Raw genomic sequence first — 113,882 nt, 5'->3', positions numbered from 1 at the left:
GCTTATTGATGATTTTGTCACTACGCTGCCGAAACCCTTTGGCGTCTGCGGCGCGATTCGCTGGCTACCTGGCTACCCGGTGACAACCAACCATACAGGCCCGGCCCGGCAGGTTCACGACGTTGCCGTCAGTACGCTGGGGGAAGAGCAGGTGCGGTGGCAGGTGAATCCCTCTATGGCCTCTGAAGATTTCGCCTGCATGCTGGAAGCCTGCCCGGGGGCCTATTTCTGGCTCGGTGCAGATGGTGCAACCCCATCCGCCCCCTTACATAATGCTCACTACGATTTCAACGATGCGCTCATCCCCACCGGTATCCGCTTCTGGCAAAACCTGGTTGAGCACGCCCTGCCACAGGCTCACCGTTAAAAACCGGCCGCCGCCAGTTTCTCAAGGCCGGCTTCCCGCGAGGCGCACTGACCGCTTGCGCGCAGGCAGCAGGCAATTTGCAGTCGCAGCGCCTCTGGCAGAGGGCGCTGGTGATTCAGCACCTCTTCCGTCCACCGCGCTGTCTCGGCGGCCGACTTGTCGGCGGGCAGCGGCACCGCTACCTCCGGCTGTCTCTCTACCCAGACCTCCGCCTGCTGTGCTGCACCGCCCACATAGCTGATGGCCGGGCAGCGCTGCGGATTGGCATAAACCTCACCTTCGGTCCCGTTCAGCAGAATCGCGGGGGCATCAATAGCGCTAAAAAAGGTCGCCACCCGTGGAACATACTCCGGGTGGGATACGCTTGACAGGCGCAGGGCCTCGCGCTCACCAAACGGCGTGGCCAGCTTCGCCAGCGTGTGGGCGCTGTTACGCACGCCCATGCGCCAGCGTAACGACAGCTGTTTTGCCATGGGTGGGCAGAGGTGATCGATGGTAATAAAGGCCAGCTCACCCCTGTCGAGCTTTGCCTGTGCCTGTTCGGCCGTAGTGACCGGCACGATCCCCAGCGCGGCAAAGACCGCTTCGCTGGTCACGCGCGTGGCATCGTCACTGACGCCGTGAACCAGCACGGGCAGACCGAGCCTGTTAAGCACCTGCGCCAGTAATGGGGTTAAATTTCCCTGACGGCGCGCACCGTTATAGCTGGGAATGACCACAGGCATGGGACGACCGCTCGGCGCCTGCAGGCGCATCACACGCGACTGCATCGCCTGATAGAAGCCGCGCATTTCTGCTTCGCCTTCACCTTTGATTCGCAGGGCGATTAAAATACTGCCCATTTCAAGATCCGGCACCTCGCCGTCCAGCATTGCGCCGTAGAGTGCCAGGGCACTGTCGAAATCGATATCGCGAGCATGGTTCTTACCGCGCCCGACTTCTTTGATAATTTTATTCAGTTCCATCACGCATTTCCGCTCAGTGGCAACGACTTAACGCCGCTTCGCACGCGGTTTGCGCGTGCCGGGATTGGGTTTGGTGTTTCTGGCCTCGGGTTCAGGCGTGACCGGCTGCTCAATTGAAAACACCGGCAGCGCCGCCAGCAGCCGACTGCCGTAAGCTTTACTCAACAGGCGGCGATCGTAAATAACTATCTCGCCAAAACACTGATGGCTGCGGATCAAACGCCCGACCTGCTGAATCAGCGTAAAAGAGGCGCTGGGTAAGCTCTGTACCTCAAACGGATAACGCCTGAGGCTCTTCAGCCATTCGCCCTCGGTTAAAATTACCGGACTGTCTATGGGCGGAAAAGCAATTTTATGGATATGTACCTGACTGAGCAGCTCACCTTTTAAATCCAGCCCTTCCGCAAACGACTGCAGGCCGATGAGAATACTGGTATCGCCCTGCTCTACCCGTTTGCGGTGCAGGGCGATCAGGCGACTGCGGGGCTGATCGCCCTGCACCAGCATCATCAGTCGTAATTCTGGCAGCGCCTCGACAAACTGTTGCATGGCGCGCCCGCTGGCAAATAACACCAGCACGCCTTTATGCTTTTCTGTCTGCATTTGCTGGCGGAAAAAGGCCGCCATCTCCGCGATGTGCTCAGCCTCATTCGCCATCAACGGTTCGTAGCGCATCTGCGGGATCACCAGCTTGCCCTGATCGACGTGGCTGAACGGCGACGCCAGTGCCACAAAACGGTCGCCCGCCTTTTCATTCAACCCCGACATTTCCTGCAGGCGGCTAAAGCTGTTCAATGAGCGCAAGGTCGCGGAGGTCACGACAACGTGAGGAATCTTGCGCCACAGCATTTTTTCCAGCTGATCGCAGACGCGAATTCCCGCGCAGTGGAAGAACAGGTGTGCCTGACCGTCGCGCAGTTCACGGGTTATCCATTTTGAAACGGGCGCACCAGAGGCTTTTTCCATCGCAGCCAGTCGCCACAGCTTGCTGACTGATTCAAACCAGCCAAAGTGGCGGTTGAGCTGCAATAAATTGCGGTGCAGACGCACGAGATCGACGCTTCCGGTTTGTTCACTCAAGGCGTTAATCAACCCTTCGCTGAGCCCACGTAGCCCGTCGCTCAGCTTGAACAGCCGGGCGCACAGCGCCAGCAGCTCGTCAGGTAAGGTGCCCAACACGAAACGAAACTCGCCGGGCTGATTGTGCGGCGGAAGCAATGGGCTTAATGCCTCACTTATGGTGGCAAGGCGTTCGCGCAGTTCATCACAGTGGGCTTTAAGACGTTCGGGATTAGCCAACGGCGGGGGTGATTTGGGCCGCATCTGGCTCATAATCGCCTCCACCAGCTTCACAAACAGATCGAGCTGCAGGCTGGTCCAGCCGGGCGTGATATCGGCGCTCATCTCCAGTGCATCACGCGCCACTTCAGGCAGGTGATGCCCTTCATCCAGCACCAGCATCAGATTTTTGGCCGGGGGCAGCACCGATTCGTTTTCCATGGCCGCCATCACCAGCGCGTGGTTGGCTACCACCACATCGACCTGCTCGATTTCCCGCCGGGCAACGAAAAACGGACATTCGCGGTACCAGCGGCAATGCACGCCAAGGCAACTGGCTTTGTCAGTAGACAGACGCTGCCACAGGCTGTCGCTGACGTTCTCCTCGCTGTGATCGCGCAGGCCATCCCACTGATAGCGATCCAGTGACTTTTGCAGCCGTCCGCACTGGATCTGCTCTTCTTTGGTGCTGCTGACCGCTTCGTCATCCAGGTAGAACAGCAAATCGGCCTGCTGATTATCGTCTGCGACCAGCGCGGCCAGATTGCGCGGACACACATAGCGCCCGCGTCCAAAGGCAGCAGTAAAGGTGAGATCCGGAATGATTTTTTTAAGCAATGGCAAATCTTTGCTGAAGATCTGATCCTGCAAGGCGACGTTGGCCGTGCTGATCACCAGCCGCTTCTCTTCCGCGCGGCTGACGGCGATGCCAGGAATAAGATACGAAAGGGTTTTGCCCACGCCAGTCGGCGCTTCTACAGCCAGGTGGCGACCGTCATCACCCGACAGACATTTCGCGACCTCCGCGATCATCTGCCGCTGGGCAGGACGGGGAATAAAGTCTGGCACCTGTTGCTGCAGCGCTTTATACCACTGTGCGATCTGGCTTTTTAATGCTGCTGTCAGGGCCATGTTAAGATTACCGCTTTACTCGATGGCCTGTATTTTTACACAGTATCGCAGTGACGTCAGCTTTCGGGTCTGTTTTTTCGTGCTGGCTTCAGAAAAGGCCTGCTCGTGCTGTCGGGTCAACAGCAGGCCACAGCCGCCGTGGCGCGTTGTCGCGTGTTGCGCAGGGATAAGGCGGCGGCCCGAAGGCCTGTACTTCAGCCGCCGTGCGAATCCAGCACCTTAAACATCACTGTGGTCGGGTCCAGTTTTCCCTCAATAGACTGCGCATAGGCAGGAATTTCACCCGCAACCTGCCAGTGCAGCGCGCGATAAAGATCGCTTGCCACGTCCCCGGATCGGGTGTCCAGCACCAGCAGGCGTTTTCCCTTCTGATGCGCCCGCTGTTCTGCCTGCTGCATTAACCTGCGCGCTATCCCCTGCCGCCGCGCCTGCGGATGCACGAGCAGCTTACTGACTTCGGCCCTATGGCTTCCATTGGGCATGGCGCTGTCATTGAGCATCACGGTGCCCACCACCCGGCCATGCTGGCGGGCAACCAGCAGTTCACTCTGGCCTTTTTCCAGCGCGGCAAGCTGATTTTGCCAAAAAAGGGTCATCACGCTGATGTTTTCAGGATCGATAAAACCGATGCTGGCACCCTCGGCCACACAGGCCTGTAAGACCTGGGCCAGTTCGGGTAAAACCTGTTGTGCCTCAGCGGCGCTGAGTTGTTGATACGTCATCATGATTTGCAGACCACCAGTAAGTAGCGGGCACCTTCAGTAAGATGTGCCTGAAAAGCGGACGCGCCGCTAAGATGAAAACGCAGGCTGTCGCCGGGTGCTAAGGTCCAGCTCTGCGCGCCCATGGTTATCGTCAGCTGTCCCTGTTGCATCCAGATATGTTGTTCCATGCCCTGTAGCGGTGGCGCGTCGTATTCGACGCGCGCGCCGGGCCGCAGTGTGCCTTCGATCAGCTCACAGCGGAAATTATGGGCGGGCGGTGAGACATTGCGGCGGCTAAATCCACTGGCTTCGTCGTTCCAGATCGGCTGGCGTTCGCGAGGGATCAGGAGATCGCTTTCCGCTTCCACTTCGCTCAGCAGGCGCGACATGGTCAGACTGTAAGCCACACACAAACGATTAAGCAGGGCAGCCGTTGGGCTGGTTTCAGCACGCTCAATACGCGATAATGTGGGCCGGCTAATGCCGGTGGCGGTTGAGAGTTCATCAAGTGACCAACCCTGCTTCATCCGTAATTCTGCAAGGCGGGCTGCTAAGCGTTGCTCCGTATTATCAAAAGACATGTTTCATCTCACTTATGAAAAATAAATCTCATAACTGAGATAGAACAACAATTAAGCGCAGCCGTCAAGTTGTACATCTAAAAATTGGTTGTACAACTTAACAGGCTTCGTTATGGTGTTTTAACTCAGGTCAGTTTAAAGAGGTAAATATGACCTTATACAGTATCGGCGATGTCGCCGAACGCTGTGGCATAAATCCGGTTACCTTACGCGCCTGGCAACGACGTTATGGATTATTGAAACCACAACGTACCGAAGGCGGTCATCGACAGTTCGATGAAGAAGATGTTCAGCGTATCCAGGAAATCATGCGCTGGATTGAAAGTGGAGTACCAGTAGGCAAGGTCAAAGCACTACTGGAAGGTGGAGATGTTGATTCCAACGATGGCTGGACCGCCATGCAGGACGAACTCATCAGCATACTGCGCCATGTAAGACCGGCTAAGCTACGCAACAAGATCGCTTTAATTGGTCGCGAACATGCGGTTGATGCCTTGATCGATCACGTTTTTATGCCCATAAGGCAGAAACTCAGCCTGGATCAGAATACAGCACGGACAATGTGCAGCCTGCTGGATGGCATCCTGATCGACTACGTGGCTTTTTGTCTGGCAAGCAGTCGCAAAAAAGCCGGTAAAGAAGCGCTGATTATTGGCTGGGGCATTGAAGATCGCACGCGCATCTGGCTGGAAGGATGGCGACTGTCGCAGCACGGCTGGCGCATCGACGTGCTTGCCGAACCGCTTGATGTTCCCCGGCCCGAGTTATTTCCGGGGCTGAATATGTTTGTTTTTACCGGTAAAAGACTGACGCGCCGTCAGCAGGAACAGCTGGCACACTGGCAGGAACAGGGATTCTCTGTACGTTTGCACGACGCACACTGAAATAAAAACGCACGCTCGGCACTATGACTGCTGCCTTGCGCGCGCTATTATCCCCGCCTTGACGTAAACACCCTCAGGTTAGTTATGAACTGGAAAAAAACATTTTTTGCCACGCTGTTTGCCATTATGGCTATCGGCGGCACCAGTGGACTTATGCTGGTTGGCTATTCACTTATCGTTCATTCACGCTAAGACGGCGCTGCAGCCGTTCAAACAGGCGATCGCTGACGATCGCTAACAGCCCGACCAGCAACGCGCCTTGTATGACATAGGCGGTATTAAAGCCGCTCAGGCCGATGATGATGGGCGATCCCAGGCTCTTTGCCCCGACGGTAGAGGCGATGGCCGCCGTGCCGATATTGATGATGACGGAGTTACGTATCCCGGCAATGATCACCGGTGCCGCCAGCGCAAGCTCAACCTGCCACAAACGCTGCCAGCCACTCATGCCGACACCCACGGCGATCTCACGACTGCTGGCCGGGACGCTGTCCAGCCCCGCCAGTGTGCCCTGTAAAATTGGCAGCAGCCCATAAAGCAGCAATGCCACCACGGCAGGCCACGCGCCGAATCCCATGACAGGCACGGCTATCGCCAGCACCGCCACCGGCGGGATCGTCTGACCGGCGGCGGCGATGGTTTCCAACAACGGGCGAAAAGCCCGTCCCGCAGGGCGAGTGACCAGCACGCCGCTGCCGACGCCGATAGCAACCGCCATCAGGCTGGCGGTTACCACCAGAAAAAGATGTGCCAGGGTGAGCTGCCAGAAACTGTCCTGCTGATAAAGCGGGCGGGCCAGATCGGGAAACCAGGCGGCAAACACGGGGCCGCTGTAGGGCATGGCCGCCAGCAGGCTGAGATAAAACAGGACCAGCCACAGCAGAGGATCGGCTAACCGTCGCATTGTTGAGCCTCTGCGTGATGAAGGAGATCGCTGAAGTAGAGCACGCCCAGCGGTTGCTGATGCGCATCTACGACGGGCAGTTTATCCGTGCCGCGGCTGATAAACTGTGACAACGCTTCGCGCAGGCTCAGCGTCGCCGCCAGCGGCTCGGCATCCAGCCATTCCCCACGACGTACTGCGCGTCCCACCTGGCCAAGCGCCAGCAGATGCAGCCCTATCTCGCTGCGCCCCAGAAAATCACGCACAAAGTCGTTGCCTGGCCGGGTCAGCAATTCAAGCGGTTTACCCTGCTGAACGATCTCACCGTCGTCCATGAGTACAATATTGTCGGCCAGCGTCAGGGCTTCATCAATATCGTGCGTGACCAGCACGATGGTGCACCCTGAAGCACGGTGAATGCGTAACATCTCCTGCTGAAGCGCAGTGCGCGTGACCGGGTCCAGTGCGCCAAAGGGTTCATCCATCAGCAGTACGTCAGGATCCGCCGCCAGCGCCCGCGCAACACCAACGCGCTGCTGTTGTCCCCCGGAGAGCTGATGTGGATAGCGGCGAAGTAATGCCGGATCCAAATTCAGCAGTGCGATCAACTCGTCAATACGTTCGCGCCTGCGCGCTTTTGACCAGCCCAGCAAGGCAGGGACGGTAGCCATGTTCTTTTCAATCGTCCAGTGCGGAAACAGACCAATCGACTGAATGGCATAGCCGGTACGGCGGCGCAGCGCCTGGGCATCCATCTGACGAATGGATTCGCCTGCAAAGCGGATTTCCCCTTCATCGTACTCCACCAGACGATTAATCATTTTAAGCGTGGTCGATTTACCTGAGCCCGAGGTGCCCAGCAGCACGGTAAAGGTTCCTTTTGCGATGGTCAGCGACAGGTTTTTAACCGCGGCTTTACCCGCAAAGAACCGGGTGACGCCATCAAACTGAATCATCTTTTCTCTCCAGCAGGGAAATCAACAAGCGGAATAACGCATCCAAAGTCACCGCCATCGCAATCACCGGGATCACGCCTAACAGCACTAAGTCCAGCGCGTTGCTCAGCAGCCCCTGGAAAATAATCGCGCCGAATCCGCCTGCGCCGATCAGCGCCGCCACCACGGCCATGCCCAGTGTCTGCACCACCACAACCCGTATGCCCGACAACCACACCGGCAAGGCCAGCGGCACCTCCACGGCGAAAAACTGCTGCCTGCCGCTCAGCCCCATGCCGCGCGCACTTTCGCGCACGTCTGGCGGCACCTGCTGCAGTCCGGTTACCACGCTGCGCACCAGCGGCAACAGGGCATACAACACCAGCGCGATCAGCGCGGGCGCCATGCCAATGCCGCTGATGCCCCATGCACCTGCCCAGGGAAAGCGTTTTGCCAGCCCCGCCAGTGGGGCAATGAGTAAGCCAAACAGCGCCACGGAGGGCACCGTCTGAACCACATTCAGCACGCCGAAGACGCTGCTTTGCCAGCCGGATCGCCGGTAAAGCACGATGCCCAGCGGGAAAGCAATCAGTAAAGCAGGCAGGACGGTGGCGGCCAGTAGCGTCAGATGACGCAATAAGGCCGCATCAAAGACCGACTGGCGGTTGGCATATTCTTTCAGTAACGACAGGTCGTCCAGCTGGCCGCTGAACAGCAGCCAGAGGGGAAGGATCCATACCAGCAGATTCAGCACCAGTTGCCACAGCCTGCGGCGGGTGAGCGCACGCGCGGTATCGGTGATCAACAGTAGCGTCAGCGCGCTGCCGCACCACATGCCGCTCGCAAAGCTGGTTCGCGCCAGTCGGCTGCCCTGCCCGGCCAGCACCCTGGCCTGGTCGCCGCTGAGCCAGATCATGACCGCCAGCACCAGCCCGGCGCTTATTAACTGCAACGCGCAGCGAAACCCCGTCGGTCTGGCCCACAGCAGTAACCACAGCAACGCCAGCGGGGGCAGAAGCGCCATGCCGTGCGCCATTTGCCAGAGCATCACCGGCTGGCCGGCAACCAGACGATTAGCCGCAAAGCTCACAAACGGCAGGCAGCCTGACGTCAGGCTCAGTAACATAATCAGTACCAGCGCCACCGGCTGCTGTCGAGGCCGGGATATCGCCTCCCGCGATAGCCACATCGGTTACAGCAGCTTTTTCTGTTCTAACCACGCTTTCGCCACGCTGCTGGCGTCCTGCCCTTCAACGGCAATTTTGGCGTTGAGCTGCTGCAATGTCTTTTCATCCAGCGCACTGAAAACGGGTTTAAGCCATGCAGCCATTTGCGGGTAAGCCTGGAGAACCGCTTCACGCACTACTGGCGCAGGCGCATAAATGGGCTGAACGCCTTTTGGGTCACTGAGCGTTTTCAGGCCCAACGCGGCAACCGGGCCATCCGTACCGTAAGCCATGGCGGCATTGACGCCTGACGTTTGCTGCGCGGCTGCGCCGATAGTCACGGCGGTATCGCCCCCGGCCAACGATAACAGCTGATCCTGTTTTAACGTAAAGCCATAGGCTTTTTCGAATGCGGGAAGCGCATCACTGCGTTCGATAAATTCCGCAGAGGCAGCCAGCTTGAACGTGCCCCCTTTTTTCAGATAGGCGCTGAGATCGTCAAGGGAGTTGAGGTGATTTTTCTCCGCGACGTCGTTACGGACCGCGATGGTCCAGGTGTTGTTCGCCGGGGCGGGCGTCAGCCACACGAGGTGATTTTTTTCGGCATCAAGTTTTTTCACTTTTTCATAGCCTTCGCGGGCATGCTTCCAGGCACTGTCTTTTTCATCATTAAAAAAGAAGGCTCCGTTGCCGGTGTATTCCGGGTAGATATCCAGTTCGCCCGCGGTGATGGCGCCCCGCACCACCTGGGTTGCCCCCAGCTGAATTTTGTTAACGGTCTTGACGCCGTGCTTTTCCAGCACCAGCAGGATGACATTGCCCAGCAGTGAGCCTTCAGTATCTATCTTGGAACCCACACGCACCGGGTCGGCCGCGTGTGCCATTCCCAGACTCAGCAGTAAAAGGCTGATGCCGGCCAAACCGCGAATGTTTGCCATGATGCTTTCCTTATTGATGTATTTATCTGGAAGTACGGTTGGCCGTAGGGATAACCTGACAGGCACGCCCACCGTTTTAGAGGTTGCAATAAAAGCGTAGCCTGGCAATCGCATTCCGCGATCTGTTTTGTCCTGAAATCAGACGCGGCTAACCCTGACCGCATCGGCCAGGGCTCGGTGATTAAGCCGGGAAAGTGAAACTGTCGAGACAGGCAGGAATACGGGGAAAGGTATGAAGGAACCAGGGCGTAAACTGCTGGGGCTGCTGCTGCATTTGCTGGGCAATATCCTGCATTGAGCGGTAGTCAAATGCATCCGCCTCCTGCGGATTAAGCACGGGCAGCGCGTCGCTCACGGCAAAAAAGACATGGCCGTACTCGTGCTCTGTCAGGCCATTACTGAGCGGCAGGTTATAGCTCAGTTCGAAGACAGGCGTCAGCGACAGGATCATGCCCATTTCTTCGCGCAGACGGCGTTCGGCCGCCTCTTTAGTCGATTCATGAGGATAAGGATGACCGCAGCAGGTATTGCTCCATAATCCGCCGCAGTGATATTTATCACTGGCGCGACGCTGGAGCAGCAGCTCCTGCCGGGTGTTAAAAACGTACACCGTGACAGCGCGGTGCAGTAATCCTTTTTCATGCACTTCCAACTTTTCCATTTTGCCGGTGGGACGATCAAGATGGTCGACGAGGATAACTTCAATAGCAGACATGAGGATTCCTTGAGTGTATTCCTCATTATTCTGGCACAAGATTGGGGAGGTTGAGGGGATAAAATTGTGCTGTTTATGCACAAATCTGTCAGACGGCAATGGCGATCGTCGAAAACGTCAGGCCAGCGGGCGCTGGCCTGACTGTGAATTACAGTTTGAAGCTTTGTACAACCTGTTCCAGTTGCAGACTCTGGGCTTCCATCGCCTGCGCGGCAGAGGAGACCTCTTCCACTAAGACGGCGTTCTGCTGCGTGGTGCCGTCAAGCTGAGTAATGGCAACGTTAACCTGTTCGATGCCCATGCTCTGCTCACGACTGGCGGCCATGATCTCGCTCATTAGCGTAGTGACGCTGCTCACGCCCTGCACCAGCTCGTCCATGGTTTGTCCTGCCTGTTCGACCAGCTGACTGCCTGCATCGATATTCGCGACCGACTCTTCGATCAGTTTTTTGATTTCACGTGCGGAGTTGGCCGAACGCTGCGCCAGATTACGCACCTCCGAGGCGACCACGGCAAAACCACGGCCCTGCTCGCCAGCACGCGCGGCTTCAACGGCGGCGTTGAGTGCCAGGATATTGGTCTGGAAGGCAATGCTGTCGATCACGCTGATGATATCGACGACTTTACGCGAAGAGTGGTGAATTTCGCCCATCGTGCTCACCACCTGACGAACCACTTCCGTTCCGCGCGACGCCACTTTAGAAGCCTCACCCGCCAGCTGGTTCGCATGCGTTGCGTTGTCGGCGTTCTGGCGTACAGTGCCGGTCAGTTGCTCCATAGAAGCCGCCGTTTCAACAATCGAGCTGGCCTGCTCTTCCGTGCGCGAGGAGAGGTTGGTGTTGCCGCTGGCAATTTCACGCGACGCCGCAGAGATGGCCAGGGCGCTGCTGCCGACCTGCTGCATTAACCCCTGCAGATAGCTGATAAAGTGGTTAAAGCTCTGCGCAACGGCGTTAAATTCCGGGCTGTTACTGGCTGGCAGACGCTGCGTGAGATCCGCGCCCCCTGTCGACAGCGCTTCGATATTTTGGTTGAGCATGCTCAAACGCTTCATCATGGCGCGCATGAAACCCAGCATGACCAGCAACAGAATAATGGCCAGAGGGATCTGCACCAAACCCAGGCGCATCAGCATATTGTGGGACTGGGCTTTCAGCAGGCTGGACGGTACACTACTGGCCAGATACCACGGGCTGCCCGGAATAGCCTGCAGAAACAGCGTTTGCTCGCCATCGTTGCTGCTATAGGTTGACTCTGCGGACTTTGTCCCCGCACTGGCAAGCATCGCTTTCAGCGGCGCAGCCATAGGATTTTGCAGATCGCTCAGGTTTTCGAGTTTCGGCGTGCCGTTAACCAGCGCCGCGTTACCCACGACTTTGCCGTCGGACTCAACGATCAGGACGTCTCCATGAATCGCCTCGCCCATCTTTTTAGCCAGTTGGTTGAAGAAACCCAGCGTAACGTCGATGGTGGAAACGCCCCAGACTGTCCCATCGCGGTAGATTGCCATGGCACAGTTGGTACGCGGCTGTGGGCTGGCGGCATCCTGATAAGCTTTAGCCCAGGCGCACTGCCCTTTCGGCGCGGCCATGCCGTCTTTATACCAGGGCTGCTCCCAGTATTTGTCCGCGGCTTCAGTGTTCCAGTAGGTGTTAACCTGGAGCTTGTTGCTGGCGTCACGTGCAAAAAAGCTGCTGTCTTTCTCTTTACCCGCCTCGCGACGATGGGGTAAAGGCCAGATACCGCCACCGAAAACGTTACTGTCCTGATACTGGTTGACCAGTGCAGGTAATAAGGTGTCGATGGCGGCGCTGTCGATGACCGAGGCGGCCTCGGTAATGGCACGTTGCTGTGCCTGAACACGGTTCATTTGCTCAACGATGCCGGTTGCCAGCGAATCCACCTGATAGCGAATCAGGCGGCTTTCATTGTCCACCAACTGAGGCGCGACAAACTGGTTGATCACCCAAATAGTGACCAACACTAGCGCAACAAAAAAACCGATAAGCGTTGCTGTGAAGCGGGATTGCGTGGTCTTTAACATCATTGTTCCCCTGGACCTTTTGTGGCGCTATTGCCTGATCGGGGTTAACGGCACGGCAAGGGGGAACTTGAGTAGACCAGATCACAAATTTAACAAGTCTTTTAACAATAAAGATATTTAGTTACGCCAGGTCAGTAACTTTTTCCACCAGGCGGAAAAATCGCCCTGTCTCCGGCGTTTATTCTGTGTTCACGACCTGTTCACGCGGTCGAAATATGTGCGTATTTCCCCCGGCGGTGAGCCGTTCACGCAGATGCTGCCCGCCCTGGGCTTCGCTCTGGGCAAATTGCCGTTCCGCTTCGGTTACCGGCGTGGCCCACAGCAGCGTGGGTCTGTCGCCATCCTGTCTCGGCAGCGGGAACTGGGCCTGTTCCGGGGCCAGCTCGTTGGCTAACAGGTAGCTTTCGAATCCCACCGGTGCCACCTCTGAGGCCAGCGTATGGCCTTCGCCCAGCCAGGTCAGCCGAGCCCACGGCAAATGGACAAATTCAGCCAGCGCGCTGGCCATCTGGACCGCATTGCTTTCTGTCATGACTTCGCCATCGACCGCCATCGCCAGCTCTGCCCGGCGGTACTGCGGGGCCAGTTCATCGAACAGAAAATCAACCTGCGGCATGGGGCGAATGCTCATGCCCAGGGTCAGAAAGTACCAGATGCCGTTATGGTAGTGCTGAGAGAGCGCCATGGGCGGCCAGTTGCCCTGATCGATCGCGTAGTATTTGACCGACTCGCCAAACTGCGCCTGATAACAGGCCAGCAAGTCCTGTTGCACCTTGTCCCATTGGCTGCCGTCATGCCATTCACGCCAGAACTGGCGCTGCTGTTCGGCAAGGGCATAGTAATGATTGGTCGAGGCTGAACCGAGCGGCGCGGTCAGGCGGTTTTTTTTGATACAACCGGCGGAGAAACTGACCTGTTTATCCTGGTAAAGGCTCCAGCCAGGAATTACGGCAAGAAGTTGCCCGTAGTACCACAGTGCCGCTCCCGCATCTCCGGGTTCCCAGAGAATTTGCAGACCTGCGGGATCCAGCGGCGGTTCAGCTTCCAGATTACGGCAGTATTCTGCACTCAGCAGGGGGGCAATGCCCTGTTCCATCGCCTGGTGATCTTCCTGAACCGGCGCAGGGAGCAGGTTTCGTAACCAGCAGCCACGCACCGCAAACTGGCTACGAAACAGATCGGTTGGCCAGATATAGAAATAAGCAGTCCGCGCATCCTGTTCGACAATTGCCGTCAGGGTGCGCTGCTGATTGTGGACTTCAGCAATCAGTGATTGATACGTCATAGCGCCTCGACAGTACTTGAGGAATCCATTTTCCCCGAGGATAGAGCAGGATCACGTCTGCTGCCACGACAGGCAAGGGTAAAACTCTCAAAGTGAATCGATGAAGGCAGAAGGCAGGAACGGAGGATAAACCCGCCTCCCCGAACGGGGAAGCGGTGACATCAGCAGGAACCTGGAACCAGGTCCGTCTGAGGTTTACTGATAGGTGAACTGGGTGTTTTGCGTGCGGACTGAGTCCAGACCAATCATGACGTTAAATTTACCCGGTTCGGCAACGTGCTTCATCTGCTGGTTCCAGAACTTCAGCGCATCCACATCAATCTTAAAGGTCACCTGCTGAGATTCACCGGCTTTGAGCATAATGCGCTTGAAGCCATGCAACTCTTTTACCGGACGGCTGATGCTGGCAACGGGATCGTTAAGATAGAGCTGTACCACCGTGGCACCGTCCACTTTGCCGCTGTTCGTTACGGTTACGCTGGCTTCGATACTGCCGTTGTGCGCCATCGTTTCTGATGAAAGCGTGACTGGCGACACGGTGAACGTGGTGTAGCTCAGGCCATAACCAAACGGATAAAGTGGGCCGTTTTCCGCATCGTAGTAGTGCGATGTGTACTTGTTGGGCTTGGCAAAATTGTACGGGCGGCCTGTCGGTAAATGGTTGTAATAGATGGGAATCTGGCCTACGGAACGGGGGAAAGACATCGGCAGTTTACCCGATGGGTTGTAATCGCCAAACAGCACATCCGCGATAGCATTGCCCCCTTCTGTTCCGCTGAACCAGGTTTCCAGCATGGCATCGGCCATTCTGTCTTCATCAACCAGCGTCAATGGGCGACCATTCATCAGCACAATCACCAGCGGCTTGCCTGTCGCTTTCAGCGCGGCTAACAGCTTCTGTTGCGAAGGCGGGATCATCAGATTACTGCGGCTGGACGCCTCGTGCGCCATGCCCTGCGCTTCCCCTACCGCCGCCACGATGACATCGGCCTGCTTCGCTTTCTCGACCGCCTCATCAATCATTGCCTGCGGCGAACGCGGATCGACCGCCACGGCCGGTTCATACATGTTGAGGAAGTCCTGAATGCCTTTGTTATCTGACACGTTCGCGCCTTTGGCGTACAGCAGCGTGGCTTTGCCTTCGGTGGCGTTTTTCATGCCCTGCAGCAGGGAAACCGACTGTTTGGCGACGCCCGCCGCCGACCAGCTGCCCATGACGTCACGCTGGCTGTCGGCAAGCGGTCCAATCAAGGCAATGGTGCCAGATTTCTTCAGCGGTAAGGTATCAAGGCGGTTTTTCAGCAGCACCATACTCTTGCGGGCCACATCGCGGGCTTCCGGGCGGTGTAAGCGGCTTTCTGCGTTGGTATCCTGCGGATCGCTCTCTTTCGGGCCAAGATGACTGTAGGGATCGTTAAACAGCCCCATATCGTATTTCACATTGAGCACGTGCCGGGCCGCATCATCGATTTCGGCTTTGCTGACGATGCCGCGCTTCACCAGGTCGGGTAAATACTGGCTGTAGTATTCATCGCTCATACTCATATCTACGCCAGACTTAATGGCAATACGCACGGCATCCTGGGGATCGCTCGCCACACCGTGCTTGATCAGCTCTTTAATCGCCCCGTGATCGCTGATGGTTATTCCTTTGAATTTCCATTCATGACGCAGCAGATCTTTCAGCAGCCAGCTGTCGGCCGTTGCGGGCACGCCATTAATTGAATTCAGCGCGACCATTACGCCGCCGCTGCCGGCATCCAGCGAGGCTTTATACGGCGGCAGGTAGTCCTGGAACATGCGCTGTGGGCTCATATCCACGGTGTTGTAATCGCGTCCGCCTTCCACCGCGCCATAGAGCGCAAAGTGTTTCACGCTGGTCATAATGTTGTAACGGTCTGCGGGGCTTTTGCCCTGCATCGCCTGCACCATGGTGCGTCCCATGGCAGAGGTTAAATAGGTGTCCTCGCCGAACCCTTCAGACACGCGGCCCCAGCGCGGTTCACGGCTGACGTCGACCATCGGTGCCCAGGTCATATTTAACCCATCGTCCGCCGCTTCATAGGCAGAAATGCGCCCCACTTCATTGACGGCGTCGAGATCCCAGCTGGATGCCAGCGCTAAGGGAATCGGGAAAATCGTTCGCTGCCCGTGTACCACGTCATAGGCAAAAAACAGCGGAATTTTCAGGCGGCTTAGCTGCATCACCTGGTCCTGCATCGCGCGAATATCCTGACGCGTCACGGTATTAAAAATGGCGCCAACCTGACCTTTGTGGATCATCTCACGTACGGCTTCTTTTGGCGTATCCGGGCCCACGCTGATTAAACGTAGCTGGCCGATTTTCTCGTCCAGCGTCATTTTTTTCAGCAGGTTGTTCACGTAGGCATCACGCGCCTGTTCGGTCATGGGATGGTGAACAGTGGGCTCCCCGGCAAATGCAGGTTGCAGAGCAAGGGAAACAGCGAGGCTAACAGAGCAAATCCATTTCATCAGGTTGGGTTCTCTTAAGTAACTGCGCAATATCGACTAAATGCAGAATGCCATCTTCAGAGCATAGCATGTCACCTGCGGCTATCACACTGCGCCCGACGCAACTCACGTGCTACAGTAATGACGCATGCATAAGACAAGGGAATTGCCCATGATGACACCTTCTGCCCTGATCGCCGATCTCCGCCGCCAGGTCGGCTCTGGTAACGTACTGACCGAGGCCGCCCATACCGCCCGCTATCGTAAAGGCTTCCGTTCCGGTGAGGGAGACGCGCTGGCGGTCGTCTTTCCTGCGACGCTGCTGGAACTGTGGCGCGTCCTGCAAACGCTGGTGACTGCCGATGCCATTATTCTGATGCAGGCGGCGAACACCGGCCTCACCGAAGGCTCAACGCCGCAGGGTAACGACTACGATCGCCCGCTGGTCATTGTCAGTACCCTGAGGCTGGATAAGCTACAGCTGATCGACAACGGCAAACAGGTGCTGGCCTTTCCGGGGAGTACGCTGTATCAGCTGGAAAAAATCCTCGCGCCGCTGGGCCGCGAGCCGCATTCCGTTATTGGATCATCCTGCATTGGCGCGTCGGTGCTGGGTGGCATCTGCAACAACTCCGGCGGTTCACTGATTAAACGTGGCCCGGCCTACAGTGAGATGGCGTTGTTTGCCCAGATTGATGCCCAGGGACGGCTGAAGTTGGTTAACCACCTTGGTATTGAGCTTGGCACCACGCCGGAAGAGATTCTGGGGCGGCTGGATGATGATCGCTGGCAGCCCGGGGATGTGCTGCATGACGGCCGTCATGCCTCCGATCACGACTACGCCGAACGGGTGCGTGATGTTGATGCGGATACGCCCGCCCGTTTTAACGCCGATGCCCGCCGCCTGTTTGAAGCGTCGGGCTGCGCAGGCAAGCTGGCGGTATTTGCGGTGCGCCTGGATACGTTTGCGCGCGAACCGCAACAGCAGGTGTTTTATATCGGCACCAATGATGCCTCGGTACTGGGTGACCTGCGCTGCCATATGCTGGCGAATTTTAACAATCTGCCCGTGGCCGCGGAATATATGCATCGGGATATCTACGACATCGCCGAAGTCTATGGCAAAGACACCTTCCTGATGATCGACAAGCTTGGCACCGATAAGATGCCGCTGTTTTTCAGTCTCAAGGGCCGGGTCGATGGCTGGTTGAACAAACTGTCGTTTATCAAACCGCATCTGAGCGACCGACTGCTGCAGCGCGTCAGTCGCCTCTTCCCCGCCCATCTTCCCAAACGCATGAAACAGTATCGTGATAAATACCAACACCATTTAATGCTGAAAATGTCGGGTGATGGCATTGCGGAGGCGCGTGACTATCTGCGTGAGTTTTTTCGTGAGGGCGGCGGCGAGTTTTTTGAATGCGAAGGAAAAGAAGGTGCGCATGCCTTTCTACATCGCTTTGCGGCCGCGGGCGCGGCGGTGCGCTATCACGCCGTTCATGCGGATGAGGTAGAAGATATTCTGGCGCTGGATATTGCGTTGCGTCGCAATGATAAAGCGTGGTTTGAGAGCCTGCCTGATGAGATTACCCAGTCGATAAGCCATCGCCTATATTACGGGCACTTCTTCTGCCATGTCTTCCATCAGGATTACATTGTGAAAAAAGGCGTGGATGTTCATGCGCTGAAAGAAAAGATGCTGGCGATTTTGCACAGCCGCGGGGCGGAATATCCGGCAGAGCATAATGTCGGGCATCTGTATCAGGCCCAGCCACAGCTCACCGCGTTTTACCGCAAGCTCGATCCTACCAACAGCTTTAATCCGGGCATCGGTAAAACCAGTAAGCTAAAAGGCTGGGCGGTAAAACAGCCCTGACTGGGCACGTCGCACCTGAACAGAGTAAAACGGGCGGCCAGCGAAAATGACCGCCCGTTTATTTAGCGAGGAGGTTCTTCGGTTACCGCATCAGAAGAAACCAGCTGACGGCGCTCAATAATCATGGTCTGAGGGGTGGACAGCACAATGCCCTCTTTACGCAAGCGGGTCAGAATATCGAACAGTAGATCGCTCTTTGCGCCCGCGATCTGGCGCTGACTGGCAACGTTGCCGGTGACGCTCAGCACGATGCCCTGGGCGGTAAGATCTTTAAAGGATACCGAGGGTTCCGGGTTCTCCAGAATACGCTCGTTTTCCTCATAGACCTTCAGCAAAATCTCCCGCACCTGTACCGGATCGATATCCAGCGGAAACGTCAGGCTAATGGTCACCACGCCCTGCGCATTGCCCATTGTCGCATTACGTACGTTCTGAGAGATGAACTGTGAGTTAGGCACGATCACGGTGGATTTATCACCCAGCTGGATTTCCGTTGCGCGCACGTTGATGCGGCGAATATCCCCTTCAACGCCACTGATCGTCACCAAATCCCCGACTTTGACCGGACGTTCAGTCAGCAAAATCAGACCGGAAATAAAGTTTTTAACGATTTCCTGCAGGCCGAAACCGATACCGACCGACAGGGCGCTGACGATCCAGGCCAGCTTGTTCCACTGCAGCCCCATAATCGATAGCGTCAGCAAAATAATCAGGACATAGCCGACGTTGCTGAACAGCGTGACCAGCGACATGCGCATGCCGCTGTCCATGGTGGTCTTCGGCAGGAAGTCGGTATCAAGCCAGCGACGTACCGAGCGCAGAATATAGATGCCCACAATCAGGCACAGCAGCGCGTTAACCAGGTGGGCAGGCACAATATTTAGGGATTCAAGGCCCTTACCGCCCCAGAACTCAATCGCCTTTTGCAGCAGCTCAATCGGGGTTGAGGAGGCAAAGGTGCCGTTCAGCAACGCCAGGGCCACGAACAAGATCAGGAAGGTTTTGCCGATCGCCGCAAGAATGATGGCAACCTGCTGCAGGTGGCGCTCATCAATATTCAGTGAGCCCTGAATGCGCTTGCCCGTGGTGTTATTGACTGAGAACAGACTTTCACAGCCGTCGTTAATCAGATGGCTGAGTATGTAAAACGAACCAAACAAAATGCCACACCACACCAGCTCGTAGCTTAAAAAACGCGCCAGGGTGACGTAACCAATCACCAGCGAAGCCAGAATCGTCAGCGACGTCAGCGTCAGGGCCATCTGAATCAGCCCTACCAGCGTTGAGCGCGCTTCCGGCGGCGTGCCTTCCTGCGCCAGACGCCGACGAACGCGCTTGGTGCGCATGCTGATTGCCAGCGCCGTGCTGCCGATCAGCAATGCCGTCAGGCCGTTAGCAAAGATACTGGTATTCAGGCTGGTCCCGGCGGTGTAGTTAAAGGACTCTACCGTCTGGAAAATAAACACCAGCAAGGCGGTGATAGGTGGGAAAGGTTTCAGGGCCAGCGCCACCTCGTTCGAGATGGTGGGTAAACGCCAGCTTGGCCGACGCGTGGACAAAAATGCCCGCCCGAGCCCGGCAATCAAACCACAATAAACGCTTAATTCGACCAGACGATAAATAAAGTCCTGCACGTCGCTGGAAACTTCATCGCGGCGGGTAAAGGCCTGGGAAATAAAGGCAAAGGTCAACACCACCGCCACCAGGCTGGTCAGGGCCACGGCCGTCGCCAGAAAGCTGCGGCGCAGGCGTCCTTCCGGCAGTTTATTAATGCTGACCCAGGCTAAAAATTCTTCGCCATAGCGGCGTCCCAACGTCATCACCAGCACGGCGGCCAGCAACCAGCCTAGCGTACCCAGACGCCAGCCTGACTCCCAGGATAGCGCAGCGGTATCTTTCAGCTCATTTAAGAAATCGCCAATCTTCTCATCATCAAGATCCTGACTGCTGAATACCGGCGACCAGAAACGTGGCCCTAAAATGCTGCCAGAGTTAAGCGCCAGTTTGTTTTTCAACTGATCGCGGCGCAGATTGACGATTTGCGATGACAGCATCAGGGCGCTGTTTTTAATGCCCTCCGCCTGCTTAATCTGATCGTCGAGCTTACTTTTCTGACTTTCCAGCGCGCTACGTTTGCGCGTGACGTCTGCTGTCTCTTTGACGCCGCTTTCCGGTTTGGGGGCTGGGCCAAGCACGGCCAGCTGGGCCTCAAGCTGCTGACGGTCAGGCTGCAACGCCTGGGCCAGCGTATCCGTATTGCCTGACAGCTCCAGCGCCATTTCATTCAGCCGACTCAGCTTATTTTCATCGCTTTCAACGGAAACCTGACTTTTAATTTTGTCGAGGATTTTCTGCATCTTGGGCAGCTCGACCGAGGCGTTCACTTTCGGCTTGTCGTCAGGCTGCTGGGTAGTGGTGGCCTGAGCCGGATCGTCTGCGGCGACGCTCAGGGTGGGAACGGCAGTGAACAATGCTAAAAAAATCAGAACAATAAAGGATCGTAACGTGAGCATATGAATGAGATTCCGGCACAGTAATCAGGCGAATCACCCTCGCCATTTGCGGGTAGTTTAAGTTTTCGCCTGGCGTGAAACTATAGGAATACCGATCAATATTGGTCGGGCCGCCCGCGGCGGCCCGACGGGATATTACTCTACTTCAGAACCGCTGGCAGCGTTGCTGGCAACCTGACCTGCTTTCTGTTTTTTATAGGCCAGCGCGGCCGCCGGAACCGGCGCCGCTTTGCCCGTTTCCAGCCAGTCGCGCAGACGGTTAGCATCGGCAAAATGGGTATATTTACCAAATGCATCCAGCACCACCAGTGCCACCGGGCGGTTTTTAATCATGGTACGCATGACCAGGCAATGTCCCGCTTCATCGGTATAGCCCGTTTTGGTCAACTGAATGTGCCAGCCATTCTTATACACCAGATGATTGGTATTGCGGAACGGCAGCGCGTAGCTGGGATGGGTAAATACTGCGGTTTCTTCTTTGGTCGTGCTCAGCTCGCCCAACAGGGGATATTCGCGCGTGGCTTTTAACAGCTTCACCAAATCTTCTGCGCTGGAGACGTTCTGAATGGAGAGACCGGTAGGTTCAACGTAATGGGTATGGTTCATGCCCAGCGCACGCGCCTTAGCATTCATCGCCTTAATAAAGGCGTTATATCCACCGGGATACGCATGGGCCAGGCTGGCCGCCGCGCGGTTTTCAGATGACATCAGCGCCAGCATCAGCATGCTCCGACGGCTTATCTGGCTGTTAAGCTTCACGCGTGAAAACACGCCGCGCATCTCTGGCGTCTGACTGATATCAACCGTGACCATCTCGTTCATCGGCTGATGCGCATCCAGTACCACCATTGCCGTCATCAACTTGGTGATCGAGGCAATCGGCCGCACCCGGTCAGGGTGACTGGAAAATAACGTTTTCCCGCTCGTCAGATCGACGATCAGGGCGCTGCCTGAGGCAATTTGCGGCTGAGCAATGGGCGCCATTTGCGACAGCGTCGTGGTCGCCTGTGCTGGAAGGGAAACAACCTGCCCGGAAACGAGCAGCGCCAGCGTTAACAGTGAAAAGCGAATTTTTGCAGGCATCGTGAAAAAAAGACCCGGTTAAGATTGTGCGCTGTGTAAACACAGGCCGCCGACGACTGAGCAGGCAGAGCGCGGGCTGGCCGCAGCATCATACTCTGAAGCGGTGAAATTATCCTGGTGAGATTGTTTCTGAGCGTTAAAAAGATGTTGCCGCCCTGCAGGCGGCAACGGCACGTTAAAACAGGTGCGGGCCATAGCCCCACAGAATCACGGTTAAGGCCAGCAACACTTCAAATACCAGCACGCCGATGGCCAGAGTGGAACTGGAAAAACGCAGGCTTTCATCCCGGTCAATGTTCAGAAACAGCGGGATGCCCACGTACAGCAGATAGCCGGTATACAGCAGCGCCAGCGCACCCGCTAATACGCACAGCCATACCAGCGGATAAAGTGCCACGAGTCCGCTTAAAAACAGCGGCGTAGCCACATAGCCCGCAAACACCGTACAGCGTTCAACGCCAGGGCGCTGCGGGTAGTCACGCGCCATCCAGTGAATAACGCGTCCCATCACCGCCACGCCGCCCAGAATCAACAGATAAAACAGAATACCCAGGCCCAGTGCTGTCAGGAAATTCAATTGTACATACTGCCCTTCACCCAGATTCCAGCCTGAGTTCGTGGTGCCGATTATGGCGCAAATAACCGGAATGGCTGCCATCAGCAGAACGTGATGAGTGTAATGGTGCGAAACCGTTTCGTTCTCTTGCTTGATATTGCGCATTTCCTGATTAGGATGCGCTAACAAACCCCAGACATGGTTCATACGCTTACTCCTCTGATGCCGTTGGGCTACCCCGTTTTGATGCAGCATCCACGTAAGGGCAGCATTGCTTACAGTATAAACGGCAAGGCAACTTCTGTGGGGCCTGCGCAAAAAAACAGCGAAAAAGATCGCTGATTAACGCTTAAACGGATGGCTTAACGAATCAGGTATAAACTGAAAGAAATTTCTTCACACAGGAAGTGCACCTTGCATTTGGATATCAACGCATTAATTACGCAGTACGGCTATCTTGCACTGTTTATCGGCTGTATTGCCGAAGGGGAAACATTTCTGTTGCTGGGCGGCGTAGCCGCGCATGAAGGATTACTGCATTACGCGGGTGTGGTACTGGCGGCGATGGCAGGCGGCATTCTGGGCGACCAGCTGCTCTTCTGGATTGGCCGGCGCTTTGGTACAGGCATCCTGCGGCGGTTTAAAAAACATCAGGACAAAATTGTTAAAGCTAACCGCCTGATTAAGCGGCGTCCCAGCCTGTTCGTGATCGGCGCGCGCTTTATGTACGGCTTTCGCCTGATTGGCCCCATTATCATTGGGGCAAGCCGCCTCAATCCGCTGAAGTTTCTGGCGCTTAACATCATTGGGGCGGCATTATGGTCACTGCTGTTTGTGACACTCGGCTATTTTGCTGGCGGAATTATTGCCCCCTGGCTGCACAAGCTTGATCAGCACTTTAAACATCTGCTGTGGCTGGCTGCCGCCGTGCTCTTTGCCTTTGGGGTTCGCTGGGCCATTCGCCACTGGAATAACCGCCGGGCCGACGATCAGTAACCCTTGAACTGGGGATTTGCCAGCATAAAGCCGCCATCGATGATAAATGACTGGCCGGTGGTATAGGTGGCCCATTCAGAGCTCAGCCAGGCCACCATGCTGGCAATTTCGTGCGTATCTCCTGGACGACCCGCAGGGATCTCAGGCATTTTGACCTTGTGCGCATCGTCATCGGTCATTTTGTTCATCGGCGTGGCGATCGCGCCTGGCGCCACGGCGTTCACCAGAATATTGTGGGGCAGCAAACTCAAGGCCATCGATTTAGTCAGCCCGCCTGCCGCATGTTTAGCCGCGGTGTAGGCAACGGAACCCGGCAGCGGAGTATGTTCATGCACGGAGGTGATGTTGATGATACGTCCGCCCTGCCCCTGCTTGATCATGTTGCGTGCCGCAACCTGGCCGCAGATAAACACGCCATCCACATCTACGCTAAATGTCTTACGCCAGTCTTCCCAGGTCACGTCCATAAAGTCCGCTTTGAAATTCGCCCCGGCATTGTTGACCAGAACATCAATGCGGCCCAGCTTGTCTATAAGCTGCTGCAGCACCTTGCCCCCTGCGGGCGGATCGGCCAGGTCGAGCTGGATCGTCTCAGCTCGCTGCCCAATCTCCGCCACCCGTTTTGCCGTGCGCTGTGCGCCTTCCTCATCAGACCGCCAGGTGATGCCAATATCAAACCCCTGCTCTGCTAACATTTCAGCACAACGACTGCCAATGCCTGAATCCGACGCGGTAACGATTGCAACTTTTCGTTGTGGTGTAGTCATGACGGTCTCCTCTGGAAGTGTATGAAAAGTATATACCGCAATGAAAATTGTGCCGTTTGCGGACGGCCCGGCGCCCGGATTAACGATCTGTGTCAGAACACAGCGCGATGAAGGCACCTGGCTATAGTTAAGGCTGACACTGACAGGGAGAAACCGATGAGTAAGGTTAAACGTAAGATTGACGACCATGGCGTAATAGGCGATTTACGCACCTGCGCCCTGGTCGCAAACGATGGCACTATCGATTATCTCTGCTGGCCAGAACTGGACAGCCCATCGGTGTTTTCCGCCCTGCTGGACAGCGACGAGGCCGGCCTGTTTTCCCTGGCACCCGAGTGGCAAAACGCCCGTCGCCAGCAAATCTATCTGCCTGATACCAACATCCTGCAGACCCGCTGGCTGGCCGAAGAAGGCGTCGCCGAGATCACCGACTACATGCCGATTTGCGACCGGCAGGATAAACTGCCGCGTATCATCCGTCGGGTAAAGATGGTTCGGGGCCGGGCACGCTTTAATATGGTGTGCTCCCCGCGCCATGATTACGCCCGGGCGGACACCCGCGCTGAGGTACAGCGGGGCTGTATCGATTTTCACGCCACCGATCAGCCCTCGCTGCGCCTGGCAGCAACGGTGGTGATGACGCTGGAAGGCAATCACGCCACCGCCAGTTTTGAGCTTAAAGCCGGTGAACATGCCGAATTCGAATTTGGCAGCGTACAGGATGCCCACATCGAAAAGCTGGCCACCGCCAACTGCTTTGAAGAAACGCTGAGCTACTGGCGGGAATGGAGCAGCCGCAGCACCTATCACGGTCGCTGGCAGGAGATGGTACAACGCTCTGCGCTGGTTCTTAAGCTGCTGACCTCCTGGCAACACGGCTCCATCGCCGCGGCTGCCACCTTTGGCCTGCCCGAGGAGCTGGGCGGCGAGCGCAACTGGGATTACCGCGCCTCCTGGATACGGGATGCCTCATTCAGCATGTACGCCCTGATGCGGCTGGGTTACGTGGACGAAGCCAAGCACTTTACGGAATGGGTCGGTCGCTGTGTAGAAAACAGCCACCACGATGAAATGCGGCTGCAGGTGATGTACCGCCTGGACAGCAGTACGGATCTTCAGGAGATGTCGCTGCTTAACCTGTCCGGCTATGCCAACTCCAGTCCGGTGCGCATTGGTAACGATGCCTGGCGGCAAAAACAGCTAGATATTTATGGCGAACTGATGGATGCCATCTACCTGTCCAACAAATACGGCGAGGCCATTTCTCAGCGGGGCTGGAATCATGTGTCAGAAATGCTGGACTGGCTGTGCGATAACTGGCATCAGCCCGATGCCGGCATCTGGGAAATGCGCGGCGAGCCGGAGCACTTCCTTCACTCACGTTTAATGTGTTGGGTCGCTCTGGATCGGGGCCTGCGGCTGGCAATGAAGCGTTCACTGCCGATGCCTTACGATCGCTGGGACAAAACCCGTCGCGAGATCCGCGATGATATCTGGAAGAATTTCTGGAACAGTGAACGCGGGCATTTTGTTTCGACCCGCCACGGTGAACACCTTGATGCCTCCATGCTGCTTATGCCGCTGGTGCGTTTTGTGGGCGCCACCGATCCGGACTGGATCGCCACGCTGGATGCCATCCAGGTGAACCTGGTAAGCGACGGCATGGTACGTCGTTATAACATTCACGAAACGCCAGCTGATGGGCTAACGGGCGCAGAGGGCTCTTTTGGTGCCTGCTCGTTCTGGTATGTGGAATGTCTGGCGCGTGCCGGACGCATTCGCGAGGCACATTTTGAGTTCGAGAAATTACTGAGCTACGCTAATCCGTTGGGTTTGTATGCGGAAGAGTTTGACAGTCATGGGCAGGCATTGGGAAATACGCCCCAGGCGTTGACGCATCTTGCGTTGATCAGCGCTGCGTTTTTCCTGAACCGTAAGCTAAACGGGGACGTCACGCTTTGGCAGCCATAATGGGCTGTTTTTCGCCCAAATTGGTAAAGAACAAAGGCAGATAACGCAGGCGAGTCAGGTAAAGTATTTTAAAGCGGTTAAAATCCTGATTCACAACATCAGTTTAATGAACATATAATGCGCAGCAGGTCATAGTGACCAGCATGGGTTCGATACATTGACAAGCCTGAAACATGGCGATAAAGACTTGTAAAATATGAAAAAAAGCATTCGCGCGTTCGCTTCACTTGCATTGGCTTTGGCGGCATTCAGTCAGTCAGCCCTTGCTGTTGTTTACCCGTTACCGCCGGCAAACAGCCGTCTGACCGGGCAAAATATTGAAATTACCATTCCCGAGGACAGCAAATTACCTCTGGAAGCTTTTGCAGCTCAGTTCCAAATGGGCCTCAGCAATATGCTGGAAGCCAACCCGGGCGTTGACGTTTATCTGCCAAAACCTGGCAGCAAACTGATTATCCCACAGCAGTTACTGTTACCTGACGCGCCGCGTGAAGGCATTGTGATCAACAGTGCTGAAATGCGTCTTTACTACTATCCGAAAGGCACCAAAACGGTGGTTGTACTGCCTATCGGTATCGGTGAACTGGGTAAAGACACGCCGCTGAACTGGACCACCACTGTTCAGCGTAAAAAAGATGGTCCGACGTGGACGCCAACGAAAGCGATGCACGCGGAGTACGCTTCACGTGGTGAAAACCTGCCTGCCGTCTTCCCGGCCGGTCCGGATAACCCGATGGGGCTGTATGCGCTCTATATCGGTCGTCTGTATGCCATTCACGGCACCAACGCTAACTTCGGTATTGGCCTGCGGGTCAGTCACGGTTGTGTGCGCTTACGTGCCGACGACATCAAATGGCTGTTCGATCATGTGCCGGTTGGCACGCGCGTGCAGTTTATCAACCAGCCGGTGAAAGCCTCGGTTGAGCCAGACGGTTCACGCTGGATGGAAGTGCACAATCCGCTCTCGACCACGGAAGAGCAGTTTAACTCTCGTGAGCTGGTGCCAATTACGCTGACCCAGGCCGTTGGCAAAGTTCTGGTAGACGGCAGCATCAACCAGTCTCAGGTTGATAAAGCGATTCAGAACCGCTCCGGTATGCCCGTGCAGGTTAACGCGCCAGAAAACAACGTGGTGCCCGCGCCTGTTCAGGTAACCGAAGGCGAAGACGCCGAGCCGAAGGAAGAGCCGATGACGCCGGTGATGTCACAGCCAACGAATCCGGTCGCTGTGCAGCCTGAGCCTCAGCAGTCGCAACCGGCAGAACAGCAGCCGCAGGTTCAGCCTTCGCAGCCTGTGCAGCCGTCACAGCCTGCGCCAGCAAGCAATGGTAATCTGTAAGGTCTGATCCTTAACGGGGTAAAAAGCCAGTGCCGGTTAACCGGGCTGGCTTTTTTTTTGTGCCCTTTACAGGCTTTGTCACCGGGTGCAGCCTCTACACGGTGGGCCTTCGCAAGGCCAGCCAGCCCGCCAGCAGGGTAAACGCGAGCACGATCAGTACCAGCAGTAAAAACCCGTGCGGATTCGCTGCCAGCGGAATACCGCCTACATTCATGCCAAAAAATCCCGCCACAATATTAATTGGCAGTGCCAGAACGGTTATCACGGTTAACAGGTAGAGCGTGCGGTTACTCTGTTCCATCAGACGCGCCGCAATCTCTTCCTGCAGCAGCCGGATGCGCTCCATCAGGCTGGCGAGATCGTTGAGCACCACGCTGAACTCTTCGGTAAACGCCCGCAGCTCGCGGAGCGTGTCGTGGTTGAGCCAGGCCGGAGGTCGGTTGAGCAAGCGAAACAGCGCCGCCGGTTCAGGTGCCAGGAGGCGCTGAATCCGCAACAGCATGCGCCGATAGTGCCCCAGCTCGCTGCGATTAGCTTTAATGGCGGGGCTCAAGAGGCGCTCTTCAATGTTATCGACCACCTGACTGATGCGCCGCACGACCTGTTCCAGTTGGGACTCCTGCTCACCAAGCAGATAAAGCAACAAAGCCTCTGCACTGGAAAAGCTATGCCGGGCTAACCTCTGCTGCATCTTTTCAATCATCACTGACGGGCGATAACGTGCGCTGACCACCAGGTTACGCCGGCACCATATCCACAGCGTCGCATTTTGCGTACTGCGGTTCTCCTGGTTAAGCGTGACGTCGTTGAGTACCGCCAGCAACGCGCTACTTTGCTCCGCCAGCCGGGTTCGCGGCGAGGCCGAGTGAATTTCATCGAAGAAGTCATCATCCACCTGAAAATGACTCTGCACCCAGTGCTGCGCGCGGGCATGGTTCAGATTGATATGCAGCCAGAGAAAGCCGTCATCAGGAAGATGCTCACCGAGTTTAACTGCTTCACGGGCATTCAGGCGAACAGGAAGGGCATCGGGAGAAAAGAGATAACCATGAATGAGTCCTGCCACATCATCATCAAAATCACGTTTTTGTGGGGTAAGAACAAGGTCTGTCGCCATGGCTATCCTGTCAGCATCATTAATAAAGAGGTTCAGCCTGCTGAAGTTTTGTTACAGCAAAATGACCTCTCACGGCGCAGATCATTTTTTTGTCACAAAAAGCGGGTATCACACAGCGTGAAACAGATGTAAATCCGCATCTGCATCCGCTATGAGGTTTTGCATGAGCGAAAACAGTTTACCCTCTTCAGGCCCGACTCATGGACGACCCAATTTCAATGGCAAAGGTAGCCGCTTCACAAAACCGATTTTCTTTCTTCTGCTGATCGCCGGTCTGGCCTTTGCCGGATTTAACCTGTTTCATGACGTAGAAAAAACCAACACGCCGGTCACCAGTTACTTACCCTTCTTTTTATTGGGCCTCGCGCTGCTGATTGCGCTGGGCTTTGAGTTTGTAAACGGTTTTCACGATACCGCAAATGCGGTCGCGACGGTCATCTATACCCACTCTCTGACGCCCGGTGTTGCCGTGGTCTGGTCGGGATTCTGCAATTTCCTTGGCGTGATGCTCTCCAGCGGTGTGGTGGCGTTTGGGATTATTTCGTTGCTGCCCGTCGAACTGATATTGCAGGCCAGCAGCGGCAACGGTTTTGCCATGATTTATGCCCTGCTCTTCTCGGCCATTATCTGGAACCTGGGCACCTGGTATCTTGGCCTGCCCTCCTCCTCCTCGCACACCTTGATTGGCTCGATCATCGGAGTGGGCGTTGCCAATGCCATGCTGCACGGCCGCAGCGGGCTGAGCGGTGTGGACTGGGAGCAGGCGCTCAAAGTCGGTTATGCCCTTCTGCTGTCGCCGGTGGTGGGGTTTGTCTGCGCAGCCCTGCTGCTGTGGACGATGAAGCTGTTTATTCGTAACCGTCAGCTTTATCAGGCCCCGCAGAGCAACGAGCCGCCGCCCGTCTGGATCCGTGGACTGCTGATTCTGACCTGTACCGGCGTCTCTTTTGCCCATGGATCGAATGACGGACAAAAAGGCATGGGGCTCATCATGCTTATCCTGGTCGGCACCATGCCGATCGCCTATGCCCTGAACCGTTCCCTGCCGCCCGATCAGATCCCGCGCGTGGCCGCCCTGACCGACGTCACGGCGCGCCAGCTCCTGCACATTCAGCCTGCCATCACGCCCGCACCGGCCCCACGGGACGTGTTAACCGCATTTGTCAGCAGCGAACAAATGAATGCCAACGTGCTGCCGGCCCTGGCGATGACGCTGCACGACGTGGGCGAACAGATCCGCCGCTACGGCTCGATGGAAAATATCCCGGCGCAATCCGTGAGCAACACGCGCAATCAAATGTACCTCGCGTCGGAGTCCATTAAACATTTGCAAAGCGCCCACGTTGCCCTGCCGGACGACACTGAACGCAATTTAACCGCCGTGAAAACCGAGCTGGACAGCGCTACGCGCTTTATTCCTGTCTGGGTGAAGGTGGTCGTGGCGATTGCACTGGGGCTGGGCACAATGGTGGGCTGGCGTCGCATTGTGGTCACCGTGGGGGAACGTATCGGTAAAACCCATCTGACCTATGCACAGGGTGCCAGCGCCGAACTGGTGGCGATGGTGACCATCGGCGCGGCCGACGCATTCGGTTTGCCCGTGTCCACCACACACGTTCTCTCCTCGGGTGTGGCAGGCACCATGGCGGCGAACCGATCAGGCCTGCAAATGTCCACGCTGCGGAATCTGGCAGTGGCCTGGATATTGACGCTGCCGGTTTCAGTCTTACTTTCTGCCCTGCTCTACGGGCTGTTTATCCACATCTGACCAGGTGATTCGTTATGGCAACACACGATAACAGCTTCAACCGGGATACATTTAATCAGCGTCTGTTACAGGAGTTCTACGACAGCTACGATGAAGAACTGGAGATGGAACTCGACGACCTGCGTTTTGGCGAGACCACGCCTGACGGGAATGATGAGAAGGCCTGGCGTCGTCGCTATTTTCGCGAACTGCTGCACCTGCAGGGCGAACTGGTTAAGCTTCAGGACTGGGTGATGCGCACCGGCCATCGGCTGGTCATTCTGTTCGAAGGCCGCGACGCCGCCGGTAAAGGCGGTGTTATCAAACGCATCACGCAACGCCTTAACCCGCGCACCTGCCGGGTTGCCGCCCTGCCAGCACCTAACGACCGCGAAAAAACCCAGTGGTATTTCCAGCGTTACATTGCTCATCTGCCCGCCGCCGGGGAAATGGTGCTGTTCGACCGGAGCTGGTACAACCGGGCGGGCGTGGAACGGGTGATGGGCTTTTGCAGTGAGGCTGACGTCGAGGAGTTCTATCGTAGCGTGCCGGAATTTGAAAAAATGCTGACCCGCAGCGGTATTCAAATCGTCAAATACTGGTTTTCCATTACGGACGAGGAGCAGGAACTGCGCTTTTTGAGCCGTATTCACGATCCGCTGAAGCAGTGGAAACTCAGCCCGATGGACCTGGAAAGTCGCCGCCGCTGGGAAGATTATACCGAAGCCAAAGAAGAGATGCTGAGCCGGACCCATATCCCGGATGCTCCCTGGTGGGTCGTTCAGGGCGTGGATAAAAAGCGTGCGCGACTGAACTGCATCAGCCACCTCTTGCAACAGGTGCCTTATGAAGACGCTACGCATGATGAAATTATTTTGCCACCGCGTGAACGGTCGCAGGATTACCGCCGTAATGACGTGCCGGACACGATGATCGTGCCTGAAAAGTATTAATGGCAAGCCAAGCGCGGCAGGACGCTGCGCTAACCGGTTTTCACCACACTGAAGGCTTCAGAGCTGGCCTGCTCTTGCAACCGGGCATAACGGTCGATGGCCGTGGCGATATCCTGGGATGATTTTAACGCGCGAATCTCACCGAACAGCTCACCGGCTTCAACGTAGGCTTTACGTAAATACCCGAGCCACTGTTTGATACGGGCAACATGGTACATGCCGGTATCGCCCTGTTTTTCCAGCCGGGTATATTTCTGCAACAGCGCCACCACCTCCGGCCAAGACATGGGCGCGTCATTGTATTTGATGACCCGACTCAAGTTAGGCACGTTAAGCGCGCCTCGGCCAATCATCACAGCATCACAACCGGTGGTCCGCAGGCAGTCCTGGGCCGTTTGCCAGTCCCAGATCTCGCCATTCGCGATAACCGGAATACGCAGGCGCTGACGGATGTCGCCAATGGCCTGCCAGTTGATCGCCTCGGCACGATAACCGTCTTCTTTGGTTCGACCATGCACCACCAGCTCGCTGGCGCCGGCCTGCTGTACCGCATCCGCAATTTCCATACTGCGCGCGCTGGAATCCCATCCCAGCCGCACCTTCACCGTGACGGGCAACGAAGCCGGTACCGCAGCCCGCATGGCTTTTGCCGCGCGATAGATTAAATCGGGATCTTTTAGCAGCGTGGCACCGCCGCCGCTGCCGTTGACCAGCTTTGACGGACAACCACAGTTCAGATCAACGCCCCAGGAGCCCAGAGTAACCGCTCGTGCGGCGTTTTCCGCCAGCCAGTCCGGATGCTGCCCCAGCAGTTGCAGACGGACCAGCGTGCCCGAGGGCGTGCGGCTGGCATGGTGCAGTTCAGGGCAGAGTCGATAAAAGGATTTTACCGGCAAGAGTTGATCTACGACGCGCAAAAATTCTGTAATGCACAGATCGTAGTCGTTGACCTCCGTTAACAGCTGGCGCACCAGAGAATCCAGTACGCCTTCCATCGGTGCCAGTAAAACCCGCATTGTCAGGCGTTTCCGCTACGCTTAGGCGCTGGGCGACGTGGACGCGCGGCTGGCTTGTCAGACGGGCCCGCTGCCGGTCCCTGACGACGGGGCTGTGAACGCTTGTCCCCTTGCGGACGCGCAGCGCCTGCACCCTGTCCGCCCTGGCTGCGACCACGGCCGCGTGGCTGCTGTGACTGACGGCCATTCACGATAGGTTCCGCTTTGATGCTTGGATCCGGCTCATAGCCCGGTACGGCCAGACGCGGAATTTCACGCTTAAGCAGACGTTCAATATCGCGCAGCAGTTTGTGTTCATCCACGCACACCAGTGACAGTGCGACGCCGGTTGCCGCCGCACGGCCGGTACGACCAATACGATGCACATAGTCTTCCGCTACGTTTGGCAGCTCATAGTTTACGACGTGTGGGAGTTCTTCAATATCCAGGCCACGGGCCGCGATATCGGTGGCCACCAGCACGCGAATTGCGCCGGATTTAAAATCAGCCAGTGCGCGCGTACGTGCACCCTGACTCTTATTGCCGTGAATCGCCGCAGCGGTAATACCGTCTTTACCCAACTGTTCTGCAAGGTGGTTAGCCCCATGCTTGGTTCGGGTAAACACCAGCACCTGCTGCCAGTTACCTTCGCCGATCAGCTGCGACAGCAGTTCCCGTTTGCGTTTCTTATCAACAAAATGCACCTGTTGAGAAACCTGCTCCGAAGCGGTGTTGCGGCGTGCCACTTCCACCTGCTCCGGGTTATGCAGCAGTTTTTCTGCCAGGGTTTTAATCTCGTCCGAGAAGGTGGCAGAGAACAGCAGGTTCTGACGTTTGGCAGGCAGTTTTGCCAGCACACGGCGAATATCGTGGATAAAGCCCATATCGAGCATACGATCGGCCTCATCCAGAACCAGCACTTCCACCTGAGAGAGGTCAACCGCGTTCTGATGGACCAGGTCCAGTAAACGGCCCGGTGTTGCCACCAGAATATCGACCCCGCCGCGCAGCTTCATCATCTGCGGGTTAATGCTGACACCACCAAACACCACCAGCGAACGAAGCGGTAAATACTTACTGTATTCAACAACGTTTTCCCCGACCTGAGCGGCCAGTTCACGGGTAGGCGTGAGGATCAGCGCACGCACCGGACGACGTCCACGTACTGCGCCGGTATTCGCCGACAGCTTCTGTAGTAAAGGCAGCGTGAATCCGGCAGTTTTGCCGGTGCCGGTCTGCGCACTTGCCAGCAGATCGCGGCCGGACAGCACCACAGGAATCGCCTGGCGCTGGATAGGAGTCGGTTCGCTGTAGCCTTGCTCAGCAACCGCACGCAAAATATCGGCACTCAGGCCGAGAGAGTCAAAAGACATGACGAGTATTACTCCGGTCCACTCTGACCGTGTTTCACGGTGTAGTTTTCAGAGGGATAGTGACGCCAGCTGACGCTGACGCGTGAAAAGGGTGCAAACTACGATGCATAAGCGGCGGAGTGTAACAGCTTTAACGTTCCTGTGCGAGATAGCTCACAATTGATTACAAACGGCCTAAACAACAAAGCCACCTTACGGTGGCTTTGTTTATCGGACGGCTCAGTTAACTGCGTTTTTTCTCAATGCGTCGTGCAGGCTCTTTGGCCAGCAGAGAAACCAGTGCCGGGCCCAGTAGCATAACCATGCCCAGGCTGGCCAGCAGCAGATTGTTGTGGAAAATGCGAGAGACCAGGAACAGCGTCATCATCGCAGCGCCGAAGTAGTAGGTGGTCGTCGCCTCTTCGAGGTAATCACCGAGGGTACGCAAACGGGCACTACGCTGCGTGATCAGCATGGCGATAAACACCCCTGCATACGTCACCACCAGGGTACTGCACACTTCGACCAGTGCTTTGTGTTTCCAGCCCCATACCAGCGCGGCAATCACCAGCAGGTGCATAGCGATATGGGCCCAGGTTTGACCGGTAATAATTTGAAAGCGATTAGACAATTTCATTTTTTCTCCTGCAGACCTGGCGGGTTGCCTGAATGCAACCGGATCCGGCCAGGGACGGTTTCATCAATGTAAAGCAAAAATCAGATAACGCCTTATTTATTCCTCTTCTTCACCCTCCATTTGTGACAAAGACTACACTTTGTGGTTGATGAAGATGAAAAGGAGCGCGTCGCGAGTATGCCACAAATCCAGCAAGGATTTTCATTTAAAGTCCTGACGATCAATACCCATAAAGGTTTTGCCCCGTTTAACCGACGCTTCATCTTGCCAGAATTGCGCGAAGCCGTACGCGCAACGTCGGCAGATATCGTCTTGTTGCAGGAGGTGATGGGAACACATGACATCCATCCTCTGCAACATGAAAACTGGCCCAATACCTCACATTACGAGTTTCTGGCTGACACCATGTGGAATGATTTTGCCTATGGGCGTAACGCAGTCTATCCGGAAGGACACCACGGCAATGCCGTGCTGTCGCGCTTTCCCATTGCCGAATATCAGAACCGCGATGTCTCGGTGGCCGGTAGTGAAAACCGGGGCATGCTGCACTGCCAGATTACGCTCCCCGCGCCCTACGGTACGCTGCACGTTATCTGCGTTCACCTTGGTCTGAAAGCGGCTCACCGTCGCGCCCAGATGGCGATGCTGAACGAGATGGTGCTGGCCCTGCCGCCGGATGCGCCCGTGGTGGTGGCTGGCGATTTTAACGACTGGCAGGGACGCGCTAATAAAATCCTGCAAAAAGGGGCCGGGCTAAAAGAGGTATTCAGCATCAAACATGGTCGACCGGCACGCACCTTCCCGGCCCGCTTTCCTCTTCTACGACTGGATCGTATTTATGTTCGCAACGCCACGGTGAGTCATCCCTGGGCGCTGCCGCGTAAACCCTGGTCACACCTTTCCGATCACGCGCCGCTGGCGGTGGAGATCCATCTATGAATTTTGACTGGCAAAACGGCAATAAACTGCGCCTGCTGGAAAACGGGGATACGTTTTTCCCCCGGGTTTTTGGCGCAATTCAGCGTGCCGAGCGCAGTGTGCTGTTGGAAACCTTTATCCTGTTTGAAGACGATGTCGGTAACGCTTTACACCGCGAGTTGCTGGCCGCAGCACAGCGCGGCGTCAAGGTTGAAATGATGGTGGATGGTTACGGATCGTCGGAGCTGTCAGACGACTTTGTGAACAGCCTTACCCAGGCGGGCGTCCGTTTTATTTACTACGATCCGCGTCCGCTGGTGATGGGCATGCGTACCAACGTCTTTCGCCGCCTGCATCGCAAAACCGTGGTGGTTGACGGGGTTATCGCCTTTGTCGGCGGGATTAATTTCTCCGCCGAGCACTACACCGACTATGGCCCTGAAGCCAAACAGGATTACACCGTTGAGGTGAAAGGGCCGGTAGTGGCGGATATTACCCGCTACCTGCAAGAGGCAATCGGCAGTCAGGCCACCACCCGCCGCTGGTGGGGACAGCGCTCACATCGTCCGGCTAAGAACGCCCTGCCCGGCGACGCGCAGGTGCTCTTCGTGTATCGCGATAATGATGAACACCGGGACGATATTGAACAGCACTATCTGGATATGCTGCGCAGTGCCAAACAGGACGTGATTATCGCGAATGCCTATTTTTTCCCCGGCTACCGACTGTTGCGGGAAATGCGCAATGCGGCACAGCGCGGGGTTCGGGTGCGTTTGATTGTGCAGGGCGAGCCCGATATGCCGATTGTGAAAGTGGGCGCAGAGCTGCTCTATAACTATCTGGTGGATGCTGGCGTGGAGGTCTACGAATACTGCCGTCGTCCGCTGCACGGTAAAGTGGCGGTGAAAGATCAGCAGTGGGCGACGGTCGGCTCCAGCAACCTCGATCCCTTAAGTTTATCGCTAAACCTCGAAGCGAACCTGATCATTCACGATCGCCACTTTAATGAGACATTACGCGACAATCTTGAGCATTTACTGGCAGAAGATTGCCAGCGCGTTCAGGAGGATAAACTGCCGCCGCGTAACTGGTGGCAGTTGTCGAAAAGCGTCGTGGTGTTCCACTTCCTGCGCCACTTTCCTGCAATCGCCGGCTGGCTTCCGGCACACACGCCAAAACTGGCCCAGGTTGACCCGCCCGTGCAGCCTGAAATGGAGACGCAAGATCGCGTCGAAGCCAACAATGAAGGAGCGAAATCCTGATGGCAAACACGCATCCGCGCTGGAAACTGGCAAAAAAAATACTCACCGGCCTGTTCTTCGTGGCCGTCATTGTGCTGCTGGTCATCTATGCACGCAAGGTGAACTGGGATGACGTCTATAAAGTTATCGTCAACTACAACCGTTTCGTGGTGCTGACCGCCGCAGGCCTGGTGATCGTCAGCTACCTCGTGTATGGCTGCTACGACCTGATCGGTCGCGCCTACTGCGGTCATAAACTGGCCAGGCGCCAGGTGATGCTGGTGTCGTTTATCTGCTATGCCTTTAACCTGACCCTCAGTACCTGGGTTGGCGGCGTGGCTATGCGCTATCGACTTTACTCACGCCTTGGCCTGGACAGCGGTACCATTACGCGCATTTTCTCACTTAGCATTGCCACCAACTGGCTGGGCTATATCCTGCTGGCGGGCGTCGTTTTCAGCGCGGGCATGGTTTCCATTCCCAGCGGCTGGTTTATTGGCGAAACCACGCTACGGCTGATCGGGGTTGTCTTGCTGGTGCTGGTCGCCTTCTACCTCTGGTCCTGTGCCTTTTCAAAACGTCGCCGCTGGACGGTCAAAGGCCAGACGTTACAGCTGCCTTCATTACGTATGGCGCTGTTTCAGTTTGCCGTTTCCTGTGCCAACTGGATGGTGATGGGCACCATTATCTGGTTGCTACTGGGCCGGGATGTGGGCTATCCGATGGTGCTGGGGGTTTTATTGATCAGCAGTATCGCTGGCGTGATTATTCATATTCCGGCGGGGATTGGCGTGCTTGAGGCGGTGTTTTTAGCGCTGTTGAGCGGCGAAGATCTTTCTCACGGTACCATTATTGCCGCCCTGCTGGCCTACCGGGTGCTCTACTTTATTTTGCCCCTGCTGCTGGCGCTGGTGCTGTACCTGGGGCTGGAGAGTCGCGCTAAGCATATGCGGCATAAAAACGAACAGAAACTGCAGAAGTCGTAACCGGGGAGCGGCTGCTCTGGCAAACCAGAGCAGCCCGTTTTTTAGCGGCGATTGCCGAAAATACGCAGCAGCATCAGGAACAGGTTGATGAAGTCAAGGTAGAGCGTCAGCGCGCCCATGATCGAGTAGCGACGCAGGTTTTCCGTGTCGCGCGCATCAATCTGCTCGCCAATGTTTTTCAGTTTCTGCGTGTCATAGGCCGTCAGGCCCACAAACACCACCACGCCAATGTAGGTAATCGCCCACATCAACGCCGGGCTTTTCAGCCAGAAGTTCACCAGCGATGCCAGCAGAATACCGATCAGCGCCATAAACAGCAGGCTGCCCAGGCGGCTCAGATCGCGCTTGGTGGTGTAGCCATAGAAGCTCATGGCACCAAACATCCCCGCCGTGACAAAGAACGTACTGGCAATGGAGGAATAGGTGTACACCAGGAAGATGCTGGCCATGGTTAACCCGGTCAGGGCCGAATAGAGCATAAATAACCCGGTCGCTACGGCACCGCTCAGGCGATGGACCATGCCAGAGAGGAAGAACACCAGCGCCAGCTGCACAATAATCAGGCCGAAGAAGGTAATGCGGTTTGCAAACACCAGCTCCATCACCGCCGGCGTGCGGGCGGCAAACCAGGAGACAAACGCGGTGAGTAATAAACCACAGGTCATCCAGCCATAAACCTGTGCCATGTAAGCCTGCAACCCGCGAGATGCAGGCTGAACTATTGAATCATTCTGTGGATATCGGTCCATGATGCACCTCTTGTTGAACAAATGGGTTATTCCCCTGACAGGGGAGCCTGGTTAAGTGTGGCACAGCTCTGTTCAACTGCGCCACAACGCCGTGCTTATTGACGTTTCATGCACTGCTGATAACGACCGTCCACGCGCTGAGCGAACCACGCGGTGGTTAAATTGCGGGTGATTTTAGGACTTTCAAGCTTAATGCCCGGCAACATTTCACGGGGCAGGCGCCGTCCGGCCATTTTATCTGCCAGCGCAAAGACCTGCTTCCACACGTCGCTGTTACTGAATTCGGCCTTTTCGCCCTGCTCAAGATCGTCGCGAATTTCGCTGTTGCTCATATCCAGGCGTTTCGCCAGGGTGCGCACCGCCAGCTCCGTCGATCCCGCCTTGTCTGAGCCGTACTGAATGAGATCGCCATCCAGCGCCAGTTTCATGCCTGTCGCACGAGAGACTGCCGCCTGGAAAGCGGCATTGCGGCTGGCGTACCAGCCCGCGTTATAGTCCGCAAAGCGGTAAAGTGGCTTGCTGTAATCGGTGGGATAACCGAGCAGGTGCATCGTGCCGAAATAGACGCCGCCATGGCGGGTGAAGACCTCACGGCGGATGGAGCCGTCAACCGGCCATGGGTAGCCTTTGGCATGGGCTTCGGCAAACGCGATGCTCACCTGCATCGGCCCGCCGGTATGCACGGGGTTAAGGTTGCCAAACAATGTCTGCCCCATGGGCACCATCTCGATAAAGTCGTCGAAAATATCGCTCAGATCTTTTTCACTTTTGGCTTTATCCAGCCGCGCGGCATAGCTTTCGCCGTTGCTGGATTTGATGAGCAGCGCTGTGCGCACTAAAAACGCCGGCACGTGAACCTTCGCCGCGCGGCGGTCGATCTCGTCCCAGGCGATTTTTGACATGCCGGGCACGTTACCGCTGGCGTCAAAACCCGACTCCTGTCCTGCTACGGCAATGACCGCGCACAGGTTGCTGTCGCTGGCCTCAAGCCCCTGGGTGCGGAATGAGGTATAGATATCATCTGCCCAGCCTGATTTATTACTGACGTTGGCAGGCAGCAGGCGTTGGATCTGCGCTTTTACATCCTCAGGCTGCTTTGCAGGCGCTTCCGGCGTTTTTTTACTGCTACAGCCCGCCAGGATCAGCACGGCAAGCAGCGTCAGGCGTTTGGGTAAAGAAGTGAATGACATACCTGTCCTCTGAGGGGAAAAAGAGTAGCTTAACACTGCCCCGCTTCGCAGAGCAGGGTGGATTATCTGAACTCAGGTTATCGCTTTTCGCGCAACTGGCGGAAAAGGGATCGGTGATGTCAACGCGCTGGACGGTGACGTGATGCCGTTGCAACGCGACGAGGGCGGCGGCGAGCACGCGTAGGGAAAGATCCGGTTTGCCCCCGCAGCGCAACGCTCGCCCCTAATCCCAGCGCTGAGCGGCCTCATGATCGCTGTTGCGCGCATCCACCCAGCGCTCGCCCTGTTCGGTGGTTTCACGTTTCCAGAACGGAGCACGGGTTTTCAGGTAGTCCATAATAAACTCCGCGGCGGCAAACGCGCTGCTGCGGTGTGCGCTGGTGACGCCAACAAACACAATTTCATCGCCGGGGAAGAGTTCACCAATGCGGTGAATCACGGAAACCCGCTGCAGCGGCCAGCGCTGGCGTGCGTCATCAATGATTTCCTGCAGCGCCTTTTCCGTCATGCCGGGATAATGCTCCAGCGTCAGGGCCGCCACATCATCTCCCAGATTATGATTGCGCACTTTGCCGGTAAAGGTCACCACAGCGCCGTCTTCTGGACATACCGCCAGCCACTGGTACTCCTGAGCCATATCAAAGGCAGCCGGGCCCACCCGAATTTGCGTGTCCATTTATCCTCCCGTCACCGGCGGAAAAAAGGCCACTTCATCGCCGTCCTTTAGGGGATGATGAAGTGCGGTGAGCGTCTGGTTAACTGCGGCGAGTAAACGTTCGCTGTCCAGCGCCAGCGCCCAGCGTTCGCCCCGCTCCGCCAGAGCAGCCCGCAGCGCCGCCACATCGGGGTAATCCGGAGCCAGGGTGAGCGAATCGGTGCCCACCAGTTCCCGCACCTGAGCAAAAAACAGCACCTTAATCATGGGCAACCGCCTGAAAATCGCCGCTTTTGCCGCCGCTTTTATGCAGCAGGCGTAGTTGGTCGATGACAATGTCTTTTTGTACCGCCTTGCACATGTCATAGATGGTCAGCGCGGCTACGGAGGCCGCCGTCAGGGCTTCCATTTCTACCCCGGTTTTCCCGGTGAGCCGACACAGTGACGTAATGCGCACCCGGTTCCACGCTGGCTCAGCCACCAGCGCGACTTCCACTTTGCTCAGCATCAGCGGATGGCAAAGGGGGATCAGCTCCCACGTGCGTTTTGCCGCCTGAATACCGGCGATGCGCGCCGTCGCGAACACGTCACCTTTGTGGTGACTGCCCTCAATAATCATCTGTAAGGTTTCCGGCTTCATCAGCACCAGCACTTCAGCCTGTGCCTCGCGCACGGTGTCGTTTTTAGCGGAAACATCCACCATATGGGCTTCGCCAGCGGCGTTAATGTGGGTAAGTTGTGACATGCTCAAAGCTTCTTTAAATGAGTAACAAAGTTGCAGGGACGCGTACGGGCATCCAGTTGATCGGCGATGATGCGCTCCCAGGCGCTGGTACAGGCCGATGTCGAGCCGGGAACCGCGAAAATTAACGTCTGGTTTGCCAGACCGGCGACCGCGCGGGACTGTAACGTCGAACCGCCAATGTCTTCATAGGAAATCATGCGAAACAGCTCGCCAAAGCCTTCGATTTCCCGATCGAACAGCGGCAGGAGCGCCTCAGGGGTGCTGTTTTTCAGGTTAAAGCCGGTGCCGCCGTTGACGATGACCACCTGAACGTCTTCACTGGCAATCCAGCGTGAGACAATAGCCCGAATGCGGTAAAGATTGTCGGGCACGATGGCGTGGTCGATGACGCTGTGTCCGGCTTCGGCCGCGGCCTCACGCAGATAATCCCCGGACGTATCATTACTGGCATCACGGCTGTCTGAGACCGTCAGCGTGGCAAGCTGTAACGGTTGAAACTCGCTGGCTGGTTTACCCATATTTGCTCCTGCAATTAACCGCCAATGTAAGAAAGATTCTGTGTGATACCGGTATTACCCTGCAACAGGAAATGCGTCTGTTTCTTCTGGCCCAGGCTGCTGGCAATGCGCGCCTGCAATTCATCTTGCTGATCGTCGGACGCCAGTAAATCACGCAGCGGAATGCCGCCATCGCCAAACAGACACAGGTGCAGGTTACCCTGAGCGGAAACCCGCAGGCGGTTACAGCTGGCGCAAAAATCTTTGGAATACGGCATGATCAGCCCGATTTCACCCACGTAATCCGGATGATAAAACACCTGCGCCGGGCCATCGCTGCGGCCGCTGATACGGCGCTGCCAGCCCTGCGCGAGAAGTCGATCGCGGATCACCTCGCCCGACACGTGCTGCTCGCGAAACAGCGCACCGCCCTCACCGGTTTCCATCAGCTCAATAAAACGCAGTTGAATGGGGCGCGTACGGATCCAGTCAAGAAAGGTCGTGAGGTTGTGGCTGTTGACGTCGCGCATCAGCACGCTGTTCACTTTGACCTGGCTGAAGCCGGCCTCAAAGGCCGCATCAATCCCGGCCATCACCTGGTGGAATTTATCCTGACCGGTTATGGCATGAAACTGGCGTGCATCAAGGCTGTCCACGCTGACGTTCAGGGCGGTGAGTCCGGCATCGCGCCACTGCTTAACGTCACGCGCCAGCCGGTAACCATTGGTGGTGACGGCGATATGGCGGATAGCCGCGTTTTCTCTGACCGCCGCAATGATGTCGGTAAAATCGCGACGTAATGAAGGTTCACCGCCGGTCAGGCGCACTTTCTCCGTGCCCGCCGCCGCGAAGGCGCGCGTGACCCGACGAATTTCATCCAGCGAGAGAAAACTTTTATTGCGGATACCGTTTGGCTGATAGCCATCGGGCAGGCAATAGGTACAACGGAAGTTGCATACATCCGTGACCGACAGGCGCAAATAGTAAAATTTGCGCGCAAATGCATCAGTAAATTGTGACACCAGAACACCTTTCCAATTCGGGAGATGCAGTCATTTCTTCCTGCACCCTGGCAGCGCGTAGGCTACGGCCTGAATCCCCTATCCACCGACGTAGGCATTCAGGCTTGAGTGTACGTTAACCGGCTGGTTAACGCGGTATACAGATGGTAGCGCGATTAGTAGTGATGCGCCATCCACGGCTTTTACTCTGTGTGCTTCATAACGTTAACTTTCACCGTATTTCGCTCACAGGATAAGTTAAAATACCCGGTAAGCATTGACGTAAATTACCCCCGTCTGCATCAACCGGGCCGCTGGCCGGCGCAGACGTGAAAAGGAGAAGTATGAATCGAACACTGGCGGACCTGGATCGCGTGGTGGCCTTAGGTGGCGGACACGGATTAGGACGCGTGATGTCGGCCCTGTCCCCTCTGGGTTCACGCCTCACAGGCATTGTGACCACGACAGACAACGGTGGCTCCACAGGCCGCATTCGTCGCGCAGAAGGTGGCATCGCCTGGGGCGACCTGCGTAACTGTATTAACCAGCTGATCACGGAGCCGAGCGTGGCCTCCGCCATGTTCGAATATCGCTTTACCGGCAACGGTGAACTGGCCGGACACAATCTGGGTAACCTGATACTGAAAGCGCTGGATCACCTTAGCGTGCGGCCGCTGGAAGTGGTCAACATCATCAGAAACCTGTTGAAAGTTGACGCCTTTTTAATCCCCATGTCAGAGCATCCGGTTGATTTAGTTGCAACCGATAGCGAGGGCAACGCGGTGTATGGGGAAACCGCTATCGACGCCATGCAGCTTCCACCGCAGGAACTGATGCTGCATCCTGCCGTGCTGCCCACCCGCGAGGCGCTCGATGCTGTTGCAGAAGCCGATCTCATTCTGATTGGACCGGGCAGCTTTTACACCAGCCTGATGCCCATTCTGCTCATGAAAGAGATGGCGCAGGCATTACGCCGGACGCCCGCTAACATGGTGTTTATCGGCAACCTGGGCCGCGAGTTGAGTCCTGCGGCGGCAACGCTTACCGTGGCCGACAAACTGGCGATGATGGAGCACTACATTGGCAAGCGGGTGATCGACGCGATCGTAGTTGGCCCGTCCACGGACGTCAGCCGGGTGGAAAACCGCCTGATTATTCGTGAACCGCTGGAGGCCGCCGATATCAAGTACCGCCACGACCGCCAACTGCTGCGCGCCGCGCTGGAGCACGCCGTTCAGGGATTCAACTGAATCAGGACACCGCAATAAACAATGTGCGCAATTCCTGCAGCTGATCGCGCAGGCCCGCCGCCTGTTCGAACTCCAGGTTTTGCGCATGTTGCTGCATCTGCCCTTCCAGCTCGTGGATCTTTTTCTGCAACGCCTGGGGGGACAACGCCAGGTAATCGGCGTCTGCCTCAGCGGCATTGCGCTTAGCGGGCTTGGCTTTACCACGCGTTTTCACCACGTTATTGCCCAGTTCCAGGATATCGGTGATTTTCTTGTTCAGGCCCTGAGGCACGATGCCGTTTTCTTCGTTATGCCGCTGCTGCTTCTCACGGCGGCGTTCCGTTTCTTCAATCGCTCTGGCCATTGAAGGCGTGATCTTGTCGCCATACAGAATCGCTTTACCGTTAATATTACGTGCCGCACGACCAATGGTCTGAATCAGCGAACGCTCCGAACGCAGGAAGCCCTCTTTGTCCGCATCCAGAATGGCCACCAGCGATACCTCAGGCATGTCCAGCCCTTCTCGCAACAGGTTGATCCCAACCAGTACGTCAAATTTGCCCAGACGCAGGTCACGAATGATTTCCATCCTTTCCACCGTGTCGATATCCGAGTGCAGATAGCGCACCTTTTCACCGTGCTCTTCAAGGTACTCTGTCAGATCTTCCGCCATGCGTTTAGTCAGGACGGTCACCAGGACGCGCTCGTTGATCGTAACGCGCTGGCGGATCTCAGACAGTAAATCATCAACCTGCGTCGCCACAGGGCGGACCTCAAGAATCGGATCCAGCAGGCCGGTTGGACGCACCACCTGATCGATGACCTCGTCGCCGGATTTCTCCAGCTCATATTTGCCCGGCGTTGCCGACACATAGATCGTCTGAGGGGCCAGCGCTTCAAACTCTTCGAACTTCATCGGACGGTTATCAAGCGCCGAAGGCAGTCGGAAACCGTACTCTACCAACGTCTCTTTACGTGCACGGTCGCCACGGTACATGCCGCCAATTTGGGGAATCGTGACGTGGGACTCATCCACCACCAGCAGGCCATCTGCGGGGAGATAGTCAAACAGCGTAGGCGGCGCCTCTCCCGGCCCACGGCCTGACAGGTAACGCGAGTAGTTTTCGATGCCGGAGCAGTAGCCCAGCTCGCCCATCATCTCCAGATCAAACTGGGTGCGCTGAGTGATGCGCTGCTCTTCCAGCAGTTTGTTGTTTTCCAGCAGGGTTTTACGCCGGTCGGCCAGCTCAACCTTGATGTCTTCCATGGCCTGCAGAATGCGCTCACGCGGCGTAACGTAGTGCGTTTTCGGATAGATGGTAAAACGCGGTACAACCGATTCAACCTGCCCGGTGAGCGGATCAAACAGGGACAGGCGCTCGACCTCTTCGTCAAATAACTCCACCCGCAGTGCCATATCATCGGACTCTGCCGGAAAAATATCGATGACCTCGCCACGCACCCGGAAGGTGCCGCGCTGAAACGCCTGGTCGTTGCGCGTGTACTGCAGCTCTGACAAGCGACGCAGAATGCTGCGCTGGTCGATGATCATACCGCGCGTCAGGTGCAGCATCATTTTCAGATAAAGATCGGGATCGCCCAGACCGTAAATGGCCGACACTGAGGCAACGACGATAACATCACGCCGCTCCAGTAATGCTTTAGTGGCGGAAAGACGCATCTGCTCGATGTGTTCGTTAACCGAGGCGTCTTTTTCGATAAAGGTGTCAGAGCTTGGGACATAGGCTTCAGGCTGGTAGTAATCGTAATAGGAGACAAAAAACTCCACCGCGTTGTCCGGGAAAAACTCCTTCATCTCACCATACAGCTGGGCCGCCAGCGTTTTGTTCGGTGCCAGCACCATGGTGGGCCGGTTAAGATCGGCGATCACGTTAGCCACGGTAAAGGTTTTACCCGATCCGGTAACGCCTAATAGCGTCTGGTGCGCCAGGCCATCTTCCAGTCCGGCTTCAAGACGACGGATCGCCTCTGGCTGATCGCCGGAAGGCTTGAAAGCGGAGTTCAGTTTAAAATCTTTACTCATGAATGCGGTTCCTGCAGATGAAAGACGGCGGGCAGCCCATTATTTTACTCTGCTATGGCGATTTTGCCAGAAAAAAATACTGGATATAATAACAGTGTTGATGCACAGTAACGGCAACCACTTTACGCTTGACTCTTTGACATTATCGCGCGCGATAACCGGATTCTGTTGCGCAAGGTTATCCCCAAGCCCGATATTGATTTAACATTTGTCAAGCATGTGTCATAAAATTGCAGTTTGATGAATCGGCCCCAATCCGGCAGGCTTGTTTTTTGCTAAGTCACTGAATTAATGTCGTTACTTTAAAAAGCCCAGATTCTCATCATCGGGTTACCAGGCCCCGTATTTCCTCGCTTCCAACCTGTTTTCATTACCTAATGCACAAGGTTATCCACAGGAATAGTGGATAACTAATGACAGCCCTTTGCACATCGGCTGTGTATAATTTTTTTCACTCTCCTTTGGGCGATAAAAAAATATTTTTTTTCGCTTATTTTCTGACGCTAACGGGTAGTGATTTAGCTATCAGCGCAATCCGTGCCTTGATCGGCGACAAGTGCGTCTCACTTTTCTTTTTTTTATTGCCCCATTAACGAGCAGGTGCACTTCCCGGCTTCATGAACCTGCACCAACGCTGTACCGCGTAAGCGTCCTGACGTGGAATTGTTAACTTTTATTTATCTTTAAACAGGGTGATTTTCACTGGTTAGCCCCGACTCCACTCGCCGTTGAGACTCTGGCCTGGTAATTGCATGCTCTCTCATCTGAGTGTTACAGGCAGTAGCCGCGTGAAATGCGCCGCTATCTCATTAGAGCGATTTACCAGAAATGAACGGCGAAAGCATTCAGGTTAATTATCTGGAAGGAGCGCGTCAGATGCTAAGTTTACGGTCGGTGAATCAGTTTTACGGTAAAAATCATATTCTCTGGAATGTGGATCTTGATCTGCCTCCCGGCACCTGCACCGGCATACTGGGACGCCCCGGTATGGGAAAAACCACGCTGGTGAACTGCATTATGGGCAAGCTACCGATTAACAGCGGGACGATCAGCTGGCAGCAGGATGGCTCGCCGCCGGAAGACCTGCTCTCGCAGCCTGCTGAGCTGCGGGCCCGACAGGGGATCGGGTTTGTTCCGCAGGGGCGCCACATTTTTACTCAGATGAGCGTTGAGGATAATTTACTCATTGCCTTACTGGCAGGCGCACAGGCGAATGACGGTTATCGGGCGATCCCGGAAATGATCTTTGATCTGTTACCCGCGCTCTATTCGCTCCGTCAGCAGCGCAGCGGCGACCTGCCGGTCTATCAGCAGCAGCAGTTGGCTCTGGCCCGTGCGCTGGTGCTGCAGCCCCGCCTGTTGATTCTGGATGAGCCCGCCGACGGCATGGCGCCCTGGCTGGAAGAAGAGATGGGGAATCTGATTCGTCGCCTTAATCGTGACTACGGCCTGACGATTCTGCTGCTTGAACAGCGCGTCTCGCTGATTCGCCGCGTGGCTGACAACTTTCTCCTGCTGCATCGCGGGCGCAATGTGGCACAGGGCAACGTCGCCCAGCTGGATGACGCGACCCTGGAGAAGTGGTTAACGGTGGCCTGATCGATCCGGCAGCGTCAGATAATGTCCACAGTTTTCCTGCTGGTCTTCCTGGGTTAGCCAGGGGATCACGCCCAGGCAAGGTGCAGGAAGCCGCTGCGTTAAGGCCGCCAGGTAGGCCTGATAACGCTGGCTGGGTGGCTGTACCGTATTGGCGATCCAGCCCGCCAGGTGCAGGCCGCGTGCGCGAATCGCATCGGCAGTCAGCATGGCATGATTGATACATCCCAGCTTGACGCCCACCACCAAAATGACCGGTAGCTGCTCCTCCTCAACCCAGTCTGCATAGGTTTGCGTCTCAGAAAGCGGCGTGTACCAGCCGCCCGCACCTTCCACCAAAATCCATTCTGCCAGCGGCTCAAGTTCCCGCAGCCCCGCCGACAGCGTGGCAAACTCAATCGGTCTGCCCTCATCCGCGCTGGCGATATGAGGTGAAGTCGGCTCCATAAACGCCAGTGGATTGACCTGTTCGTAGCGCAGCGGGACGTTGCTGTAACGCTGTAAGGTCAGCGCATCACTGTTGCGCACGCCTGCTGCGGTGAGCTCGCAGCCTGAGGCCACAGGTTTATAGCCCGCACTGCGGTAGCCTGCGGCGGTGGCAGCCTGCAGCAGCGCCGCGCTGGCAACCGTTTTACCGACTTCGGTGTCGGTGCCGGTAACAAACCAGCGATTCAACATTGTGTCACTCCAAACATAAGATGGTAACTGAGGCGGAAACCCTGCTCATCCCGCGGCCAGTGGGCTTCGAGCTGGGCAAGACGCTGGCGCGTTAACACGCAGCCAGACCGTCCGGTATGCAGATGCGTTGCCCCGATGCCCTTCAGGGAGCGCATTGCACTCAGCGCATCGGGAAAATGCAGGGTAAGGGTTTGCGCATGGCAGCGCAGACGCTGTGTTTCACAGGCGGCAGCAATCTCCTGCGCAGGCAAAAAGCGGTTCGCATGGAGACGGCCATCCACCTGTGACCAGGCCTGATGCACTTCTTGCAGGGAGCCCGCGCTCAGGGTGGAAAACAGCAGACAGCCGCCGGGCCTGAGTACCCGGTTAAACTGCATCAGCGCCGCCTGAAGATTCTCGCTCCACTGCACCACCAGATTGCTCCATACGAGGTCAACAGACTGGTCTGCCAGTGGCAGAGCATCAATATCGCCAGCCAGATAGTGATGCGCGGCCCCGTTTTGCCGGGCCTGTTGCAGCATCTGCGGGGAAAGATCCAGCGCCGTGACCTCTTTACCCCGATCGCGCCATATCCGGCTGTACCAGCCGGTTCCGCATCCGGCATCCAGCAGTTGCAAACCGCTGTGCGCTGGCACCTGCGCCAGTAGCGCGTCCCCGCTCAGCCGCTGGAGTTCAGCATAGTGATCATACTGAGATGCGGCGCGGCCAAATGCCCGTGCAACCGCGCCTTTATCAACCTGCAGCGTCATACAGCGCCTCCAGCAGGGCATCAATATCCTCTGGCTCATGGACGGCGGTAAGCGTGATGCGCAGACGGGCCGTGCCCGGCGGCACGGTCGGCGGACGGATCGCACTGACCCAGCAGCCCGCCCTGGCCAGGCGCGCAGACAGCGCCAGCGCCTCGCCGTTATCCCCGACGATTAATGGCTGAATGGCGCTGGACGACGCCATAAGTTGCCAGGGCAACGAGGCCGCGCCATGCCGGAAATGGGCGATATTACGCGCGAGACGTTGGCGGCGATCATCACCCGCCTGCACCTGTTTCAGCGACGCTAACAGCGCACTGGCCTGGGCTGGCGGCATCGCCGTGGAGTAAATCAGGTGACGGGAAAATTGCACAAAGTAATCGGCAGTCGCCTCATCACACAACAGCGCGGCCCCGCTTACGCCAAAGGCTTTGCCAAAGGTCACCACCAGCAGGTCGGGTTTCATGCCCTGTGCCCAACAGCTGCCACGTCCCTGCTCGCCCGTCACCCCTATGCCGTGCGCATCATCGACCAGCAAACAGGCACCGGCATGTTTCGCCCGGTCGGCGATCGCCTGAAGGGGCGCGCTGTCGCCGTCCATACTGAAAACCCCTTCGGTTACCACCAGCGTTTGCCCTTCGCAGGGCGCATCCAGGCGCTTAGCCAGACTGAGAGGATCGTTATGGGTAAAGCGGCGCAGCTGAGCAGGGCTTTGGCTGGCGGCCTCCAGCAGCGAAGCATGCGTCAGTTTGTCGGCCAGAATGCGGTCATTTTTCTCTGCCAGCAGGTGAATCACCGCCTGATTCGCCGCAAAGCCGGAAATAAACAGCAGCGCGCGCGAATAGCCCAGCCAGTCTGCCAGCTGTGCTTCCAGCTCGGCATGTAAACGATGAAAACCGGTTACATGGCCCGATGCACCCGCACCGGCACCGGCCTCGTCCACGCCTTGTTGCCAGCCCGCCATGACGGCGGGATGCTGGCTCAGCCCAAGATAATCGTTACTTGAGAAATGGCGAAAGGTCTGACCGGCATGGCGGATCAGGCGCGTCTGATTCTCTTCAATCACGCGCCGTTCGCGCCAGCCATCTTCAGCACGGCGCTGTATCAGCGCCTGCTGGATGCGTTGCTGCCAGCTCATTACAGCGCCGCGTTATAGAATGTTTCTGTATCGGCATGAAGCAGTTGCTCACTTAACTGCTGCTGCTGGGCATTGTCGCCGTTTGCGGTCTGCGTATGCTCAGGATTCAGCCCCAGCTTACGGAACAGCAGCATATCTTTGTCTTCTTCCGGGTTCGGCGTCGTCAGCAGCTTGCAACCGTAAAAAATGGAGTTTGCCCCGGCCATAAAGCACATCGCCTGGGTTTGCTCGTTCATCTGCTCACGGCCTGCGGACAGGCGAACATGCGAGGTGGGCATCATGATGCGCGCCACGGCGATGGTGCGGATAAAGTCGAACGGTTCAACGTCATCATTGTCTGCCAGCGGCGTGCCTTTCACCTTCACCAGCATGTTGATGGGCACACTTTCAGGCGGCGTCGGCAGGTTAGCCAGCTGTACCAGCAGTCCGGCACGGTCGTTTACGGTTTCACCCAGGCCCACAATCCCGCCCGAACAGACCTTGATGCCGGCGTCACGCACTTTCCCAAGCGTATCCAGTCGTTCCTGATAGCTGCGCGTGGTGATGATATTGCCGTAAAACTCCGGTGAGGTGTCCAGATTGTGGTTGTAGAAATCCAGTCCGGCACTGCCTAAACGCTGCGCCTGACTGTCGCTCAACGTGCCAAGCGTCATGCAGGTTTCCATGCCCATCGCTTTGACGCCTTCGACCATTTTTTCCAGGTAGGGCATATCGCGATCGCTGGGGTTTTTCCATGCCGCCCCCATGCAGAAGCGGCTGGAGCCTGCGGCTTTGGCTTTTTGCGCGGAACGCAGTACCTCATCCACTTCCATCAGTCGCTCAGATTCCAGGCCCGTCTTGTAGCGGGCGCTTTGCGGGCAATATTTGCAGTCTTCCGGGCAGGCACCGGTTTTAATCGACAGCAGTGTGCTGACCTGCACCTGACGTGGATCGAAGTGCTGGCGGTGCACCTGTTGCGCTTCAAACATCAGTTCAAGAAATGGCCGTTCAAACAGCGCCTGGGCCTGAGCCAGAGTCCAACGTTGTGACATTACTTACTCCAAAAAAGGTGTCATCCCGACAGTTAACGTGGTTATACTTGTAAACTAAATCTTTTTATTTTGGTTTACAACTCCGATGTTTACTTCTCAGGACGCTGAATTTGATCGCCAGCATATCTGGCATCCCTACACCTCAATGCAGCAGCCGCTGCCCTGCTATCCGGTTGTTGCGGCACAGGATTATCATCTGCAGCTGGCAGATGGTCGTACCCTGGTGGACGGAATGTCGTCCTGGTGGGCGGCGATACATGGCTATAACCATCCGCGCCTGAATCGCGCCCTGCAACAGCAGATGGGGCAGATGTCCCACGTGATGTTTGGCGGCATTACCCATCCTGCCGCGGTGGCGTTGTGTCGTCAGCTGGTCTCGATGACGCCAGACGCGCTGGAATGTGTATTTCTGGCCGATTCCGGCTCGGTCGCCGTTGAAGTCGCGATGAAAATGGCGCTGCAATACTGGCTTGGGCGAGGCGAGACGCGTCAGCAATTTTTGACGCTCAAACGCGGTTATCACGGCGATACCTTTGCCGCGATGTCGGTATGCGATCCGGATAATTCCATGCACAGCCTGTGGCGCGGCTACCTGCCGGAACACCATTTCGCCGCGGCGCCGCAGTGCGGTTTTGATGACGAGTGGGATGCGCGTGATGCAGAGGATTTTATCCGGCTGATCCAGCAGCATCGGGGGCAGCTGGCCGCGGTGATTCTGGAACCCATCGTTCAGGGTGCCGGGGGAATGCGTTTTTACCATCCGCGCTATTTGCAGTGTGTACGCGAAGCCTGTGATCGCTACGGCATTCTGCTGATCGCCGATGAGATCGCAACCGGCTTTGGCCGCACCGGTACGCTGTTCGCCTGCGAACATGCGGCGATTTCACCGGACATCATGTGCGTAGGCAAAGCCCTGACCGGCGGCACGATGAGCCTCGCCGCTACCCTCACCACCCGTGACGTGGCCGATACCATCAGCCTCAGTCCGGCGGGCTGCTTTATGCACGGCCCCACCTTTATGGGCAATCCGCTGGCGTGCGCGGTGGCGTCAGAAAGCCTGGCAATGGTGCAGGAAGGTGACTGGCGTCAGCAGGTTGCGGCGATCGAGCGTCAGCTGCGTGGCGCGCTGCTGCCCCTGCGTCACGCGCCCGCGGTGGCTGACGTGCGCGTGCTGGGAGCCATTGGCGTGGTGGAAACGCATCAACCGGTCAATATGGCGGCGCTGCAACAGTTCTTTGTCAGTCAGGGCGTCTGGATTCGCCCTTTTGGCCGCCTGATTTATCTGATGCCGCCTTATATCATCTCCCCTGAGGCGCTGGATAAGCTGGTCAATGCGATTGGGGCGGCGCTGGAGCAGCCCGCTCACTTTCTTTCTTAATGTTGCAACGGCTGGACGTAAACCGGCTTTTGGTTAAGATGAAAAGGCAGTGACCATTAACGCAAGGAGATGTAATGCGAGTTTACAGCCAGGATTTACACGACGGCGACAAGATGCCGGAGAAACACGTTTTTAACGGAATGGGTTATCAGGGCGATAATCTTTCCCCTCACCTTGCCTGGGAAGATGCGCCAGAAGGCACCAAAAGTTTTGTCATCACCTGCTTCGATCCGGATGCGCCTACCGGCTCAGGCTGGTGGCACTGGGTGGTGGCGAATATTCCGGCCGAGACCACATCGCTGCCGCAGGGTGCCGGTTCGGGTAAAGCCGCACTGCCCGCCGGGGCGCTACAAACACGCACGGATTTCGGTCAGGCCGGATACGGCGGCGCAGCACCGCCTGCCGGTGAAACCCATCGTTATATTTTCAGCGTTCATGCGCTGGATGTGGACAAAATCGACGTCGATGAGGGTGCCAGCGGCGCCATGGTCGGGTTTAACGTGCATTTTCACGTGCTAGCCAGCGCATCGCTGACCGTTCATTACGTCTGATCGCCGCATAAAAATGCCGCTTCCGGCCTGTCGAACGATTACGGAAGCGGCAATTTGCAGGTTATCCTGCCAGCTGATGTACCACTACCCACATCGGACCCTGTCCAACGGCGTAACGGCCCACCGGCTTCAGTAAGCCCTGTGGCTGAGTGATATTGTAGACTTCGATGTGGTGTGACTTCTGCCCCGCCGCCACCAGGAACTGGCCCGCGTGATCGATATTGAATCCGCGCGGCTGCGTTTCGGTCGGCTGAAACCCTTCAACTGTCAGCACGGCACCGTCTTCGCTGACGCTAAAGACCGTTAAGGTGCTGCTGGTGCGATCGCAGGCGTACAGGAAACGTCCGTCTGGCGTCAGATGAATATCGGCAGCCCAGCGGGTACCGGTAAAATCAGGCGGCATCATATCCAGCGTCTGTACCGACTCAACCTTGCCCTGCGCATTGTTCAGCGCCCAGACCTCGACCGTGCTGTTCAGCTCATTGACGCTGTAGGCGTACTGTCCGTTGGCATGAAACGCCATGTGGCGAGGCCCGGCGCCTTCCGACGTGGTAACCTGCTCCTGCGAATGCGGGGTTAACTGACCGTCTGCGCCAAGGGTAAACAGGCAAATGCGATCCTGCTTCAGGGCAGGCACGTACAGCGTCCGATCGGCATTGTCGATATTGGCGGAGTGGCATCCCGCCAGGCCGTTAATGACCTGGCTCGGTGCCTGTGGCACGCCGTCATCCCCTATTGGGCTGATACTGACGCACGCATCGTTGTAAGAGCCGCAAAACAGGAAACGGCCGGCATGATCGGTGGAAATATGGGTCGGGCTGCCCGGCAGAGGCGCCTGTCCGGCTTCGGTCAAGGTGCCGTCTGAGGCGATGCGAAACGCCAGTACACGGAAGTCGGGGCGCACGCCTACATACAAGAAATCTTTTTTTGGACTCACCACCATAGGCTGAACCTGACCGGCGACGTCCGTAACCTGCAGGAGCGTCAAGGTGCCATCTTCATTCAACTGCCAGACATGGATTTGTTGACTCTCGGGACTGGCGGTGTAGACAACCTGCTTCATGTATTCTCCTTTTTCGCTGACTCATGTTGTTCTGAGGGTCACTGTAGCGCGTTTTTTTCTGTCTCGCTGGAATGATTTGTGCCCTGATTTTTGTTTCTGTACCACGGTCAGGTGTAGACTTACTGTTCTGCTAACCCATCCCGATGAGAGGATTAATGAGCTATCGTGTAATCGCCCTCGACCTTGACGGCACGCTGTTAACCCCGACGAAAACCATTCTGCCCCAATCCGTGGAAGCGATTACTCAAGCGCGTCAGGCTGGCGTCAAGGTGATTATCGTGACCGGCCGTCATCACTGCGCTATCCATCCTTTCTACCAGACGTTAGCCCTGGATACGCCTGCAATCTGCTGTAATGGTACCTATTTGTATGACTATCCGGCCAAAAAAGTGCTGGCCGCTGACCCGCTGGACGTCGGCAGCGCGGTGCGCGTCATTGAGATGCTGGACGAACATCAGATTCACGGCCTGCTGTATGTAGACGATGCAATGCTGTATCAAACGCCAACCGGCCATGTGATTCGCACACTGAAGTGGAGTGAGTCGCTTCCGCCGCACCAGCGTCCTGTGTTTAAGCAGGTGGACAGCCTGGCGCAGGCGGCCAGAGAGGCCGGGTCGATCTGGAAGTTTGCCCTGTCTCATGAGAACACCACCGAACTGCAGCAGTTTGCGCAGCGCGCGGAAACCGAACTCGGGCTGGCCTGTGAATGGTCATGGCACGATCAGGTCGATGTAGCCCGCGGCGGCAACAGCAAAGGCAAGCGCCTGGCGCAGTGGGTAGAATCCGTGGGGCTGAGCCTGCAGGACGTCATTGCCTTTGGTGACAACTATAACGACCTGAGCATGCTGGAAACGGTGGGGCTGGGCGTGGCAATGGGGAATGCGGATGACGTGATTAAATCCCGGGCAAAAATGGTCACTGGCACCAACCTGGAAACCAGTATCGCCGACACGCTTTACCAGTACGTCCTGTAATCCTGCCCAACCCGGCAAGGCACACGCCTGCCGGGTTCAGGCCGTCACCGACACGCTTTTAATCTGGACATACAGCCACTGTGACGGCCGGATATTGAGCTCGTCGCGCGCCCAGGGCGAGATGCGCGCCCACAGTTCGCTTACGCCAATGCGCAACCTGACCTCAACCTGATCGCCCACCTCAATGAGTTCGACGACCTGCGCAGGCAGGATATTGCGGATAGAGCTGTGCTGAGCCGGTTGCAGCGTCAGGGAGACGTCCGCCGAGGCAATACGGATCCGCAATGCCGATTTAACGGGCAAATTCACCCGACTGACCCAAATATGTTGATCGCCCAGAGACAGCGCCGACATAGGATAATCAGGATGGTGCTCCAGCACCTGCACACGCAGCACGCTGGTCAGATCGCTGGCGGGCAGCCATGGCCGCATTGCGCTGCTGCTCCAGACGCGCTCCAGCGGGCCAAAGGCTTTAACCTTACCCTGATCCAGCACCAGCACGTTATCCGCCAGCTGCAGAATCTCCTCCAGGCTATGGGAGACGTACAACACGGGAATATCAACCTGCTTCGCCAGCTTCTGCAGATAAGGCATCAGCTCACGCTTGCGCGGTAAATCCAGCGACGCCAGCGGCTCATCCATTAACAGAATATCGGGCGCACTGAGCAGGGCGCGGCCAATAGCAACACGCTGCTTTTCTCCGCCCGACAGCGACAGCGGAAAACGATCCAGCAGCGGCTCAAGGCCCAGTAACGCCACCAGCGAATCAAACTGGCCCTTCATGCTGGCCGAGAGGCCGTAACGTAAATTCCCCCGAACCCGGTAGTGCGGAAACAGCCGTGCGTCCTGGAAAACGTAGCCGATGCGGCGCTTTTCAGGCGGCAAGGCGATCTGCTGATCGGCATCAAACAGTATTCGCTCATTCAGCTGAATCCGTCCGCGCTGAGGTTGGGTTAAGCCGCCAATGGCGTTAATCAGTGAGGTTTTGCCCGCGCCCGACACGCCGAATATCGCGGTGATACCGCTGGCGGGGATCGTCACATCAACCTCAAGCTGATGCTCGCCCAGGCGTTGAGCCATGTTCAGCGTCAGCATGAAGCACCCATCCGTTTACGCCCCCACTGCGCCAGCCATTCAGACGCCAGTAAGGAAGCCAGTGCCAGAACGATCGCGATAACGCACAGACGTGCGGCGGCCCCTTCCGCCCCGGGCGTTTCAATCAACGTATACATCGCCAGAGGAATGGTGCGGGTTTCGCCGGGAATGTTGGAAACGAAGGTAATAGTGGCACCGAACTCGCCAAGGGAACGGGCAAAGGCCAGTACGGTGCCGACAATAATACCGGGCAGCGTTAACGGCAGCGTAATGGTAAAAAAGACCCGCCAGCGTCCGGCACCTAAGGTGCGCGCAGCCTGCTCCAGCCGGCTATCCACCGCCTCCAGCGCCAGACGAATGGCCCGCACCATCAGGGGAAAGGCGATAACCGCAGAGGCCAGCGCCGCGCCGCGCCAGCTAAAGGCGAAGCTGAAGCCAAACCATTCATACAGTTTTTCACCGATGATGCCGCGCCGGCCCAGGCCAATCAGCAACAGGTAACCCACCACCACCGGCGGCAGTACCAGAGGCAAGTGGATCACACTGTCGAGGATGGCTTTACCGGGGAAGCGGCAACGTACCAGCACCCATGCCATCAGGATACCGAATGGCAGACTGCACAGTACGGCAATGCCTGACACCTGCAGGCTGAGCAGGACCGCCTGCCATTCAACATCACTGAGTATCATTTTTTAGGCGAGAATCCGTATTGTTTGAACACTGCGGCCGCTTCAGGCCCTTTCAGGTAGTTATAGAAAGCCTTAACGGCAGCGTTGTCGCGATCGTTAACGATTGCGACAGGATATTCGACCGGCTTGTGGCTGTCTTCCGGAAAGGTGCCCACCACCTGAACTTTTTTACTGGCTACAGCATCTGAGCCGTACACAATGCCATAAGGCGTTTCATTACGTTCCACCAGCGCCAGGGCGGCGCGCACATTACTGGCACGCGCGAGCGCCGGGGAAACAGAAGACCAGGCACCCAGCTTTTGCAGCGCTTCTTTAGCATAGATGCCCGCCGGCACATGATCGGGATCGCCCACGGCCAGACGTTCGCCCTTCAACAGGCTTTTCCAGTTGGTTTTATCGTTGATCGTCACCGGTTTGGCGCTGTCGCTGCGCGGTGCAATCAGCACCAGGTCATTGCCCAACAACGTATAGCGGGTGCTGTCGATCATACTTTTTTTAGCAACGGCATCGTCCATCCACTGTTGATCGGCTGAGATAAACAGATCGGCAGGTGCGCCCTGCTCAATCTGACGCGCCAGTACCGAGGACGACGCAAAGGATGAGACAACGTCAGTGCCGTGCGTTTTTTTGTACTGTGCTGCAATCTCTTCCAGCGCGTTAGTGAGTGACGCCGCCGCAAACACGGTGACCTTATCGGCCGCCAGCGCCTGGCCTGCCAGTGAAACGCTCATTACCAGCGCAATGCTCAGACGACGAAAGGGTAAACGCATGATTTTTCTCCAGTGATCGTTATATATTGAATAATACAACGCATTATCTGACAGCGGCGTCAAATTAGCAAAAAAGTAAAAAGAGGCGTTCAGGGCGAGGACAACGTCCGCACTGAGGCGGACGTTGTGTGGGGATTAGTTCTGTGAGCGGGCGTTGTTGTTGTCGCGGCGACCCGTTTTAGAGATGAGGTTAAACACTTCACCCAGGCCGTAGATCAGGCCTAACATAATCGCCATTACCACAGGTACCATGATCACTGCCACGGCGAGGCTTTTGATGAGTTCCAGCATGAAGAGTCCCACTTTGCGTTTAAAAAAAGAGATTGTAACGGCTTAGTAAAACTTTGCGCAGACCTTTTCGTGCTTTTACTTTGAGGCTGAAAGCTCGTTATCATCTGCCTGATTACGCGATTCATTCTTTGCAGGAGCCACCATGCAAGCCGAACTCACCCTTCACATCCGCCTGCAGCAAAAGCTGTTTGCCGATCCACGCCGCATTGAACTGTTAAAGCGCGTGCAGCAAACCGGTTCGATTAGCCAGGGCGCGAAGCTGGCGGGCATCAGTTACAAAAGCGCCTGGGATGCCATCAACGAGATGAACCAGCTGGCTGAACAGGAAATGGTGACGCGGGCAACCGGTGGCAAAGGCGGCGGTGGCGCGCAGTTAACCCGCTATGGCGAACGTCTGGTACAGCTGTTCGGCCTGATGGAAAAGATTCAACAGCACGCCTTTGATGCTCTGCAACAGGACTCGCTGCCGCTGGACAGCCTGCTGGCCGCTATCGCCCGCTCTTCATTGCAAACCAGCGCACGTAATCAACTGTTCGGCACCGTGGTGGATAACGACGCGCAGCATATCCAGCAGCACCTGACCATTCTGCTCTCGGATGGCGTAACCCGGCTCAACGTCGCCCTGACCACGCGCAGCGCAGAACGCCTGCATCTCAAGGCCGGCAAAGAGGTGCTGGTTCTGATTAAAGCCCCGTGGATCAGCCTTCATACGCATGCAACCGGGGCGGATAATCAGCTGGCCGCCACCATAAGCGCTATCGAAACCGGTGAGCAGGTCAGTGAAGTCCTGATGCGCCTGCCGGGCGGTGAAACGCTGTGTGCCACGCTGGAAAACGCGGAAATTGCGCGTCGGCAGTGGCAACCGGGTCACGCCGTGATCGCCAGCTTTAGCGCCAGCCACGCCATCGTCGCCGCTTTGCGTTGATTTATCATTCGGGTTTGACTTCGTTCGAAGCAGTGGCTACAACAACGGTTAACGCTGCAAAAAATGGAACGAATCATGGCTTCATTGCATATTTCGCAAGGCATATTTCATCTTAATGATGCGCGAGTGTTGTCGCTGACCGATGTACACCTACAGCCCGGCGAGCGCTGGGCGTTTGTCGGAGCCAACGGCAGTGGTAAATCCTCACTGGCGCGCGCCCTCTCGGGGGAACTGGCACCGCTGTCAGGTCAGGTAACCTGTGATTTTCAACGTCCCAGCCGCCTGTCGCTGGAGCAGTTGCAGAAGCTGGTCGCCGATGAGTGGCAACGGAATAACACCGACCTGCTGAGCGAAGGTGAGGATGATACCGGCCGCACAACGGCTGAAATCATTCAGGATGAGGTTAAAGACAGGGTGCGCTGCGAGCAGCTGGCCACGCAGTTTGGTATCACCGGCCTGCTTAACCGCCGTTTTAAATACCTCTCTACCGGTGAAACGCGCAAAACATTACTGTGCCAGGCGCTGATGAAGCAGCCCGACCTGCTGATTCTGGATGAGCCTTTCGACGGCCTGGATGTCGAATCGCGCGCGAATCTGACCGCCACGCTGCACCAGTTGCCGCAGGCGGATTTTACCCTGGTGCTGGTGCTGAACCGCTTTGATGATATTCCGGACTACGTTGACCGGGTCGGCGTACTGGCAGAATGCAGCCTGACGCATGTCGGACCCCGTGAGGAGATTCTGGCGCAGGCGCTGGTGGCCCAGCTGGCGCGCAGTGAGCAACTGGCAGGTATGGCGCTGCCGGAAGCCGACGTCCCGGATGCGCTACCGCCGCTGGCAGATGACGCGCCACGAGTGCTTCTGCGTAACGGCATCGTATCCTATAACGACCAGCGTATTATCGACGGCCTCGACTGGCAGGTTAATACCGGGGAGCACTGGCATATTCTCGGGCCAAACGGCGCGGGCAAATCCACATTACTCAGCCTGGTCACGGGCGACCATCCCCAGGGCTACAGCAACGATTTAACCCTGTTTGGCCGGCGCCGTGGCAGCGGCGAAACCATCTGGGATATCAAACAGCATATTGGCTATGTCAGCAGCAGCCTGCATCTTGATTACCGCGTAAGCGTCAACGTCCGGACCGTGATCCTGTCCGGCTTTTTTGACTCGATTGGTCTTTATCAGGCCGTCTCCGATCGCCAAATGACGCTGGCGCGTCAGTGGCTGGCGCTGCTGGGCATGGATAGCAGAATGGGAGATATGCCCTTTCACGGTTTATCCTGGGGCCAGCAACGGCTGGTGTTGATCGCCCGGGCGCTGGTTAAGCATCCTACGCTGTTGATACTGGATGAACCCTTGCAGGGGCTTGATCCACTCAACCGCCAGCTGGTAAGACGTTTCATCGATATTTTGATTGGTGAAGACCGTACTCAACTGCTGTTCGTTTCACATCATGCTGAGGACGCGCCCCAGTGTATTACCCATCGTCTGCATTTTGTGGCCCAGCCTGACGGCGGCTATCGCTACCAACAGGACAGGATTTGAGTGCCCTGACGCCGTGCCAGCGGCGTTGTTGACCACCAGATGTAAACGCTACCATTTAAACCTGTTTTTTAGCGATGCGATGTGCGGATCTGCCTTTAAATAAGAATATTCAGCTTGTGTAAACGATACCACTTATCCAGACTGGATCACGTTTTTGACTCACCCGATGTGCTATTTTTTCTTGATGACTTTTTAATTTTGACGCTTACCAGGATGCAACATGGAAAAATTTAACCCGGCCGATCATCCTCATCGCCGTTACAATCCCCTGACCGATCAGTGGATTTTGGTTTCTCCTCATCGTGCCAAACGTCCCTGGCAGGGGGCTCAGGAAACGCCCGCAGTGAATACGCTGCCGTCACACGATCCTGACTGTTTCCTGTGCGCAGGCAACACGCGCATCACGGGCGATGTGAATCCTGATTATCAAGGCACCTACGTTTTTACGAATGATTTTGCCGCGTTAATGACGGATACGCCCGACGCGCCAGAAAGCGATGACATGTTGATGCGTTGCGAAAGCGCGCGTGGTACCAGCCGCGTCATCTGCTTTTCGCCCGACCACAGTAAAACCCTGCCCGAAATGTCACTGAGCGCCTTACAGGACGTCGTCCGCACCTGGCAAGAACAGACGGCTGAACTGGGTCAGCACTATCCCTGGGTGCAGGTCTTTGAGAACAAGGGCGCCGCGATGGGCTGCTCTAATCCTCATCCCCATGGACAAGTGTGGGCCAACAGCTTTCTGCCTAATGAAGCCCAGCGCGAAGACGATCTGCAGCGCCGCTACTTTGCCCAAAAGGGTTCGCCGATGCTGGTGGATTACCTTGCGCGTGAACAGCAGGATGGCAGCCGCACCGTTGTTGAAACCGAACACTGGCTGGCCGTGGTGCCCTGGTGGGCGGCGTGGCCGTTTGAAACCCTGCTGCTGCCCAAAACCCATGTTAAGCGCCTGACCGATTTGACCGATGCGCAGCGTGACGATCTCGCTTGTGCCATCAAGCGCCTGACCAGCCGTTACGACAACCTGTTTCAGTGCTCTTTCCCCTACTCCATGGGCTGGCACGGCGCGCCGTTCAACGGTGAAGACAATGAACACTGGCAGCTGCACGCCCACTTTTATCCGCCGCTGCTGCGTTCCGCAACGGTGCGCAAATTTATGGTCGGCTACGAGATGCTGGCTGAAACCCAACGCGATTTAACCGCAGAACAGGCAGCCGAACGCCTGCGTTCCGTGAGCGATATTCATTTCCGTGAGGCACAACAATGAGCTTAAAAACCATCACGCAGCAGGTGTTTACTGAGACCTTTGGCTATGCGCCAACCCACGCGATTCAGGCCCCAGGCCGCGTTAATTTGATTGGCGAACATACCGATTACAACGACGGTTTCGTGCTGCCTTGCGCTATTGATTATCAAACGGTTATCGCCTGTGCAAAACGCGACGACCGCCAGGTACGCGTGGTTGCCGTGGATTACGATCAGGCGCAGGACATCTTTTCACTGGATGCCCCGATTACCAGCGTAAAAGAACCCATGTGGGCGAACTATGTGCGCGGCGTCGTCAAGCACCTTCAGCAACGCGTACCGGATTTTGGCGGCGTCGATATGGTGATTAGCGGCAACGTGCCTCAGGGCGCGGGCCTTAGCTCTTCCGCCTCGCTGGAAGTGGCGGTCGGAACGGTTTTCCAGCAGCTGTTTAACCTGGCACTGGACGGCGCCGCCATCGCGGTCAACGGTCAGGAAGCAGAAAACCAGTTCGTGGGCTGTAACTGCGGCATTATGGATCAGCTGATTTCCGCGCTGGGCCAGAAAGATCATGCCATGCTGCTGGACTGCCGGACGCTGGGCACGACACCGGTTTCGATGCCGGACGATATTGCCGTGGTCATCATCAATTCCAACTTCCGTCGCAGCCTGGTGGGAAGCGAATACAACGTTCGCCGTGAGCAGTGTGAAACCGGCGCAAGCTTCTTTAACAAAAAGGCGCTGCGGGATGTCGACCTGGCCGAGTTCAACGCGGCTGAGTCTCAGTTAGATCCGCAGGTTGCCAAACGCGTACGTCACGTCATCACTGAAAACGCCCGTACGCTGGAGGCCGCCGAGGCGCTGTCTCGCGGCGATTTAGCCCGCATGGGCGAACTGATGGCGGAATCTCACGCCTCAATGCGTGATGACTTCGAAATTACCGTGCCGCCGGTGGATACCCTGGTCGAGATTGTTAAAGCCGAGATCGGCGATCGTGGCGGTGTTCGCATGACCGGCGGTGGCTTCGGTGGCTGTATTGTCGCTCTGATGCCGCTTGATCTGGTGGATCGGGTTCAGGCCGCCGTCGCCAGCCAGTATGAAGCCAAAACGGGCATCAAGGAGACCTTCTACGTGTGCAAAGCATCGGAAGGAGCGGGCCAATGCTAAACGATGTGAACTCCCATGCGCCGGACGGTCAGCCGTGGCGCATCACCGTATTACGTAATGCCAATGGCATGATTGCCACCTTTATGGACTGGGGCGCAACCTGGCTGTCGGCGCGGGTCCCACTGCAGGACGGTCACGTGCGTGAAGCCCTGCTGGGCTGTGCAACCCCTTCCGACTATCTGCATCAGGATGCCTATCTGGGTGCCACGGTAGGCCGTTATGCGAACCGTATTGCCGGCGCGAAACTGAATAAAATCAGCCGCCCGTTGAGCGCCAATCAGGGCGAACATCAGTTACACGGCGGCCCAGAAGGGTTTGATAAACGCCGCTGGCAAATTGTCAGTCAGTCAGAAACGGAAGTACATTATCGTCTTGATTCGCCCGATGGCGATCAGGGCTACCCGGGCAACCTTATTGCTGATTTACGCTATGTGCTGGATGACGATAACTGCCTGTCCATTCACTATCAGGCGCAGTGCGACCAGCCCTGCCCGGTCGGTCTCACCAACCATGCTTACTTTAATCTTGATGCGCATCATGGTGATGCGCGCCAGCATCGGTTACAACTGCACGCCGATCGTTACCTGCCCGTGGATAGCGAGGGGATTCCCAACGGCCCACTGAAGGCCGTGGACGGCACCAGCTTCGATTTCCGTCAGGCCAAACGCATTGAGCAGGATTTTCTTGCCGATGACGATCAGAAGGCAGTTAAAGGCTATGACCATGCTTTCCTGCTGAACAGTGCAGGCGATAGCAGCCAGCCTGCCGCTGAACTCTGGTCAGAGGACGGCAAGCTCCAGTTGAGCGTGACCACGTCAGCGCCCGCGTTACAGTTCTACAGCGGTAACTATCTGGCCGGCACGCGCGCCCGGGAGCAGGAAAGCTATACTGCTTTTCAGGGGATCGCGCTGGAGAGTGAATTTTTACCGGATTCGCCTAATCATCCCGAGTGGCCACAGGATGATTGCTGGCTGCAACCGGGAGATCGTTGGGAATCCGTCACGCGCTATCGCTTTACACCACGCTGAGCCACCGTGTGAAAAACGCGCAGTGCGTCACAGACAGACTTACGCAGTGCGCCGTTTTCCGCTATGGTAGAACGCAATTGGTCAGCCAACGGGCTGGCGACAGCAGGTTTCCATTATCTCAGAAACATCAAGTATTAAGGAGTTAAGCTATGGCTGTAACTAAGCTGGTTCTGGTGCGACACGGCGAAAGCCAGTGGAACAACGAAAACCGCTTCACCGGATGGTATGATGTAGACCTTTCTGACAAGGGCCGTACCGAAGCTAAAGCAGCCGGACAGCTGCTGAAGAAAGAAGGTTTCGTGTTTGATTTCGCCTACACCTCTGTGCTGAAACGCGCCATTCACACCCTGTGGAATGTGCTGGATGAGCTGGATCAGGCCTGGCTGCCCGTTGAGAAATCCTGGCGTCTGAACGAACGTCACTATGGCGCGCTGCAGGGCCTGGACAAAGCTGAAACCGCCGCAAAATACGGCGACGAGCAGGTTAAACAGTGGCGTCGTGGCTTCGCGGTGACTCCGCCAGAGTTGGACCGCAGCGATGAGCGTTTTCCTGGACACGACCCGCGTTATGCTTCACTGAAGCCTGAGCAGCTGCCCACCACCGAAAGCCTGGCGCTGACCATCGAACGCGTGATCCCTTACTGGAACGAATCCATTCTGCCACGTATCAAAAGTGGTGAGAAAGTGATCGTGGCGGCCCACGGTAACTCACTGCGTGCGCTGGTGAAATACCTGGACAACATGAGCGAAGAAGAGATTCTTGAACTGAATATCCCGACCGGCGTTCCGCTGGTGTACGAGTTCGATGAAAACTTCAAACCGATCAAACATTACTACCTGGGTGATGCTGACGAGATCGCAGCGAAAGCCGCGGCCGTTGCCAATCAGGGTAAAGCGAAGTAATTTTGCTTCCGTGCAAAAAGGGCCAGACAATGTCTGGCCCTTTTTTATTGCGCCCTGCTTACCTGCGACGCTTTATAACCGCATCGGCCAGCTGACGCAGCACCTTTTCGGTATCGGCCCAGCCAATACAGGCATCCGTGACGCTCTTGCCATAGACCAGCGGCTCGCCGCTTTCCAGGCTCTGATTCCCTTCAACCAGATGGCTTTCAATCATCACGCCGATAATACCGCGCTCACCGTTGATCATCTGCTGTGCCACATCGTCCGCCACCTGCATCTGCTTCTGAAACTGCTTGCTGCTGTTAGCATGGCTAAAGTCGATCATTACCTGCTGAGCCAACCCGGCTTTTTCCAGACCGGCTTTCACCGCGCTGACATGACTGGCGCTGTAGTTCGGCTCTTTACCGCCGCGCAGGATGATGTGGCAGTCGCCGTTACCGCGGGTTTCCACAATCGCGGAGTGACCGTATTTGGTCACCGACAGGAAACAGTGCGGTGAACCGGCTGCGTTGATGGCATCAATCGCCACTTTAATGGTGCCGTCCGTACCGTTTTTAAACCCTACCGGGCAGGAAAGGCCGGAAGCCAGCTCGCGGTGAACCTGTGACTCGGTGGTACGGGCACCGATGGCACCCCAGCTCATCAAATCCGCCACGTACTGCGGCGTAATCATATCCAGGAATTCGCCAGCGGCAGGCAGGCCGGAATCGTTGATCTCCAGCAGCAGCTTACGCGCCAGGCGCAGGCCGTCGTTTAGCTGAAAGGAGCCATCCATGTAAGGGTCGTTGATCAGCCCTTTCCAGCCAACGGTGGTACGCGGTTTTTCAAAATAAACGCGCATGACCACTTCCAGCTCGCCTTTAAGCTGCTCACGCAGGGTTAACAGGCGCGCCGCGTACTCTTGTGCGGCTTCCGTATCGTGAATTGAGCAGGGCCCAATGACCACCAGCAGGCGATCGTCCTGGCCGGTCAGAATCTGGTGAATGGCCTGGCGAGCCTGAGACACGGTCTGCGCTGCACGTTCGGTGGCAGGAAATTTCTCCAGTAAGGCTACGGGGGGCAGGAGCTCTTTGATCTCTTTGATGCGTAAGTCATCGTTCTGGTAATTCATACTCATTCCATATAATTTCTGGCCCGGCGCCCGCCGGACACAACCCAGCCAATGTAGCCCGAAGCGCACAGGGTGTAAATTCCTGATGAGCGCATAATGTATGCGTGAAATTTGCATAAATGGGTTATGCGTCTAGACTTTTAAAGGTAATCACTGAGGAACGGTGGCTTACTTTTATTAACACCTGTCTTTAAGCTAACCAGCGAAATTTTATTTCGCTCAGGGCGCTTTTTCTCTGAACCTTATCTGGCAGCGGTTAGAGACAGCAAATATCATTTATTAACGGGAGCATAATGATGAATAAGTTTGCAATAATTTTTCTGACGGCAGCAATGACTCTGGGCAGTGGCGCAGCAATGGCTGCCAACGGAAACTCTAACCAGGCCGCAGCAGCAGGCGCAGTCGCCGGCGGCGCGAATGAGAATCTGCCACCGAACAAAGTGGATAACAGCAAAATTAATAACACCGGCACTGAGATGTCTTCTCCAACCCGAGACAGCACCTCCAGCAGCAAACACATGACTGCCGATGAAATTGACAAGAACACGCAGTGTAAAGATGGCAAATGCCCTGACATGAATAAAAAAGTGCATACCAAAAAAGGTGGCGGTCACGTTAATACCAAAACTGACGGCACCACGCAGTAATCACTGACTGTTGAGCTGATAAGGAGAGCCTGGCTCTCCTTTATTTTATCCCGCCGCAACTTCCGCTATGCTGAGCCTGTTAACTTGACAGGGAAATGTTCATGGCCTCACTGCTTCTGATAGACGATCATCCACTGGTTGAAGTAGCACTCGAAGCTGCATTGGCTAAATCCCCCATTCCTCTTCAACTTTATTCCGCCTGCAGCGAACAGTCTGCCCGCGCTTTTCTCTCGCTTCCGCCCGATATCATCGTGCTGGACATCGGCTTGCCCGATGGTGATGGGCTGGAGATCCTGCGTCGCCTGAAGATCCATTTACCCGACTGCCCGGTGCTGATTTATTCTGCCCAGCAAACTAGCCACTACGTCAGGCGCGCTCAGGCCCTGGGCGCGGCAGGCTATGTGGTGAAGAGCCAACGCATGGAGCAGTTACTCAGCGCGATTCTGGCGGTACTCGGTGGACACGTCGCCTTCCCCGACTGTCCTGACGAGCCGGAACTGCCGTTGACCAGTAAAGAGCGCCAGATACTGGCTTTGCTGGCCAGTGGCTTATCCAATCTGCAAATTGCCGAGCGGCTGCATATCAGTAACAAAACCGTCAGCACTCACAAAAAGAATATTCTGGAAAAAACCGGCACCCGCTCCGTCGTTGAGCTGGCTGATTTATGGAAAGCACAGCAGTGAGACGCTGGCTGCTCCTGTTCCTGCTGATGTTTACCACGCTAGCGCAGGCCGATGTGCGCCCGGTCAGCAGCATCAGTCTGCCCATGATGATGCCGGTCAAAGGCGCCGAGCTGATGCAGGGCAAAGTCTTGCGGGTCGGCCTGCTGGAGGAGAATAATGCGCCCTGGACAATGCGGGTGGGTAACGATCTCTACGGCATCGATGCCGATTACCTGGCCGCGCTGCACCAGTTAACCGGGGCGCAGTTCACGCTCAGTCTTTATGCCACTCAGGCTGACTTATTAGGCGCACTAACGGACGGCCGGATAGATTTTGCTTTGGGAATGATTGCCCCGCCCCTGCCAGCCAATACGGTCGCCAGCGACAGCTGGTTTAGCAGTCCGTTGCGTATTTATCGCAATCAGCAGAACCAGCGTGCCGTGATGTTCAATAGTCATAATGCTCAGTTGGCTATCAGTCATCTCACGCTGGCCCAGCTGCCCCCGGCCCTGGCGGCCCGTCATCAGTGGCGAACCTACGGCAGCGATCTTCAGGCGCTCTATACGTTGTTGAATCAGCAGAACGATTACGTTGTGGCGGATGAAACCAGCGCGGGTTTTCTGTTGAGTCAGTTGCAACAGGGACAAATCTACCAAATCGCTTCCGGCATCGATGCCGGTCAGCTCAACCTGCGCGCCGTGGCGCGCGATCCGGCGCTTATCGCGTGGCTGAACGAGAGTCTGCGCCAGCTTCCCGCCGAGCTGATGAGTACCCTGCAGGCGCGCTGGAGCAGCAGTCTTCCCCGCTATCAGGACACGCAGACGCTGATGCTTAGCGCCAGCGAGCGCGAGTGGATAACGGCCCACCCGGTTGTGGCCTACGCCGCTGAAGCGGATAACTATCCCTGGAGTTACCGTGACAGCAACGGCACCGCGCGGGGCTACGGTATTGATCTGCTCAACGCGGTGGCCCAAAGCACAGGATTACGTTTTACCCCGCGCTGGGTCAGTAACCCTCAGGAGGCCGCCAGTCTGATCGCTCAGCACCAGGTGATGTTACAGCTGATGCAACCGCTTAACGGCGAAACGCAAAGTACCAGCCTGCCGGTCTGGCGCGCGCTGTGGGGCATTTATATCCGCCAGCCAGCTGACTGGTCGCACTGGAGCGATCTGGCAGGCAAGCGCATCGGAATTCTGCAGAATGACCTGGCGCAACGCCTTATTCCTGAGAACGCGCAGGTTCAACGCTACAGCGACCGAAACAGCCTGTACGATGCGCTGGCAACCGGGCAGATTGATGCCTTAGTGGATAACGTGTTGTCCGCGCGCTGGCGGATTGCCAGCCGCAACGATCCGCAGATTCATCTGGCTTTTGCCGCCAGCGATATTGCGTGGCCCATCGCGGTGGGCATCGCGCCCGATCGGCCCGAGCTGCGTTCCCTTCTGGATCGCGCATTGCAACAGATCCCCGCCGATACGCAAAACCAGATGCGCGATCGCTGGTCGATGCCACCGCAACCTGGCAGCGTTGCGGCGATGCGTGTCCTGCCGGTGGCCGTATTGTTGACGGGCGGCGTCGCCATCGTGATTTTGCTGGTGCTGCTTGCCCGGCGTTACTGGCAACAGCGACGTGACCGTCAACAGCGTGAGCAGGCCGAACGCGCCAACGCGATGAAAAGCCAGTTTTTAGCGACGGTCAGTCACGAACTGCGCACGCCCATGCAGGCGATACTGGGCTTGCTGGAGCTGGAAAAACAGCAGCGTTCCAGTGACAACCTGCAACTGCTGCACCGCAGCGCGCAGTCACTGATGACGCTGCTTAACGATCTGCAGGATCATGCGCGAATTGAAAACAACAGTTTTGCCCTGTCGCCCCGTCCGCTGGCGCTAGCCCCCTGGCTGGCGCAGCAGCGCCATTTCTACCACCCGTTGATGCGCCCGGAGGGGCCGCGGCTGCAGGTTGAAGCCCTGACCCCGCTGCCTGACGCGATTATGATGGATGCCGATCGCCTGCAGCAGGTCGTGAATAATCTCATCACCAACGCGTTTAAATTTACCCGGCAGGGCCTGATTCGCCTGACGCTGTCGGCCACGGACAGGTTGCAGTTAACCGTGAGCGACAACGGCAGCGGCATCCCGGCAGAGGAGCAGCGTAAACTGTTCGATCCCTGGTACCAGGCACCGTCGGGAAAAGCCGTATCGGTCCAGGGCAGCGGACTGGGGTTGTTTATCTGTCGGGAGATGGTGCAGCGGATGGGCGGCGATATTGCACTCCATTCCGTACCCGGCAAAGGCACGGATGTCACGATCGTGCTGCCACTGATCCCCTGTGATCCCGTTCCTGACAGCGACCCGACGGCCCTGCCGGGCTTTCCGGGGCTGCGCGTGGCGGTGGTTGACGATCATCCCACCAACCTGATCGTAATGGAGCAGCAGCTTGCCCGCTTTGCTGTTCAGGCTGACTGTTTTGAGCATGGCCGCGATCTGCTGCTGGCCGATGCGCGCTGCCCTTACGACCTGCTGTTTATCGATCAGATGATGCCGCGTCCTGATGGCACGCTGCTGCTGCGCCTGTTACGCCGTCGGCAACGACAGCGTGGCGGCAGGCAGCGACGGGTGCTGTGTTCCGCCGACGCGCAGTTACTTAACGTGCAGCTGGCTGCGAACGAGCGCGTGCTGATTAAACCAGTTCAGCTTCAGGATATCGGCGAGATACTGGCAGACTTCCGCGACGATCCGCTCGCGTCAGTGGAGGACAATCTGTGGCAGCTGGCACAGCAAAACGAGAAATTTCTTAACCGACTGGGTAAAACATTACGTGATACCCTGGAGAAAGATCGGGCACAGCTGTATGCCGCGCACCAGGCCGGTGACGCGACGCAGCTGGCCGAGTCAGCACACCGTATGAAAGGAAGCTGGCTGTTGATTGGCATTGAAGAAGGGGCAAGGCTCTGTCAGCAGCTGTCTGACAAGGCGAAGCACCAGCAGGACAGCTCAGCAGAATGGCAATTGCTGATATCATTGACCGACAGGTTATTACTCAAACTGGATACTTATGGCACACACCCACTCTCATAGCGGTCAGGACACCAACCGTAAGCGCCTGATGGCGGCCTTTGCCGTGACGGCGCTCTTTATGGTCGCGGAAGTGATTGGCGGCTGGATTTCAGGCTCACTGGCCCTGCTGGCGGATGCAGGTCATATGCTGACCGACGCCGCCGCGCTGCTGATGGCATTACTGGCCGTACAGTTTGCCAAACGTAAACCCAACGATCGTCATACCTTTGGTTTGCTGCGGCTTACCACGCTGGCCGCCTTTGTTAACGCTATTGCCCTGATCCTGATTACCTTCCTGATTGTCTGGGAAGCCATTGAACGCTTCTCCCATCCGCAGCCCATCACCGGCGGCCTGATGCTGGGCATTGCTATTGGCGGGCTGCTGGCGAATATTCTCTCATTCTGGCTGCTGCACCACGGCAGTGAAGAGAAGAACCTCAACGTGCGGGCGGCCGCCTTGCATGTGATGGGCGACCTGCTGGGTTCGGTAGGTGCCATCGTCGCGGCGGTCATCATTCTGTTGACGAACTGGACGCCTGCTGACCCTATTTTGTCGATTCTGGTGTCACTGCTGATACTGCGTAACGCCTGGGCGCTGCTGCGGGAGAGTTTTCATGAGCTACTGGAAGGCGCGCCTGATTCGCTGGATGTGACTAAGCTCAGACGCGATCTGAAGCGTAATATTGCAGAGGTGCGCGATGTTCATCATGTGCATGTCTGGCAGGTGGGCGAGAAGCCGATTTTAACGCTGCATGTTCAGGTGATCCCGCCGCGCGATCACGATGGTTTACTGCGCCGCATTCACACCTATCTGCACGACCATTATCAAATTGAACACGCGACGGTGCAGATGGAGTTTCAGCCCTGTGTGGGACCGGACTGCGCGCTTAACACGCCGGTGATTGAGGGTGCTCACCACCATCACGAGCACGGTGAGCACGCACATCATCACTGAGCAGACAGCGCACGAGAACCCTGTTTTCGTGCGCTGATTATCCACATCCTTGAGCCATTGAGCGCAATCAACGTCAAAATAGCGTACTCCAGCGCCATCGCGTAAACCCCCTGACGGGCAAATATCATCACGCTGATGACGTTGATAATCACCCAAAGCAGCCAGTTCTCGACGTACTTACGCGTCATCAGCACCATGGCCACAATCGACAGCACCATCAGGCAGGCGTCCCAGAAGGGAAACGCATCCGGCTGCAGCGTGGGCATCGCCACGGCAAAGCCCGCCGCATTCATGAGGCTCACCGCCATTTGAGTGAGAAAGGCAAAGACCGGATCGATATACACCGTCATAAACGCAATCGCGATCACGCAGCCAACCGCCCAGCCAATGGCTTTTGCGCGCGGTAACCAGCGTATAGTTAACTCGGCCTGATGATCAGACGTTTGCCGACTCCAGGCGTACCAGCCATAAACGTTAGCCGCAAAAAAGAACAGCTGTAACAGCAGGCTGGCATAAAGCTGAATTTGAAAAAAGATCACCGCAAACAACGTGACGTTTAGCAGACCAAACGCATAGTTGACGATCTTTTCCAGACTGGCGAGCCAGATACACAGCAGGCCCGCCAGTGTCCCAATGGCTTCAATCCATGACAGATCGTAGCCCGTGGCCCCCAGGGGGATGTGTACTAAAATATTTTGTGTGCTAAAAAAATCCATATCAGCCACCTGTCAAAGACGCGCGTTACGCGTTTCCTTTCACGTTATGTTTGAGATTTGCAGCAAAGGATAGCATACGGTTCAGCGGTACCAGTGCGGCTTCACGCAGCGCCGCATCCACGTGAATTTCATGTGCCTGCCCACCTGACTCCAGCGCCTCGGCAATGGCTTGCAGTCCGTTCATGGCCATCCAGGGGCAGTGCGCACAGCTTCGGCAGGTCGCACCTTCGCCTGCCGTCGGCGCTTCCAGCAATATTTTGTCGGGCACCGCCTGCTGCATCTTGTAAAAGATACCGCGATCGGTCGCCACGATCATCTGCGGATGCGGCAGGCTTTTGGCAGCCTGAATCAGCTGGCTGGTCGAGCCTACCGCATCGGCCAGATCCACAATCGCCTGGGGCGATTCGGGATGAACCAGCACCGCCGCATCCGGATAAAGCGCCTTCATCCGCTGCAGTGCCTGGGTTTTGAACTCATCATGGACGATGCAGGCGCCCTGCCAGCACAACACATCGGCCCCGCTTTTTTGACTGACGTAGCGCCCCAGATGCCGATCGGGTGCCCAGATAATCTTCTCACCCAGGCTATCCAGATGCTCGATTAATTCCACCGCGATACTGGAGGTGACCACCCAGTCGGCGCGCGCTTTCACCGCCGCCGAGGTATTCGCGTAAACCACGACTGTACGATCGGGATGGGCATCGCAAAAGGCGTTAAATTCCTCAATCGGACAGCCAAGATCCAGCGAGCATTCGGCTTCAAGCGTGGGCATCAGGACGGTTTTTTCCGGGCTGAGGATTTTGGCCGTTTCCCCCATAAACCGGACGCCGGCCACCAGCAGCGTACCGGCCGCATGCTGGCTGCCGAAGCGCGCCATTTCGAGCGAGTCAGAGACGCAGCCACCGGTTTCTTCCGCCAGGGCCTGAATCTCAGGATCGGTGTAGTAATGCGCCACCATCACGGCATTGCGAGCCTTAAGCAGCGCTTTAATTTTTTCCCGATAAAAGGTTTTTTGCTCGTCGTTCAGCCGGGCAGGCTTCGGCGGAAAAGGATAAACAGCATTTTCTGGATCAAAGATTGCGCTCATGACACCGCTCTCGTTCTGTAAAATTAACGAAAATCGCCAGTTATGGCTTAACAGGACGTAAATATTGCCATCGTGTTTTATATGCTAAACACGATAGCGGAAAAGCGGCAGAGTGTCGTGTTTTATTTGTTCGCTACGATGAAGAGAGGCCGACAAGCCCCTGCTGGGGCGCTTCCAGCTTGAGTAAGAAGGCTTTGACCGCCAGCCCGCCCGCAAAGCCGGTCAGTTTGCCATTCGTCCCAATCACTCGATGACAGGGCGCCACAATCGACAGCGGGTTTCGGCCATTCGCCGCGCCCACCGCGCGCACCGCGGCAGGATGACCAATCGCCTCGGCAATTTGTCGATAACTGCGCGTTTCGCCAAAGGGAATGGTGAGCAGCGCCTGCCACACTTTTATCTGAAAGTCGGTTCCGGCGAAATCCAGCGGTAAGGTAAAACGCTGGCGCGTCCCCGCGAAATACTCGTGCAGCTGGGTTTCGGTTTCGCGCAGCACCGGATGGTTATCGTCGCGTTCTACCGGCGATAAGCGGGGATGTCTGCGCACTTCGTCCTGCCATAAAATGGCCGCCAGACCGCGATCGCTGGCGATAAGCGTGAGTTCGCCGACCGGGGTTGTCACAGGTTTGCAGTAATACATGCTGTTCCTCCCATCATCATTCTGTCGGGCATTATCGCACTTTTTTAGCGTCAAACTGGCTGTTTTCGGTCATTACAATAAACTGATGTGCTGTCCGAAAACAGCCAGTCAATCTCATCCGCCAGCGCTACGCTGTCGCTATTTGCCGGAGAGCAACCATGTTTGATCCAGATACGGCTTACCAGGCGTTAACGTCGCGGGATACGCGTTTTGACGGCGTGTTTTTTGTTGGCGTGACCTCAACCGGCATTTATTGTCGTCCGATATGTCCGGTTAAGCCGCCGATGCAAAAAAACTGCGTGTTCTTTAGCAGTGCTGAGGCCGCGGAGAAAGCGCGTTTTCGCCCCTGCCTGCGCTGTCGTCCTGAACTGGCACCCGGTAATGCGCCCGTCGACAATGCCCACAGAGTGGCCGACCGTCTGGTGCAGCGCATTGAAGAGGGGTTGCTGGAAGAGCACGCAGGACTGGACGACATCGCCACCGAGTTTGGCATGAGTGCCCGTCAGCTGCGGCGGATTGTGCAGCAGGAGTTAGGCGTCACCCCGCTGGAGCTGAAACAGACACGGCGCATGTTGCTGGCCAAGCAGCTACTGACTGAAACCACGCTCCCGGTTACCGATGTTGCCTACGCCAGCGGCTTCGGCAGTTTACGGCGCTTTAATGACGTGTTCCAGGCCCGCTATCGCATGACACCCGGCGCCTTGCGAAAAACCGCGCCGCAACCCACACAGCAGCCAGGCGATACCATGCAACTACAGCTCAGCTATCGCCCGCCCTATGACTGGCAGGCAATGCTGGATTTTCTGCAGTTGCGGTTGATGAAAGAGATTGAAGCCGTTGAGGGCCAAACCTACCGCAGAACCGTGGCGCTGGGTCAGTATCGCGGCTGGGTCAGCGTTTCACCGCTCCCGGCCAGGCATGCGCTCCGCGTTGAGTTCACGCTGTCCCTGACGCCGGTATTACCTGCACTCCTGCGCCGCCTGCGCGATCTGTTCGACCTGAACGCGCAGCCGCAGCGAATTGCGGCTCACCTGCAGCAGGATCCTCTGCTGGCACAAAGCCTTCATGACGCTCCCGGCCTGCGCGTGCCTGGCGCGTTTGACAGCGTTGAAATGGGCGTCCGTGCCATTCTGGGTCAGCAGGTCACCGTGAAAGCAGCGACCACCCTCAGCAGCCGTTTTGCCCAGGCGTTTGGTGAGCCCTGCTCGACGCCATTCCCGGACCTGTCCCGCTATACTGTCCAGCCACAGCGCATCGCACAGGCGACGGTCGATGAGATTGCCAGCCTTGGGATTGTCAGCGCGCGAGCCAGAGCGATTCTGGCGTTTGCAGGTGCCTGTGTTGAGGGCAGCCTGCGTTTTAACGCTACGCTCACGCCCGATGAGATTATGACGCGGCTGGTCGCGCTGCCGGGCATTGGCCCCTGGACCGCGCATTACATCGCCATGCGCGCACTGCGCTGGCCTGATGCTTTTCCCAAAGAGGATATTGCTATACGCAATAAGCTGGGAGGCCTGACGCCTAAGGCCGCAGAAGTTCGTTCGCAGCAGTGGCGCCCGTGGCGCAGCTATGCCGTGATGCATATCTGGAAAAGCCTGTAAGCCTTACGCGGCGCGCTCATAATTTCTGCATTATCAAAAAAATAACCGCGTTCTTACTAAACTCCTGCCCTGTGCAACCGATAACCAATTTGGCTTAACATCGTTGACATGGGCAGGAGGCAGAAGTCATGGGGTTGCGGTTAGAAAATACAAAAATTGCGCACAAACTCAGTTTAGGATTTGGACTCGTTTTATTGTTAGTGGTGGGCTCGGGCAGTATCAGCGTATTACGCTTTAAAAATATTCGTGATGTTTATGAACAAAGCACCCTGATTTACGATATCAACATTGATGTCTTTCAGGCCAAAGTCAACCGGCTCAAACTGCTTTATGGGGATGAAAAAGCCGGCAAAGTGATGGCAGATTACATTGCCCACGCCTCTCAGCTCACTCAGGATGCTCAGCAGTTCACATGGCAGCCTGAACAGCAGGCTGAACTTCAGGCTATCGCCAGTCAACTCAGTCACTTTCAAAGCAGCATCACCACCATGACCCAGGCAGTCCAGACGTTGGCCGCCACGGGTAAACAGCTCGAGCAGCGCAACATGCAAAGCCAGTCAACCCTGTACGAAGCGTTAATTAAAACGCAGATGACCGATGCCAGCGTACTGTTCCAGCAGCTTCTCGCCATCAGCCAGCTACGCGATCAGCTTCAGTTACTGCGCTACGACCCGGTTAATGCCGCTACGCTTCAGGTGCAGCTTGAACAACAAGCCAGGACGATTCAGTCCAGCCTCTCCGCCTTATTACCGCAGTTGCCCCCGGAGGCACAGACGCAGTTGAACGCACTGTGGAGCGCAACGCTTGACGTGAAACAACTCAGTGAGCGTTACGCGGCAGGCTTTCGCGAACTCAGCGTTGCGGAAAGCGCCGTTAAAACGGACGGTGATAAAAGCAGTGCCATCATTAAAATGCTTCTGCAGCAGATGAAAGCGGAAAACAGCAACCTGACCCACGGTTCAATTAATCTGACGCTGCTGACGGTCAGCATTGCGGTTCTACTGGGTATTCTCATCGCCTGGCTGATCAGCCGTCAGATCACCGCCCCTGTCCGAAACAACCTGCTGCTGGCCGAGCGCATCGCCAGCGGGGATTTAAGTGCCGATATCAAACCGGGCGGCCGTGATGAGCTTAGCAAGCTGGCCGGTGCAATGGGCGCAATGAATCACCGCCTGCGGACGATGATTCAGGAAGTCCGCGACAGCGTCTTCACCGTCTCCCAGGCGGCGAGCAGTATTAACAGCGACAACCACAACCTTTCCTCACGGACTGAGCAACAGGCAGCGGCTGTCGTGCAGACTGCTGCCAGCATGGAGCAGCTCACCGTGACGGTGAAGCACAACGCGGATAACGCTCGCCATGCCAGCCAGATAGCGGCGGAAGCCTCTTTGCAGGCTGAACAAGGCGGTGCTGCGGTGAGTGAAGTGGTGCAAACCATGGGCGACATCTCTGCCAGTTCCAAAAAAATTGCCGAGATCACTGCCGTCATTAACAGCATCGCGTTTCAGACCAATATCCTGGCACTGAATGCGGCGGTTGAAGCGGCGCGGGCGGGCGAACAGGGGCGCGGATTTGCGGTGGTCGCCAGCGAAGTGCGTAATCTGTCTCAGCGCAGCGCTCAGGCGGCGAAAGACATTGAGCAGCTCATCAGTGCATCCGTTGGTCAGATTGCCGAAGGCAATAACCGCGTTGCGCGTGCGGGCGAGAGAATGGGACAGGTGGTGAATGCCATTTCCCGCGTCAATCATATTGTGGGTGAGATCTCTTCGGCTTCTGACGAGCAAAGCCGCGGTATTGAGCAGATCGCCCGGGCGGTATCGGAGCTGGACAGCACCACGCAGCAAAACGCCTCGCTGGTCTCCGCCTCTGCCCTGTCCGCCAATGCCCTGGAAGATCAGGCGCTGCGGCTCGAAACGCTGCTGAAACAGTTCAATCTCGAACCGGGCCAGACCGCCGCACGCTAATCCTGCTGATGCCTCACGCCACACAAGCGCCCACAGGGCGCTTTTTTTATGGCAGATGGCTAGCAAGGAGGCGGATGATTCAGTCGGCCTGTGGCGGGCGCTTATCGCACGTTTAACCGCACTGCACGCCTGACGAAATGCCCGGTGGGCGTGCTTTTCTGAATGGGTGGGTCGTGCAGGATTGCCTCAGCGGGCGGGCCTCGCCCTCCGGGTAATGCTGACACATCAGCCTGAATCGCTGCGCGATTCAGTCGAACCTGCTGCAGGTTCTCATCCCGCACGTTTAACTACGCGGCGCGACAAACGAAAAGAGCGCCCGGAGGGCGCTCTTTTCTGAATTGGTGGGTCGTGCAGGATTGCCTCGGCCCGGCGGGCCTCGCCCTCCGGGTAATGCTGACGCATCAGCCTGAATCGCTGCGCGATTCAGTCGAACCTGCTGCAGGTTCTCATCCCACACGTTTTACGCATAGCAAAAAGGCGCCTTTAGGGCGCCTTTCAACATTGGTGGGTCGTGCAGGATTGCCTCGGCCCGGCGGGCCTCGCCCTCCGGGTGATGCTGACGCATCAGCCTGAATCGTTGCGCGATTCAGTCGAACCTGCTGCAGGTTCTCATCCCGCACGCTTAACTACGCGACGCGACAAACGAAAAGAGCGCCCGGAGGGCGCTCTTTTCCTGAATTGGTGGGTCGTGCAGGATTCGAACCTGCGACCAATTGATTAAAAGTCAACTGCTCTACCAACTGAGCTAACGACCCGCTCGGGGCTGACAACCGCTCAAACACATTCACCAATAATGCCTGAGGTTAAGATGGTGGGTCGTGCAGGATTCGAACCTGCGACCAATTGATTAAAAGTCAACTGCTCTACCAACTGAGCTAACGACCCATCTTAAGGTTGTGAAGCAATACTGAAGGTTCTCTTGGGGAACAACGTCCTGCGGGAGATGGTGGGTCGTGCAGGATTCGAACCTGCGACCAATTGATTAAAAGTCAACTGCTCTACCAACTGAGCTAACGACCCATCTTCAGGCTTGCCAGACACATCTGCAATGTGTCCCGGCAACGGCGGCATATATTACTGATTTACCGAGGTAGCGCAACCCTTATTTTCTGTTAAAGGGTTCAATTGCCTACCTTTCATGCGGCAAGACCAGAAATCACTCGATATCCGGTCAAACCTGCACAAATTACATACCAGACAACCGTTTTTGCGCCTGCTTAGCAGATTCGGTATCAGGATAAAGTTTGATCACCTGTTGATAAACGGCTTTGGCTTTCGCCGTGTCGTTTTTCTCCTGCATGATCACGCCAACCTTTAACAACGCTTCAGCAGCCTTGGGGGATTTTGGATACTGCTTCACCACCGTGGCGTAATAATACGCGGCGTCGTCTTTCTTGCCTTTGTTATAAAACAGCTGCCCCAGCCAGTAATTGGCATTCGGCTGATACGTCGAATCCGGATAGCGTTTCACCCACGCCTGTAGCGCAGCGATCGCCTGGTCATACTGTTTTTTCTCCAGAATGAGCGCGACAGCAGCATTGTAATCGCTGTTGGCATCGCCACTCTGTACCGGCGCACTGCCGCCGGCTGCAGCGGCACCGGAATCCGTGCCAGAGGCTGCTGCCGCGCCCGCAGCACCGGCGTTATCACCGGCACCTGCGGCTGGCTGGCTGGCGTTGCTGTTATTGCTGCTCAGACTGTCGATCTGCTGATAGATCTGCTTCTGGCGCTCAACAACCTGGTTCAGCTGATAGGTATTTTGCTGGATTTCCCCACGCAACGAGTCGATATCCCGCTGGTTATCACTCATCTGCTGCTGCAGTTGCTGCATCAGCTGTGCCTGGGCGTTTGAGATTCTTTCTAGACTGGTGACGCGGTCTTCGACCGAGCCGGAGCCAACGCTACTGATTGACGCTTGGGCATTAGCGGCCCAGGGGGCCGCTACGCCAATCAGTAACGACAGACTCAACAGGTGATGTCTGAAGTTACTAACCATATGATTCTCTTAGTATACCAGTACGGCACGACGGTTTTTAGCGTAAGCCGCTTCGTCGTGGCCCAGAACGGCCGGCTTCTCTTTACCGTAAGAAACGATAGACATCTGGTCAGCTGACACGCCTTTACCTTGCAGATACATCTTAACGGCGTTAGCACGACGCTCGCCCAGGGCGATGTTGTATTCTGGCGTACCGCGCTCATCCGCATGACCTTCGATGGTCACTTTGTATGATGGATTGCTACGCAGGAAGTTAGCGTGCTGATCCAGCATCTGAGCGTAGTCAGACTGAACGTCATATTTGTCCAGACCGAAGTAAACGATGTTGTTCTGTTGCAGCTGTTGCATCTGCAGACGCGCCTGCTCATCAGAAGACATGTTACCGTTGCCGTTCATGCCAGAGTTAGCACCGTAAGCGCCATCAGCACCTGCGCCAGACTGGTCATTGTTGTTATTTTTGTGTGAGCTACACGCCGCAACTGCCATGATTGGCAGAGCCAGCATTAAACCCTTCAGTACTTTGTTCAGTTGCATTTGAAAATTCCCATTATTGTTTATTTTTTTGTAATGTCAGAAAGCTCAAACATTACAGGTACGGCGACCAGGCAGGAAATTTGACCTGTCCATCAGTTGCCGGAAGACGCGCTTTGAAACGACCGTCAGTCGAGACCAACTGCAACACGGAACCCATGCCCTGAGTAGAGCTGTAGATCACCATAGTGCCGTTTGGTGCCAGGCTCGGCGTTTCATCCAGGAACGTGTCCGTTAACGTTTGAACGGCTCCCGTTACCAGATCCTGTTTGGCGACGTGTTGAGCACCGCCACTGGTGCTAATCATCACCATTGATTTACCATCGCTGGCCACATCAGCATCCTGGTTCTGAGCCCCTTCCCAGGTAATACGCTGTGGTGAACCACCATTGATACCAATCTTATAAATTTGTGGTGCGCCAGCCTGGTCAGAGGTGTAAGCCAGCGTCTGGCTGTCCGGGAACCAGGTCGGTTCAGTACTGTTATAACGGCCGTCGGTGATCTGACGAATCTGACCAGAAGCCAGGTCCATTACGTACAGATTCAGGCTACCGGTTTTCGATAAGGCGAACGCCAGTTTGGTGCCGTCAGGCGAGAACGCCGGAGCACCGTTATGACGTGGGAATGAAGCCACCTGACGCACCGCGCCGTTCGAGAGCGTCTGAATAACCAGCGCCGACTTGCCGCTTTCAAAGGTTACGTAGGCCACTTTGCTGCCGTCTGGCGACCAGGCCGGCGACATCAGTGGCTGTGGTGAACGATGCACGACGAACTGGTTATAGCCGTCGTAGTCCGCCACGCGCAGTTCGTAAGGGAACTGACCGCCGTTGGTCTGCACCACATAGGCGATACGAGTACGGAATGCCCCTTTGATGCCCGTCAGTTTCTGGAACGCTTCATCACTCACGGTATGCGCCGCGTAACGCAGCCACTGTTTCGTGATTTTGTAAGAGTTCTGCGCCAGCACGGTACCCGGAGCACCTGCCGTATCGACCAACTGGTAAGATACCTGATAGCTGCCGTCGGCGTTAGGCTGAATCTGTCCTACGACGACAGCATCAATGCCCAGTGCGCTCCATGCAGCAGGCTGAACTTCCTGCGCGCTGGTCGGCTGCTGTGGCAGGCGAGAACGATCGAGCGGATTAAACTTACCGCTGTTACGCAGGTCAGCCGCGACGATGCCACCGATATCTTCCGGTGCCGCGCCAGGGCCTGCCCACTTGAACGGAACCACACCAATGGGACGCGCGCTGTTGACGCCCTGGGTGATTTCAATGCGAACCTCTGCGTGCAGCACTGCTGCCCACAACAGGATAAAAAAGCCTAACGTTACGCGAAGAGCTTGCTTCATTTTATCTCCCTTATCTGAACCTGAGTCCGCGATAATTGGCACTGTTCCTGAAAACCACGAGTACAACTAGAGTACGGCAAGCTAACCATAGATCAACCTGCCGCCGGTTACTGCATTATTGCGGTCTGAAACGCATCGGCGCGTTTTTAAACACTTCGTACACCGCTTGTGAAGGCGGTTTCGGAATACGTGCCTGCTTCGCTGCCGCGATGGCAGCCTGACAGAGCGCCGGATCGCCCCCTTCTGATTTCACATCAATCAGCATACCGTCAGGAGCAAGTTTAATACGTAAGTCACAGCTTTTGCCGCTATACAGATCCGCATCGTAAAAACGGCTCTGGATAGCACTGGTAATCTGGCCAAGGTACGCGTTCACATCTGCGCCAGAGGCACCCGCTTTCTTCTGGTTGCCCTGCCCTGCAGCACCGCCAGAGGCGCCGCTTTTCGGTGCATTCTTACCGGACGCTAAGCCGCCCAGCAGATCGTCGACGTCGCTGTCGTTCGCTGCCTCAGCCGCCGCTTTCGCTTTTGCTTCCGCTTTTGCCTTCGCGTCTGCTTTGGCTTTTGCGGCAGCATCGGCCTTGGCTTTTGCTGCGGCTTCGGCTTTTTCTTTCGCGGCTTTCTCTTTGGCTTCAGCCGCCGCTTTCTCTTTAGCTTCCTGCGCGGCCGCGGCTTTAGCTTCGGCGGCGGCTTTCGCTTCTGCCGCTTTGGCTTCTTTAGCGGCTTCCGCTTTAGCCTGCTTCGCGGCTTCAGCCTTGGCCTGTTTCGCGGCCTCGGCAGCCTCGGCTTTCGCCTGTTGTTCAGCCTGTTTCTTTGCTTCGGCCGCGGCGGCTTTCGCCTGTTGCTCAGCCTGCTTCTTCGCCTCGGCCGCAGCCTGCTTAGCGTCTTCCTGAGCCTTTATTTTCGCGTCAGCGGCGGCTTTGGCCTGGGCATCGGCTTCCGCTTTAGCATCCGCTTTGGCTTTCGCGGCGGCCGCCTCGGCCGCTTTCTGCTGAGATTCAGCCTGTTTCGCCGCCGCTTCGGCTGCTTTCTGCTGTTCAGCCTGGGCTTTCGCCTGCTGCTTCGCGTCTTCCTGGGCCTGCAGGCGTTCTTTTTCCAGCTCTTTCAGCCGCTGTTGTTCAGCCGCCTGCTTCTGCTGGAGCTCTTCGGCCTGCTGTTGTGACTGTTTCTGGCGCTGCTGCTCGGCACGCTGACTGTCGCTTTGCTGATTCTGCTGACGATTATATTGCTCAACCACCGCACCGGGATCGACCATAACTGCCTCGATATCGCTCCCGCCGCCGCCTCCGCTGGCTTCAATGTGCTCATTAAATGAGCTCCATATCAGCAGCGCAATCAGCACGATATGCAGAATCACCGAAATGATTATCGCGCGCTTTAATTTTTCGTTTTGCTCGGTTGCCTTCGACACACTCGGTTCCCAAAAACGGTTCGACTTTAAATCGGCTGCGTCATCAAACCGACAGATTTAACTCCAGCCTGATGCAGCAGGTTCAGCGCCTTAATGATTTCATCATAAGGGACCTCTTTGGCACCGCCGATCAGAAAGACAGTTTTCGGATTGGCTTCCAGACGACGTTGCGCTTCGCTAATCACCTGTTCAGGGGGTAGCTGCGATAAACGATCGTGATCCACCACCATGCTGTATTGGCCCACACCGGACACTTCTACAATTACAGGCGGATTATCATCACTGGAAACCGTCTTCGAATCCGTCGCATCCGGCAAATCCACTTCCACGCTTTGGGTAATGATCGGGGCCGTCGCCATAAAAATCAGCAACAGCACCAGCAAGACGTCCAGCAGTGGAACAATGTTGATTTCCGACTTTAGCTCGCGGCGACCGCGACCACGCACTCGGGCCATCATTTACCTCTGTTTACTTAGCGCTGTCGCTGGAAAAAGCCTGACGATGCAGGATAGCCGTGAACTCTTCCATGAAGTTGTCATAGCCCTGTTCCAGTTTATTGACGCGCTGGTTCAGTCGGTTATAAGCCATTACCGCAGGAATTGCCGCGAATAAACCGATAGCGGTCGCGATCAACGCTTCTGCGATACCCGGCGCAACCATCTGTAGCGTGGCCTGCTTTACGGCGCCCAGGGCAATAAAGGCATGCATAATCCCCCACACCGTACCAAACAGACCAATATACGGGCTGATGGACCCTACGGTGCCAAGGAAGGGAATGTGATTTTCCAACGCTTCCAGCTCACGATTCATGGAAATGCGCATCGCCCTGCTCGCCCCTTCCACTGCCGCCTCAGGCGCATGGTTGTTGACCCGATGCAGACGTGCGAACTCTTTGAAGCCGGCGTAAAAGATTTGCTCCGAGCCTGCCAGCTCTTCGCGACGCGCCTGACTTTCCTGATACAGGCGAGAAAGCTCAACGCCGGACCAGAATTTGTCTTCAAAGGCATCAGCTTCCCTTCCCGCCGCATTCAGAATACGCGTGCGCTGGATAATGATTGCCCATGAAGCAATCGAAAAGCCGATCAAAATCAACATGATAAGTTTGACCAGAAGGCTCGCCTTCAGGAACAAATCAAGAACGTTCATGTCAGTCACTGCTTGAACTCCGCGACAATAGACTTGGGAAGCGCAATCGGCTTCATTAGGTGTGGGTTGATGCAGGCAATCAGGACTTCTGCCTCATTGAGCACTTTGCCTTCTGCATTCACGATACGCTGGGTAAATGTCATCGTCGCCCGGGTCATAGATGTCACTTCACTCTGAATTTCCAGAAGATCGTCAAGACGCGCCGCCGAAAGATAGTCCACCGTCATGCGCCGCACCACAAAAGCAATCTGCTGTTCTAACAGCGTCTGCTGATTGAAATGATGCTGACGCAACATTTCGGTACGTGCTCGTTCATAAAAAGCGATATAGCTGGCGTGATAAACCACACCACCGGCATCGGTATCTTCATAGTAGACCCGAACCGGCCAGCGAAACAGCGTTGTACTCACTCTACATCCCGGCCTCGTTTTAAACGTTGCTACTATACGCAAGACAATTGGGGTTGGGAATGGGCTGCCAGGGCCAGGAGAAAATAATTATCAGTTGGTTACAACCGGAAGGCTTTAGTGGAGGTTTCTTGACCAGACGCTGAAGTAAACTCACGCTTCAGCGTAAAATGCTGATGGGCTGTCAGAGATAAAACCGGCTTACGCCCCACAAGAGTATCACTAATGCGGGTAAAGGGGTAAACAGAGCACGCCAGCGTAATCGTCGCGGACGAAACCCAACACCGTAAATCACGCCGGTGCATACCGCCCAGATGAGCAACACGCCCTGCCACAGCAGAATGCCGCCAGCACCGCTGGCATAACGTGCGGGATTCCACAGCAGACATCCCGCCAGCCAGAGTGCCAGCACCAGTGAAAGGGCCCGGAACGGGCCCTTATCCATCAGACGACAGGTCGTCTGTAGCCATCCGCTCATCAGGATTGTCGATCCGATGCGGCGCTGTCTTCGATATGCTCTATGGCCAGCGCCGTGATGATACCAAAGGCGCAGGCCAGCAAGGTGCCAAGAATCCAGGCAAAATACCACATGTGTTGACTCCTTATCAGTACAGTGAGTTGCTGTTGCTCTCAACATGCTCTTTGGTAATACGGCCAAACATCTTCCAGTAACACCAGCTGGTGTAAAGCAGGATGATGGGCACAAAAATAATCGCGGCAAAGGTCATGGTTTTCAGCGTCAGCAGACTGGAGGTTGCATCCCACATGGTCAGACTGGTGCCCGGTACCGTGCTGGAAGGCATAATAAACGGAAACATGGCAATACCGGCCGTCATAATGACGCAGGCAAGCGTCAGTGAAGAGAACACAAACGCCCATGCGCTTTTGTGCATACGTGAGCACAGCACCGTCAGCAGAGGCAGCACAACGCCCAGCAGTGGGAACAACCACAGCACGGGATGCTGCTGGAAATTCACCATCCAGGCACCGGCTTCGCGCACCACGGTTTTACCCAGCGGATTCGAGGCCGCATAGTGATCAAGCGTACTGGTCACCACATAACCGTCAATGCCGTACTTCACCCACACGCCCGCCAGTGCGAAGCACACCATCATCACCAGTGTGGAAATCTGGGTCGTGGCGCGTGCGCGCAGGTACAGTTCGCCGTTCGTACGCATCTGCAGGTAGGTTGCGCCCTGCGCCAGTATCATGGCGACGCTCACCACCCCTGCCAGCAGGCCAAAGGGATTAAGTAACTGGAAGAAGTTACCGGTGTAATACAGGCGCATATACTCATCAGCATGAAACGGCACGCCCTGGAGCAGGTTGCCAAAGGCCACGCCAATCACCAAAGGAGGGACGAAGCTGCCGATGAAAATGCCCCAGTCCCAGGCACCGCGCCAGCGCTTGTCTTCAATCTTAGAGCGGTAATCAAAGCCCACCGGACGAAAGAACAGCGACGCCAGCACCAGAATCATTGCCACATAAAATCCTGAAAACGCCGCCGCATAAACCATCGGCCAGGCGGCAAACAGCGCACCACCCGCAGTAATTAACCAGACCTGGTTACCGTCCCAGTGCGGCGCAATGGTGTTAATCATTACCCGACGCTCGGTATCGGTGCGTCCCAGCAGGCGCGTCAGCATTCCCACGCCCATATCAAAGCCATCAGTGACGGCAAAGCCCACCAGCAAAATGCCGATCAGCAGCCACCAGACAAAGCGCAGAACTTCGTAATCAAACATGGCGGTTCTCCTTATCCACGTGCCGGCTGAACGGTTTTTGCCATCTGCTCATGGTGATAACGACCCGTTTTCAGGCTACTTGGACCCAACCGGGCAAATTTAAACATCAGGTACATCTCGGCGACCAGGAACAGGGTATACAGACCGCAGATCAGCCCCATGGAGAACAGGATATCCCCAACGGTGAGCGACGAGTTCGCCACGGCCGTTGGCAGCACTTCGCCTATCGCCCAGGGTTGACGGCCGTACTCCGCCACAAACCAGCCTGCTTCAACCGCAATCCACGGCAGCGGAATGCCATACAGCGCGGCCTTGAGTAACCAGCGATGTTTGCCGATACGATTACGAATGACGCTCCAGAACGACAGCGTGATAACGCCGAGTAACAGCACGCCGCAGAGCACCATGATGCGGAAGGCAAAATACAGCGGCGCCACGCGTGGAATGGAATCCTGTGTTGCCTGCTTGATTTGCGCCTCGCTGGCATCTGAGACGTTTGGCGTATAGCGCTTCAACAACAGACCATAACCCAGATCTTTTTTGCTGTGATTAAAGGCATCACGCACGGCCGGATCGGTATTCCCGCTGCGCAGTTCATTTAACAGTGCATAGGCTTTCATCCCGTTACGAATGCGAACTTCATGTTGGGTCATAAGCTCTTTCAGGCCCGTTACCGGCGTATCCGTAGAACGGGTGGCGATGAGTCCCAGCAGATAAGGAATTTGAATGGCGTAGTGGTTCTCTTGTGATGCCTGATCGGGCAAACCGAACAGCGTAAACGCAGCCGGTGCAGGCTGGGTTTCCCATTCGGCTTCAATGGCCGCCAGCTTGGTTTTCTGCACATCGCCCATTTCGTAACCGGACTCGTCGCCCAACACGATGACTGACAATACGGCTGCCATACCGAAACTTGCCGCGATAGCAAAAGAGCGTTTGGCAAACGCCGTGTCGCGGCCTTTCAGCAAATACCATGCGCTGATGCCTAAAATAAACATGGCACCCGTGGTGTACCCTGCCGCGACGGTGTGAACAAATTTCACCTGGGCGACCGGATTTAAGACCAGCTCAGAGAAGCTCAGCATCTCCATGCGCATGGTTTCAAAGTTAAACTCAGAGGCAATTGGGTTTTGCATCCAGCCGTTTGCCACCAGAATCCACAGCGCCGACATATTGGATCCCAGCGCCACCAGCCAGGTCACGGCCAGGTGCTGAACTTTGCCCAGCCGATCCCAGCCGAAAAAGAACAGGCCAACAAAGGTGGACTCAAGAAAGAAAGCCATTAATCCTTCAATAGCTAACGGCGCGCCAAAAATATCGCCGACATAATGAGAATAGTAAGACCAGTTGGTGCCGAACTGAAACTCCATGGTCAGTCCGGTCGCCACGCCCAGCGCAAAGTTAATACCAAATAACTTGCCCCAGAATTTTGTCATATCCTTATAAACTTGTTTGCCGCTCAGCACATAGACCGTTTCCATTATCGCCAGCAAAAACGCCATACCGAGCGTTAAAGGTACGAAAAGGAAATGGTACATGGCTGTTAAGGCAAACTGTAAACGCGACAGCTCGACAATATCTAGCATAATGACTCCTTGCTCCTCACCTTAACTCTGTATCCGTACAGACTGAATAAGAGTCAGGAACGACTGATTATTGATTCCAGTTTTGTCATCGACAGGACAGTTCTGTGTGCGGCCTGGGATGAGGGCGTAACCGTTGACGGTAACCTGTGAAACACCAATGCAGCCGCGTGGTTCAGACGTTTAACGGGGCATAATTTAAAAATTGATGCTTTCCCGTATTTGAACAAACGTTTGATTATTTTTTTAAAAGGCTGGATTGATGCAGCGCAATTTAAGCGCTTAACCGCGCCCTTTGCTAGCAGTAAAGTTTGTTATATATGGCGGGAAATTGATTTGGAATAAGGAAATAATGTGGGAAATATGTTTAAACGAAAGCTTTGTTAAAAGTGTGTCACGGGACAATTTAATTTTATATAAATATTTAACTTTATAGCGTGTTTAATAACGCCCATTCTTTTTGCGCCCCAAAAGCCAGGTCAGATAAAGCATAGCAAACACCACGGAAATACTTAAGATTATTTTATGTTATTTAAGGCGCGACGCCAATCAGTTATGCGGCAAAAGGGCGTGCTCAGGTTTAAGCGATAAAAAAAGCCACCCGAAGGTGGCTTAATGCATTCCGCCCAGACCGCTTATTTGGCTGGCAGAACCGCTTTCACGGCATCGCCGATGTCAGCCAGGCTGCGTACGGTTTTCACACCTGCGGCTTCCAGCGCAGCAAACTTCTCGTCTGCCGTTCCTTTACCACCGGCAATGATGGCACCAGCGTGGCCCATACGTTTGCCCTTCGGTGCCGTTACGCCCGCAATGTAGCCGACAACCGGCTTGGTCACGTGCTCTTTGATGAACGCAGCAGCTTCTTCTTCCGCACTACCACCGATTTCACCGATCATGACGATCGCTTCAGTCTGTGGATCGTCCTGGAACATTTTCAGGATGTCGATGAAGTTAGAGCCCGGGATCGGGTCACCGCCGATGCCGACACAGGTAGACTGACCGTAACCGATATCGGTGGTTTGCTTAACTGCTTCATAGGTCAGGGTACCGGAACGCGAAACGATACCGACACGGCCAGGCTGGTGAATGTGGCCCGGCATGATGCCGATCTTACATTCGCCAGGAGTGATCACACCCGGGCAGTTTGGCCCGATCATGCGCACGCCTGCTTCATCCAGCTTCATCTTCACGGTCAGCATATCCAGCGTTGGAATGCCTTCGGTGATGGTGATGATCAGCTTGATACCGGCATCGATAGCTTCCAGGATACCGTCTTTGCAGAACGGAGCTGGCACATAGATAACGGTTGCGGTCGCGCCTGTGGCTTCAACGGCTTCACGCACGGTGTTGAACACCGGCAGGCCCAGATGGGTCGTGCCGCCTTTGCCCGGGGTTACGCCGCCAACCAGCTGCGTGCCGTATGCCAGCGCCTGCTCAGAGTGGAAAGTTCCCTGTCCGCCGGTGAATCCCTGGCAAATGACTTTGGTGTTTTTGTCGATCAAAATGGACATTATTTACCCTCCGCAGCAGCAACAACACGCTGTGCCGCGTCTGTCAGACTGGTTGCTGCAATGATGTTCAGACCACTGTCCGCCAGTTTCTTAGCGCCCAGTTCAGCGTTGTTACCTTCCAGACGTACCACGACCGGTACGTTAACACCGACTTCTGCTACTGCACCGATGATGCCGTCTGCGATCAGGTCGCAACGCACGATGCCGCCGAAGATGTTAACGAATACCGCTTTCACCGCGTCGTCAGACAGGATGATTTTAAAGGCTTCGGTTACGCGCTCTTTGGTCGCGCCGCCGCCAACATCCAGGAAGTTCGCTGGCTGGCCACCGTGGTGCTTAACGATGTCCATCGTACCCATCGCGAGGCCTGCGCCGTTAACCATACAACCGATGTTGCCTTCCAGCGCAACATAGTTCAGTTCCCACTGTGTCGCGTGCGCTTCACGAGGATCTTCCTGGCTTGGATCGCGCATTTCACGCAGCTCTGGCTGACGGAACAGGGCATTGCCATCGGCACCCAATTTGCCATCCAGACAGATCAGGTCGCCCTGCTTGGTGATCACCAGCGGGTTGATCTCAACCATCGCCAGATCGCGCTCCAGGAACATGGTGGCCAGACCCATGAAAATTTTGGTGAACTGGCTGACTTGCTTACCGGTCAGGCCCAGTTTAAAGGCTAACTCACGGCCCTGATAAGGCTGTGGACCGGTCAGTGGATCAAGCGCCATTTTGTGGATCAGGTGTGGCGTTTCTTCTGCCACTTTCTCGATTTCCACGCCGCCTTCGGTCGATGCCATAAAGATGACGCGACGGGTTGCACGGTCAACCACGGCACCCAGGTACAGCTCCTGATCGATATCGGTTGCCGCTTCAACCAGAATCTGGTTTACCGGCTGACCATTGGCGTCAGTTTGGTAGGTCACCAGACGTTTGCCCAGCCAGTTTTCAGCGAAAGCACGGATGTCTTCTTTGCTGTTAACCACTTTCACACCGCCCGCTTTACCGCGGCCACCGGCATGAACCTGACATTTAACTACCCACGGGCCTGCACCGATTTTCGATGCCGCTTCTTCTGCTTCACGTGGTGTAGTACAGGCGTAGCCGGTCGGTGCTGGCATGCCATACCGTGCAAACAGCTGTTTAGCCTGGTATTCGTGTAAGTTCATGATGTTCTATCCATTCAGATCTGAAAAGAGTATTGAGATTGGGCACGCAACGCGTGCCCAGTGATGAATCAGACATCCAGCAGCAGACGCGCCGGATCTTCCAGCATCTCTTTCACCGCGACCAGATAGCCGACAGATTCACGACCATCGATTAAACGGTGATCGTAGGAGAGAGCCAGGTACATCATTGGCAGGATCACAACCTGACCATTGACCGCCATAGGACGATCTTTAATGGCGTGCATGCCCAGAATCGCGCTCTGTGGCGGGTTGATGATTGGCGTAGACATCAGCGAACCGAACACACCACCGTTGGTGATGGTAAAGTTACCGCCCGTCAGATCGTCAACCGTCAGCTTGCCGTCACGGCCTTTCACTGCCAGTTCTTTAATTTTCTTCTCGATGTCAGCCATGCTCAGCGCATCAACGTCACGCAGGACAGGCGTCACCAGTCCGCGTGGCGTAGAGACGGCAATACTCACATCGAAATAGTTGTGGTACACCACGTCTTCGCCATCGATAGAGGCGTTGACTTCTGGATAACGCTTCAGCGCTTCGACCACGGCCTTGATGTAGAAAGACATAAAGCCCAGACGCACACCGTGACGCTTCTCGAACGCATCGCCGTACTGCTTACGCAGATCCATAATCGGCTTCATGTTGATTTCGTTGAAGGTCGTCAACATGGCGGTGCTGTTCTTGGCTTCCAGCAGACGCTCCGCGACGCGCTTACGTAAACGCGTCATCGGAACACGTTTTTCGCTGCGGTTGGCAACAGGCTGCTGAGCCGTTGCTGCACCCGCCGCTGGCGCGGCGGCTTTCTCAGCCTGCGGTTTGTTCGCCAGATGTTTTTCAACGTCTTCACGCGTTAAACGTCCGCCTACGCCGGTGCCTTTGATCTGCGCAGCGTCAAGATTATGCTCCGCAATCAGGCGACGGATCGCCGGGCTGAGCGCATCGCTGCTCTCTTCTTCAAGCGACGCTGTCTGACGCTGGGCTGGCGTGGTGTCATTGCTTTCCGCTTTGGCACTGCTTTCTTTACCCGCACTGTTGCCTTCTTTCAGGCGACCCAGGATCTGGCGGGACGTAACGGTTGCCCCTTCGTCTTCCAGCACGGCTTCCAGCACGCCATCGGCAGATGCCGGCACTTCCAGCACGACTTTGTCAGTTTCAATTTCGACGATGACTTCATCGCGGCTGACTGCATCGCCTGGTTTCTTGTGCCAGGTTGCTACTGTGGCATCTGCAACCGATTCAGGCAGGTCGGGAACGAGAATATCTACGCTACTCATTATCTTTCCTTTTAATTAATTGACGTTCAGTGCGTCATTAACCAGGTCTTGCTGCTGTTGTTGGTGTACGGACATATAACCCACGGCCGGAGAAGCCGATGCCGGGCGACCTGCATAACGCAGGGTGGCACCAAACGGCACGACATCACGGAAATGATGCTGGCTACAGTACCAGGCGCCCTGGTTCAGAGGCTCTTCCTGGCACCAGACAAAGTCCTGTACGTGAGAATAGGCTTTCAATGCTTCCTGTACCGCCTGATGCGGGAACGGGTAAAGCTGTTCGATGCGCACGATGGCAACATCGGTTTTCTCGTCTTTACGACGCTGTTCCAGCAGATCGTAGTAAACCTTACCGGAGCACAGCACGACGCGTTTCACGCCCTGCGGATCCAGATCGTCGATCTCACCAATGGCCGGCTGAAAACTGCCGTTTGCCAGTTCATCCAGCGACGAGATCGCCAGCGGATGGCGCAACAGCGACTTCGGCGACATCACCACCAGCGGACGGCGCATCCCGCGCAGCGCCTGACGGCGCAGCATGTGATACACCTGAGCCGGCGTCGACGGGACGCAAACCTGCATGTTCTGCTCGGCGCAAAGTTGCAGATAGCGTTCCAGACGGGCAGAGGAGTGTTCCGGGCCCTGACCTTCGTAGCCATGCGGCAGCAACATCACCAGGCCACACATACGGCCCCACTTCTGTTCGCCAGAGCTGATGAACTGGTCAATCACCACCTGAGCACCGTTGGCAAAGTCACCAAACTGCGCTTCCCAGATGGTCAGCACGCGCGGCTCAGCCGTGGCGTAACCGTATTCAAACGCCAGCACGGCTTCTTCAGACAGCACCGAATCCCAGACTTTGAACTCGCCCTGGCTGTTATGAATATGGTGCAGCGGCGTATAGGTTGAACCGTTAGCCTGGTTGTGCACGACCGCGTGGCGATGGAAGAAGGTTCCACGACCGGAGTCTTCACCCGAGAGGCGAACCGGAATACCTTCATCCACCAGCGTGGCGTACGCCAGATTCTCGGCACCGCCCCAGTCGAACGCTTTCTCGCCTTCGGCCATCAGCTTGCGATCGTTATAGATCTTGGCCACGCGCGACTGCACTTCAATCTGCTCAGGGACCTGGCTGATACGCAATGCCAGTTCCTTCAGGCGTTTCATGTCAACCTGTGCCGGATAAGGCTCATCCCATTCGTGGTTCAGATAAGGCGACCACGTGAAGGAGTGCAGGCTCATCGGACGCCATTCCGGCACCACGCATTCGCCCGCATCGAGCGCATCGCGGTAAAGGTTCACCATCTCGGTGGCATCTTCCTGCGACGCGACACCTTCGCCTTCCAGACGATCGGCGTAAATTTTACGCGGCGTCGGATGCTTTTTGATTTTCTGGTACATCAACGGCTGGGTAGCACTTGGCTCATCCGCCTCGTTGTGACCATGACGGCGATAGCACACCAGATCGATAAACACATCGCGTTTGAAGGTGTTGCGATAGTCCAGCGCCAGGCGGGTAACAAAGGCCACCGCTTCCGGATCGTCAGCATTGACGTGGAAAATCGGTGCCAGCACCATCTTGCCGATGTCAGTACAGTACGGGGTTGAACGCGCATCTTTCGGGTTGGAGGTGGTAAAACCAACCTGGTTGTTAATGACGATACGTACCGTGCCGCCCACTTCATAGCCGCGCGCCTGAGACATGTTCAGGGTTTCCTGAACCACGCCCTGACCAATCACCGCCGCATCACCGTGAATGGTGATAGGCAGCACTTTATTGCTGACCGGTTCGGCCAGACGATCGAGACGTGCACGTACCGATCCCATGACCACCGGGCTGACAATTTCCAGGTGAGACGGGTTAAACGCCAGCGCCAGATGCACCAGACCACCTTCGGTTTCGATATCCGAAGAGAAGCCCATGTGATACTTCACATCACCGGTGCCCAGATGCTCTTTGTGTTTACCGGAGAATTCGTCGAACAGATCCTGTGGCTTTTTACCCAGTACGTTAATCAGTACGTTAAGACGGCCACGGTGCGCCATCCCCAGTACCACTTCACGTGTGCCGCTTTTGCCCGCATGACGAATCATCTCGCGCAGCATCGGCACCAGCGCATCACCGCCTTCCAGCGAGAAGCGTTTTGCACCCGGGAATTTCGCGCCCAGATATTTTTCCAGCCCTTCTGCCGCGGTCAGCTCTTTCAGGAAACCTTTTTTCTCTTCGCCACTGAATGACGTCTGGCTCGCACCGGATTCGATACGCTGCTGGATCCAGCGTTTCTCTTCGGTGTTATTGATGTGCATATACTCTGCACCAATCGAGCCACAGTAGGTCTGCTTCAGCGCGTCGAACAGATCGGCCAGCTTCATGGTTTCTTTGCCAATGGCAAAAGAACCTACGTTAAAGCTTTCCTGAAAATCGGCGTCGGTCAGATCGTGAAAGGCAGGATCGAGATCGGCAACGCGGTCCTGTTTCCACAGGCCAAGCGGATCGAGATTTGCTTCCTGATGTCCGCGGAAACGAAACGCGTTAATCAGCTGCAGCACTTTCACTTGTTTGGAGTTGGTTGCCGGATCGGTAACTGAGGAGGTGTAACGAGATGCGTCTTTCGCCAGGCGACGGAAATATTCGCGAGTTGCGGAGTGGAACTGCTCAGGTTTCACTCCCGTGCCTGGTAACTGTTGGAACATCGAGCGCCACACTGCATCCACAGAGTCAGGATCGGTCAGGAAATCCTCATAGAGTTGCTCTATGTAAGACTGATTCGCGCCGGCCAGCCAGGAGGAGTCCAGCCAGGGCTTCATCGCGCTGTTCTGCATTGTGATCCCTTAAGCAATGTTATGCTTTTTTGAGGTTTCATTTGTTGCCGCTTTCGCGGTTTGCCGTAGTGAGTTCAGCGATACGAGCACTGTGCGCAGCGCGCGCCCGGCCCGTAAGGGAACCTTTGTAAACGTGGTCGGGACCGCGTTTACAGAGGCTTCCGTAAAATACCGGGAACCTGAGGTTCCCGGTGGTACAACTACGCGCTGCGTTGCAGCAGCATCGACTTAATGTGGCCGATAGCGCGCGTCGGGTTTAGCCCTTTAGGACAAACACTTACACAGTTCATGATGCTGTGACAGCGGAAAACGCTGAATGCATCGCTCAAATTATCCAGACGCGCATCCGTTTCCGTATCACGGCTGTCAATCAGGAAGCGGTAAGCGGCCAGCAGGCCTGCAGGACCAATAAACTTGTCCGGGTTCCACCAGAACGACGGGCAAGAGGTTGAGCAACAGGCGCAGAGAATACACTCATACAATCCGTCCAGATGCTCACGCTCGCCCGGCGACTGCAGATGCTCTCGCGCTGGCGGGTTTTCACCGTTATTCAATAAGAAAGGCTTAATTTTCTCATACTGGGCATAAAACTGGCCCATGTCCACCACCAGGTCGCGCACGACCGGCAGGCCCGGTAGAGGACGGATAACGATTTTCTGCTTGCCGTTGCCTAACGCCGAGACCGGCGTGATGCAGGCCAGGCCGTTTTTCCCGTTCATGTTCAGGCCGTCTGAACCGCACACGCCTTCACGGCATGAGCGACGAAACGCCAGGGTAGGATCCTTCTCTTTCAGACGGATCAGCGCATCCAGCAGCATCATGTCACGGCCGTCTTCCGCTTCCAGGGTATAGTCCTGCATGCGCGGTTTGTCATCGACGTCCGGGTTGTAACGATAGATCGAAAATTCAAGTCTCATGATGATCTCCGCAATTAGTAGGTACGCGCTTTCGGCGGGAAGGCCGCACGCAGTTTCGGTTGCATGTTCACCTCACGGCGCGTCATGCTTTCCGTTTGCGGAACATAGAGGCTATGGCACAGCCAGTTGGCATCATCACGTTCCGGATAGTCGAAGCGGCTGTGTGCGCCACGGCTCTCAGTGCGGTAGTTGGCCGCCACTGCGGTGGCATAAGCGGTTTCCATCAGGTTATCCAGCTCAAGGCACTCAATACGCTGTGTATTGAAGTCAGGTGAGCGGTCATCCAGGCGCGCGGACTTCAGACGCTCACGGATCTCTTTCAGTTCAGCAAGCCCTTCACGCATCGCATCGCCTTCACGGAATACCGAGAAGTTGTTCTGCATGCAGCGTTGCAACGCCTTGCGGATTTCAACCGGATCTTCACCCGTGGTGTTATTTTCCCAGCGGTTGAAACGCGCCATCGCGGCATCAATGTTTTCCTGGCTGGCTTCACGCAGTTCACCCTGCTCTTCCAGACATTCAAGCAGATGCACGCCAGCCGCGCGACCGAAGACCACCAGGTCCAGCAGCGAGTTGCCACCCAGACGGTTCGCCCCGTGTACCGATACGCAGGCGATTTCACCCACCGCGAACAGGCCAGGAATCACTTCATCTTCACCCTGCTCATTCACACGCAGCGCCTGACCGGTGACTTTGGTTGGCACGCCGCCCATCATGTAGTGACAGGTTGGGATAACCGGAATCGGCTCTTTAATCGGGTCAACGTGAGCAAAGGTACGGGACAGCTCAAGGATGCCCGGCAGGCGCGATTCCAGCACTTCCGCACCCAGGTGATCGAGTTTCAGCTTGATGTGCGGCCCCCATGGACCGTCGCAACCACGACCTTCACGGATCTCCACCATCATCGAACGGGCCACAACGTCACGACCGGCAAGGTCTTTGGCGTTAGGCGCATAGCGCTCCATGAAACGCTCACCGTGTTTGTTTAGCAGATAACCGCCTTCACCACGACAGCCTTCGGTGACCAGTACGCCAGCACCGGCGATACCGGTTGGGTGGAACTGCCACATTTCCATATCCTGCACAGGCACGCCCGCGCGCAGCGCCATGCCAACACCGTCGCCGGTATTGATGTGGGCGTTCGTCGTGGACTGATAAATACGTCCTGCACCGCCCGTCGCCAGAATGGTGGCCTTGGCTTTGAAGTAAACCGTTTCGCCGGTTTCCATGCAGATTGCCGTACAGCCTACGATGGCACCGTCGTCATTTTTGACCAGATCCAGTGCATACCATTCGGAGAAGATAGTGGTTTTATTTTTCAGGTTCTGCTGGTACAGCGTATGCAGCAGTGCGTGGCCGGTACGGTCGGCCGCTGCGGCAGTACGCGCCGCCTGCTCACCGCCGAAGTTTTTCGACTGACCACCAAACGGACGCTGATAAACGCGGCCGTCATCAAGACGGGAGAAGGGCAAGCCCATGTGCTCCAGTTCCAGAATCGCTTCCGGACCGACGTGACACATGTATTCAATCGCGTCCTGGTCACCGATGTAGTCGGAACCTTTGACGGTGTCATACATATGCCATTCCCAGTTATCGTCATGGGTGTTACCCAGCGCAACGGTGATTCCGCCCTGCGCGGAGACCGTATGGGAACGGGTCGGGAAGACTTTGGACAACAGGGCACAGGTCTGGCCCGACTGGGAGATTTGCAACGCCGCGCGCATACCCGCGCCGCCTGCGCCGATCACCACGGCATCAAATTCTCTTACTGGTAAACTCATTTACACACCCCACACCACAACAAATCCATAAATTGCATATGACAACAGCGCCACTACGATGACCAACTGCAACAGCAGACGCGTTGCCAGCGGTTTAACGTAGTCCGTTAAGACCTGCCACATACCGATCCAGCCGTGGATCAGAATGGAAAACAGCGTCAGGAGCGTGAACACTTTTGTAAATGCAGAAGCGAAGAAGCCACGCCAGATGTCATACGTCAGCGTGTCTGTCATCACCACGAAACCGAGGAGATAGATGATGTAAAGCGTGATGAGGATTGCCGTCGCGCGCAGCAGCAGCCAGTCCTGAATGCCATTGCGACCCAACGCGGATGCATTGCTTACCATACGAGGACTCCTGCTAAAATTGAAAGCACGACAGTAATACCAAACGTCACCTGCGCAGAACGCTTACCTGCTTCGAGCGTTTCGGCCAGATAACCAAAATCCATTAACATATGACGTATCCCGCCCACTGCATGATAGGCCAGCGCAGTCAAAATGCCCCACATGATGAACTTCGCAAAGAAGCCATTCATGACAGATGCAGCGTGCTGGAAACCTTCAGGAGAAGAGAGGGAAAGACCGAGAAGCCATAACAGGATGCCGAGAGCAACCAGGGTGATGACGCCGGAGACGCGGTGAAGAATGGACGATATTGCAGTAACGGGAAACCGGATCGTCGAGAGATCCAAGTTGACAGGTCTTTGTTTTTTCACGGTTTTGCCCACACAGCTCTTTTTTATTTTGCTTCCTCCGGACATAAGACCTGAACCCTAAACGTGTTCAGACTTTATCCGTCACCAAAATAGCAACATCCAGTGTTAAATGACGTGTTACAAACGCTGGGTGGCTCCTGGTGTCAGGGTATTCCGGAGACCTGGCCGGAAGTATAGGACGATCACATTCTGATTACAATTCCCCTACAAACTCTTTGGAGAATTTTGGGTGGAACAGTGATCATTCTCACGTTTTTCACAATTCATACAAATTTAATTATCTGATTTGACAATAGTTCAACAATTCAGTTACAAACTATCCCGATAAAATCCTATGATGCACAAAAGTTATGGGGATACACTTTCTCCTAAGCTCAAGTTATGTAACATTGCCACTAACAGCTTTTAAAACCATCAGGTTATTGGTTACAAAGAAGTTATGTCCTGACCGGATCTTTAACAACCGCGATATGCACATGTCACGGCTTTACATTTCCTGTGGAACGCGCCTCTCACTCTGTACCCTTCACTGCTTATAATGCAGAGTGACATCGTGAAGTACTGCCTAAATGCAACATGCGCGCGTTTCAGGTGTCGAAAGATCCTTACCTGCCCAAGGCGCTATGGAGACGAAAATGACAGATAAAAAAGTGACGCTAACCCTACCCGACGAAAAGCCTATTGAACTGAAAGTGCTGCAAGGCACGCTGGGCCAGGATGTCGTCGATGTCCGCGAACTGGGTTCTAACGGCCTGTTTACCTTCGATCCTGGTTTCACGTCTACCGCGTCCTGCGAGTCAAAAATCACCTTTATCGATGGCGATGAAGGTATCCTGCTTCACCGTGGTTTTCCCATCGATCAGTTGGCCACCCACTCTAACTACCTGGAAGTGTGCTATATCCTGCTGAATGGTGAAGCCCCGACTCAGAAACAGTTTGAAGAGTTCAAAGTCACCGTTACCCGCCACACCATGATTCATGAGCAGATCACGCGTCTGTTCCACGGCTTCCGTCGCGACTCACATCCAATGGCTGTGATGTGCGGCGTGACTGGCGCCCTGGCCGCGTTTTATCACGACTCGCTGGATGTGAACATTGAGCGCCATCGTGAAATCGCCGCTTTCCGCCTGCTGTCTAAAATGCCTACCATGGCAGCGATGTGTTACAAGTATTCAATCGGCCAGCCGTTCGTTTATCCACGTAACGACCTTTCCTACGCCGGTAACTTCCTGCACATGATGTTTGCAACGCCTTGTGAAGAATACAAGGTCAACCCTGTGCTTGAACGCGCCATGGATCGCATTCTGATTCTGCATGCCGATCACGAGCAGAACGCCTCAACCTCAACCGTCCGTACGGCAGGTTCATCAGGCGCTAACCCGTTTGCCTGTATCGCGGCCGGTATCGCCTCCTTGTGGGGACCGGCGCACGGTGGCGCAAACGAAGCCTGTCTGCGCATGCTGGAAGAGATCAGCACCGTTGAACACATTCCAGAATTCGTACGTCGTGCAAAAGACAAAAACGACTCCTTCCGCCTGATGGGCTTTGGTCATCGCGTTTACAAAAACTATGACCCACGCGCAACCGTCATGCGTGAAACCTGTCATGAAGTGCTGAACGAGCTGGGCATGAAAGATGACCTGCTGGAAGTGGCGCTGGAGCTGGAACACATTGCGCTGAACGACCCGTACTTCATCGAGCGTAAACTCTATCCAAACGTGGACTTCTACTCCGGTATTATCCTGAAAGCCATGGGCATTCCGTCTTCCATGTTTACCGTGATTTTTGCCATGGCACGTACCGTTGGCTGGATCGCCCACTGGAAAGAGATGCACGACGAAGGCATGAAAATTGCCCGTCCGCGTCAGCTGTATACCGGTTATACCGAGCGCGACTTTACGTCACAGCTGGATAAATAAGCCTGTCGCCTGGGCGAATATCGCACCGGGCCATCGACGACAAAACGGCTATGCTGACAAGGCATAGCCGTTTTTTTTGCCCGAAGGATGCCGGTTCCGTTGAGGCCGGACAGGTTTAACCTTATCGCTAAAGATGCGGTCGGATCACGGCAAAATGTTACTTTTTCGCGGCTGTTTCGCCAGCCTGAGCCGCTCTGAATTTGCGCCACTCATCCCGCGTCACCTCCCAGAGCTCGGAGTCATGTTCGCCTGAAACATAGCGTTGCTTTCCCGTTCTGATACAACGCATACCGCTTTTAACCGAGATCGCGACCGACCGCACGTTTGCTGCGGCTTTGGGCGTTCTTAATACCGGTTTATTCAGCACATTGAACCAGTAATCGGTAACGGCATTGCTGGCCTCCGACATGTAACCCTGCCCCTGCCAGTGGGGTACTAACCAGAAGCCGCGATGGTTGTCCGGCGTGTCCATCAGGCTGATGACCCCGATCAGCATCGTCTCCGCTTCCCTGCGCCGTATCGTCCAGTACCAGCCTTTTCCCGCCTCAACAGCGGGTAATGCCACGTTCGCAACAAAGTCTCTGGCGGCCCCGTCCGGATAGGGCCAGGGCACCGAATCGATCAGGTAACGGACAATTTCCCATTGGGGAAACGCCACCTGAATCGCATCCGCGTCCTGCAGGGTGAGCGGTTTTAAAACCAGCCGTTCGGTCAGGATTTCAGGCGTCATGATGATCTCCCTGCAGCAGAAAACGGAATGATTAACGGAGCCTGCCCGTCAGGCCCGCCTGTCTTTTTATACCTGACAGCCCGGACACCAGTAAAATGGCCGTGAGGATAAAACGCCCTTCTCAATCACCGTGCCGCAGCGCCGACACGTCTTGCCCTGACGATGAAAGACTTCAAAACGAAAGGCAGCTTCGCTGTGATACTTTTTCATCGTGCCACGCATGCGGTAGGCATGACGCGGTACGGACAGCAGCGCGTCGCTGAAGGCGTCAAGCTGTGACTCGCTCAGTGACTGCGCGTTATGGTGTGGAAGCAGCTGTGCCAGCCAGAGGATCTCCACGCGCAGATAGTTGCCTAATCCGGCCAGAAACGCCTGGTCGAGTAATAAACCGCTGAACTGGCGACGGCGGAAGCGCGCTGAGAGCAGGCGCTGCTTTACCTCCTCCGGCGTCAGCGCGTGGCTTAACACATCAGGCCCAATGCGATTCAGGAACGGATGACTGGCCAGGGTTTCCGCATTCAGCAATTCAATATCCGAAGCGCTGTAAAGCAGGATGGCCTGGTCTGCCGTTGCCAGGCGCACACGTAACTGCCGTTTAGTCTCGGGCTGCACGTCTGGCGACACGATGCGCCAGACGCCGTAAAGTTGATTATGCGAATAGAGCGTCAGACCATTGCTGAAATGTGTCAGCAACGCTTTGCCGCGCGTTTCAATCGACTCTACCTTTTCCCCCACTAATGTGGGCTCGTAAGTTTTTAATGCAGGGAAAGCAAACCAGACGTCGGCCAAAGGCTGCCCGACAATGGCCATTTCAAGCTGATCCGCCACACGGCGAATCTCCGGTCCTTCTGGCATCTCTCGTCCTCTTAATGGGTTGCGCCACCCGCTTCCTTGAGATCGTTGGCGGTTTCCAGCGTGGTCTGCACCGCAATTTTCAGCGCCTCGATCACGGTTGCGGCGGGCATGCTGGGTGCGCCAGGATGGTGGACCGCCTGCTCTGGCAGGTAAGGGATATGAATAAATCCGCCACGCGCCGCGCTGTCATGCTGATGCAGCCAGTGCAGCAGACCATACATCACCCGGTTACAGGTAAAGGTGCCGGCGGTTTGCGACACCGAAGCCGGAATACCGGCTTTGCGCACGGCGGCCACAATGGCTTTGATCGGCAGGCGTGAAAAGTAAGCGGCCGGGCCATCCTGCGCAATCGGCTCATCCACGGGTTGATGGCCCGCGTTATCGGGAATGCGGGCGTCATCAACGTTAATGCCGATGCGCTCGACGGTGATATCGCTGCGCCCGCCCGCCTGCCCCACAGCAATAATGGCATCCGGCTTAATCTCTTCCAGCGCCTGATACAACACGTCCAGCACCTCGCTGAACACGACCGGCAGTTGGCGCGTCACGATACGTGCCCCGCCAATCTGCTGGCCTTCAAGCGCGCTGACCGCCTGCCACGAGGGATTAATGGATTCGCCACCAAAGGGCTCAAACGCCGTCATCAATACCGTTTTCATGCTGCCTCACAGAAACATCAGGAAATAGAGTAAAAACACGTTAACAATTAACAGTAGCACACCGGTTGGGACCTGAGCTTTGATGACCGCGTTACGATCCGGCAACTCCAGCAGCGCGGCGGGCACGATATTAAAGTTCGCGGCCATTGGTGTCATTAAGGTTCCGCAGTAGCCGGAAAACATGCCGATTGCCGCCATGACAGCCGGATTACCACCATGTTGTAGCACCAGAATGGGAATGCCCACACCGGCGGTAATAATCGGGAAAGCGGCAAAGGCGTTGCCCATGACCATAGTTAACAGCGCCATGCCAACAGCGTAAACGGTCACGGCAATAAAGCGGTTATCGACCGCCAGATAATGTTCGGTCAGATGCGAGATGGCGCCGCCCACGCCCGCAGCGGTGAACAACAGCCCCAGCGTGGCCAGAATTTGCGGTAGCAGGAAAGCCCAGCCCACACAATCCAGCAGACGCCGGGTTTCCTGCATCGACTGAACTGGCTTCTCATGCGTCAGTTTCATGGCGATTAGCCAGCCCAGCAGGCAGCCCACCGTCATGGAAAACAGCGTGACCAGGGTGGAATGATTGCCGGGTCCAAATACCCCGCTCTGCAAACCGGGAATATTATTAAAGGCCAGAACGCCAATCACCGTTACGACAGGAATCGCTAACGCAGGCAGAAAGAGTTTATTTTTAAGGCGTTGTGCGCTTGCCTCTTTTTCCTCTTCGCTACGTTGATGGTAGCGACCAAGCTTTACGCCACCACAGCCGGCAATTAAGCCCATCAGCACAACTGCCACGCCCACGGTAATATGCAGGGTGCGCGTGCCGCTCTGTGTAGATCCCATCAGCTGTGACATCAGCTGCGTTGTCCAGTCCCCCACCAAAAAAATCAGACCGTATAAGCCCCAAAACAGGCCGGTGGTAAAGCGACGTGGGTTCCCGCTGTCACGCCAGGATAAAAAAGCCACGACCAACAGAATCACGCCAGCCAGCCACATCAAATATTGTTGCTGGAACATTAGCGATCTCCTCTGGCGTTGATGGCCTGGCTGTTGATGGCACTCAGTTCACGCGCGAGCTGACGGTCCAGCCTTATCAGGCGCGCGGAGTGAATCAGAAAAGCCGCAATGGCCGTCGGAATGCCCCACAGCGCGATATGTAGCGGCTCGGTCTGAATACCGGCGGACTCCTGCATAAAGTTGTGCATAAAGATGATGGCGCCAAAGGCGACAAAGATATCTTCGCCAAAGAACAGGCCGACGTTATCCGTCGCAGCGGACATGGCTCGCAGGCGATGGCGAATCTCAGGCGACAGTTCACCGTAACGGCTTTCGCTGGCCCCTTCGGCCATCGGTGCCAGCAGCGGTCGCACCATTTGCGGGTGACCACCCAGGCTGGTCAGCCCCAGCGCCGCAGTGATCTCGCGTACAAACAGGTAGATGATGAGCAGTCGCCCTGCCGTCGCCGTTTTAATCTGTGCGATCCACGTCTGGGCGCGCTGTTTCAGACCATGGCGCTCCAGCAGGCCAATGACCGCCAGCGGCAACAGCAAAATAAGCGGCAGATTGCGGGTATTCAAGAAGCCCTCGCCCAGTTTTTGCAGAATATCGCCCAGCGGCATCATGGCGGCAATCCCGGTGACGAAGCCCGCGACAATCACCACCAGCACCGGATTAAAGCGTAAAACGAAGCCTGCGACGATGGCAGCAATGCCCAGTAGTGGCCAGAGATTCACTACGCTGTCCATATTTTCCCCTTGTGATAGACCAAAAAAAGCCTGAGCTTATCAGCCCGGCGGTGCTGTTTTATTGACTGGTTACAGCAATATTGTTATTCGCGAAGCTGGCACGTAATCGTTGAGCGAACTGCAGCGCGTGTGCGCCGTCACCATGCACGCAGACGGTCTGCGCGTTAACCGCTACCCACTCACCACTTACGCTTTTTACCCGCCCCTGCTGCACCATCATCAACGTCTGATCGATTGCCTGAGCTTCCTCTTCAATTAATGCGCCGGGTTGACCGCGGGGCACCAGAGCACCGCTGCTGAGATAACCGCGATCGGCAAAAACTTCCTCGCGGGTTTTCAGGCCATGGTGCGCCGCCGCACGAATCGATTCGCTGTTCGCCAGCCCCACGACGATCAGTCCGGCATCGACGGCCTTAACGGCACGCGCAATGGTGTCCGCCAGGCCCGCGTCGGCGGCAGCCTGGTTATACAACATCCCATGCGGCTTTACATGGACCAACGATTGCCCTTCGCTCTCCGCCAGGCTTTTCAATGCGCCGACCTGATAGATGATTTGTGCGTAAAGGGTTTCTGGCGGCAGTTGCATGGCGCTGCGGCCAAAGTTTTCACGGTCAGGGAAGCTGGGATGCGCACCAATCGCCACACCAAACGCTTTGGCCCAGCGAACGGACTGCAGCATCATTTCTGCATCGCCCGCGTGAAACCCGCAGGCGATATTGGCGGAGCTTACCAGTTGCAATAGCGCACGATCGCTACTGCCGCCCTCGCCCAAATCGGCGTTTAAATCAATTTTCATTAGCCAGTCCCCATGCCATTTGATCCAGGGCGAGCTGTTGCTGCCGCTTTGCCGCCTGCGCTTCCTGAGTCGTGCAGAGAATAAAATGGATCGGTTCCCCCAGACGGATCTGCGCCAGATGGTAGAGATCGCTCTCTATCACACAGGCGATGCGCGGATAGCCCCCGGTGGTTTGTGCATCCGCCAGCAATACAATGGGTTGTCCGTTTCCCGGCACCTGAATAACGCCGGGTACCAGTCCGTGAGATAACAGCTCGCGTGAGGCCTCACGCTGCAAGGTTGGCCCCTGCAAACGGTAGCCCATGCGGTTGCTTTGCGGATTGAGTGTCCATGCCGCTCGCCACAGCTTTTGCTGTGCCTCTTCACTAAACTCATGATATTCCGGCCCCGGCAGTGCCCTAATGCGATTGCCCCACAGCAACTGCTTTACCCCTTTCTTATGCGTAAAGGGCTGCCCCGATTTGCCCAGAGGAATACGATCGCCATCCTGCAACGTGCGCCCCTGGAAGCCGCCAAACCCGGCTTTGATATCTGTGCTGCATGAGCCCAGTACCTCTGGGACATCGAATCCTCCCTGTATCGCCAGATAACTGCGCATACCGTGAACCGGTTTCTTTAACACCAGCACCTGGCCTTTTTTAACCGGCAACCGCCAGCCGGTCCAGACGGGTTTCCCGTCCAGTTCGGCCTGACAGCCGGCGCCCGTCAAGGCGAACCAGCCATCGCGTCTGAACTCGGCTTTAAACTGGCCCAGGACAATTTCCAGAACGGCGCTGCCCGGCGGATTATCGACCAGTAAATTTGCCGTGATCATGGCAGGCTGATCCAGAACGCCACTGACACCGATACCGTACTGACGCCAGCGGTTGCGGCCCAGATCCTGAATGCTGGTGGCCAGCCCAGCCCGAAGAATTGTTAACATATACCTTCCTTTTGCGGCACAAACCGGACTTTGTCGCCGGGTTGCAGCAACGTCGGTGGCTGCTGTTGCGGAGTGAAAAGCGCCACCGGGGTTTGACCAATCAACTGCCAGCCGCCCGGAGAAGCCAGCGGATACACGCCCGTCTGGCTCCCGCCTATCCCCACCGAACCTGCCGGTACGGCTACGCGCGGTTCCGCGCGGCGCGGCATGTGCAGGCGGGGATCAAGCCCGGCCAGATAGGGGAATCCCGGCTGAAAACCAATAAAAAAGACGTCGTACTCGCTACTGCTGTGTAACTCGACCACCTGCTTTGCTGACAGTCCAGCATGATCGGCCACCTGAAGCAGATCGGGGCCTGCTTCACTGCCGTAGATAACCGGCACTTTTACCAGACGAGATCCGGTTGCCTGCGCTTTGCTTTCCAGCCACCACTGCTGAAGCTGCGCTGTGGCCTGCTGCGCGTCGGAGGGCGCCTCCTCCAGCAACAACGTGAGGTTGTTCATGCCGGGAATCACGTCCCGTATCGCGCCATGTGACTGTAAGCGCTCGCTCAACTGCCATATTCGCTGCTGACTGGTGAGGGAAACCGGCGGAGCCAGCTCCAGCACCACCGCGCGTTCGCCCAGCATGTAACATCGTGTTTCTTGCAACGCGCACCTCCCGGTTAAAAAAATGGTTGCGCTCAGGCAGTATGCTGGCGTCCAAAAGCAGGCACTGATGTTGCGGCCTTAGGAAGGTAGTTATGCGAAAGTGACAGAGACGTGTCAATAGATTTGGGTTCTGCCGCGTGATACAGAACCCAGAGGATCAGGCAGGATTGGGGATATCAATAAAGGTCACATCAAGGCCATGCTCTGCTGCCAGCCACTCGCCCAGCGCCTGAATGCCGCAGCGTTCGGTGGCATGATGACCCGCGGCAAAAAAGTGCAGACCCTGCTCACGTGCGCTGTGAATCGTCTGCTCTGACACTTCGCCAGTAATAAATGCGTCTACCCCAAAGCCAGCCGCAGCGTCGATAAATCCTTGTCCACCGCCGCTGCACCAGGCTACACGACGAATTGCAGCAGGTGCATTATCACCGCAGTGCAGCGGTTGACGCCCTAATACCTCGGTAATACGCTGTGCCAGCTGCTCACCGGTAATGGGCTGAGCGAACTCGCCCCACGGCACCAGCGGCATGATCTCGCCTACCACATCGATCCCCAACAGCCTGGCCAGTTGCGCGTTATTCCCTAACTGCGGGTGCGCATCGAGCGGCAGGTGCCAGCCATAGAGGTTAATATCGTTAGCCAACAGGGTGCGCAGCCGCTGGCGCTTCATCCCTTTAATGACCGCAGGCTCGCTTTTCCAGAAATAACCGTGATGGACCAGCACGGCATCGGCCCGGCGGGCCACCGCTTCATCCAGTAATGCCTGGCAGGCGGTCACGCCCGTAATCACCGTTTTTATCCTGGCGCGGCCTTCAACCTGAAGGCCGTTCGGTACATAGTCGCTGAAGGCAGCGGTATTGAGCTGCTGGTTGACGATTTTTTCTAACTCGTAGTGATTCATTTCTGCTCCTTGCCGCCTCAGGCCGCGTTCTTCGCGCGCTCAAAGGCGTCGAGTGTCTTTTTACGTGCGTCCTTATGTTCCACGATTGGCGCCGGATAATCGAGTTTCTTGTTATTTTTCTGCGCCCATTGGTGAGGCTGATGGATATCGCTGTCAGGCACCTCTTTCAACTCTGGCAGATAGCGGCGAATAAACTCCCCCTCTTTATCGAAGCGCTCGCCCTGCGTGGTCGGGTTGAAAATGCGGAAATAAGGCGCGGCATCGGTGCCGGTTGACGCCGCCCATTGCCAGCCGCCATTGTTGGCAGCCAGGTCGCCATCGATCAACTGCTGCATGAAGTACCGCTCGCCCTCTCGCCAGTCGATAAGCAGGTCTTTCACCAGAAAGCTGGCGGTAATCATGCGAAGTCGATTGTGCATCCAGCCGATGGTCTGCATCTGACGCATGGCGGCATCCACAATGGGATAACCGGTTTTCCCCGCCTTCCAGGCGTCGAAGTGCGCACTGTTACGTTGCCACGCCACGTTGCGTGTCCAGTGAACAAAAGGCTGATGTTTGCACAGGCGCGGATGTGCCACGATGAGGTGACGGTAAAATTCACGCCATATCAGTTCGTTGATCCATACGGCAGCCGGACTGCTCTCCAGCGCTTTAGGTTGTTCATGTAGGATTCGATGCAGGCATTGCCGTGGCGAGAGCACGCCGGTAGAGAGATAGACCGATAAACGACTGGTGCTGTCCAGCGCGGGCAAATCGCGCTGCTTTGCGTAATCGAGCACCGCCTGTTTGGCAAACTCACGTAACCGCTTAACGGCCGCCTGTTCACCGGGCGGAAACAGCGACGTGTCGATATCCGCTTTTGGATAATCAAAAGGCGGAAAGCTTTTTGGCTCTTTAAGCGGCGCACCTTCACGGGCTTTGGGAGCCGGCACACACTCGGGTAAACCCTGTTGTAGCCGCCGTAAGAAGGCCTTGCTGAACGGCGTAAACACTTTATACATCTCGCCATCGCCGGTTTGAATACTGCCCGGTGGCAGCAGCAGGCTGTCATCAAAGCCCTGGCAGACTACGTTCGCCTCATGCAGGCGTTTTTCTGCGCTGGCATCCCGTTCACGCTCATTGACTTCGTACTGGTAATTGTAGAAAAGCTTATCGACCTGCTGCTTTTGGCAGAAGCCGACCAGAAAATCGATGCTGGCCGCGAAATCATCACACTGATGAAAGTGAAGCGGAATGCCCCGCTCCGCGAGTGAGGACTGCAGCATATCCAGACTCTGATGAATAAATGCGACCTGGCGGGCCGCCATCTCATGTTGCTGCCACTGCCCGGGCGTTGCGATAAACAGCGCAATCACCCTGGCATCGGGTTGGGTGCACGCCGCGTGCAGCGCCAGATTATCGTTAATACGCAGGTCGTTTCGCAGCCAGACTAAATGCGTGGTCATAGTACTCCTGAATCATTGTCCGTATCGCAGGCGCAGGGCTTCGGGGTAAGGATCGAAGTAACGCTGCTGTGTCAGCCAGGGGTGCGGATATTCCGCCATATAGTGCTTAAGAATCGTAATGGGTGCTAACAGCGGTTGCGTTCCCTGCCGGTAGCAGTCAATCAGCGACGTCAGCTCTTTGCGCTGAGGAGAGCTTAACTGACTACGGAAATAACCCTGAACGTGCATCAAAACGTTAGTGTGATTCGTGCGGGACGCGGGCTGTGACATCAAATCCATCAGTCGGCTGCGGTATTCAAAGGCAAAAGCCTCCAACGATTCCCACTGGTTCATTGAGGCAACAAACGGCCCCAGCTCACGGTATTTCTTCTGAGAATGCGCCAACAGCAGCAGCTTGTAGCGGCTGTGAAAAGCCATCAGGTTGTGACGAGTCAGGCCCTGTTTCCACATCTGATTAAACTCATGCAGGGCACAAACCCGGCCAATAAAATTTTCGCGCAGGGTGGGATCGTTAAGGCGACCATCTTCTTCAAGCGGTAGCCAGGGCATTTCACGCTGCAAAAAGGCGGTAAAAATGCCGGTGCCTGCTTTGCGGTTATTGTTGGTGGCGGGTTCATAAATCCTGACCCGTTCCATGCCGCAGCTGGGTGATTTTGCGCACAGGATGTAGCCACAGAGATGATGAAGGGATTTAACGCGGTTTTCGGACCAGTCGCGCATTTTATCGGTGATGTCCTCTCCGCCCTCTTTACTGAAGCACAGGTGCAGAGCGTCATCATCGCCCATTTTAACGAGGCGTAAGGCCGGGCGAGGCGTAGGAAGGCCAATCGCCATTTCGGGGCAGACAGGTTCAAAACGTACAAAAGGGGTGAGTTGATCAGTAGCGAAAGCCAGGCGCTTATGGCCGCCATCAAATCTGACGCTCTCACCAAGCAGACAAGCGCTGATTCCAACCGGAATTTTCTCACTCATACTTGTACAACCTCCGAAAACTTGTAGAGGTTTAAGTGTAGCGCAAAATAGTGGGGAAATCAGCCTGCGGGGCTTTGCAGATGACGATAATGCTCAAAAAAAACCCGTTCCCCGTAATAAGATTCAGGGAACGGGCCAGAAATTCAGGGCTGAGGCGGTTTAATGCGGTCTGATTACCAAAAGACACCGGCAGCGGCTTCAGACTGTGCCAGCCAGACCGGCTTGGCGCTGGTTTTGCACCACACACGATGCAGATAGCTGTAAAAGCGGGCACGATCCTTGCGAAACAGCATGACCGGCAGAGCCAGCAGGCCCAACAGGATAACCAGCGTACGGCGCAAAATGATTTTATGACGAGAATAAGTCCGGTACATGGATTCCTCCTGACGAAAAGTCGGTTAAATGTGATCTGCATCCAATATTACGCCTGATTGTGTAATTTTACTACTCATCTGACCACTAAATTTGACGCTTTTTTGTACTGTTAATGACAATCTGAAAATTAGTTACATTTTGGTTAAATAATGGTTTTGACGATGATCTTTAGCGCGATTCGATGGCAACACGGACGAAAGGCTGAAAAGTTGATACAGTGTATTTTCCCTTTTCAGGCAATGGCAGGATTGGCGTGACCACGGTTTTAATCATTGAAGATGAGAAAGAAATTCGCCGCTTCGTGCGCATCGCGTTGGAAAGCGAAGGCCTGAAGGTTTTCGATGCCGAAACGCTACAACGTGGGTTGATTGAGGCGGCGACGCGAAAACCCGATCTGGTCATTCTCGATCTCGGCCTGCCCGATGGCGATGGCAAAACCTTTATTGGCGAGCTGCGTCAGTGGAGCACGCTGCCCGTGATTGTGCTGTCGGCCCGAATCGACGAACAGGATAAAATTGACGCGCTGGATGCAGGGGCCGACGATTACCTGACGAAACCCTTCGGTATTGGTGAACTGCTGGCACGCGTTCGCGTCGCCTTGCGCCGTCATGCCGGACAACATACCGATCCCAAGGTCAGCTTCGCCGACGTTACCGTGGATATTGCGGCCCGCAGAGTGCTGCGCGCTGGCGAGGAAGTGCACCTTACGCCGATAGAGTTTCGTTTGCTGACGACGCTGCTGAACAACGCGGGCAAAGTGCTGACCCAGCGGCAGCTGTTGAGCCAGGTGTGGGGACCAAACGCCGTTGAACACAGCCACTATCTGCGGATCTATATGGGGCACCTGCGGCAAAAGCTGGAGGCGAATCCTACCCAGCCGGTACATCTGCTCACGGAAACCGGCATCGGCTACCGGTTTATGCCATAAAAAAAAGCGCCACTAAGGCGCTTTTTTCATTTAACAGGCAAATCAGGCGTTTTTCAGCACTTCGCTGACAATCTCTACCGCTTCTTTTTCTATCTGCGCGCGGTGTTCTGCGCCGAGGAAACTTTCACAATAGATTTTGTATGCATCTTCGGTGCCTGAAGGACGGGCAGCAAACCAGCCGTTTTCCGTCATCACTTTCAGGCCGCCGATAGACGCGCCATTGCCCGGCGCAGCGGTCAGACGCGCGGTGATCGGATCGCCCGCCAGCGTGTCAGCACTCACCATTTCAGGTGACAGCTTAGACAGCGCCGCTTTCTGTGCGGAACTGGCTGACGCCTGCAGGCGATTGTAGCTGGGTGCACCGAAACGCGCGGCCAGCTCATCATAGTGCTCCTGCGGGTTCTTGCCGGTGACCGCGGTAATCTCCGCTGCCAGCAGACACATGATGATCCCGTCTTTATCGGTGGACCAGGGCGTACCGTCAAAGCGCAGGAATGAAGCGCCCGCACTCTCTTCCCCACCGAAGCCAAAGCTGCCGTCGAACAGGCCATCCACGAACCACTTAAAGCCCACCGGCACTTCCACCAGCTTGCGGCCGATGTCGTTAACGACGCGGTCAATCATGGCACTGGACACCAGGGTTTTCCCCACGGCAACGTCTTTGCCCCACTGTGGGCGATGCTGGAACAGATAGTTGATAGCAACGGCCAGATAGTGGTTCGGGTTCATCAGGCCGGCAGGCGTGACGATACCGTGGCGGTCGTAATCGGGATCGTTGCCAAACGCCAGGTCAAATTTGTCCTTGTAGGCCAGCAGGCCCGCCATGGCAGATTCGGACGAGCAGTCCATGCGCACCACGCCGTCTTTATCCAGATGCATAAAGCGGAACGTCTGATCAACGGCGTCATTCACCAGGGTCAGATCGAGTTTGTAGTGCTCAGCAATGCGCTGCCAGTAAGCGATGCCGGAACCGCCAAGCGGATCGACGCCGATTTTCAGGCCCGCTTTTTGAATCGCCGGGAAATCGATGATCTGTGAAAGGCCTTCAACATAAGGCTGGATCAAATCTTTCTCAACCACGTGACCGCTGGCCCAGGCCTGGTCCAGTGGCAGACGCTTCACGCCTTTCAGGCCCTCTTTCAACAGCTGATTCGCGCGATCTTCAACCACTTTGGTGACGTTGGTATCGGCAGGGCCACCGTTCGGCGGATTGTATTTAATCCCGCCGTCTTCAGGTGGGTTGTGCGAAGGCGTAATAACGATGCCATCCGCCAGCTGATCGCCCGATTTATTGTGCTCAAGGATGGCGTTTGAAATCGCCGGCGTTGGCGTATAGCCATTGTCCTGTTGAACAATCACGTCAACGCCGTTTGCGGCCAGCACTTCCAGCACGGACAACAGCGCAGGTTCAGAAAGCGCATGCGTATCTTTACCTACGTAGCACGGACCGGTAATCCCGTTCTTTTTACGCTCTTCGGCAATCGCCTGAGCTATCGCCAGGATGTGCTTTTCGTTAAAGCTGTGGCGTCCTGCGCTACCGCGATGGCCTGATGTGCCAAATTTCACCGCATGTTCTGGGTTAGCCACATCGGGCTGCAGGACATAATATTGTGAAGTTAATTGTGCAACGTTAATCAAATCGCTCTGCTGGGCAGGCTGCCCGGCACGGGGGTGATTGGCCATTGGCGCTTCTCCCTGACGCTTCAGTTTAAATGGTGCCGCAAACTTTCTCTGCCAGCTCCGACGGGAACTGCATCGACAGCATAATGTGTTCAACCATGCTGCGTTTGCGACCGGTATTGGTATTGGTAATAACCCAGTACGGCGTGCCGGGAACGTGCTTCGGCTTGGTATGGGTACCGCTTTGCAGCAACGTATGTTCATCGCCCGCGAAATAGATGCGCGTGCGGCCCTGCAGCGACGTTGTCGCCTCGGCAAACGCTGCGGTATCCAGACGATAGAGCGTTGACAAGATTAGCATAAAGCGGTTAACCGCCCGCTTCTGCTCCGCATATTCATCCGACAGCATTAGCTCACGCACCGCGCGAACACGATCCTGAGGACGCGATTCATTACCTGCCGACGGTGCCGCTTTAGACGGGGCCGGTGCGGAGACGGGCTGCGTGTCATTGACCGCCGCGGGCTGACCGGCAGTAAACTTCAGCATACGGCGCAGAATATCGGATGCACTTTCGCCAATGTGTTGCGTGTGGCTGGCAATATAACGGTAGAGCTCTTCGTCAACTTCGATCGTTTTCATCTTATTCCGTACGGTTTTTTTACTCACGACAGAACCCGCGATTTTCTGAATACCCCGAGCTGCTGATCGGCATTTCAAAAAGGAGGCAAGTTCTAACATGAAGATTATAAAGTTAAATTCAGACAGGCTGATAGCATTCAAACGGTTTATGGGCAAAAGTCAGAATATGTCCTAATGCCGCCGGAAGCAGCGCGCCTGAAAAGGTGAAACCATGATAACCTAAGCTCAGGTCTCACACTTAAGAACTTTGCTATGATTTTGAATGCGCGCCTGCAAACTGAACAATCTTCTTCTGATTCCACACCTGTCCTGCTGATTCATGGTCTGTTTGGCAGTCTTGATAACCTTGGCATTCTGGCCCGAGGGCTTAAAGACGATCGACCGCTTATTCAGGTTGATGTGCGCAACCACGGGCTATCGCCGCGCGCAGACCAGATGAACTACAGGGTGATGGCTCAGGACATGCTGGATACGCTGGATGCTCAGGGGATTGAGCGGATCGCGGTCATTGGTCATTCCATGGGCGGTAAGATCGCCATGACAATGAGCGCGCTGGCACCAGAACGTATCGAACAGATGGTGATGATCGACATCGCGCCCGTTGACTATCAGACACGTCGGCATGACGAGATTTTCGCCGCTATCCGGGCCGTCACGGCCGCTGGCGTCACCTTACGCACTGAAGCCGCAGAGATCATGCGCAACCACATTGATGAGGACGGCGTCATTCAGTTCATCCTGAAATCATTCAGTCAGGGCGAATGGCGCTTTAATGTCCCGGTGTTATGGGACAACTATGCGCTGATCTCCGGCTGGCAGGAGGTGCCTGCCTGGCCACATCCCGCGCTGTTTATTCGCGGTGGCGACTCACCTTATCTGGATAATCAGTATCGTGACGCGTTACTCAGGCAGTTCCCGGCCGCGCATGCACATGTGATAGGTGGTGCTGGTCACTGGGTCCATGCTGAAAAACCTGATGCCGTTTTACGCAGTATTCGACGCTTTTTTGCGCTTTAAAACATCTTAACTGGCTGTAAAAGTTTAAGATTGGCGTCCGCGGTTAGCCTGGAGTATGATGGCGCGCTAAATTTTTGCCGTAGGCGCGGTTGCCCGCGGGAAGAGTCAATACTTTAATCTGCGCAGCGGAAACTTCTCGTTCGCGCCCACTCAGTTGTACTAAGTCATGGCAAAAGAACACACTGACCGTACGACGCTCGATCTGTTCGCTAACGAGCGTCGCCCTGGTCGCCCAAAAACCAGTCCGCTTACGCGTGATGAACAACTGCGTATCAACAAACGCAATCAACTGAAACGCGACAAAGGGCGCGGACTTCGTCGTGTCGAACTCAAAATGAACAGTGAAGCCGTTGAAGCGCTGAATATGCTGGCTGAGCAGCGCAATCTCAGCCGCAGCGAATTAATTGAACAAATGCTGCTGGCACAACTCAAACTGGACTCACGCGGGTAAACCGCACACAGAAACAAATGTCGCGGCTTTACACATTCCGCCCTTTTGCACGGTCTGCTATCATTTGCTGAACAGGCTCCGGCATTCATTCTATCATCAGGATTTAAGAGGTTATTTTACCCATGGCAATCGTAGGCATCTTCTTTGGCAGCGATACCGGTAACACCGAAAACATTGCAAAAATGATCCAGAAACAACTGGGTAAAGACGTTGCAGAAGTTCACGACATCGCGAAAAGCACTAAAGAAGACTTAGAAGCCTTTGACATTCTGCTGCTGGGCATCCCCACCTGGTATTACGGTGAAGCCCAGTGCGACTGGGATGACTTCTTCCCG

The 113,882-nt window shown here is 55.9% G+C and carries 107 protein-coding genes, 3 tRNA genes, 3 other RNA genes and 1 riboswitch (2 of these 114 running past the window's edge); of the genes, 33 read left to right on the top strand and 80 right to left on the bottom strand.

The window, feature by feature from the left end; all coding sequences use genetic code 11:
* Positions 1 to 367, top strand: the 3' portion of a protein-coding gene (locus DFO57_RS01115; protein ID WP_024470907.1) for a M20 aminoacylase family protein. The gene continues 797 nt to the left of window position 1, outside the view; 367 of the gene's 1,164 nt are visible here — the last part of the coding sequence; its start codon lies off the left edge, out of view; it ends in the stop codon at positions 365 to 367.
* On the opposite strand, the gene ybiB is transcribed toward DFO57_RS01115, so the two are convergent.
* The 4 genes from ybiB to DFO57_RS01095 form a co-directional block, all read right to left on the bottom strand.
* Positions 364 to 1,332 carry a DNA-binding protein YbiB gene (gene ybiB / locus DFO57_RS01110; protein WP_014593253.1) on the bottom strand — a complete coding sequence of 323 codons (969 nt, stop codon included), beginning with the start codon at positions 1,330 to 1,332 and terminating at the stop codon, positions 364 to 366. The two genes, DFO57_RS01115 and ybiB, sit on opposite strands and share 4 nt — an antisense overlap.
* 27 nt (positions 1,333 to 1,359) lie before the next feature.
* A complete protein-coding gene (gene dinG, locus DFO57_RS01105) occupies positions 1,360 to 3,522 on the bottom strand; it encodes an ATP-dependent DNA helicase DinG (protein WP_014593252.1) in 2,163 nt (720 codons plus the stop codon).
* A 194-nt stretch (positions 3,523 to 3,716) separates the two neighbouring features.
* Positions 3,717 to 4,247 (bottom strand): GNAT family N-acetyltransferase, encoded by a 531-nt coding sequence (locus DFO57_RS01100; RefSeq protein ID WP_078828564.1) that lies wholly within the window; start codon positions 4,245 to 4,247, stop codon positions 3,717 to 3,719.
* Positions 4,244 to 4,807 carry a helix-turn-helix domain-containing protein gene (locus DFO57_RS01095; protein WP_013025144.1) on the bottom strand — a complete coding sequence of 188 codons (564 nt, stop codon included), beginning with the start codon at positions 4,805 to 4,807 and terminating at the stop codon, positions 4,244 to 4,246. Before DFO57_RS01095 ends, DFO57_RS01100 begins: the two co-directional genes overlap by 4 nt.
* A 149-nt stretch (positions 4,808 to 4,956) precedes the next feature.
* On the opposite strand from DFO57_RS01095, the gene DFO57_RS01090 reads away from it, so the two are divergent.
* Positions 4,957 to 5,691: a MerR family transcriptional regulator gene (locus DFO57_RS01090; RefSeq protein WP_013025143.1), complete on the top strand. Its 735-nt coding sequence runs from the start codon at positions 4,957 to 4,959 to the stop codon at positions 5,689 to 5,691.
* 172 nt (positions 5,692 to 5,863) lie between these two features.
* Here the strand turns inward: DFO57_RS01090 and DFO57_RS01085 are convergent, their stop codons facing one another.
* From DFO57_RS01085 to bglX, 8 genes are all read right to left on the bottom strand, one after another.
* A complete protein-coding gene (locus DFO57_RS01085; protein WP_024470906.1) occupies positions 5,864 to 6,595 on the bottom strand; it encodes an ABC transporter permease in 732 nt (243 codons plus the stop codon).
* Entirely contained in the window at positions 6,583 to 7,530 is a 948-nt protein-coding gene (locus DFO57_RS01080; protein ID WP_024470905.1) for an ABC transporter ATP-binding protein, read from the bottom strand. Before DFO57_RS01080 ends, DFO57_RS01085 begins: the two co-directional genes overlap by 13 nt.
* The gene (locus DFO57_RS01075; protein WP_028714965.1) at positions 7,517 to 8,698 is read right to left on the bottom strand and encodes an ABC transporter permease; all 1,182 of its coding nucleotides are present in this window, start codon (positions 8,696 to 8,698) and stop codon (positions 7,517 to 7,519) included. The genes DFO57_RS01080 and DFO57_RS01075 overlap by 14 nt, the downstream gene beginning before the upstream one ends.
* A gap of 3 nt (positions 8,699 to 8,701) precedes the next feature.
* Positions 8,702 to 9,559, bottom strand: coding sequence for an ABC transporter substrate-binding protein (locus DFO57_RS01070; RefSeq protein ID WP_085980253.1), 858 nt, complete (start codon positions 9,557 to 9,559; stop codon positions 8,702 to 8,704).
* Positions 9,560 to 9,794: 235 nt separating this feature from the next.
* Positions 9,795 to 10,328, bottom strand: a complete 534-nt coding sequence (gene idi / locus DFO57_RS01065) for an isopentenyl-diphosphate Delta-isomerase (protein ID WP_014593247.1) — start codon at positions 10,326 to 10,328, stop codon at positions 9,795 to 9,797.
* Positions 10,329 to 10,476: 148 nt separating this feature from the next.
* Positions 10,477 to 12,372, bottom strand: a complete 1,896-nt coding sequence (locus DFO57_RS01060) for a methyl-accepting chemotaxis protein (protein WP_110014987.1) — start codon at positions 12,370 to 12,372, stop codon at positions 10,477 to 10,479.
* A gap of 178 nt (positions 12,373 to 12,550) precedes the next feature.
* Positions 12,551 to 13,657, bottom strand: a complete 1,107-nt coding sequence (locus DFO57_RS01055; RefSeq protein ID WP_019106159.1) for a suppressor of fused domain protein — start codon at positions 13,655 to 13,657, stop codon at positions 12,551 to 12,553.
* A 195-nt stretch (positions 13,658 to 13,852) separates the two neighbouring features.
* Positions 13,853 to 16,150 carry a beta-glucosidase BglX gene (gene bglX / locus DFO57_RS01050; RefSeq protein WP_013025134.1) on the bottom strand — a complete coding sequence of 766 codons (2,298 nt, stop codon included), beginning with the start codon at positions 16,148 to 16,150 and terminating at the stop codon, positions 13,853 to 13,855.
* Positions 16,151 to 16,301: 151 nt separating this feature from the next.
* Here bglX and dld point away from each other — a divergent pair, with 151 nt between their 5' ends.
* Complete coding sequence (gene dld, locus DFO57_RS01045; protein WP_019106157.1) at positions 16,302 to 18,005, top strand: D-lactate dehydrogenase; 1,704 nt, start codon at positions 16,302 to 16,304, stop codon at positions 18,003 to 18,005.
* A gap of 62 nt (positions 18,006 to 18,067) precedes the next feature.
* Here the strand turns inward: dld and DFO57_RS01040 are convergent, their stop codons facing one another.
* From DFO57_RS01040 to DFO57_RS01030, 3 genes are all read right to left on the bottom strand, one after another.
* Complete coding sequence (locus DFO57_RS01040; RefSeq protein ID WP_110014986.1) at positions 18,068 to 20,518, bottom strand: DUF3772 domain-containing protein; 2,451 nt, start codon at positions 20,516 to 20,518, stop codon at positions 18,068 to 18,070.
* 135 nt (positions 20,519 to 20,653) lie between these two features.
* Positions 20,654 to 21,601 (bottom strand): D-alanyl-D-alanine endopeptidase, encoded by a 948-nt coding sequence (gene pbpG, locus DFO57_RS01035; RefSeq protein WP_014593242.1) that lies wholly within the window; start codon positions 21,599 to 21,601, stop codon positions 20,654 to 20,656.
* A 175-nt stretch (positions 21,602 to 21,776) separates the two neighbouring features.
* Positions 21,777 to 22,364, bottom strand: coding sequence for a Yip1 family protein (locus DFO57_RS01030; RefSeq protein WP_013025130.1), 588 nt, complete (start codon positions 22,362 to 22,364; stop codon positions 21,777 to 21,779).
* Positions 22,365 to 22,571: 207 nt separating this feature from the next.
* On the opposite strand from DFO57_RS01030, the gene DFO57_RS01025 reads away from it, so the two are divergent.
* Positions 22,572 to 23,153: a DedA family protein gene (locus DFO57_RS01025; protein WP_014593240.1), complete on the top strand. Its 582-nt coding sequence runs from the start codon at positions 22,572 to 22,574 to the stop codon at positions 23,151 to 23,153.
* On the opposite strand, the gene DFO57_RS01020 is transcribed toward DFO57_RS01025, so the two are convergent.
* Positions 23,147 to 23,920 carry an SDR family oxidoreductase gene (locus DFO57_RS01020; RefSeq protein ID WP_022623669.1) on the bottom strand — a complete coding sequence of 258 codons (774 nt, stop codon included), beginning with the start codon at positions 23,918 to 23,920 and terminating at the stop codon, positions 23,147 to 23,149. The genes DFO57_RS01025 and DFO57_RS01020 overlap by 7 nt on opposite strands.
* Positions 23,921 to 24,076: 156 nt before the next feature.
* On the opposite strand from DFO57_RS01020, the gene DFO57_RS01015 reads away from it, so the two are divergent.
* Entirely contained in the window at positions 24,077 to 25,891 is a 1,815-nt protein-coding gene (locus DFO57_RS01015; protein ID WP_110014985.1) for a glycoside hydrolase family 15 protein, read from the top strand.
* Positions 25,892 to 26,087: 196 nt separating this feature from the next.
* Positions 26,088 to 27,230, top strand: coding sequence for a L,D-transpeptidase family protein (locus DFO57_RS01010; RefSeq protein WP_014593237.1), 1,143 nt, complete (start codon positions 26,088 to 26,090; stop codon positions 27,228 to 27,230).
* Between the two features lie 94 nt (positions 27,231 to 27,324).
* Here the strand turns inward: DFO57_RS01010 and DFO57_RS01005 are convergent, their stop codons facing one another.
* Positions 27,325 to 28,347, bottom strand: coding sequence for a transporter (locus tag DFO57_RS01005; protein ID WP_072138653.1), 1,023 nt, complete (start codon positions 28,345 to 28,347; stop codon positions 27,325 to 27,327).
* Between the two features lie 163 nt (positions 28,348 to 28,510).
* On the opposite strand from DFO57_RS01005, the gene DFO57_RS01000 reads away from it, so the two are divergent.
* Both DFO57_RS01000 and ppk2 read left to right on the top strand, forming a co-directional pair.
* Positions 28,511 to 30,115, top strand: a complete 1,605-nt coding sequence (locus tag DFO57_RS01000) for an inorganic phosphate transporter (RefSeq protein WP_104933275.1) — start codon at positions 28,511 to 28,513, stop codon at positions 30,113 to 30,115.
* Between the two features lie 14 nt (positions 30,116 to 30,129).
* Positions 30,130 to 31,047, top strand: coding sequence for a polyphosphate kinase 2 (gene ppk2 / locus DFO57_RS00995; protein ID WP_013025123.1), 918 nt, complete (start codon positions 30,130 to 30,132; stop codon positions 31,045 to 31,047).
* 29 nt (positions 31,048 to 31,076) lie between these two features.
* Here the strand turns inward: ppk2 and dusC are convergent, their stop codons facing one another.
* The 3 genes from dusC to DFO57_RS00980 all read right to left on the bottom strand — a co-directional run bounded on the left by dusC (position 31,077) and on the right by DFO57_RS00980 (position 34,031).
* Positions 31,077 to 32,063 (bottom strand): tRNA dihydrouridine(16) synthase DusC, encoded by a 987-nt coding sequence (gene dusC, locus DFO57_RS00990; RefSeq protein ID WP_105082352.1) that lies wholly within the window; start codon positions 32,061 to 32,063, stop codon positions 31,077 to 31,079.
* 2 nt (positions 32,064 to 32,065) lie between these two features.
* Positions 32,066 to 33,415: an ATP-dependent RNA helicase RhlE gene (gene rhlE / locus DFO57_RS00985; RefSeq protein ID WP_014593234.1), complete on the bottom strand. Its 1,350-nt coding sequence runs from the start codon at positions 33,413 to 33,415 to the stop codon at positions 32,066 to 32,068.
* Between the two features lie 223 nt (positions 33,416 to 33,638).
* Positions 33,639 to 34,031, bottom strand: coding sequence for a YbhQ family protein (locus DFO57_RS00980; protein WP_013025119.1), 393 nt, complete (start codon positions 34,029 to 34,031; stop codon positions 33,639 to 33,641).
* A gap of 177 nt (positions 34,032 to 34,208) precedes the next feature.
* Here DFO57_RS00980 and DFO57_RS00975 point away from each other — a divergent pair, with 177 nt between their 5' ends.
* The 3 genes from DFO57_RS00975 to DFO57_RS00965 are packed head-to-tail and all read left to right on the top strand — an operon-like array spanning position 34,209 to position 37,176.
* Positions 34,209 to 34,970, top strand: coding sequence for an endonuclease/exonuclease/phosphatase family protein (locus DFO57_RS00975; RefSeq protein ID WP_014593233.1), 762 nt, complete (start codon positions 34,209 to 34,211; stop codon positions 34,968 to 34,970).
* Complete coding sequence (clsB, locus tag DFO57_RS00970; protein WP_013025117.1) at positions 34,967 to 36,211, top strand: cardiolipin synthase ClsB; 1,245 nt, start codon at positions 34,967 to 34,969, stop codon at positions 36,209 to 36,211. Before DFO57_RS00975 ends, clsB begins: the two co-directional genes overlap by 4 nt.
* Positions 36,211 to 37,176: a lysylphosphatidylglycerol synthase domain-containing protein gene (locus tag DFO57_RS00965; RefSeq protein ID WP_014593231.1), complete on the top strand. Its 966-nt coding sequence runs from the start codon at positions 36,211 to 36,213 to the stop codon at positions 37,174 to 37,176. Before clsB ends, DFO57_RS00965 begins: the two co-directional genes overlap by 1 nt.
* Positions 37,177 to 37,217: 41 nt before the next feature.
* On the opposite strand, the gene DFO57_RS00960 is transcribed toward DFO57_RS00965, so the two are convergent.
* From DFO57_RS00960 to moaA, 7 genes are all read right to left on the bottom strand, one after another.
* Positions 37,218 to 37,925: a Bax inhibitor-1/YccA family protein gene (locus DFO57_RS00960; protein WP_014593230.1), complete on the bottom strand. Its 708-nt coding sequence runs from the start codon at positions 37,923 to 37,925 to the stop codon at positions 37,218 to 37,220.
* Positions 37,926 to 38,020: 95 nt separating this feature from the next.
* Positions 38,021 to 39,115, bottom strand: a complete 1,095-nt coding sequence (locus DFO57_RS00955; RefSeq protein ID WP_014593229.1) for a DUF1615 domain-containing protein — start codon at positions 39,113 to 39,115, stop codon at positions 38,021 to 38,023.
* A gap of 223 nt (positions 39,116 to 39,338) precedes the next feature.
* The gene (gene moaE / locus DFO57_RS00950; RefSeq protein ID WP_110014984.1) at positions 39,339 to 39,791 is read right to left on the bottom strand and encodes a molybdopterin synthase catalytic subunit MoaE; all 453 of its coding nucleotides are present in this window, start codon (positions 39,789 to 39,791) and stop codon (positions 39,339 to 39,341) included.
* Positions 39,792 to 40,037 carry a molybdopterin synthase sulfur carrier subunit gene (gene moaD / locus DFO57_RS00945; protein WP_110014983.1) on the bottom strand — a complete coding sequence of 82 codons (246 nt, stop codon included), beginning with the start codon at positions 40,035 to 40,037 and terminating at the stop codon, positions 39,792 to 39,794. It lies immediately after the preceding gene.
* Positions 40,030 to 40,515 carry a cyclic pyranopterin monophosphate synthase MoaC gene (gene moaC, locus DFO57_RS00940; RefSeq protein WP_014593226.1) on the bottom strand — a complete coding sequence of 162 codons (486 nt, stop codon included), beginning with the start codon at positions 40,513 to 40,515 and terminating at the stop codon, positions 40,030 to 40,032. Before moaC ends, moaD begins: the two co-directional genes overlap by 8 nt.
* Positions 40,516 to 40,517: 2 nt before the next feature.
* On the bottom strand, positions 40,518 to 41,033 hold the full coding sequence (moaB, locus tag DFO57_RS00935; RefSeq protein WP_019106148.1) for a molybdenum cofactor biosynthesis protein B: 516 nt from the start codon (positions 41,031 to 41,033) through the stop codon (positions 40,518 to 40,520).
* Between the two features lie 14 nt (positions 41,034 to 41,047).
* On the bottom strand, positions 41,048 to 42,037 hold the full coding sequence (gene moaA, locus DFO57_RS00930; RefSeq protein ID WP_165971849.1) for a GTP 3',8-cyclase MoaA: 990 nt from the start codon (positions 42,035 to 42,037) through the stop codon (positions 41,048 to 41,050).
* Positions 42,024 to 42,157: riboswitch (molybdenum cofactor riboswitch) on the bottom strand. (Overlaps the previous gene by 14 nt.)
* 200 nt (positions 42,158 to 42,357) lie before the next feature.
* On the opposite strand from moaA, the gene yvcK reads away from it, so the two are divergent.
* Complete coding sequence (gene yvcK, locus DFO57_RS00925; protein WP_028714959.1) at positions 42,358 to 43,263, top strand: uridine diphosphate-N-acetylglucosamine-binding protein YvcK; 906 nt, start codon at positions 42,358 to 42,360, stop codon at positions 43,261 to 43,263.
* Position 43,264: 1 nt separating this feature from the next.
* On the opposite strand, the gene uvrB is transcribed toward yvcK, so the two are convergent.
* Positions 43,265 to 45,286: an excinuclease ABC subunit UvrB gene (uvrB, locus tag DFO57_RS00920; protein ID WP_013025107.1), complete on the bottom strand. Its 2,022-nt coding sequence runs from the start codon at positions 45,284 to 45,286 to the stop codon at positions 43,265 to 43,267.
* A gap of 876 nt (positions 45,287 to 46,162) precedes the next feature.
* On the opposite strand from uvrB, the gene DFO57_RS00915 reads away from it, so the two are divergent.
* Entirely contained in the window at positions 46,163 to 46,885 is a 723-nt protein-coding gene (locus DFO57_RS00915) for an ABC transporter ATP-binding protein (protein ID WP_015700718.1), read from the top strand.
* Here the strand turns inward: DFO57_RS00915 and bioD are convergent.
* Genes bioD through bioB form a run of 4 tightly spaced genes read right to left on the bottom strand, consistent with a single transcriptional unit; the run spans position 46,871 to position 50,475 of the window.
* On the bottom strand, positions 46,871 to 47,560 hold the full coding sequence (gene bioD / locus DFO57_RS00910; protein WP_199226559.1) for a dethiobiotin synthase: 690 nt from the start codon (positions 47,558 to 47,560) through the stop codon (positions 46,871 to 46,873). The genes DFO57_RS00915 and bioD overlap by 15 nt on opposite strands.
* Positions 47,554 to 48,309: a malonyl-ACP O-methyltransferase BioC gene (gene bioC, locus DFO57_RS00905; RefSeq protein ID WP_019106145.1), complete on the bottom strand. Its 756-nt coding sequence runs from the start codon at positions 48,307 to 48,309 to the stop codon at positions 47,554 to 47,556. Before bioC ends, bioD begins: the two co-directional genes overlap by 7 nt.
* Positions 48,293 to 49,444, bottom strand: coding sequence for an 8-amino-7-oxononanoate synthase (gene bioF, locus DFO57_RS00900; RefSeq protein ID WP_013025103.1), 1,152 nt, complete (start codon positions 49,442 to 49,444; stop codon positions 48,293 to 48,295). The genes bioC and bioF overlap by 17 nt, the downstream gene beginning before the upstream one ends.
* Positions 49,444 to 50,475 carry a biotin synthase BioB gene (bioB, locus tag DFO57_RS00895; protein WP_029569814.1) on the bottom strand — a complete coding sequence of 344 codons (1,032 nt, stop codon included), beginning with the start codon at positions 50,473 to 50,475 and terminating at the stop codon, positions 49,444 to 49,446. The genes bioF and bioB overlap by 1 nt, the downstream gene beginning before the upstream one ends.
* 85 nt (positions 50,476 to 50,560) lie before the next feature.
* On the opposite strand from bioB, the gene bioA reads away from it, so the two are divergent.
* Complete coding sequence (gene bioA / locus DFO57_RS00890) at positions 50,561 to 51,853, top strand: adenosylmethionine--8-amino-7-oxononanoate transaminase (RefSeq protein ID WP_028714956.1); 1,293 nt, start codon at positions 50,561 to 50,563, stop codon at positions 51,851 to 51,853.
* Between the two features lie 74 nt (positions 51,854 to 51,927).
* Positions 51,928 to 52,404, top strand: coding sequence for a kinase inhibitor (locus DFO57_RS00885; RefSeq protein ID WP_013025100.1), 477 nt, complete (start codon positions 51,928 to 51,930; stop codon positions 52,402 to 52,404).
* Positions 52,405 to 52,465: 61 nt separating this feature from the next.
* On the opposite strand, the gene pgl is transcribed toward DFO57_RS00885, so the two are convergent.
* Positions 52,466 to 53,467, bottom strand: a complete 1,002-nt coding sequence (gene pgl / locus DFO57_RS00880) for a 6-phosphogluconolactonase (RefSeq protein WP_014606275.1) — start codon at positions 53,465 to 53,467, stop codon at positions 52,466 to 52,468.
* A 155-nt stretch (positions 53,468 to 53,622) separates the two neighbouring features.
* On the opposite strand from pgl, the gene DFO57_RS00875 reads away from it, so the two are divergent.
* Positions 53,623 to 54,441, top strand: a complete 819-nt coding sequence (locus tag DFO57_RS00875) for a pyridoxal phosphatase (protein WP_014606276.1) — start codon at positions 53,623 to 53,625, stop codon at positions 54,439 to 54,441.
* Between the two features lie 36 nt (positions 54,442 to 54,477).
* On the opposite strand, the gene modC is transcribed toward DFO57_RS00875, so the two are convergent.
* From modC to DFO57_RS00855, 4 genes are all read right to left on the bottom strand, one after another.
* Positions 54,478 to 55,536, bottom strand: a complete 1,059-nt coding sequence (gene modC, locus DFO57_RS00870; protein WP_064373427.1) for a molybdenum ABC transporter ATP-binding protein ModC — start codon at positions 55,534 to 55,536, stop codon at positions 54,478 to 54,480.
* The gene (modB, locus tag DFO57_RS00865; protein ID WP_015700722.1) at positions 55,530 to 56,225 is read right to left on the bottom strand and encodes a molybdate ABC transporter permease subunit; all 696 of its coding nucleotides are present in this window, start codon (positions 56,223 to 56,225) and stop codon (positions 55,530 to 55,532) included. The genes modC and modB overlap by 7 nt, the downstream gene beginning before the upstream one ends.
* Entirely contained in the window at positions 56,222 to 56,995 is a 774-nt protein-coding gene (gene modA / locus DFO57_RS00860; protein ID WP_026021032.1) for a molybdate ABC transporter substrate-binding protein, read from the bottom strand. Before modA ends, modB begins: the two co-directional genes overlap by 4 nt.
* A gap of 135 nt (positions 56,996 to 57,130) precedes the next feature.
* Positions 57,131 to 57,286 (bottom strand): AcrZ family multidrug efflux pump-associated protein, encoded by a 156-nt coding sequence (locus DFO57_RS00855; protein WP_014606279.1) that lies wholly within the window; start codon positions 57,284 to 57,286, stop codon positions 57,131 to 57,133.
* Positions 57,287 to 57,428: 142 nt separating this feature from the next.
* Between DFO57_RS00855 and modE the strand changes: the two genes are divergently transcribed.
* The 6 genes from modE to gpmA all read left to right on the top strand — a co-directional run bounded on the left by modE (position 57,429) and on the right by gpmA (position 64,101).
* On the top strand, positions 57,429 to 58,211 hold the full coding sequence (gene modE / locus DFO57_RS00850; RefSeq protein WP_072137890.1) for a molybdenum-dependent transcriptional regulator: 783 nt from the start codon (positions 57,429 to 57,431) through the stop codon (positions 58,209 to 58,211).
* 75 nt (positions 58,212 to 58,286) lie between these two features.
* Entirely contained in the window at positions 58,287 to 59,759 is a 1,473-nt protein-coding gene (gene modF / locus DFO57_RS00845; RefSeq protein ID WP_110014982.1) for a molybdate ABC transporter ATP-binding protein ModF, read from the top strand.
* Positions 59,760 to 59,979: 220 nt separating this feature from the next.
* On the top strand, positions 59,980 to 61,026 hold the full coding sequence (gene galT / locus DFO57_RS00840; protein ID WP_015700725.1) for a galactose-1-phosphate uridylyltransferase: 1,047 nt from the start codon (positions 59,980 to 59,982) through the stop codon (positions 61,024 to 61,026).
* Complete coding sequence (gene galK, locus DFO57_RS00835) at positions 61,023 to 62,171, top strand: galactokinase (protein ID WP_110014981.1); 1,149 nt, start codon at positions 61,023 to 61,025, stop codon at positions 62,169 to 62,171. The genes galT and galK overlap by 4 nt, the downstream gene beginning before the upstream one ends.
* A complete protein-coding gene (gene galM / locus DFO57_RS00830) occupies positions 62,165 to 63,199 on the top strand; it encodes a galactose-1-epimerase (protein ID WP_015700727.1) in 1,035 nt (344 codons plus the stop codon). Before galK ends, galM begins: the two co-directional genes overlap by 7 nt.
* Positions 63,200 to 63,348: 149 nt before the next feature.
* Entirely contained in the window at positions 63,349 to 64,101 is a 753-nt protein-coding gene (gpmA, locus tag DFO57_RS00825; protein ID WP_013025088.1) for a 2,3-diphosphoglycerate-dependent phosphoglycerate mutase, read from the top strand.
* 58 nt (positions 64,102 to 64,159) lie between these two features.
* On the opposite strand, the gene aroG is transcribed toward gpmA, so the two are convergent.
* Positions 64,160 to 65,212: a 3-deoxy-7-phosphoheptulonate synthase AroG gene (gene aroG, locus DFO57_RS00820; RefSeq protein ID WP_041455979.1), complete on the bottom strand. Its 1,053-nt coding sequence runs from the start codon at positions 65,210 to 65,212 to the stop codon at positions 64,160 to 64,162.
* 293 nt (positions 65,213 to 65,505) lie between these two features.
* Here aroG and DFO57_RS00815 point away from each other — a divergent pair, with 293 nt between their 5' ends.
* The 4 genes from DFO57_RS00815 (at position 65,506) to zitB (ending at position 70,532) form a co-directional block, all read left to right on the top strand.
* Positions 65,506 to 65,859, top strand: a complete 354-nt coding sequence (locus DFO57_RS00815; RefSeq protein ID WP_013025086.1) for a YbgS-like family protein — start codon at positions 65,506 to 65,508, stop codon at positions 65,857 to 65,859.
* 101 nt (positions 65,860 to 65,960) lie between these two features.
* Positions 65,961 to 66,542, top strand: coding sequence for a response regulator transcription factor (locus tag DFO57_RS00810; RefSeq protein WP_015700728.1), 582 nt, complete (start codon positions 65,961 to 65,963; stop codon positions 66,540 to 66,542).
* On the top strand, positions 66,524 to 69,598 hold the full coding sequence (locus tag DFO57_RS00805) for a transporter substrate-binding domain-containing protein (RefSeq protein ID WP_110014980.1): 3,075 nt from the start codon (positions 66,524 to 66,526) through the stop codon (positions 69,596 to 69,598). Before DFO57_RS00810 ends, DFO57_RS00805 begins: the two co-directional genes overlap by 19 nt.
* Positions 69,576 to 70,532, top strand: a complete 957-nt coding sequence (zitB, locus tag DFO57_RS00800) for a CDF family zinc transporter ZitB (RefSeq protein ID WP_013025083.1) — start codon at positions 69,576 to 69,578, stop codon at positions 70,530 to 70,532. The genes DFO57_RS00805 and zitB overlap by 23 nt, the downstream gene beginning before the upstream one ends.
* Here zitB and pnuC read toward each other — a convergent pair.
* The 3 genes from pnuC to DFO57_RS00785 form a co-directional block, all read right to left on the bottom strand.
* Positions 70,526 to 71,248: a nicotinamide riboside transporter PnuC gene (gene pnuC / locus DFO57_RS00795; RefSeq protein ID WP_014593205.1), complete on the bottom strand. Its 723-nt coding sequence runs from the start codon at positions 71,246 to 71,248 to the stop codon at positions 70,526 to 70,528. The two genes, zitB and pnuC, sit on opposite strands and share 7 nt — an antisense overlap.
* A gap of 25 nt (positions 71,249 to 71,273) precedes the next feature.
* Positions 71,274 to 72,335 (bottom strand): quinolinate synthase NadA, encoded by a 1,062-nt coding sequence (gene nadA / locus DFO57_RS00790; RefSeq protein WP_014593204.1) that lies wholly within the window; start codon positions 72,333 to 72,335, stop codon positions 71,274 to 71,276.
* 133 nt (positions 72,336 to 72,468) lie between these two features.
* The gene (locus DFO57_RS00785) at positions 72,469 to 72,975 is read right to left on the bottom strand and encodes a methylated-DNA--[protein]-cysteine S-methyltransferase (protein WP_019106133.1); all 507 of its coding nucleotides are present in this window, start codon (positions 72,973 to 72,975) and stop codon (positions 72,469 to 72,471) included.
* A 158-nt stretch (positions 72,976 to 73,133) separates the two neighbouring features.
* On the opposite strand from DFO57_RS00785, the gene DFO57_RS00780 reads away from it, so the two are divergent.
* Positions 73,134 to 74,576, top strand: coding sequence for an AlkA N-terminal domain-containing protein (locus DFO57_RS00780; protein ID WP_014593202.1), 1,443 nt, complete (start codon positions 73,134 to 73,136; stop codon positions 74,574 to 74,576).
* Between the two features lie 128 nt (positions 74,577 to 74,704).
* Positions 74,705 to 76,540, top strand: coding sequence for a methyl-accepting chemotaxis protein (locus DFO57_RS00775; protein WP_064373417.1), 1,836 nt, complete (start codon positions 74,705 to 74,707; stop codon positions 76,538 to 76,540).
* Between the two features lie 164 nt (positions 76,541 to 76,704).
* Here DFO57_RS00775 and DFO57_RS00770 read toward each other — a convergent pair.
* The 25 genes from DFO57_RS00770 to sdhC form a co-directional block, all read right to left on the bottom strand.
* Positions 76,705 to 76,835: non-coding RNA, RtT sRNA (locus tag DFO57_RS00770), on the bottom strand.
* Positions 76,836 to 76,879: 44 nt separating this feature from the next.
* A non-coding RNA gene (locus DFO57_RS00765) (RtT sRNA) lies at positions 76,880 to 77,011 on the bottom strand.
* A gap of 31 nt (positions 77,012 to 77,042) precedes the next feature.
* A non-coding RNA gene (locus tag DFO57_RS00760) (RtT sRNA) lies at positions 77,043 to 77,174 on the bottom strand.
* Positions 77,175 to 77,219: 45 nt separating this feature from the next.
* Positions 77,220 to 77,295: transfer RNA gene (locus DFO57_RS00755), tRNA-Lys, on the bottom strand.
* A 54-nt stretch (positions 77,296 to 77,349) separates the two neighbouring features.
* Positions 77,350 to 77,425: transfer RNA gene (locus DFO57_RS00750), tRNA-Lys, on the bottom strand.
* 59 nt (positions 77,426 to 77,484) lie between these two features.
* Positions 77,485 to 77,560: transfer RNA gene (locus DFO57_RS00745), tRNA-Lys, on the bottom strand.
* A 166-nt stretch (positions 77,561 to 77,726) separates the two neighbouring features.
* A complete protein-coding gene (cpoB, locus tag DFO57_RS00740) occupies positions 77,727 to 78,536 on the bottom strand; it encodes a cell division protein CpoB (protein ID WP_022623685.1) in 810 nt (269 codons plus the stop codon).
* 9 nt (positions 78,537 to 78,545) lie between these two features.
* Positions 78,546 to 79,070, bottom strand: a complete 525-nt coding sequence (gene pal, locus DFO57_RS00735) for a peptidoglycan-associated lipoprotein Pal (RefSeq protein ID WP_014593199.1) — start codon at positions 79,068 to 79,070, stop codon at positions 78,546 to 78,548.
* A gap of 52 nt (positions 79,071 to 79,122) precedes the next feature.
* Complete coding sequence (gene tolB / locus DFO57_RS00730; protein ID WP_014593198.1) at positions 79,123 to 80,418, bottom strand: Tol-Pal system beta propeller repeat protein TolB; 1,296 nt, start codon at positions 80,416 to 80,418, stop codon at positions 79,123 to 79,125.
* A gap of 115 nt (positions 80,419 to 80,533) precedes the next feature.
* Positions 80,534 to 81,829 carry a cell envelope integrity protein TolA gene (gene tolA / locus DFO57_RS00725; protein ID WP_013025074.1) on the bottom strand — a complete coding sequence of 432 codons (1,296 nt, stop codon included), beginning with the start codon at positions 81,827 to 81,829 and terminating at the stop codon, positions 80,534 to 80,536.
* Between the two features lie 26 nt (positions 81,830 to 81,855).
* On the bottom strand, positions 81,856 to 82,284 hold the full coding sequence (gene tolR, locus DFO57_RS00720; protein ID WP_014606291.1) for a colicin uptake protein TolR: 429 nt from the start codon (positions 82,282 to 82,284) through the stop codon (positions 81,856 to 81,858).
* Between the two features lie 13 nt (positions 82,285 to 82,297).
* Positions 82,298 to 82,984 (bottom strand): Tol-Pal system protein TolQ, encoded by a 687-nt coding sequence (tolQ, locus tag DFO57_RS00715; protein WP_013025072.1) that lies wholly within the window; start codon positions 82,982 to 82,984, stop codon positions 82,298 to 82,300.
* Complete coding sequence (ybgC, locus tag DFO57_RS00710; RefSeq protein ID WP_013025071.1) at positions 82,981 to 83,385, bottom strand: tol-pal system-associated acyl-CoA thioesterase; 405 nt, start codon at positions 83,383 to 83,385, stop codon at positions 82,981 to 82,983. Before ybgC ends, tolQ begins: the two co-directional genes overlap by 4 nt.
* Before the next feature lie 181 nt (positions 83,386 to 83,566).
* Positions 83,567 to 83,860 carry a cyd operon protein YbgE gene (gene ybgE / locus DFO57_RS00705; protein WP_014606292.1) on the bottom strand — a complete coding sequence of 98 codons (294 nt, stop codon included), beginning with the start codon at positions 83,858 to 83,860 and terminating at the stop codon, positions 83,567 to 83,569.
* On the bottom strand, positions 83,860 to 83,973 hold the full coding sequence (gene cydX, locus DFO57_RS00700; protein ID WP_013025070.1) for a cytochrome bd-I oxidase subunit CydX: 114 nt from the start codon (positions 83,971 to 83,973) through the stop codon (positions 83,860 to 83,862). The genes ybgE and cydX overlap by 1 nt, the downstream gene beginning before the upstream one ends.
* A gap of 14 nt (positions 83,974 to 83,987) precedes the next feature.
* A complete protein-coding gene (gene cydB / locus DFO57_RS00695; protein WP_013025069.1) occupies positions 83,988 to 85,127 on the bottom strand; it encodes a cytochrome d ubiquinol oxidase subunit II in 1,140 nt (379 codons plus the stop codon).
* A gap of 11 nt (positions 85,128 to 85,138) precedes the next feature.
* Complete coding sequence (cydA, locus tag DFO57_RS00690) at positions 85,139 to 86,710, bottom strand: cytochrome ubiquinol oxidase subunit I (protein WP_014593195.1); 1,572 nt, start codon at positions 86,708 to 86,710, stop codon at positions 85,139 to 85,141.
* A 632-nt stretch (positions 86,711 to 87,342) separates the two neighbouring features.
* Positions 87,343 to 88,218, bottom strand: a complete 876-nt coding sequence (gene sucD, locus DFO57_RS00685) for a succinate--CoA ligase subunit alpha (protein WP_013025067.1) — start codon at positions 88,216 to 88,218, stop codon at positions 87,343 to 87,345.
* Positions 88,218 to 89,384 carry an ADP-forming succinate--CoA ligase subunit beta gene (sucC, locus tag DFO57_RS00680; protein WP_006118458.1) on the bottom strand — a complete coding sequence of 389 codons (1,167 nt, stop codon included), beginning with the start codon at positions 89,382 to 89,384 and terminating at the stop codon, positions 88,218 to 88,220. The genes sucD and sucC overlap by 1 nt, the downstream gene beginning before the upstream one ends.
* A gap of 68 nt (positions 89,385 to 89,452) precedes the next feature.
* On the bottom strand, positions 89,453 to 90,676 hold the full coding sequence (odhB, locus tag DFO57_RS00675) for a 2-oxoglutarate dehydrogenase complex dihydrolipoyllysine-residue succinyltransferase (protein WP_013025064.1): 1,224 nt from the start codon (positions 90,674 to 90,676) through the stop codon (positions 89,453 to 89,455).
* Positions 90,677 to 90,691: 15 nt separating this feature from the next.
* On the bottom strand, positions 90,692 to 93,499 hold the full coding sequence (sucA, locus tag DFO57_RS00670; protein WP_013025063.1) for a 2-oxoglutarate dehydrogenase E1 component: 2,808 nt from the start codon (positions 93,497 to 93,499) through the stop codon (positions 90,692 to 90,694).
* 200 nt (positions 93,500 to 93,699) lie between these two features.
* Complete coding sequence (locus tag DFO57_RS00665; RefSeq protein WP_013025062.1) at positions 93,700 to 94,416, bottom strand: succinate dehydrogenase iron-sulfur subunit; 717 nt, start codon at positions 94,414 to 94,416, stop codon at positions 93,700 to 93,702.
* A 14-nt stretch (positions 94,417 to 94,430) separates the two neighbouring features.
* Positions 94,431 to 96,197, bottom strand: coding sequence for a succinate dehydrogenase flavoprotein subunit (sdhA, locus tag DFO57_RS00660; RefSeq protein WP_013025061.1), 1,767 nt, complete (start codon positions 96,195 to 96,197; stop codon positions 94,431 to 94,433).
* Entirely contained in the window at positions 96,198 to 96,545 is a 348-nt protein-coding gene (gene sdhD / locus DFO57_RS00655; RefSeq protein ID WP_013025060.1) for a succinate dehydrogenase membrane anchor subunit, read from the bottom strand.
* Positions 96,539 to 96,961 carry a succinate dehydrogenase cytochrome b556 subunit gene (gene sdhC, locus DFO57_RS00650; protein WP_013025059.1) on the bottom strand — a complete coding sequence of 141 codons (423 nt, stop codon included), beginning with the start codon at positions 96,959 to 96,961 and terminating at the stop codon, positions 96,539 to 96,541. Before sdhC ends, sdhD begins: the two co-directional genes overlap by 7 nt.
* Before the next feature lie 590 nt (positions 96,962 to 97,551).
* On the opposite strand from sdhC, the gene DFO57_RS00645 reads away from it, so the two are divergent.
* Complete coding sequence (locus DFO57_RS00645) at positions 97,552 to 98,835, top strand: citrate synthase (RefSeq protein WP_014606294.1); 1,284 nt, start codon at positions 97,552 to 97,554, stop codon at positions 98,833 to 98,835.
* A gap of 157 nt (positions 98,836 to 98,992) precedes the next feature.
* Here the strand turns inward: DFO57_RS00645 and DFO57_RS00640 are convergent, their stop codons facing one another.
* The 12 genes from DFO57_RS00640 to DFO57_RS00585 all read right to left on the bottom strand — a co-directional run bounded on the left by DFO57_RS00640 (position 98,993) and on the right by DFO57_RS00585 (position 108,890).
* Entirely contained in the window at positions 98,993 to 99,565 is a 573-nt protein-coding gene (locus DFO57_RS00640) for a GNAT family N-acetyltransferase (RefSeq protein ID WP_014593193.1), read from the bottom strand.
* A 66-nt stretch (positions 99,566 to 99,631) separates the two neighbouring features.
* Positions 99,632 to 100,420 (bottom strand): endonuclease VIII, encoded by a 789-nt coding sequence (nei, locus tag DFO57_RS00635; RefSeq protein ID WP_014593192.1) that lies wholly within the window; start codon positions 100,418 to 100,420, stop codon positions 99,632 to 99,634.
* Between the two features lie 11 nt (positions 100,421 to 100,431).
* Positions 100,432 to 101,079, bottom strand: coding sequence for a pyroglutamyl-peptidase I (pcp, locus tag DFO57_RS00630; RefSeq protein WP_014593191.1), 648 nt, complete (start codon positions 101,077 to 101,079; stop codon positions 100,432 to 100,434).
* Between the two features lie 6 nt (positions 101,080 to 101,085).
* Positions 101,086 to 102,102: a DUF979 domain-containing protein gene (locus tag DFO57_RS00625; protein ID WP_014606296.1), complete on the bottom strand. Its 1,017-nt coding sequence runs from the start codon at positions 102,100 to 102,102 to the stop codon at positions 101,086 to 101,088.
* Positions 102,102 to 102,830, bottom strand: a complete 729-nt coding sequence (locus DFO57_RS00620; RefSeq protein ID WP_013025053.1) for a DUF969 domain-containing protein — start codon at positions 102,828 to 102,830, stop codon at positions 102,102 to 102,104. The genes DFO57_RS00625 and DFO57_RS00620 overlap by 1 nt, the downstream gene beginning before the upstream one ends.
* Positions 102,831 to 102,888: 58 nt before the next feature.
* A complete protein-coding gene (gene pxpA, locus DFO57_RS00615) occupies positions 102,889 to 103,626 on the bottom strand; it encodes a 5-oxoprolinase subunit PxpA (RefSeq protein WP_014606297.1) in 738 nt (245 codons plus the stop codon).
* Complete coding sequence (gene pxpC / locus DFO57_RS00610; RefSeq protein WP_110014979.1) at positions 103,616 to 104,548, bottom strand: 5-oxoprolinase subunit PxpC; 933 nt, start codon at positions 104,546 to 104,548, stop codon at positions 103,616 to 103,618. Before pxpC ends, pxpA begins: the two co-directional genes overlap by 11 nt.
* The gene (gene pxpB / locus DFO57_RS00605; protein ID WP_110014978.1) at positions 104,542 to 105,198 is read right to left on the bottom strand and encodes a 5-oxoprolinase subunit PxpB; all 657 of its coding nucleotides are present in this window, start codon (positions 105,196 to 105,198) and stop codon (positions 104,542 to 104,544) included. Before pxpB ends, pxpC begins: the two co-directional genes overlap by 7 nt.
* Before the next feature lie 157 nt (positions 105,199 to 105,355).
* Positions 105,356 to 106,099 (bottom strand): type 2 GTP cyclohydrolase I, encoded by a 744-nt coding sequence (locus DFO57_RS00600; protein WP_078828546.1) that lies wholly within the window; start codon positions 106,097 to 106,099, stop codon positions 105,356 to 105,358.
* A 17-nt stretch (positions 106,100 to 106,116) separates the two neighbouring features.
* A complete protein-coding gene (gene phrB / locus DFO57_RS00595) occupies positions 106,117 to 107,544 on the bottom strand; it encodes a deoxyribodipyrimidine photo-lyase (RefSeq protein WP_072137877.1) in 1,428 nt (475 codons plus the stop codon).
* A gap of 12 nt (positions 107,545 to 107,556) precedes the next feature.
* Positions 107,557 to 108,516, bottom strand: a complete 960-nt coding sequence (locus DFO57_RS00590) for a 2-thiouracil desulfurase family protein (protein WP_110014977.1) — start codon at positions 108,514 to 108,516, stop codon at positions 107,557 to 107,559.
* A gap of 173 nt (positions 108,517 to 108,689) precedes the next feature.
* Positions 108,690 to 108,890, bottom strand: coding sequence for a DUF2517 family protein (locus DFO57_RS00585; protein WP_014593185.1), 201 nt, complete (start codon positions 108,888 to 108,890; stop codon positions 108,690 to 108,692).
* 254 nt (positions 108,891 to 109,144) lie between these two features.
* On the opposite strand from DFO57_RS00585, the gene kdpE reads away from it, so the two are divergent.
* Positions 109,145 to 109,819 carry a two-component system response regulator KdpE gene (gene kdpE, locus DFO57_RS00580; RefSeq protein ID WP_014606301.1) on the top strand — a complete coding sequence of 225 codons (675 nt, stop codon included), beginning with the start codon at positions 109,145 to 109,147 and terminating at the stop codon, positions 109,817 to 109,819.
* A gap of 42 nt (positions 109,820 to 109,861) precedes the next feature.
* On the opposite strand, the gene pgm is transcribed toward kdpE, so the two are convergent.
* Together pgm and seqA are read right to left on the bottom strand one after the other, a co-directional pair.
* The gene (pgm, locus tag DFO57_RS00575; protein ID WP_013025044.1) at positions 109,862 to 111,502 is read right to left on the bottom strand and encodes a phosphoglucomutase (alpha-D-glucose-1,6-bisphosphate-dependent); all 1,641 of its coding nucleotides are present in this window, start codon (positions 111,500 to 111,502) and stop codon (positions 109,862 to 109,864) included.
* Between the two features lie 25 nt (positions 111,503 to 111,527).
* Positions 111,528 to 112,079, bottom strand: a complete 552-nt coding sequence (gene seqA / locus DFO57_RS00570; protein ID WP_019104980.1) for a replication initiation negative regulator SeqA — start codon at positions 112,077 to 112,079, stop codon at positions 111,528 to 111,530.
* Between the two features lie 252 nt (positions 112,080 to 112,331).
* Between seqA and ybfF the strand changes: the two genes are divergently transcribed.
* The 3 genes from ybfF to fldA form a co-directional block, all read left to right on the top strand.
* Positions 112,332 to 113,096 carry an esterase gene (gene ybfF, locus DFO57_RS00565; protein WP_072137876.1) on the top strand — a complete coding sequence of 255 codons (765 nt, stop codon included), beginning with the start codon at positions 112,332 to 112,334 and terminating at the stop codon, positions 113,094 to 113,096.
* A gap of 166 nt (positions 113,097 to 113,262) precedes the next feature.
* Positions 113,263 to 113,547: a LexA regulated protein gene (gene ybfE / locus DFO57_RS00560; protein ID WP_013025041.1), complete on the top strand. Its 285-nt coding sequence runs from the start codon at positions 113,263 to 113,265 to the stop codon at positions 113,545 to 113,547.
* A 122-nt stretch (positions 113,548 to 113,669) separates the two neighbouring features.
* Positions 113,670 to 113,882, top strand: the 5' end (the start) of a protein-coding gene (fldA, locus tag DFO57_RS00555; RefSeq protein WP_006118431.1) for a flavodoxin FldA. It continues 318 nt past the right edge of the window; 213 of the gene's 531 nt are visible here — the first part of the coding sequence; it begins with the start codon at positions 113,670 to 113,672; its stop codon lies off the right edge, out of view.

Source organism: Pantoea sp. AG702, assembly GCF_003182295.1.
Lineage (GTDB): Bacteria > Pseudomonadota > Gammaproteobacteria > Enterobacterales > Enterobacteriaceae > Pantoea > Pantoea ananatis.
The sequence above is the reverse complement of the archived record's forward strand: the minus strand, read 5'-3'. Positions and strand labels throughout refer to the sequence as shown.

Excerpts from the sequence above, each read along its gene's own strand:
- galM (WP_015700727.1), top strand. The coding sequence starts at position 62,165 with ATGCTAAACGATGTGAACTCCCATGCGCCGGACGGTCAGCCGTGGCGC.
- DFO57_RS00600 (WP_078828546.1), bottom strand. The coding sequence starts at position 106,099 with ATGAATCACTACGAGTTAGAAAAAATCGTCAACCAGCAGCTCAATACC.
- gpmA (WP_013025088.1), top strand. The coding sequence starts at position 63,349 with ATGGCTGTAACTAAGCTGGTTCTGGTGCGACACGGCGAAAGCCAGTGG.
- modA (WP_026021032.1), bottom strand. The coding sequence starts at position 56,995 with ATGCGTTTACCCTTTCGTCGTCTGAGCATTGCGCTGGTAATGAGCGTT.
- modC (WP_064373427.1), bottom strand. The coding sequence starts at position 55,536 with ATGCTGACGCTGAACATGGCTCAACGCCTGGGCGAGCATCAGCTTGAG.
- clsB (WP_013025117.1), top strand. The coding sequence starts at position 34,967 with ATGAATTTTGACTGGCAAAACGGCAATAAACTGCGCCTGCTGGAAAAC.
- odhB (WP_013025064.1), bottom strand. The coding sequence starts at position 90,676 with ATGAGTAGCGTAGATATTCTCGTTCCCGACCTGCCTGAATCGGTTGCA.
- pgl (WP_014606275.1), bottom strand. The coding sequence starts at position 53,467 with ATGAAGCAGGTTGTCTACACCGCCAGTCCCGAGAGTCAACAAATCCAT.
- pxpC (WP_110014979.1), bottom strand. The coding sequence starts at position 104,548 with ATGTTAACAATTCTTCGGGCTGGGCTGGCCACCAGCATTCAGGATCTG.
- modF (WP_110014982.1), top strand. The coding sequence starts at position 58,287 with ATGGCTTCATTGCATATTTCGCAAGGCATATTTCATCTTAATGATGCG.
- DFO57_RS01095 (WP_013025144.1), bottom strand. The coding sequence starts at position 4,807 with ATGTCTTTTGATAATACGGAGCAACGCTTAGCAGCCCGCCTTGCAGAA.
- tolB (WP_014593198.1), bottom strand. The coding sequence starts at position 80,418 with ATGAAGCAAGCTCTTCGCGTAACGTTAGGCTTTTTTATCCTGTTGTGG.
- pbpG (WP_014593242.1), bottom strand. The coding sequence starts at position 21,601 with ATGCCTGCAAAAATTCGCTTTTCACTGTTAACGCTGGCGCTGCTCGTT.
- bioD (WP_199226559.1), bottom strand. The coding sequence starts at position 47,560 with ATGTTGAATCGCTGGTTTGTTACCGGCACCGACACCGAAGTCGGTAAA.
- sucD (WP_013025067.1), bottom strand. The coding sequence starts at position 88,218 with ATGTCCATTTTGATCGACAAAAACACCAAAGTCATTTGCCAGGGATTC.
- dusC (WP_105082352.1), bottom strand. The coding sequence starts at position 32,063 with ATGCGGGTTTTACTGGCACCGATGGAAGGCGTACTGGATTCTCTGGTG.
- DFO57_RS01020 (WP_022623669.1), bottom strand. The coding sequence starts at position 23,920 with ATGACTACACCACAACGAAAAGTTGCAATCGTTACCGCGTCGGATTCA.
- bioB (WP_029569814.1), bottom strand. The coding sequence starts at position 50,475 with ATGTCACAACGTTGGACTCTGGCTCAGGCCCAGGCGCTGTTTGAACGG.
- pnuC (WP_014593205.1), bottom strand. The coding sequence starts at position 71,248 with ATGGATTTTTTTAGCACACAAAATATTTTAGTACACATCCCCCTGGGG.
- DFO57_RS00590 (WP_110014977.1), bottom strand. The coding sequence starts at position 108,516 with ATGAGTGAGAAAATTCCGGTTGGAATCAGCGCTTGTCTGCTTGGTGAG.
- DFO57_RS00645 (WP_014606294.1), top strand. The coding sequence starts at position 97,552 with ATGACAGATAAAAAAGTGACGCTAACCCTACCCGACGAAAAGCCTATT.
- ybfE (WP_013025041.1), top strand. The coding sequence starts at position 113,263 with ATGGCAAAAGAACACACTGACCGTACGACGCTCGATCTGTTCGCTAAC.
- DFO57_RS00810 (WP_015700728.1), top strand. The coding sequence starts at position 65,961 with ATGGCCTCACTGCTTCTGATAGACGATCATCCACTGGTTGAAGTAGCA.
- DFO57_RS01070 (WP_085980253.1), bottom strand. The coding sequence starts at position 9,559 with ATGGCACACGCGGCCGACCCGGTGCGTGTGGGTTCCAAGATAGATACT.
- DFO57_RS00965 (WP_014593231.1), top strand. The coding sequence starts at position 36,211 with ATGGCAAACACGCATCCGCGCTGGAAACTGGCAAAAAAAATACTCACC.
- DFO57_RS00975 (WP_014593233.1), top strand. The coding sequence starts at position 34,209 with ATGCCACAAATCCAGCAAGGATTTTCATTTAAAGTCCTGACGATCAAT.
- bioF (WP_013025103.1), bottom strand. The coding sequence starts at position 49,444 with ATGAGCTGGCAGCAACGCATCCAGCAGGCGCTGATACAGCGCCGTGCT.
- DFO57_RS01040 (WP_110014986.1), bottom strand. The coding sequence starts at position 20,518 with ATGCTCACGTTACGATCCTTTATTGTTCTGATTTTTTTAGCATTGTTC.
- DFO57_RS01085 (WP_024470906.1), bottom strand. The coding sequence starts at position 6,595 with ATGCGACGGTTAGCCGATCCTCTGCTGTGGCTGGTCCTGTTTTATCTC.
- DFO57_RS01075 (WP_028714965.1), bottom strand. The coding sequence starts at position 8,698 with ATGTGGCTATCGCGGGAGGCGATATCCCGGCCTCGACAGCAGCCGGTG.
- DFO57_RS00805 (WP_110014980.1), top strand. The coding sequence starts at position 66,524 with ATGGAAAGCACAGCAGTGAGACGCTGGCTGCTCCTGTTCCTGCTGATG.
- rhlE (WP_014593234.1), bottom strand. The coding sequence starts at position 33,415 with ATGTCTTTTGACTCTCTCGGCCTGAGTGCCGATATTTTGCGTGCGGTT.
- sdhD (WP_013025060.1), bottom strand. The coding sequence starts at position 96,545 with ATGGTAAGCAATGCATCCGCGTTGGGTCGCAATGGCATTCAGGACTGG.
- DFO57_RS00640 (WP_014593193.1), bottom strand. The coding sequence starts at position 99,565 with ATGACGCCTGAAATCCTGACCGAACGGCTGGTTTTAAAACCGCTCACC.
- DFO57_RS01015 (WP_110014985.1), top strand. The coding sequence starts at position 24,077 with ATGAGTAAGGTTAAACGTAAGATTGACGACCATGGCGTAATAGGCGAT.
- zitB (WP_013025083.1), top strand. The coding sequence starts at position 69,576 with ATGGCACACACCCACTCTCATAGCGGTCAGGACACCAACCGTAAGCGC.
- DFO57_RS01100 (WP_078828564.1), bottom strand. The coding sequence starts at position 4,247 with ATGATGACGTATCAACAACTCAGCGCCGCTGAGGCACAACAGGTTTTA.
- nei (WP_014593192.1), bottom strand. The coding sequence starts at position 100,420 with ATGCCAGAAGGACCGGAGATTCGCCGTGTGGCGGATCAGCTTGAAATG.
- ybiB (WP_014593253.1), bottom strand. The coding sequence starts at position 1,332 with ATGGAACTGAATAAAATTATCAAAGAAGTCGGGCGCGGTAAGAACCAT.
- DFO57_RS00855 (WP_014606279.1), bottom strand. The coding sequence starts at position 57,286 with ATGCTGGAACTCATCAAAAGCCTCGCCGTGGCAGTGATCATGGTACCT.
- ybgE (WP_014606292.1), bottom strand. The coding sequence starts at position 83,860 with ATGAGCGGATGGCTACAGACGACCTGTCGTCTGATGGATAAGGGCCCG.
- DFO57_RS00960 (WP_014593230.1), bottom strand. The coding sequence starts at position 37,925 with ATGGACCGATATCCACAGAATGATTCAATAGTTCAGCCTGCATCTCGC.
- pcp (WP_014593191.1), bottom strand. The coding sequence starts at position 101,079 with ATGAAAACGGTATTGATGACGGCGTTTGAGCCCTTTGGTGGCGAATCC.
- phrB (WP_072137877.1), bottom strand. The coding sequence starts at position 107,544 with ATGACCACGCATTTAGTCTGGCTGCGAAACGACCTGCGTATTAACGAT.
- DFO57_RS01055 (WP_019106159.1), bottom strand. The coding sequence starts at position 13,657 with ATGACGTATCAATCACTGATTGCTGAAGTCCACAATCAGCAGCGCACC.
- yvcK (WP_028714959.1), top strand. The coding sequence starts at position 42,358 with ATGAATCGAACACTGGCGGACCTGGATCGCGTGGTGGCCTTAGGTGGC.
- moaC (WP_014593226.1), bottom strand. The coding sequence starts at position 40,515 with ATGTCACAACTTACCCACATTAACGCCGCTGGCGAAGCCCATATGGTG.
- moaE (WP_110014984.1), bottom strand. The coding sequence starts at position 39,791 with ATGGACACGCAAATTCGGGTGGGCCCGGCTGCCTTTGATATGGCTCAG.
- aroG (WP_041455979.1), bottom strand. The coding sequence starts at position 65,212 with ATGAATTACCAGAACGATGACTTACGCATCAAAGAGATCAAAGAGCTC.
- galT (WP_015700725.1), top strand. The coding sequence starts at position 59,980 with ATGGAAAAATTTAACCCGGCCGATCATCCTCATCGCCGTTACAATCCC.
- cydX (WP_013025070.1), bottom strand. The coding sequence starts at position 83,973 with ATGTGGTATTTTGCCTGGATTCTTGGCACCTTGCTGGCCTGCGCCTTT.
- modE (WP_072137890.1), top strand. The coding sequence starts at position 57,429 with ATGCAAGCCGAACTCACCCTTCACATCCGCCTGCAGCAAAAGCTGTTT.
- bglX (WP_013025134.1), bottom strand. The coding sequence starts at position 16,150 with ATGAAATGGATTTGCTCTGTTAGCCTCGCTGTTTCCCTTGCTCTGCAA.
- moaD (WP_110014983.1), bottom strand. The coding sequence starts at position 40,037 with ATGATTAAGGTGCTGTTTTTTGCTCAGGTGCGGGAACTGGTGGGCACC.
- modB (WP_015700722.1), bottom strand. The coding sequence starts at position 56,225 with ATGATACTCAGTGATGTTGAATGGCAGGCGGTCCTGCTCAGCCTGCAG.
- DFO57_RS00625 (WP_014606296.1), bottom strand. The coding sequence starts at position 102,102 with ATGTTCCAGCAACAATATTTGATGTGGCTGGCTGGCGTGATTCTGTTG.
- DFO57_RS00980 (WP_013025119.1), bottom strand. The coding sequence starts at position 34,031 with ATGAAATTGTCTAATCGCTTTCAAATTATTACCGGTCAAACCTGGGCC.
- sucA (WP_013025063.1), bottom strand. The coding sequence starts at position 93,499 with ATGCAGAACAGCGCGATGAAGCCCTGGCTGGACTCCTCCTGGCTGGCC.
- pxpA (WP_014606297.1), bottom strand. The coding sequence starts at position 103,626 with ATGAAAATTGATTTAAACGCCGATTTGGGCGAGGGCGGCAGTAGCGAT.
- DFO57_RS00665 (WP_013025062.1), bottom strand. The coding sequence starts at position 94,416 with ATGAGACTTGAATTTTCGATCTATCGTTACAACCCGGACGTCGATGAC.
- DFO57_RS00885 (WP_013025100.1), top strand. The coding sequence starts at position 51,928 with ATGCGAGTTTACAGCCAGGATTTACACGACGGCGACAAGATGCCGGAG.
- DFO57_RS00775 (WP_064373417.1), top strand. The coding sequence starts at position 74,705 with ATGGGGTTGCGGTTAGAAAATACAAAAATTGCGCACAAACTCAGTTTA.
- DFO57_RS00780 (WP_014593202.1), top strand. The coding sequence starts at position 73,134 with ATGTTTGATCCAGATACGGCTTACCAGGCGTTAACGTCGCGGGATACG.
- DFO57_RS01030 (WP_013025130.1), bottom strand. The coding sequence starts at position 22,364 with ATGAACCATGTCTGGGGTTTGTTAGCGCATCCTAATCAGGAAATGCGC.
- seqA (WP_019104980.1), bottom strand. The coding sequence starts at position 112,079 with ATGAAAACGATCGAAGTTGACGAAGAGCTCTACCGTTATATTGCCAGC.
- galK (WP_110014981.1), top strand. The coding sequence starts at position 61,023 with ATGAGCTTAAAAACCATCACGCAGCAGGTGTTTACTGAGACCTTTGGC.
- cydB (WP_013025069.1), bottom strand. The coding sequence starts at position 85,127 with ATGTTTGATTACGAAGTTCTGCGCTTTGTCTGGTGGCTGCTGATCGGC.
- DFO57_RS00785 (WP_019106133.1), bottom strand. The coding sequence starts at position 72,975 with ATGTATTACTGCAAACCTGTGACAACCCCGGTCGGCGAACTCACGCTT.
- DFO57_RS01010 (WP_014593237.1), top strand. The coding sequence starts at position 26,088 with ATGAAAAAAAGCATTCGCGCGTTCGCTTCACTTGCATTGGCTTTGGCG.
- DFO57_RS00875 (WP_014606276.1), top strand. The coding sequence starts at position 53,623 with ATGAGCTATCGTGTAATCGCCCTCGACCTTGACGGCACGCTGTTAACC.
- uvrB (WP_013025107.1), bottom strand. The coding sequence starts at position 45,286 with ATGAGTAAAGATTTTAAACTGAACTCCGCTTTCAAGCCTTCCGGCGAT.
- ybfF (WP_072137876.1), top strand. The coding sequence starts at position 112,332 with ATGATTTTGAATGCGCGCCTGCAAACTGAACAATCTTCTTCTGATTCC.
- sdhC (WP_013025059.1), bottom strand. The coding sequence starts at position 96,961 with ATGTCCGGAGGAAGCAAAATAAAAAAGAGCTGTGTGGGCAAAACCGTG.
- idi (WP_014593247.1), bottom strand. The coding sequence starts at position 10,328 with ATGTCTGCTATTGAAGTTATCCTCGTCGACCATCTTGATCGTCCCACC.
- tolR (WP_014606291.1), bottom strand. The coding sequence starts at position 82,284 with ATGGCCCGAGTGCGTGGTCGCGGTCGCCGCGAGCTAAAGTCGGAAATC.
- DFO57_RS00585 (WP_014593185.1), bottom strand. The coding sequence starts at position 108,890 with ATGTACCGGACTTATTCTCGTCATAAAATCATTTTGCGCCGTACGCTG.
- moaB (WP_019106148.1), bottom strand. The coding sequence starts at position 41,033 with ATGGGTAAACCAGCCAGCGAGTTTCAACCGTTACAGCTTGCCACGCTG.
- DFO57_RS01080 (WP_024470905.1), bottom strand. The coding sequence starts at position 7,530 with ATGATTCAGTTTGATGGCGTCACCCGGTTCTTTGCGGGTAAAGCCGCG.
- sucC (WP_006118458.1), bottom strand. The coding sequence starts at position 89,384 with ATGAACTTACACGAATACCAGGCTAAACAGCTGTTTGCACGGTATGGC.
- DFO57_RS01060 (WP_110014987.1), bottom strand. The coding sequence starts at position 12,372 with ATGTTAAAGACCACGCAATCCCGCTTCACAGCAACGCTTATCGGTTTT.
- bioA (WP_028714956.1), top strand. The coding sequence starts at position 50,561 with ATGTTTACTTCTCAGGACGCTGAATTTGATCGCCAGCATATCTGGCAT.
- pgm (WP_013025044.1), bottom strand. The coding sequence starts at position 111,502 with ATGGCCAATCACCCCCGTGCCGGGCAGCCTGCCCAGCAGAGCGATTTG.
- DFO57_RS00915 (WP_015700718.1), top strand. The coding sequence starts at position 46,163 with ATGCTAAGTTTACGGTCGGTGAATCAGTTTTACGGTAAAAATCATATT.
- bioC (WP_019106145.1), bottom strand. The coding sequence starts at position 48,309 with ATGACGCTGCAGGTTGATAAAGGCGCGGTTGCACGGGCATTTGGCCGC.
- sdhA (WP_013025061.1), bottom strand. The coding sequence starts at position 96,197 with ATGAGTTTACCAGTAAGAGAATTTGATGCCGTGGTGATCGGCGCAGGC.
- nadA (WP_014593204.1), bottom strand. The coding sequence starts at position 72,335 with ATGAGCGCAATCTTTGATCCAGAAAATGCTGTTTATCCTTTTCCGCCG.
- DFO57_RS00955 (WP_014593229.1), bottom strand. The coding sequence starts at position 39,115 with ATGTCATTCACTTCTTTACCCAAACGCCTGACGCTGCTTGCCGTGCTG.
- DFO57_RS01005 (WP_072138653.1), bottom strand. The coding sequence starts at position 28,347 with ATGGCGACAGACCTTGTTCTTACCCCACAAAAACGTGATTTTGATGAT.
- DFO57_RS00815 (WP_013025086.1), top strand. The coding sequence starts at position 65,506 with ATGATGAATAAGTTTGCAATAATTTTTCTGACGGCAGCAATGACTCTG.
- cpoB (WP_022623685.1), bottom strand. The coding sequence starts at position 78,536 with ATGGTTAGTAACTTCAGACATCACCTGTTGAGTCTGTCGTTACTGATT.
- cydA (WP_014593195.1), bottom strand. The coding sequence starts at position 86,710 with ATGCTAGATATTGTCGAGCTGTCGCGTTTACAGTTTGCCTTAACAGCC.
- dinG (WP_014593252.1), bottom strand. The coding sequence starts at position 3,522 with ATGGCCCTGACAGCAGCATTAAAAAGCCAGATCGCACAGTGGTATAAA.
- DFO57_RS00620 (WP_013025053.1), bottom strand. The coding sequence starts at position 102,830 with ATGGACAGCGTAGTGAATCTCTGGCCACTACTGGGCATTGCTGCCATC.
- DFO57_RS01000 (WP_104933275.1), top strand. The coding sequence starts at position 28,511 with ATGAGCGAAAACAGTTTACCCTCTTCAGGCCCGACTCATGGACGACCC.
- pal (WP_014593199.1), bottom strand. The coding sequence starts at position 79,070 with ATGCAACTGAACAAAGTACTGAAGGGTTTAATGCTGGCTCTGCCAATC.
- ppk2 (WP_013025123.1), top strand. The coding sequence starts at position 30,130 with ATGGCAACACACGATAACAGCTTCAACCGGGATACATTTAATCAGCGT.
- dld (WP_019106157.1), top strand. The coding sequence starts at position 16,302 with ATGATGACACCTTCTGCCCTGATCGCCGATCTCCGCCGCCAGGTCGGC.
- DFO57_RS01090 (WP_013025143.1), top strand. The coding sequence starts at position 4,957 with ATGACCTTATACAGTATCGGCGATGTCGCCGAACGCTGTGGCATAAAT.